This is a genomic window from Telluria sp. ZT3P39 (assembly GCF_059685935.1).
On the sequence record NZ_JCASIH010000002.1, the window covers coordinates 112,055 to 221,888 of the forward strand.

Below are 109,834 nucleotides of genomic sequence, written 5' to 3' on the forward strand. Positions count from 1 at the left end.
AGGACTTCCCAGCCGTTACGTGCGGCAGGGTCGCGCTCCAGGATATTGCGGATATCGCCACGCAGCTTGGTAAATAAGTTGGAAAACATAATAAGGATGATCGCAAACCAAGTGGGATGGTAGCGTATGTTGCGGGTGGGTGCTTAAGGTGATGCGGGGAAAGATGGGGCCGGGGCTGCAGAACGAAATTGGGCTCCCTTAGGGAACCCAATTTTTCGTGAAACCCGTCACAGCAAGCGTTGGCTCACTCAGCCTTCGCGCGCGATGCGCTGGCGGCGCGCTTCATATAGACAGACGCCCGACGCGACCGACACGTTCAGGCTCTCGACCGAGCCGAACATCGGAATGCCGACCAGCACGTCGCAGGTCTCGCGGGTCAGGCGGCGCATGCCCTCGCCTTCCGAGCCCATGACCAGGGCGGCCGGGCCGGTGAAGTCGGCTTCGTACAGGCCCATATCGGCGTCGTCGGTGGTGCCGATCAGGAGGATGTCGCGTTCCTTGAGCTCGCGCATGGTGCGCGCCAGGTTGGTGACGGTGATGTAGGGAACCGTCTCGGCGGCGCCGCTGGCAACCTTGGCGGCGGTGGCGTTCAGGCCGACCGCGCGGTCTTTCGGGACGATGACCGCATGGGCGCCGACACCGTCGGCCACGCGCAGGCAAGCGCCGAGGTTGTGCGGATCGGTGATGCCGTCCAGGATCAGCAGCAGCGGCGGGCCTTCGATGGCGTCGAGCAGCTCGTCGAGGTTGCGCGCCAGCGCCAGCTGGCTGGCGAAGGCGATCACACCCTGGTGGCGGCGGGTGCCGGTGATCTTGTCGAGGCGCGAGGCATCGACCGGCATGACTCGCACGCCGACCGACTTGGCGTTGGCGATCAGGTCCTGCATGCGGCGGTCCTGGCGCGTTGCGTCGACGAAGATTTCTTCCACCGATTGCGCCTCGTGCCGCAGACGCGAGGTCACGGCGTGGAACCCGAATAACATTTTATTTTTCATTGCTTACTTCTTCCGGCTGGTTTTGGCGGCGGGGGGCTTGGCCTCCGCCCTGGTTTTCGGTGCGCTCGACTTGGCGGCACTCTTGCTTGGGGTCTTGGCGACAGGTTTTACTGCGGTCTTGGCCGCAGTCTTGGCAGGGGCCTTGGCGACGGTCTTGGCCGGGGCCTTCTTGGCCGGCGCCTTGGCCTTGGCTGGCGCCTCGGCTGGAAGCGCGACTTCGGCCGGGGCCTTGACCTTGGCCGGAGCCTTGGCCTTGGCAGGAGCCTTGGCCGGCTTGGCCGCCGGCGCCGCAACAGGCGTCACAGGCGCCACGGCATCGGTCTCCGCGCTGTTACCGGCATTCCGGGCTGCGGCAGCGGCCTTGCGGGCGCTGCGCGACGGACGCTTCGACGGCGCGGCCACATCCTGTTCGTCTGAAGTTTCGATTTCGGTGCTCATGAAACGCGACGGCACGGCGGCAGCGGCAGCTTCCGGCGCGCGGCCCTTGCCGCGTCCACGGTCCTTGTCGCGGCCGCGGCGCGAACCGGACTGCTTGCCTGAATTCTGGCCCTTCGGCTCCATCGCATCGATGCCGGCCTGGCGCGCGCGTTCCATCGGCGCCGGCACGCTCGCGCCGCTGTCGGCCAGCACCAGGTCGATCTTGCGCGACTCGAGGTCGACCTTCGCCACCTTGACGGTGACCTTGCTGGTCAGGCCGTAGCGCTGGCCGCTACGCTCGCCGCGCAGTTCGTGGCGCGCTTCGTCGTACTGGAAGTAATCGGTGCCCAGGGCGCTGATGTGCACCAGGCCTTCGACATACAGCTCGTCGAGGGTCACGAAGATGCCGAAGGCGGTCACGCCGGACACGGTGCCGGTGAAGTCTTCGCCGAGCTTGTCCTGCATGAAGAAGCACTTGAGCCAGTTCTCGACGTCGCGCGAGGCTTCGTCGGCGCGGCGCTCGTTGGCCGAGCAGTGCACGCCCAGGGCGTCCCAGATGGTCAGGTCTTTTTCGTTCTTCTGCGTGCCGGCGGCCTTGTCCTTGGCGGCCTGCTTGCGCGCGGAATTCGACATGGTCGTGTTCAGCTTGCCCAGCTCGATGCCCTTCGGCTCGTACTTCTTGCCTTGCAAGATGGCCTTGATGGCGCGGTGGGTCAGCAGGTCCGGGTAGCGGCGGATCGGGCTGGTGAAGTGGGCATAGGCCTCGTAGGCCAGGCCGAAGTGGCCGACGTTGTCCGGGCTGTAGACCGCTTGCTGCATCGAGCGCAGCAGCATGGTTTGCAAGAGCGCGGCATCCGGGCGCTCCTTGATCTTCTGCATCGTCTCGGCGTAGTCGCGCGCGGTCGGCTTGCTGCCGCCGCCCAGGTTCAGGCCGACGAGCTTCAGGAAGGTGCGCAGCTGGTTCAGCTTTTCTTCGGTCGGCACCGCGTGCACGCGGAAGGTGCCCGGATGCTTGTGGTGGATCAGCAGGTCGGCGGCGCAGACGTTCGCGGCCAGCATGCACTCTTCGATCAGGCGGTGCGCATCGTTGCGGGTGCGCGGGATGATCTTCTCGATCTTGCCCACGGCATTACAGACGATATAGGTTTCGGTGGTCTCGAAGTCGATCGCACCGCGCTGCTGGCGCGCCTTGAGCAGCGCACGGAACACGTCGTTCAGGTGCAGCAGGTGCGGCACGATGCCCGGGCGGCGCCGGGCTTCGGGGCCGGCCGTGTCGCCGAGGATGTCGGCCACTTCGTTATAGGTCAGGCGCGCGGCCGAGTGCATCACGGCCGGGTAGAACTGGTAGGCCGTGACCTCGCCCTCCATGGTGACGACCATGTCGCACACCAGGGTGCAGCGGTCCACCGCCGGATTGAGCGAACACAGGCCGTTGGACAGCTTCTCGGGCAGCATCGGGATCACGCGGCGCGGGAAATACACCGAGGTGCTGCGCTCGATTGCATCGATATCCAGCGCGTCGTTCGGCTTCACATAATGGCTGACGTCGGCGATGGCGACGAGCAGGCGGTAGCCGCTGGTCTTGCCGATCTTGACCGGCTCGCAGTACACCGCATCGTCGAAGTCGCGCGCGTCTTCGCCGTCGATGGTCACCAGGGGCACGTCGCGCAGGTCGACGCGATCAAGCAGGTCGGTGTCGATCACTTCGTTCGGCAGGCGGTTGGCCTGCTTCAGTGCCGCGGGCGAGAACACGTGCGGCACGCCGAACTTGCGCACGGCGATTTCGATTTCCATGCCCGGGTCGTCGAGCTCGCCGAGCACTTCGTGGATCCTGCCGGTCGGCTGCTGGAAGCGCGATGGCTGCTCGATGACCTCGACGCTGACGACCTGGCCGGCCTTGGCCTTGCCTGGTCCGCCTGCTACCAGGACGTCCTGGCTCATGCGGTTGTCTTCAGGCGAGACGATCCAGACGCCGCCCTCGTTCATCAGGCGTCCGATGATGTGGGTATTGGCGCGCGTGACCACCTCGACGATGGTGCCTTCGAGGCGGCCGCGGCGGTCGGTGCCGGTGACGCGTGCGCGCACGCGGTCGCCGTTCAGGACCTTGTTCATTTCCTTGTCGTTCAGGAAGAGATCGTCACCGCCTTCATCCGGAATGACGAAGCCGTAGCCGTCGCGGTGCGCGCTGACGCGGCCGGTGATGAAGCTGGACTGGTCGGCCAGCGCATAGGTGCCGCTGTTATCGATGCGGATCTGGCCGTCCCGCTCCATCGCGTTCAGGCGGCGGCCCAGCACTTCCTGCGCGGCAGGCTTGACCTTCAGGGCGCGCGCCAGCTCGGCCGCGTCGAGCGGATTCTTGGCAGTACGGAAGACGGCGAGGATTTCCTCGCGGCTCGGAATGGTATGAGTAGGTTGCTTCAAATCGTTTTCTTATTTCTCTTGATTGTGGGCGCCGCCATTTGCGAAGCCGGGGATTGTGTTGATTGACACCTTGACAGGCGTAGTGTAACGGAGGACGCGGGGATTCGCCTAACATAAGGCGCGAAGCGTGCCGGGGAAAACTTGCCGCGGCGGGTCTTTGACTTTTGCAAACCTTCCGCTATAATCTCGGTCTCTTCAGCAAGGGGCGCAAGCCGCAGCGGGAGAGAAGGCAGTAGCGGGATGGTGTTTTGCTGCGATGAGCAACGAAGGTTGATCTAGCGAAAAACGACAAAGCCTGCTATTGTAGCAGAGTAAGCAGTTCAGTGCCCACGTGGCGGAATTGGTAGACGCGCATGGTTCAGGTCCATGTGCCGCGAGGTGTGGGGGTTCGAGTCCCTCCGTGGGCACCACTCTACCGGAAGTGATTTCCGCAGCAGTTCGTAGCAAAGCGTAGTTGAAGTTGCAGTAACAGTGCCCACGTGGCGGAATTGGTAGACGCGCATGGTTCAGGTCCATGTGCCGCGAGGTGTGGGGGTTCGAGTCCCTCCGTGGGCACCATAGAATTCCGCAGAAGTATGCAGTATCGTAGGCCCGGCGGGTTTCCCGCCGGAGCGGAAGGCAGCACAGTAATCGCAGTGAGCGAAGTGGTAGTGTCAGTGCCCACGTGGCGGAATTGGTAGACGCGCATGGTTCAGGTCCATGTGCCGCGAGGTGTGGGGGTTCGAGTCCCTCCGTGGGCACCAAACTCTACCTGGATGTCATATCCCGCAAAACGCCGTAAGCTTTGAAAAAGGCTTACGGCGTTTTGCGTTGTGCCTCCCCTTTTCTAGTGCGCCGCGAGGTCGTCCAGGATCGGGCAGTTCGAACGCGCATCGCCATGGCAGGAGGCGGCCAGCGCTTCGAGCGTGCGGCGCATCGCTTGCATGTCCGCGATCTTCTTGTCCAGTTCGGCGATATGGCTGCGCGCCAGTGCGTGCACGTCGGCGCTGGCGCGCTGCTCGTCGCGCCATAGTTCCAGCAGCTGGCCGATCTGCTCGAGCGAAAAGCCGAGCGCCCTGGCCCGATGCACGAACTGCAGCACGTGCACATCCTGTCCGGTGTACACGCGGTAGCCGGCGTCGGTGCGCCGGGCTTGGCCAATCAGCCCGATCGATTCGTAGTGGCGAATCATCTTGGCCGAGACGCCGGATGCCTTGGCGGCGTCGCCGATGTTCAGCAGCGTTTCTCCCTGGCGCATCGTCATCTCCTGTTGTATCCCTCGGCAGAATACACCTTCCCATCGTAGGAAGGTCAAGGCAGCGCTTGACTTGCCGCCCCATCGGGGTAAGCTCGACTGGCCATGAAACACATTGTCCCTAGTCTCCTGATCCTCGTCCTCGCGGCGAACGCCGCGCTGGCGGGCCCGGCGCCCTGGTTCCAGTGGCGCAGCAAACTCAACGGCGCGCTGGCTTGCTCGCAGACCCCGCTCGGACCCGGTTGGGAAAAATCAGCCGGGCCGTATCGGGACGCGCGTTGCGAAAAACTCATTGTTGCTAAATAATGGGGTAGCAAGCGCAGCTCAACGATCCATTCCCATCATACGGAGGAGACACCGATGTTCACCAGTCCGGAGCAGTTCGCCAACGCCACCAAGACCCTGTTCGACCTGCAGATGCAGACCTTCAACGCCCTTGCCAGCAAGACGGTGAAAGGCGTGGAACAGGTGGTGGCGCTGAACATGAATGTAGCGAAGAGCTCGATGGAAGGCTCGATTGCCGCCGGCCAGGAAATGGCCAAGGCCAGCGACCCGAAAGCGGCGATCGCCGCGCTGCATGCCCGCATGCAGCCGGGCGCGGCCGGCGCCACCGAATACCGCGAGCAGATGAAAACCATCATCGACGAGATGCACCAGGAGTTCCGCCAGGCCGCCGATACCCATGTGGCCGAAGCCAAGAGCACCCTGTCGGCGCTGATTTATGACGTCACGCAAAACGTCAAGCCGGGTTCCGAGAACGCCGTCGAGATCATCAAGACCGCCATCGACAACGCCTTCAAGGGTTATGAGCAGGTGACGCAAGCCACCCGCCAGGCCGTCCAGACCGTCGAAGAGCAGATCGCCAAGGCCAGCTCGATGGTCCAGCCGGGAACGGAAAAAAAGGCGGACTAGCCTTCGCCCAGTCCGCCTGTCCCGTGAAAGAAAATTTCATTTTTCGCCCCACATGAAATTTTCTTTCACATTCACCCTTCAGCTTTCCGCTTCGATCCCCAGCAAATCCTCCAGCCGCGCGAGCGACGCGTCATCCTTGATGACCGAGCGCAGCCATGCGTGCAGCGGCTGCTCGCCCCAGCGCGCGGCCTTGTCGGCCAGGTAGGCAACCGGGCTGTGCGGCTCGGTGCGCCGGAAGAATTCGGCGACCGCCCGCAACTGCGCCAGCGCCTGTTCGCGGCTGTGGAGCGGGCCATCGAGCATCCGCGCCGGCATACCTGCCGCCCCCATCGCCTGCATAGCCGGCTGCAGCTGGACCGGCGCATGAACGGAGACTGCGGCCGGCGAGCCCGATGGCGGCACCGCCATGTCGGCCAGGTCGCGCAAGGCCGCCCTGCCCGCCCCGAAGCTCGGGCCGTCCGCGCCGAGCCGCTGGTCGACCGCGCGTTCGAGTTCGGCCAGCGCCGCGATGCAGTCTTCGGCGTCCTGCAGCAGCGCCTGGCGTGCCGCGTGCGAAGTACGCGAACGTATCGCATCGAGTTCGGCCACCGCCTCCGGACCGCGCCCCCGCGCCGCCTCCCAGGCATTGACGCTCACGCCTTCGGCCACCGGGATCTCCTTGACCAGCGGTGCGATCCGCGCCGCGATCCAGGCCAGGTTGCCGATGCGCCGCTCCTGGCCGTCTTCGTCGGGCAGCGGATGCACGCCCTCCCAGTAGCGCTCGCACAAAGCGGCGACCAGGCGCAGGCTGGTGGCCAGGCCGCGCAGCCCGTCGGTCTTGGCGCTGCTTTCTGCCAGCCAGACCGCCAGCTGCAGGTGCTTGCTGCGCGACTCCAGCATGTCGATGCAGCGCTTCGAGACGAACTTCCAGTCGGCTTCTTTGAGCGTGGTGACCCAGGCGCCCTGCTCGATCGACGGGTCGTCGGCCTGGCGCGCGCGGCTGATGGCATCGACGTCGGGCGAGAACGCGAGGTCCTCGCCGCAGGGCCGGTCCATGCTGATCGGCACCAGCAATTTGTCCAGATTGAGCATGCTCCCTCCTAGGTCGCGTTGGCCTCGATGGCGTACTTGAACTTGCCGGCACGGGTTGCGCTCACCTTCACCCGCGCGATCGCCCCGCCTTCGGCCATCTGCGCCAGCACGCTGTCGGCGATCTCGGGCAGCAGCGTGCCGTTGAGGATGTTGTCGACATTGCGCGCGCCCGAATCGACCTCGGTGCAGCGGCTGAGCACCGCCGACACCAGCGCCTCGTCGTACTCGAAGCGCGCGCGGTGATTGCTCATCACGCGCTCCTTGATGCGATCGAGTTTGAGCCGGATGATCCGGGTGAGCACCTCGTCGCGGATCGGGTAGAAAGGCACCACGCTCAAGCGGCCCAGGAAGGCCGGCTTGAAATGCTTCATCAAGAGCGGCCGGATCAGCTCCGCCAGCTGCTCGGGGTTCGGCACCTCGTTCAAGGGCTTGTTCAGGCAGGCCCCCATCATCTGGCTCGAGCCCACGTTCGAGGTCAGGATGATGATGGTGTTGCGGAAGTCGATCTGGCGCCCCTCGGCATCATCGAGCACGCCCTTGTCGAACACCTGGAAAATCATCATCGCTATCCCCAAGATTGTTTCTAATCAGAATTGGAAGAACCAATCTTAGGAGTAATGCCGTGCGGCCTACAGACGAAAATCAATCCCCGTCCATGCGTCCGAACCTGATGTCGCCCCGCCGCACCTCGGGCGAGGACAGCATCCTGGCGATGCTCGAGCGCGATCCCGCACGCAAGCGCGGCGCGGCCGGCGGTTCCAGCGGGCGTCTCGCATGGTATGGCGCAAGCGCCTTTGTTGCGATCGCCCTGACCGGCACGCTCGTCTGGCTGGCAGCGGGCAATGACGGGACCGTACTGCCGCAGGAGCAGCCCGTACTGGCCAGTGCGTCCGGCAGCCGCGCCGATCCACCCTCCGCCGCCTTGCCCGACCCGGCGCCGGCCCTGCGCCAGGTCGCCATGGCCACGACGGCGGCGGTCATCGTCGACCAGCAACCGGCCCACGATGTGCCGCCGATGCGCCTGCTTAAACCGGCCCCGGCCAAGCCCGCCCCCCTGCCGCCGGTGCGCGTGCCCGTGCCGGCAACTTCGCCGCGCCCGGCTGCGCGCAGCATCCCGCCCGCTGCCAGGCCTGCGCCCCTGGTTGCGGCCGCACCCCGCCCCGCGGCGCGTCCGGTCGCCGGCGCTCCCTTCCGGCCGCGTCCGGCGGTCGTGGCCCGCAACGCCGTGCGTCCGGGCCCGGCCAAAGCGCCGCGCGGCGCCACTCCTGCCGCCAAGGGCGCCGATGGGCACCTGGATGCGGACGTGGCCCTGATCTCGGCAGTGATCGTGCATGCCAACGGCCACGCACCCGAGGGCTCGCAAATGACCGAGCTCTTGTGCCCGAGCGATGCCTGTAAAGCAAAACCCGCTACCCAATAGCGTGGCGAAAAGCCACCATCCCCGGCGAAAATCCGGGATATTGCTGGGTGGTTGATGCCTCGTGGAGCTATACTGTACATAAGCACAGTACGGCAACACGAGATGATCAGGGTTCTGGAAAACGAGTTTTATTATCTGGACAATTTCCAGCGCGTCCTCGACTGGATCGGCGAGCGCTATCGCGACCTGCTGGGCGACGACGAGCTCGCCTTCCTGTCCGCCTTCCCCACCGTGCCCCGGAATGCGCGCGCCCTGTTCGTGCGCATGGTCATGCGCAAGGGGAGTCTGTTCCGCGCCAGCAAACTGATCTACGCCGAGATCGGCTGCCCGGTCGAAGCCTCCCGGCTCCTGGTAGCCACCGGCTGGGTCGACACCAACCCGAGCCTCTCCCTCGACGAATTGTTCGACCTGCTGTCCAAGCCCGAGATCGCCGCCGCCTTCCGCGAGCACCCGGCGCAGAAAAATGCGCGCAAGGGCGAGCAGCTCGAAGCCTTGCGCCCGGCATTTCAAGAACAGCGCCCCTTTGCCGACTGGTACCGCGACTGCACCGACCTGGCCCTGCGCATCCTGGTCAAGCCCCTGTGTGACCGGCTGCGCCTGATCTTCTTCGGCAACCTGCGCCAGGACTGGACCGAGTTCGTGCTGTCCGACCTAGGCATGTTCCGCTACGAGCAGGTCGAGATCTCGCAAGCCTCGCGCGGCTTTCGCTCGCGCGGCGACATCGACCATTACATCGTCCTGCACGCCTGCAAGGAGCGCTTCTATGCCGGCGAGCCGCTCGACGAGGTGGTGCGCGACCTGCCCTCGCACGCTTTCGACAACGACTGGCTGGCGGGCCGCCGCGAGAAGCTGCTGTTCCAGATCGGCCAGCAATACGAAAAAGCCAAGGACTGGGACAATGCCCACGCCGCCTATGCGCGCTGCCGCTTTCCGGGCGCACGCGGGCGCGCGATCCGGGTGCTGGAAAAGCACGAGCGCTTTGACGAAGCCTACGCACTCTTGAGCCTCGCGCAAGCCGCGCCCGAGAGCGAAGCCGAGCGCCAGCATCTGCTGCGGGTGGCCCCGCGCCTGGCGCGCCGCCTCGGCCACGCGAAGCTGGCGCCGCGCCGTGCTCCGGCCCCTCATCGTCTCGACCTGTGCCTGCCCATGCCCGCGGGCGACTGGTGGGTCGAAGGCGTGGTGCGGGACCACCTGGCAGGCGAGGATGCGCCCGTGTTCTACGTCGAAAATGCGCTGGCCAATTCCCTGTTCGGCCTGTTGTGCTGGCGCGCGATCTTCGCGGCGATTCCCGGCGCCTTCTTCCACCCCTTCCACCGTGGGCCGGCGGACCTGTACAGCCCGGACTTCCACCAGCGCCGCGAAGCGGAATTCGCGCAATGCCTGGCTGCCCTGGATGACGGCAGCTACCGCGACGCCATCCGCCGCACCGCGCTGGAAAAGGCGGGCATCTCTACACCCTTCGTGCATTGGGAAGCGCTCAGCCCCGAACTGCTCGAGCTGGCCCTGGCCTGCATCCCGCCCGCGCACCTGCGCAAGTGGTGCGAGCGCATCCTGGCCGACGTCAAGGCCAACCGCACGGGCTTTCCGGACCTGATCCAGTTCTGGCCGGCCGAAAACCGCTACACCATGATCGAAGTAAAAGGCCCGGGCGACCGCCTGCAGGACAACCAGCTGCGCTGGATCGAGTACTGCGCCGCGCACGAGATGCCGGTGTCGGTGTGCTACCTGCAATGGGAGCAGGCTGCTTGACCGAGGACGGGCTCAAGTACAAGGTAGCCGTGCGGGCCCTGTGCGAATTCACCGCCAAGGCGGGCGACCTGGACCTGCGCTTCACGCCCTCGCCCACCGCCCAGGAAGGCATCGCCGGCCACGCAGTGGTGCAGGGCCGGCGCGGCGGCAACTACCGCACCGAAGTCTCCCTCTCGGGCGACTGGGGCGATTTGCACGTGCGCGGCCGCGCCGACGGCTACGACCCGGACCAGAACCTGGTCGAAGAGATCAAGACCCACCGCGGCAAGTTCAGCTCGATTCCCGACAACCACCGCCACCTGCACTGGGCCCAGGTGCGGGTCTATGGCCACCTGCTGTGCCGCGAGCTGGGGCTGGCGCAGGTCAACCTGGCGCTGGTGTATTACGACATCGGCAGCGGGCATGAGACGGTGCTGCGCGAGACCCGCGATGCGGCGGAACTGGCCGCATTGTTTGCCGAACTGTGCGAGCGTTTCTCGGGCTGGGCGGCGCAGGAAGCCGCGCACCGGGCCGGGCGCGACGCCGGCCTTGCCACCATGCGCTTTCCGCATGCGGACTTCCGGCCCGGCCAGCGCGAGCTGGCGGAAAACGTCTACCGCGCCAACACCAGTAGGCGCTGCCTGCTGGCGCAGGCGCCGACCGGCATCGGCAAGACCATCGGCAGCCTGTTCCCGGTGCTCAAGGCGATGCCCCAGCAAAGCATCGACAAGCTGTTCTTCCTGGCCGCGAAGACACCGGGCCGCCGCCTGGCACTGGACGCCACCGCCAGCCTCACCAGCAAGGCCGGGATCCCGATCCGGGTGCTGGAACTGACCGCGCGCGACAAGGCCTGCGAACATCCCGACAAGGCCTGCCAGGGCGACGCCTGTCCGCTCGCGAAAGGCTTTTATGACCGCCTGCCGGCTGCACGCTCGAGCGCCGCCCAGGTGTCCGTTCTCGACCGCGAAGCCCTGCGCGAGGTCGCGCTGGCGCACGATGTCTGCCCCTATTACCTCGGCAGCGAGATGGCGCGCTGGGCCGACGTGGTGGTAGGCGACTACAACTATTATTTCGACGGCGGCGCGATGCTGTATGCGCTGACCCTGAACAACGGCTGGCGCGCCAGCGTACTGGTCGACGAAGCCCATAACATGGTCTCGCGTGCACGCTCGATGTACGGCGCGGAGCTGAATCGTTCCACCCTGCGCATCGCGCGCGCCAACGCGCCCGACATCGTGAAGAAGGCACTGGAACGCGTCGGCCGCGCCTGGACCGGTGTCGACAAGGAAGCGCCCGCGCCCTACCAAGTGCTGCCGGAAGTGCCGTCCAAGCTGCTGGACGCGCTGCAGAACGCCACCAGCACCGTCAACGACTACCTGGCCGAGGTACCCGGGCCGCTCGACCCGGACCTGCAGCGCTTTCATTTCGACGCCCTGGGTTTCCTGCGCCTGGCCGAATCCTTCGGTGAGCATTCGCTGTGCGATTTGGCGCGTGCGGGCCTGCGCGACTCCGTGATCAGCATCCGCAACGTGGTGCCGGCGCCTTTTCTCAAGCCCAGGTTCGCGCTGGCCCATTCGGTGACGCTGTTCTCGGCCACGCTCAGTCCCTGGCATTATTTCTGCGACCTGCTCGGCATGCCGCAAGACACCGCCTGGGCCGACGTCGCCTCGCCCTTCACCGCCTGCCAGCTGGAAGTGCACATCGCGGGCGGCATCTCGACACGCTACCAGCACCGCGCCGCCTCGCTCGGCCCCATCGCCGACCTGATCGCGCGCCAGTACGCGGCGCGCGAAGGCAACTACCTGGCTTTCTTCAGCAGCTTCGACTACATGGAGCAGGTGGCGGCGCAGCTGGAAGAGCGCCATCCGGGCGTGCCGGCCTGGCGCCAGGAACGGCGCATGAGCGAGCCTGAACGCGCCGCCTTCCTCGAACGCTTCACCCTGAGCGGGCGCGGGGTCGGTTTCGCGGTGCTGGGCGGGTCTTTCGGCGAAGGCATCGACCTGCCGGGCGAGCGCTTGATCGGCGCGTTCGTGGCCACGCTCGGCCTGCCGCAGGTGAACCCGGTGAACGAGCAGCTGCGCGAGCGCATGGGGGCGATGTTCGGCTCCGGCTACGACTACACGTATTTATATCCCGGCATGCAGAAGGTGGTGCAGGCGGCCGGCCGCGTGATCCGCACCGAGCAGGATCGGGGCGTGGTCTGGCTGATCGACGACCGGTTCGGCAAACCGGACGTGCTGTCCCTGCTGCCGGCCTGGTGGAAGGTCGATGGCCGCGCCCCCCTACCGGCCTAGCGCATCAGCTCGCGCAGCTTCTGGTAGCCGCTGCGGCTGATCGGCAGTTTGGTCCCATCCTTGAGCACGGCGCAGTGATTGTCCTTGCTGCTCGGTTCGATGCGAGCGATCGAACCGAGGTTGACGATATAGGAGCGGTGGATGCGGACGAAGACCTGCGGGTCGAGCTGGGCTTCGAGTTCGGCCATGCGCTGGTTCTTGAGCCAGGCCTTGCCGCCGCCCGTGACCTGCACGTAGTCGTCCTGGGCCTCGACGTAATCGATGGTGGACGCCGGCACCATGTGCACCCGTGCGCCGTCCTTGATCAGCACGCGCTCGAGATAGCCGTGGCGCTGGGCCGCTTCGGCGACCACGGCCTGCAACTGCGCCGGCGGCGTGCGGCGGCTGCGCGCATGCGCCAGCGCCTGGGCCAGGCGTTCGCGCGAAAAGGGCTTGAGCAGGTAGTCGATCGCATGCACCTCGAAGGCGCGCAGCGCGAAGCCGTCATAGGCCGTCGCGAAAATGTAGTGCGGCCTGGCTCCCGCCAGCTCGACCACTTCGAAGCCATCGAGCTTGGGCATCTGGATGTCCAGGAACACCAGGTCCGGATCGAGCTCGCCGATGGCCTTGACCGCTTCGAAGCCGTTCGCGCATTCGCCGACGATTTCGACGTCCGGGTGCGCGCCGAGCAATTCGCGCAGCAGCGCGCGCGCCAGGTGTTCGTCGTCCACGATCAGCACACGCATCGTTCTGTCCTCATGATTCATTCGTTTTCGTCTCTGCGGGCAGCACCAGCTCCACCCTGAAAGTCTTGTCGTCGCGTGCCCAGTGCACGCTGGCTTCCCTCCCGTAGGCCGCGGCCAGCCGCTGGCGCACGTTGACCAGGCCGATGCCCTTGCCGGCCTGCCGGATTCCCGCATCATCTGGATCGACGTCGTTCTCGACGCGGATGCGCAGCAGCGACCCGGCGCGTTCGGCACTGATCGTAATGGTACCGCCATCGAGCAGCTGGCCGATCCCGTGCTTGACCGCGTTCTCCACCAGCGGCTGCAGGATCATCGGCGGCAGCAGGCAGTCGCCCGCGCCCTCGCCCACCTGCTGCGCGAAGACCAGGCGCGGCCCGAAGCGCACCTGCTCGATCGCCAGGAAGCGTTCGACCAGTGCGACCTCGTCGCTCAAGGCCACCTTGCGGTGGGCCTCCAGGCCGAGCGTCTGGCGAAAGAATCCCGCCAGCTGCAAGCTCATGTCGCGCGCGCGGCTCGCATCGATGCTGGTGAGCGCACTGATCGAGTTCAGGCTGTTGAACAGGAAGTGCGGATCGACCTGGGTGCGCAGCATGCGCAGTTCGGCGTCCTGCGCCAGCAGCCGCGATTCGAGCGCGCGGGTCTCGGCGCGGCGGGCGCGCTCGAACTCCAGCACCAGGTAGTGGGCCACCGCCGTCATCCAGTACAGCAGCATGCCGATCCCGAGCATGACCGCGACAAAAGGACGCGTCACCTCCACTGCCTGCGGCAGTACCAGCGTGCAAAGGTAAGCCCAGGCGCTGCCCGCCGCGCACCACAGGATGGCGGCGCTCAGGGCGCTGAAGAAGAACACCGACAGCACCGCGCCCAGCGCGCGCTGCCCCAGCGGATAGGCGCGGCACAGGTAGTAGGCGGAAAAGCCGCAGGCGCTGGCATAGAACAGCGTCAGCGGCAGCGCGAACAGCAGGCTGGCGGCGGGGCCAAATCCCGTGGTCGCATGGATCAGCCCTGCCAGCAGCACGCCCAGCATCAGCCAGGCCAGCAGATAGAGCGCGACGCTGCGCCGCGCCCAGGATCCGCCGTTCATCGCGCCACCACCATCAGTTGCGCACTTCCACGCCGCCCATGATGGCGTAGCCGCGCACGACCAGGCGCTTGCTGTTGTCCGGCGGTGCGATGGTCTTTTCCTCGAAGCCGCCCATGACCGGCGTGCCGTCCAGGATCACCGTCCAGTCGGGCGGTACCTTTAGCGTGACGCCGCCCCAGAAGGCAAACACGTTGACCACGGCCTCGCCCTGGATCGAGGAGTTGCGCAGGTCGAGGGCGCAGCCGCCCATCACCGCCGTGATCTCGCCGCCGCGGAAATTGGGCGTAAACACGCGCCGCTCGAAGCCGCCCAGGATGGCGGTGATGTCCACCACGCCTTCGCCGCCGAGATCGGTTTCGCCCTTGACGCCGTCGATCGAGATCTGGCGCCGCCCGGTGCGCGCCTTGACCAGGGTGTAGATGCCGAAGCCGATGAAGAACAGCGGCCACAGGACGCGCCAGTTGAAATCGATGATGTCCATCCGGTCCAGCATGATCACCACGCCCAGCGCGATGAAGCCGCTGCCCAGCAGCCGCCCGCCGCGGGTCTGGGTGTCGCACAGCTTGACGGTGCCGACGATGATGAACAACATCGGCCAGAACGACACGGCGCGGCGGGTGTCGAGGATGTCGAGGTTATCGAGCAGGAACAGCAGGCCCACGAAGATCACCAGGAGGCCCAGCACGACCTGGCTGGTGATGCCTTTACGCTGGAGTTTATTTTGCATGGTCGTTCTCCGTATGATTGAGGGCAAGGCGGCGCGCAATGAAAGGTTCGGCTACCATCTTCACGCCCCAGGCCAGGATGAACAGCGGCCAGCTGTTGCGGAAGGTGAGCCCGAACACGTGCTCGAAACAGGCGAACAGCCACAGACCGATGAAGACGGTCCAGAGGCCGTTGCCGAATTCGCGCGGGCTCGGGTAGCCGATGGTCTGGTTGATGCCCACCACGACCAGCAGCAGCGGCCAATAATGCCACAGCGAGCCGGCGTCGAGATAATACAGGCGGTCGAGCAGGATGACCGTGCCGATAACGATCAGGAGCAGGCCCCAGACGACCTGCTTGCGCCAGCGGTAAGTGTCTTCGTTGTTCATGTTGCGTCTCCTCGTGTGTGATCGGAATGGACACACGATAGCGGACCGCAGGGATCCTGGAAAAGCGCAAATCGGTGAACGGCGGCCCCAGGGCGGTGAATGGCGAAGAATTCGGCGGATTGCGGGCCGGGTGCGGAAAATGGACGTAAAAAAGCCCGCCTTCGAGGGGCGGGCTTTCGGGCTTGCGGGCTATCAGGCTTGTGCCGACAGGTCCGTCTGTGGACGGCCCTTGACCTGATTGCGGTATTTGCCGCGTGCTTCGGCCATTTTCACGGCTTCGCGCGCGATGTTGGTGCGGCGGATTTCCAGGCGTTCCTGTTTGCCGCGGTGCTGTGCTTCGTGTTTGTTGCCGATCTTTTGGGTCATGAACGTCTCCTGGTTGAACACCGTGCTGCCGGTGAGGCCCGCCCCGTCCTGGCGCGGAATGGAATTACGAGCGGGTGCTGCCCATCTTGAGATCGGCCGGCATCAACATGCCCCATCCGAGCTGGCGCCGGATTTCTTCCGGCGTCGGGGGCGGTGCGGAATCCCGCGAGCGGCGCTCGAGGTATTCGCGTACCAAATGCTTGGGTGGGTGCTTGATCTCTAACATGGCATCCTCCGCTACTGTTTGGGGCCTTCGCTGTCGCGCCGGCCCGTATCTGGTGCCGGTCCTCGAGGCGACCGGCTAACCTGTTGAGCTGTTGGCGCCGCGCTCGTCGCGCAGTCCCTCACTCACACAGCTTCATCATAACGATGACCCGCCAAACCGACCGTTAGGTAGCACACACTTTTCGATAGGTGGCTTCCTACAAGAACGCTGGCGGCTTTGGAAGACGCGCCGAACCGCCATGAAAAAAGGGGAGCCGCAGCTCCCCTTCGAAACGAAGCTTCAGATGATCAGAAGCGGTACTTCAGGTTCAGGTAGTAGATGCGGCCCGAGACGTCCAGCTTCTGCTGCTCTTCCTCGCTGTAGCGGTAGTAAGCGCGCTTCACGTTGGTCAGGTTGGTCGCGTTGAACGACAGCTGCAGGTTCGGCATCAGGTTGTAGCTGGCGTTGAATGCCAGCGTGGTCACCGGCGCCGCGATGGTCGGCGCGACCGGCATCAGGATGCCGTTGATGGTCGACAGGCCCTGGCTGTTGGCGTTCGGCGCCGGCGCGGTCGAGGTGTTGATGTACTCGCTGCGGTAGTTGGCGACCAGGCGGGCCGACAGCTTGTCGTTCTCGAAGTACAGGCCCAGGTTGGCCGCGTATTCCGACGCGCCCACCATCGGACGGCCATCGGCCACGCGGGTGCGCGACTTGCTGGCGTTCGAGGTGAAGCCGAAGCCGGTGTCGCCGAACGGCTGTTCGTACATCACTTCGATGCCGCGGATGCGGGCGTCCTGCTGCGAGGCCGAATTGACCGCGAAGCTCTTGATCTGCGAATCACGCGGATCGAGCAGTTCCACCGTGTCCTGGCCGGCGACGCCGGTCTTCGGATAGCCGGTGATGTTCGAGGCGAACAGGTTGAAGCCGAACATCGACCGGCTGCCCAGGTACCACGAATAGGACAGGTCGAGGTTCTTGGAGAACAGCGGCTCCAGGTTCGGGTTCGGGCCGGTGACCTGGCAGACGCCGTCGGTACAGGCCGGCGAGCCGTAGCCGGCGCCGAGCAGGTTGTAGTTCTGGCGCGCGATGGTCTTGCTGGCGCCGAAACGCAGGATGTGATCCTTGGCCAGCTCGTAGCGCACGTTCATGCTCGGCAGCAGGTTGTTGAAGGTGCTTTCCTTGGCCTGCTTGTAGTACATCACGCCGGCCAGTGGATTGAACGGCACGCCGTCGTAGTACTGCACGCCGTCGCTGGCGGTGGTGACCGCACCCGGCACCGCGGCGCAGGTGGTGGCCGGCTTGCCCGGCTCCGTGCGTGGGCACAGGCCGACCGGGATCGGCGACGGCACCGCCGCATTGACCTGGGTGCGCACATAGCGCAGGCCGAGGTCGCCCGACCAGCGTTCGCCTTCCAGGTTGCCCATCAGGTAGGCCGCGCTCTGGCGTTCACGCATGTCCAGTTCGGTCGAGGTGCGGCGCTCCCAGTCCGCGGTGGTCGGCTTGTAGTTGGCGGCGAAATAGGCCTTCAGCGCTTCCGGGGTCAGGGTCCAGCTGGTGTTGTCCCAGCCGGCCGGGCCATCCAGGTCGGCGCCGAAGTCGGATGGATACGGGATGAAGTTCGAGCCGGCGACCGGTTCGTTGGCGCCCAGCGCGCCGGTGCGCAGCTGCGGGAAGCGGCGTGCGCTCTCGCGGCGGTGGTCGGCGTGGCGCGCGCCGAAGTCGAGCGACTTCAGCAGGCCGTGGTCGAGCTTGTACTCGGCGTCGAGGTTGAGGCTGGTTTCCTTGTCGGTCGTCTTCACGCCCGAGGCGGCGCGGCCGGACAGCACGAAGCCGCTGCCGTCGGCATTGCGGCCCGGGACATTCGGGCCGGTGCCGAAGTACTGGACGAAGGGTGCGTCGCGCAGGTCGCCCAGCGCGTAACGCACGCCGGTGCCGTAGCGGGTATAGGTCAGGCCCTGGTCGAGGCCGGTCTGGCCGGTGCCCTTGGTGGTCGACAGCAGGCCCTTGACGGTCAGGTCCTGGCTCACGCGGTACTTGACGTCGAGGTCGAGGAAGGCGCTGGTGGCCTTGGCGCCCTCGCGGTAGGCGCCTTCGGTTTCGCCGATGTACTGCGGGGTGGTGCCTGCCGGGTAGACGATGTCGGCCGATTTCAGCACCCTCAGGTCGTGGCCGTAGATGGTGCGCTCGTTCACGATCACCGGATTCTTGATCTGCGCGTAGACGCGCTGGCCGTTCGACAGGGTCGGCGCGGCGCCGCCCTGTATGCCGCCCTGGCCGCGCAGCATGCTGAACATGGCGCCGGCATTGAGGCGGCCGAAGTTATCGGCCTTCATCTCCGAATGGAAGCCGGTCATGGTCATATCGAGGTCGGCGTTCGGCTTGAACTGGGCCGAGAACATGCCGCCCTTGCGGTCACGCACGCTTTCGACGAATTCGGTGCTCATCGAGCCCGGGATGCGCACGCCGTTCAGGTCCGAGGCTTTGAACCCGGTGCCGGCCAGCGAGGCGTCCGTGATGCCCAGCATGGTCGAGGTATTGATCACGTCCCAGCCGCTGCCGCCCGCGTAGGCGAAGCGCGAGGCCGAATCGCGGCGCACGTGGCGCTTCTCTGCGAAGCCCTGCAGGATGAAGCCGAAGGTATTCGACTCGTTCTTCCAGTTCATCGAGGCGTTGGTGTCGTGCGCCGCCTTGCCCGGCAGTTCCGAGTACACGGCGCCGAGGTTGACGACGCCGGTCAGGCGTTCCTTCTGGGCCAGCGGCTTGCGGGTGCTGACATTGATGGTGCCGGCCATGCCGCCGTCGACGATGTCGGCCTGCGAAGTCTTGTAGACGATGGCCTGGTTCAGCACCGAGGACGGCATCAGGGAAAGGCTGGTCGAGCGGCTGCTGGAAAGCTGGTCGGCGACATACCAGTCGCCGCCCGAGACGGTGTGGCCGTTGAAGAGAATCAGGGTGTGGTCCGGGTTCGAGCCGCGCATGGCGACCTTCTCGGCTTCATCGTAGTCGGTGCGCACCGCCACGCCGGCCAGGCGCTGCAGCGAATCGGCGAGGTTCTTGTCCGGCATCTTGCCCACGTCTTCGGCGGTGATCACCTCGACGTTGGCGCCCGCATCGCGCTTGACGGCCAGCGATTTCGCCATCGAGGCGCGGATGCCCGTGACTTCGACGGTCTGGATCTGGCCCACGGGTGCATCCTGCGCCATGGCCGGCACGGCTGCCAGGCTCCAGACGGCCATCGATACGGCCGCGGCGAGCGGCTTCTGCTTGAACATGTGTCTCTCCTGATGATTGTAGCTTTAGTGTGTCGCTGTCGGTCTGCCAAGGCAGACGCCATCGCTGCCATTCTCGGAGTATTGATGAAGTAGGCCCTTGCTGAATAATCACTTGTTTTAGACGCTATATAACTTTGAGGAATGTACATATTCGGGGCTTGCGAAAGTTATACCGTGTGCATCAAATTTCATTACCCCGATTCGCGCGCGCAGGAGTAGCGTCAGGATATTGCTGACGACACCTCCACTCCTCCCGACGACCATGCGCCTTGCCCTCACGCTCCTGGCTGCCGCTGCCCTCACCGGCTGCGCCAGCGCCCCCCAGACCACGCCTGCTACGCCCCCGGCCCCGATTTCGCTCGCCGCCTTGCTGCAGAAGCAGGTCTACCAGATGACGCCGCAGGAAGCCGGCCGCTACATCGCCCACATGCAGGCCAGCGAGCCGGACCTGCGCAAGCGCATCGCCGCGATCGGGCGCAAGAACCTCGGCCAGCCCTATTCGCTGCACCTGCTGGGCGAGTTCCCGTATGAAATCCACGACAGTCTGCCGCTGTTCAGCCTGAAGGAAAGCGACTGCGTGGTATTTGCCGAACATACCTATGCGATGGCCTTGTCCGGATCGTGGGAAGAATTCTTCTGGATGCTGCAGCGGATCCGCTACCGCGACGGCGTGATCGGCGTGGCCACCCGCAACCACTACACCGAGATGGACTGGAACACGGCCAACCGCTGGCTGGTGACGGACGTCAGCGCGCAGCTGGCGGGCGCAAACGGTCCCTCGTACGCGATGACGGTGGACCGGGCGCGCTTCCTGCGCACCCGCCACGGCACCGTGCGCGACATTCCGGTGGAGAGCAGCCGCCAGGCTTTTGTTGCCAAGGAGGCGGTGGCGGCCATCGCCGCCCAGCTACAGGAGGGCGATTTCGTGAACGTGATCTCCACCCGCGACGGCGAATACTGGGCCTCCCACGTCGGCCTGGTGGTGCTGGGGCCGAATGGCGAGCGCCACCTGCTGCATTCGCAGGCGCCGCAGGTGCGCGAAGAGACCTTCGACTCCTTCATCGCGCGCGCAGCCGAGCGCGAAGCGCGCAATGCACGCGAGGGCAAGCGCGGCCAGGTGCTGGCCGGCTTCAAGTTCCTGCGCCTGAACGAACAGGTGGTGGTGCCGCCGATGGCGCCGCAACCGCGTCCGGGCCGTCCGCACGGCGCCTGATTCTCCGTTAACTTCTGTACACCGCCGGTGCACGCCGGCGGCGCGCCGTCCTTCCTTCCCTGCTTCCTTCCCCGGCTTCCTCCAGCCGCGCGCCTGTCACGTCCTTTCTTCGCGTTTTTGCTCCGTCTTGCTCGCCGCCCGAGCCCCTGCCATTCAGCCAGTTTCACAACAATTAAATAATCAATGGAAATTAAAAAAGCGATTTATTTCCTGTTTACATTTCCTATATTTAATTCTAGCCCCTTTCGTTTTAATTCACTCTTTGCCGTTGAGTCAAGTCAAGCTCCGCACGTAGTGGTCGCCAGATAATAAATTTACAAAATTTATTGAATGCCTATAGGTAGCTTGGTGCAGAGACCTGATTCATTTTTTTTAAATAATCTCTGCCCATCAATCAATTGCAGCGTCACTCATTTTTATTAACCACCAGCGGATCGCCATGTCGAATTCTAGCTTCGATCTATTCAGCCAGTTGTGCACCAGGATGGTGTCAATGAGCCGTACCAGCAAGATCGCCCTGATGGTGACGGTCGACCTGCTGGCATTACCGGTGTGTTTTCTGATCGCCATGATATTGCGCGGCGGAGATTTGCAGCTTGCAATGAATTACGGGCCAGCATCGTATGTATTGGTCGCCGTGGTCACCATTGCGGCATTTTCCATTTCCGATCTTTACCGCGCCGTGATCCGGTTTATCGACCAGCGCTTATTAAGCTTGACCGGCGCCGCGCTGGCATTCGCCATATTATGTGTTTATGTTGTATTAATCGTGATGAACGAGCCGCGTTTTCCACGTAGTGCACTCGCAATTTACTGGTTTGTCGTTTTCTCATATGTCGTCATGTCGCGCATCGGGCTGCGCAACCTGCTGCGGGTGCGTGGCGGGCGCCCCACCAGCAAATCCGACGCGGTCGCCGTCTACGGCGCCGGCGAGGCCGGGGCCCGCCTGGTGCAGGCCATGCGCCACAGCGACGAATACCGCCCGGTCTGCTTCTTCGACGACAAGCGCGCCCTCAACGAACGCACCATTGCCGGCCTGCGCGTCTTCAATACCGCACGCCTGGGCGAACTGGTGGCGGCCCAGGGCATCCGCACGATCGTCATCGCCCTGCCCACGGTGCCCCCGGAGCGCCTGCGCGACATCATGCAGCGCCTTGGCCAGGCCGGTGTGCCGACCAAGATCCTCAGCCGGGTGGTCGACCTGGCAGACGACCGTCCGCCGGCGCGCGGCACCATCCGCGAACTCAAGTTCGAAGACCTGCTGGGCCGCCCGCCGGTGCCGCCGCGGCTCGACCTGTTCGCCCGCTGCGTGCGCGGCAAAAGCGTGCTCGTCACCGGCGCCGGCGGCTCGATCGGCAGCGAACTGTGCCGCCAGATCGTCACCCTGACCCCGAGCGAACTGCACCTGCTCGATCACTCCGAATACGCGCTCTACACCGTACGCCAGGAACTGACCACGCGCTTCCCGGCGCTGACCATCCATGCCCACCTGGGCTCGGTCTGCAACAGCGACCTGGTCGAGCGGGTCCTGGGTGAAGGCAAGGTCAACACCATCTACCATGCGGCCGCCTACAAGCACGTGCCCCTGGTCGAGACCAATATCGTCGAAGGCCTGCGCAACAACGTGGTAGGCGCCCAGGTGGTGGCCAGCGCCGCCGCCAGGCACCAGGTCGAGACCTGCGTCCTGATTTCCAGCGACAAGGCTGTACGCCCGACCAACATCATGGGCGCCAGCAAGCGCATTGCCGAACTCATATTCCAGGCCGCCGCCGTGCGCCACGGCGCCCACACCACCTTCTGCATGGTCCGTTTCGGCAACGTGCTCGGCTCGTCCGGCTCGGTGATTCCGCTGTTCCAGCGCCAGATCGCCCGCGGCGGCCCGATGACCATTACCCATCCGGAAGTGTCGCGCTACTTCATGCTCATCGCCGAAGCGGCCCAGCTGGTGATCCAGGCCGGCGCCATGGCCAAGGGCGGCGACGTGTTCGTGCTCGACATGGGCGAGCCGGTTAAGATCGTCGACCTGGCGCGCACCATGATTGCCATGTCCGGCCTGACCGAGCGCACGGCGCAGAACCCCCGCGGCGACATCGAAGTCCAGTTCGTCGGCCTGTTCCCCGGCGAGAAGCTGCACGAAGAACTGCTCACCGACGGCACCGTCTTCCCCAGCGAGCACCCGCGCATCATGCGGATGAAGGAAAGCGCACTGCGCCCCAGCGTGCTCGAGACCTGCATCACCTGCCTGATGATGGCCTGCGAAACCCATGAGCGCGGCACGATCGAATCGATGGTCAAGGCCATCGTCGCCGAATACGTGCCCACTTCGCCCGACCTGGCGCCGCCGCTGGTGGCCGACACGCCGCGTCCGAGCCTGATCAAGAAATTCGTACCGTTCCGAATCTGAGTACTTCGAGCCTCAACCCCGCCCTACCCACTGTCACTGACTGACGAGGATACCCATGCGCGACGAGAACACCTCCCCTCACCTGGAGCAGCTGCTGGCAAAGCTGCAGGACCGCACCGCCGTCATCGGCATCGTCGGCCTCGGCTACAGGGTGTTGAGGTAGCCCTTCAGGTCGACGGCCGGTTCCTCGGCCAGCGGCTCTGCCGGGCGGGGGTCGAAGGGCACCGACAGCACCGGCGGGCGCTGGTAGAGGGGGCTGAGCGGGTGCGGATGGGGATCGTGCGGGGTGGTCATGGCGGACTTCTCCGGTCAAGGCCTGGTGGTGACGCCGACGGCCGAGGTCAGCGCGCCCGGGAACAGCATGCTCAGGTGGCGGTTCCAGTTCGCCAGCGGAGAGGCGGCGACATACACCACGTCTTTGGGCCGCAGCTCGAAGGCTTCGGCCATCCCGAGCGCCCCGCTGGCGCGGGCGTCGAGCCGGAACACGCGGGTGCGCTCCGGGGTCTTGCGCACGACATAGACCTGGCGCGCGTCGCCGCTCAGCGGGCTGATGCCGCCAGTCTCGCCCAGCGCCTCGTTGAGGGTCAGGCGGCCGTTGTGCATGGTGAGCGCTTTCGGGGTGATCACCTCGCCCGAGACGAAGACCTTGCTCTCGTCGCGCGAATGAACGCGCACCACGTCGCCATGCCCCAGCAAGATGGTGCCGGGGTTGACGCCTTTCTGGACCAGCTCGCGCAGGTTGACCGTGTAGCGCCGCTCGCCGCGCTCGAGGACGATCTGGCTCTGGTCGGCGCTGGGAAGCATGCCGCCGGCACGGTTGAGCGCTTCCACGAGCGTCATGGGAATGTCGTCGATCGCCTGCAGGCCGGGCGTGCGTACCTCGCCGTCGACATACACCCGCCTGCTGCGGTAGGACTGGACGCGCAGCGTGACGTTGGGATGGGCGAGGTAGCGCGCGAGCTTTTTGGCCAGCAGTTCGCGTGCCTGCTCTTCGGTCAGGCCTTCCATGGCCAGCAGGCCGATCAGCGGAAACTGGATGCGCCCCAGGTGGTCGACGGCAAAGCCGGGCGTGGCCACATTCGATGGCGCCGCGCCGCCCCCGCTCAGGGAGGTGGCCGCGTTCATGCCGCCCGCGGCGAGTTCGGGATGGTCCCAGACCACGATCGACAGGATATCGCCACGGCCGATTGTGTAAGGAGGCGGCTTGGCCACGAACAGCGGACCGAGATCCTGGCGGGCGCTGCCGGCTACCGCCTGGCGCTCCGCCGCGATCAGCTTGTCGGTAATGAGCTCGGTAGGCGGCGCGGAACCGCCATCCGCGCTGTCTCCGCCCACCGGAGAATCGAAACCGATACCGGTGGCACATCCGGCCAGTGCCAGCACCAGCGCCACCGCACAGCAAGCCCTAATTGCACCCGAACAAAACAAAGCCATGATTGTTGCCTATCAAAAATGGACCGTTACTTGAGCCGTTCAGCTCAGCGTACGGGGTCCATCAGGCTTGGCTTTGCACCCGATCAAAGTTCGAGCCTTGGCAGCGTGGCCCGGTGCTGGTAGCGCTCAGCGCATCTCTTCCATGAGCTTCAGGCCATCGGCAAAGGCCCAGACCCGGCGGATCTCGATGATGTCGAAGCGCGCCGCGACATTCGGGGGAAAGGCCGAGTAGCGCTCGTTCAGCCGCACGAAGCGGCGCACCGCGTCGTCCATATCGGCGCGGCCGCTCGAGCGCACGATCGTCACCTCATCGATGCTGCCGTCGCTGCGCAGCGACACGCTCACCAACGGATCGATGCGCACCTCGCGTGAGGCAAAGCGCGCGCCGCCGAGCACCGCATTGCGTTCGAGCTTCTGGCGCACGCTGTCGACATACATGCGCAGTGGCACGTCGCGCTCGCCGCCATCGGCGAGCACGCGGCGCCCATCCTGCCGTGCGTTGGGCGGCCGGGCCGGCGGCGCCACGCTCGGGATGGTGACGCCACGCAGCAATTCGCGTGCGCGGCTGCCGACGCTGCCTGCCAGGGCGCCGCCCGGGATTTCGCCACCGCCTCCGATACCTGGGCCGGCGGCTGCTTGACGGGCGGCTTCGCCGGCCGCCTGACGGGCCAGGCGCTCGGCTTGGGCACGCTCGTCGGCCTCGCGGCGCGCGCGCTCGTCCGCCAACCGCCGCGCGAGTTCCTCCAGCCGCTCACGCTCGGCCTGTTCCTGCGCCTGCCGCCGGGCTTGCTCGGCGCGCCGGCTTTCCATCACCTGGGCTTCGCGGGCGGCGGTCTGGTCGGCCAATCGCTGTTCGGCCTGGCGGCGGAGCACGTCCTGTTCGCGCCGGCGCTGCGCGGCTGCCTCATCGGCCAGGCGCCGGCGCTCCTCGGCAGCCTGCTGCTCAGCCTGCTGTTGCGCGATACGCCGCGCTTCGGCTTCGCGCTCCGCCGCGGCCAGCCGCTCGCGTTCCTGTGCTATGCGGGTTTCCGCCTCGGCAGCAAGGCGCGCGGCTTCGGCCTGCCCGGCGCTTTCCCGGGCCAGTACTGCCGGGTCCGGGTCCGGTTCCGCCATGACCTCAGACGTGTCCCCTTCAGGCTCGGGCCCTGGCTCCGTATCCGCGATTGAGGGCTCCGGCGCCGCGTCCACCTCCGGCAACGGCACGGTAAATGCAGAATCGGGACGCGCCTGCGCCGCGATCACGGGTGTCGGCACCGGCGCCACGCGCCGTTTCGGCTTGGCGGGGCGGTTGAGCCTGGGCGGAGCCGGCTGGTTCGCCACCACGGGATCGGCGGGACTCGGCGCAATCGGATCGACGAGTCGAAGGCCGCCAGCCGCCCGTGCGGGCGCGGGCGTCGGCGCTGCGACAGGCGGAGGGGGCAATGGCTCCTGCGCCATTGGCGGCGAAGGCGGCACGTCAGCGACAGGCGGCAGCGGCGCCAGCGCCACGGTGATCGGACCACCTCCGCCGGCATCGATGCCGGGCAACCCGAACTGCAGCGACAGCAGCAGCGCGTGCAGCACGACCGACACCGCCACCCCGGCCCCGAGGCGGCGGTCAGTGTGGCCGTATGGCTGGTGTCGACTGCTTGGGTTCGCTGGAGGCATGCCCGTCCTGATGCAACATTGTCAAGCTGGCATCTTAGCGTTTACTCAGCAGTATGGGGAAGCGCGCACGACAGGAATCGGCGCCGGCGGCAGGCTGCATCAATACCGGGGCGGTTTCCGGTCAGCGCTGCACGGGTGCGAACCCGTAGGTCTGGCCATGAGACAGGTAAATGACGTCCTGTTCCAGGCCGGCGGCCTTGACCTCGCGCGCAAACTCCTCGAGCGGCGAGGCGAACACGTCGTAATCGTTGTAGTGGACCGGTACGGTCTTTTTGGGCCGCACGACCTGCATCATGCGCACGCCGTCCTGGCCATCCATGGTCACCTTGACCACGCCGAAGATGCGCGTGCCGCCGAGGTGCAGCAGCGCCAGGTCGATATTCGGGAAGCGTTGCGGGATGGCGCGGATATCGTCAAAGACCAGCGTATCGCCACTGATATACATGCGGTAGTCCGGCGCTTGCGGATCGGCGCCGAAATCGAGCACCGAGCCCATGGTTTTCGGCAGCAGTACGGCAACGGCGGCGGGGCCGTGGCGGCCAGGTGCGGCCGTGATGCGCAGGCGCGCTTGCCCCTTGCTCACTTCGACGCGGTCCCAGGTACTCAGGCCAAAGGTGCGTGTGAATCCCATTCGCTTGAGCCGCTCGCCCGCTTCCTTGGTGCTGATGATGGGCGTGGCGCGGTTGAGGCGCTCCTGCACTTTCTTGTCGAAATGGTCGTCATGGAAATGCGACAGCACGACCAGGTCGATCGGCGGCAGGTCTTCGAAGCGGATGGCCGGATTGGTCTTGCGTTCGGAGGTCACACCATAGCCCAGGTGCACGTGCTCGCCCTTGTGCAGGAAGTTCGGGTCGGTCAGGATGGTGAAGCCCTGGAAGCGGATGATGACGGTCGCCGTGCCGATGAATTGCACCGTCCCGGTGTTCGCGTCCTGGGTCGGCGCACCTGCCGGCAACTGCAGCGTGAAGCTTTCGCCCTGGGCCGGCGTGGCGGGCGCATCGGCCTGGGCTGCCCCGGCCAAGGCGCACAGCGCGGCCAGCAGGAAGCAGGTCTGGAACAGTCGTGCGACAGGCATGGAAGGGACTCCGGAGCGATGCGCGTCCCGGAGCGGTGCGCGCTTGCCGGAACGTTAACACGGCAGGCTAGAAACCGGCGTTCGCTTGCCTTGCCTGCTCGATGGCGCAAAGGCCCGGCTAGAGCTTGGCGACCACCCCGGCCAGTTGCTGGCGCGCCTTATGCCAAGCGGTGCCGGCCAGGGCGGCGGCGCAGCGCTCGCAAGGCTCGAAGGGATTGCAGCCATGCTCCAGCGCCACATAATTGGTTCCGACGACGGTCTTGCCCTGGTAGCTGTCGACCCGCCCGCTCGCAGCCGGCGCCGCCGGTTCGCCGCCCTGCCCGGCCCATTTTTCGAAGGCGGCGGTGGCGACGCCGTCGGGAACATACCAGCGGCGCTTGGTGGGATTCCAGCGAGCGCCGAGCGCCTTGGCCTCGTCCTTCTCGGCGTAGGGAACAGTCAGGAAAAGCATGGTGTCGAAAAGCGTCCAGGATGAGCGACCGCGGCGGGAGGCCGGGTCCGGGACCGTGATCTTACTGCAAGGGGAAGAAATCGCGAAGCCCGACCCGGGTTCACGGTGCGCTTGATCGCAATGCGGGGCGTAACGGGGATGGCCTGCCCAGCAGGAATCGAACCTGCGACCCTCAGCTTAGAAGGCTGATGCTCTATCCAACTGAGCTATGGGCAGAAAATACGGCGCCGGAAGGCGAAAACAAAACGGGCTGTCAAAAGACAGCCCGTAGGGAAAACTGTGGTCGGAGTACAAGGATTCGAACCTTGGACCCCCTGGTCCCAAACCAGGTGCGCTACCGGGCTGCGCTACACTCCGAATAAGACGCATGATACTCCCCCAAAAGGGCTACGTCAAATCGGCGTGCCCGCTCTAGCACGCGCTGTCGCCGCCTATGCAGCCAGCTTGTCCGCAATCCGGCGCGCCATGCTTTCGGCGAGCTCGGCTTCCTTGGCTTCGACCATCACGCGAATCAAGGGCTCGGTGCCCGATGCGCGGATCAGCACGCGGCCGGTATCGCCCAGCTCGCGCTCGACAGCCTCTTTCTCGGCCACGACGGCGCCGTTGCTGGTCCAGTCGAAGCCCGGGGTCACCTTCTTGTTGATCAGCGTTTGTGGATACAAGGTCAGTTCGCTGCAGCATTCGGCCAGCGAGCGGTTGCTGCGCTTGAGGGCCGACAAGACCTGCAGTGCCGAGACGATGCCGTCGCCGGTCGAATGCTTGTCCAGCGCCAGCAGGTGGCCCGAGCTCTCGCCGCCGAACAGCCAGCCGCGCTCCTGCATCACTTCAAGCACATAGCGGTCGCCGACCTTGGCGCGCGCAAAGCCCACTCCGAGTTCCTTGAAGGCCACTTCCAGCGCCATATTGGTCATCAGGGTGCCGACGGCGCCGGCCACCGGGCCGGTCGACATGCGGTCGCGCACCATCAGGTAGAGCAGCTCGTCGCCGTTGTAGACGCGGCCGGTGGCGTCGACCATGATCAGGCGGTCGGCATCGCCGTCCAGCGCGATGCCGAGGTCGGCCTTGTTGGCGACGACGGATTCCGACAGCGCCTTCGGCGCGGTGGCGCCGACGCCGGCGTTGATGTTGAAACCGTCCGGCTGGTTGCCGATGGAAATGACTTCGGCGCCGAGTTCGTGGAACACGTGCGAGGCAATGTTGTAGGCGGCGCCGTGGGCGCTGTCGACCACGATCTTCAGGCCGCGCAGGTCGAGCTCGTTCGGGAAGGTGCTCTTGCAGAATTCGATGTAGCGGCCCTGGGCGTCGCGCAGGCGGGTGGCGCGGCCGAGCTTGTCCGAAGGCACGCAGCCCATCGGCTGGTCGATGGCCTCCTCGATCTCCATTTCGACCGCATCCGGCAGCTTGGTGCCGTGTTCCGAGAAGAACTTGATGCCGTTGTCCTGGAAAGGATTGTGCGAGGCCGAGATCACGACGCCGGCCTGCAGGCGCAGCGCGCGGGTCAGATAGGCAATCGCCGGGGTCGGCATCGGGCCGGCCAGCATGACGTCCACGCCTGCCGCCGAGAAGCCCGCTTCCAGTGCCGCTTCCAGCATGTAGCCGGAGATACGGGTGTCCTTGCCGATCAGGACGACCGGACGGCCGCTGGTCGATTTCCCGCCCTTGGCCAGCACCGTGCCGGCAGCATAGCCGAGGCGCATGACGAAGTCGGGAGTAATCGGCGCGGCGCCTACCAAACCGCGAATGCCATCCGTACCGAAATATTTACGTGCCATTCTTGTTCTCTTTTCTTTCCGTGATTATTCGTTGTTGGCCGCGTGCCATACCTTCAGGGCATCGACCGTATCTGCTACATCATGCACACGCACGATTCTAGCGCCATGCGCTACCGCAGCCAATGCCCCAGCGACACTGCCTGCAATACGTTGTTCAACTGGCCGCCCGGTGACGGCCCCGATCATCGACTTGCGCGACAGGCCAGCCAGAACAGGCAGGCCGACTTCCTCGCCGATGCGCTTCAAGCCGCGCAGCAAGGTGTAATTGTGTTCGACGGTTTTGCCGAAGCCAAAGCCGGGATCGATGCAGATGCGTTCGCGGGCAATGCCCTCGCCCACCATCGCATCGACACGTGCCTTGAGAAAAGCGATCACCTCCCCCACCACGTCGGTGTAGCTGGGCGCCTGCTGCATGGTCTGCGGCGTGGCCTGCATGTGCATCACGCACAGCCCGCAGTCGCTGTCGCGTACGGCATCGAGCGCGCCCGGCGCCTGGAAGGCATTGATGTCGTTGATCATGTCGGCCCCGGCAATGATTGCTTCACGCATCACCTCGGGCTTGCAGGTATCGACCGAGAGCGCAACCTCGAGCGTGCGCAGCGCGTACAGCACCGGCATTACACGCGCCAACTCTTCCCCAAGGGGCACGCTGGGCGATCCAGGCCGGGTGGACTCGCCGCCGATGTCGATCATGGTCGCGCCCTCGAGCATCATCTGTTCGGCGTGCGACAGCGCGAACTCGAGACCCTGGTAGCGCCCGCCATCGGAAAACGAATCGGGGGTGACGTTCAGGATGCCCATCACGATTGGATGGGTGGAGGCAGGGCCGTCCAGCGCGAAGCTGAACTGTCCGCATTGCAGGTTCTTTGGCATGGCAGGAAAGACGCGGGACGGGTAAGCGTTAACAAACAAAAGGCATCCGGAGGGATGCCTTTTGCGGGGGTAGTCTAGCGAGCCAAATCAGGCGATCAGGCTGGCGCGGTGGCGTTCGGCGCGACGCCACCCGAACCGCCGTCGCCCGGAGGGGTGCGCTTGGTCAGGATGCTGGTCGGCGACTGGCGCGGCTCGCGGCCGGCCATGATGTCGTTGATCTGCTCGGCATCGATGGTTTCCCACTCGAGCAGCGCCTTGGTCATGGCTTCGACCTTGTCGCGGTTTTCTTCCAGCAGGCGGCGCGACAGCGCGTACTGCGTGTCGAGGATCGCGCGGATTTCCGCATCGACCTTCTGCTGGGTGGCTTCCGAGATGGTCTTGGTGGCGCCGCCGAAGAAGCCTTCGTTCTCGCTGTCTTCGTAGACCATCACGCCCATACTCTCGGACATGCCGAAGCGGGTCACCATCGAACGGGCCAGCTTGGTGGCACGGGCGAAGTCGTTCGAGGCGCCGGTCGACATCTGGCCGACAAAGATCTCTTCGGCAATGCGGCCACCGAACAGGATCGAGATTTCCTCTAGCATCTTGTCTTTGTAACCGGACAGCGCATCGTGCTCCGGCAGCTGCCAGGTCAGGCCGAGCGCATAACCGCGCGGCATGATCGTGACCTTGTGCACCGGGTCGGCTTTCGGAAGCAGCTTGGCGATGACCGCATGGCCGGACTCGTGGTAGGCCGTATTGCGGCGCTCTTCCTCGCGGATGATCATCGACTTGCGCTCAGGACCCATGTAGATCTTGTCCTTGGCGTCTTCGAAATCGATCATCTCGACCAGGCGCTTGCTGCGGCGCGCGGCGAACAGCGCAGCCTCGTTGACCAGGTTGGCCAGGTCGGCGCCCGAGAAGCCCGGGGTGCCGCGTGCCAGGATATCGGCCTTGACGTCGGTGCCGATAGGTACTTTACGCATGTGCACGTTCAGGATCTGCTCGCGGCCGCGGATGTCCGGCAGGCCCACCGTCACCTGACGGTCGAAACGGCCCGGACGCAGCAGTGCTTTATCCAGCACGTCGGCGCGGTTGGTGGCGGCGATGACGATCACGCCGGACGAGGCTTCGAAGCCGTCCATCTCGACCAGCAGCTGGTTCAGCGTCTGTTCGCGTTCGTCGTTGCCGCCGCCCATGCCGGCGCCGCGGTGGCGGCCGACGGCATCGATCTCGTCGATGAAGATGATGCAAGGCGAATGCTTCTTGGCGTTCTCGAACATGTCGCGCACGCGGGACGCACCCACGCCGACGAACATCTCGACGAAGTCGGAACCGGAGATCGAGAAGAACGGGACCTTGGCTTCGCCCGCGATGGCGCGCGCCAGCAGGGTTTTACCAGTACCTGGAGGACCGACCATCAGCACGCCGCGTGGAATGCGGCCGCCCAGTTTCTGGAACTTGGTCGGGTCTTTCAGGAAGTCGACGATCTCGCTGACTTCTTCTTTCGCTTCGTCGCAGCCTGCGACGTCGGCGAAAGTGACGGTGTTGTTGGTTTCATCGAGCATGCGCGCCTTCGACTTGCCGAAGGAGAAAGCGCCGCCCTTGCCGCCGCCCTGCATCTGGCGCATGAAGAACACCCACACGCCGATGAGCAAGAGCATCGGGAACCAGGAAATGAAGACCTGCTGCAGGAAGGATGGTTCTTCCGGCGGCTTCACGTCGAAGCGCACGCCGTTCTCGCGCAGGTCGCCGATCAGGCCGCGGTCGAGGATGGTGGCGGTGGCGCGCACCTTGCTGTCGTCCTGGCGGGTCGCGGTGATGTTGGAACCTTCGATGACCACGTCCTTGATACGACGGGCCTTCACATCGTCGAGCAGCTCGGAATAAGCAATGGTCTTGCTGCCGCCTGCGACGCTGTGGTTGTCGAACTGCTTGAACAGCATGAACAACAGCAGTGCGACGACCACCCAGATGGCGGATTTGGAAAACATATTATTCACGAAAACTCCTCCGATGCGATTGCATCTCTACCGATATCAGTATCGCGATTTTAACCGCAATAAGCCGACACTGCCACGCAAGGTCGGCAATAGTGCCAAAACCTCATATTTGCTTGCTCAGCAGGCAGCGCAAACCTGTGCGATGCCGGCCTCACGCGGCAAATGTGCGGTTGCCGCGCCGAATATCAAGTGCCAAAACGGCGTCATGCATTGCTTTTTATGCAGCTGGATTCTTCAGGCCACGCCCAAGCAGGAAAATTTCGGACGATTTGTCCCGGCTGGCCTTGGGTTTGACCTGTTTGACCGTCTTGAATTCCACCCTGAATTTCTCCAGTATCTGGGTAAATCCCATATCTTTGAAGCATTTCACCAGCAATCCGCCGGTCGGTTTCAAGTGATGTTGAGAGAACTCAATAGCCAGATCGATCAAGTGTTCCATCCGCGCAGCATCCGCAGTCGGAATGCCCGACAGGTTGGGCGCCATGTCGGACAGCACGAGGTCGACCTGGCGCCCCTGCAGCACGGTATCGAGCTGGTCCAGCACTTCTTCCTCGCGGAAGTCGCCCTGGATGAATAAAACGTCGGCAATCGGCTCCATCGGCAGCATGTCGAGGCCAATGATGGTGCCATGGATACCGCCGCCGTCCTTGCCCGCCAGCTTGCGGCGGGTGTATTGCGCCCAGCTGCCGGGCGTGCAGCCGAGGTCGACAATGACCTGGCCCGGCTTGATCAGCTTTTCGCTTTCGTCGATTTCCTTGAGCTTGAAGGCGGCGCGTGCGCGGTAGCCCTCTTTCTGGGCCAGTTTGACGTATGGATCGTTAATATGGTCGTGTAACCAGTTTTGGTTGGATTTGTTCTTGGCCATTCGCGTAGAATACTGCTTTTAAAGGTACATCTAAAAATTATTATGCTTAAACTCACCCCGGCCGAGCGCAGCGCACTGCGCGCCGAAGCCCATGGACTGAATCCCGTAGTCATGATTGGCGAATCCGGCCTGACCGAATCCGTCATGAAAGAAGTTGCTGCCAGCCTCGACGCGCACGGCCTGATCAAGGTCCGCGTCTTCGGCGACGACCGCGAAGCCCGCATCGCCATGTACGAACAGATCTGCGCCGAACTCGATGCCGCGCCGGTCCAGCACATCGGCAAGCTGCTGGTGGTCTACCGTCCGAAGAAGGAAGTCGTCAAGGAACGCAGCACCCGATCCGGCAAGGGCATGCGCGAAGTCACCATCGTCAAGGCCAGCGCCAGCGGCACCAAGAAGCCGAGCGTCACCAAGGTCATGATCAAGGGGAACGAGCGCGTCACGGCGGGCGGCAACATCAAGCGCGCCAAACCGCGCCAGGCCAGCACCAAGAAGAATGCACTGAACAAGTGATTCGAGCCGCGCAAGGCAAAACCGGGGCGACCCGGTTTTTTTTCGCCTGTTCAGCGGCTCTTGAGGACGAGCACGGCCGCCAGCAAGCTTTCGATCACGTGAAACAGCTGCGACACCCCGTGCATGACGGCAAACTGCGTCCAGTACGGCGAGGCCCTGACCCCGCCCTGCCCGGCCAGCGCGCGCATCTGCGCCATTGCCGGCTGCAGGCCGACAACCATCACCAGCGCGCAGGCCAGCATCGCCAGCACCACCAGGTAGAGCGAGCGCTTGCGCGCGGGGGCGAGATCGGGCGCGAACCGCACCAGCACCAGCATCAGGGCGGCGCAGCCGAACGACACCCAGGCCAGGCGCGCCAGCAGCACGGCGACGACGTCGCCCGCCACGGTGCTCGGCACCGCCGCGAATACCGCCGGCGCCGCAATGTAGCCGAGCGCCCACAGTGCGCCCGCCCAGAGCGCCGCCACCAGCAGCCGTGCGCCCGCCAGGCGCGCAGCCGGGCGTGACGGCACGGTAGCCGCGGCTGCCTTCATCAGATGTAGCGCACTTCCAGGATTTCGTATTCGCGCGGGCCGGACGGCGCCTGCACTTCGACCACGTCGCCGGCATACTTGCCGATCAGGGCGCGGGCGATCGGCGAGGTCACCGATACCTTGTTCAGTTTCAGGTCGGCTTCATCGAGGCCGACGATCTGGTAGGTGACCTTCTGGCCGTTGTCCAGGTCTTCGAGGTCGACGGTCGATGCGAAGACGACGCGGCCTTCGGCATCCAGGGTCGCCGGATCGATGATCTGCGCGGCGGAAAGCTTGCTTTCGAGTTCGGCGATGCGGCCTTCCACGAAGGCCTGGCGCTCTTTAGCGGCATCGTATTCGGCGTTCTCGGACAGGTCGCCATGCGAGCGCGCCTCGGCGATCGCGTCGATCACGATACGGCGCTCCTTGGTCTTGAGCTGGTGCAGCTCTTCCTTCAGGAGTTGGGCGCCGTATTTGGTGAGTGGGACGGTATTGTTCATGTCTGTCTATATGTGCGTTTTTAGAGGTACCAAGTGAAAACCACAGAGTACGCGCGCCCAAGGGCGCACGAGCTCTGTGGTTTGACGGGGTACTGCTTCCAGCTTACTGCATTGCTGCTTTCACGCCTAGTTTAAGGTTTTATGAAGCCCTTGTAAATCGTACACCTGGAGTTCGTCGATATGACGCATGCCTTCGATCGCCGCTTCCGCGCCGGCGATTGTCGTATAGGTCACCACGCGCGACTGCAGGGCCGAGGTACGGATGGTGCGCGAGTCGGTCACCGCCGAGCGTTTTTCCTCGACCGTATTGACGACCAGGACGATCTCGCGGTTCTTGATCATGTCGACCACGTGCGGGCGCCCTTCCATGACCTTGTTCACCGCGCGCACCGGCATGCCGGCGGCCGCGATCACGGCAGCCGTGCCCTTGGTCGCCACCAGCGAGAAGCCCAGCGCCACCAGCTCGCGCGCCACGCCCACCGCGCGCGGCTTGTCCGAGGCCTTCACCGACAGGAATACGGTACCCTTGGTAGGCAGGATGATGCCGGCCGCCAGCTGCGACTTGACAAACGCTTCGCCGAAGGTCATGCCCACGCCCATGACTTCGCCGGTCGATTTCATTTCCGGCCCGAGGATGGTGTCCACGCCCGGGAATTTCACGAACGGGAAAACCACTTCCTTGACGCTGTAGAACGGCGGGACCACTTCTTTCGTGATGCCCTGGCTGGCAAGCGTCTGGCCCACCATGCAGCGCGCCGCGATCTTGGCCAGCTGCAGGCCGGTGGCCTTCGACACGAACGGCACGGTGCGCGAGGCACGCGGGTTCACTTCGAGCACGAACACGGTATCGACCGTCTTGCCGTCGACTTCCGACTGCTGGATCGCGAACTGCACGTTCATCAGGCCGACCACGTTCAGGGCCTTGGCCATGAGCGAAGTCTGGTGCTTGAGTTCCGCGATGGTCTCTTGCGACAGCGAATAAGGCGGCAGCGAGCAGGCCGAGTCGCCCGAGTGCACGCCGGCCTGTTCGATGTGTTCCATCACGCCGCCGATGAAGGTGGCTTCGCCGTCCGAGATGCAGTCGACGTCGACTTCGATGGCGTCGTTCAGGAAGCGGTCCAGCAGCACCGGCGAATCGTGCGAGACCTTGACCGCTTCGCGCATGTAGCGCTCGAGGTCACGCTGCTCGTGCACGATCTCCATCGCGCGGCCGCCCAGCACATAGGATGGACGCACCACCAGCGGGTAGCCGATTTCCTGGGCCAGTTCGAGCGCGTCCGCTTCGGTGCGCGCGGTGCGGTTCGGCGGCTGGCGCAGGCCGAGCTGTTGCAGCAGTTGCTGGAAACGTTCGCGGTCTTCGGCCGCATCGATCATGTCCGGCGAGGTGCCGATGATCGGCACGCCGTTCGCTTCCAGGTCGAGTGCGAGCTTGAGCGGCGTCTGGCCGCCGTACTGCACGATCACGCCGACCGGCTTTTCCAGCTCGACGATTTCCAGCACGTCTTCCAGCGTCAGCGACTCGAAGTACAGGCGGTCCGAAGTGTCGTAGTCGGTGGACACGGTTTCGGGATTGCAGTTGACCATGATGGTCTCGTAGCCGTCTTCGCGCATGGCCAGCGCCGCGTGCACGCAGCAGTAGTCGAACTCGATGCCCTGGCCGATGCGGTTCGGACCACCGCCCAGCACCATGATCTTCTTCTTGTCGGTCGGGTTGGACTCGCATTCCTCGTCGTACGTGGAATACATGTAGGCCGTATTGGTCGCGAATTCAGCCGCGCAGGTGTCGACCCGCTTGTACACCGGGCGGATGCCCAGGGCATGGCGCTGCTTGCGCACCGCTTCCGGCGTGGTCTGCATCAGGAAGGCCAGGCGGCGGTCCGAGAAGCCCTTCTGCTTCAATTTGTAGAAGGTCGGCTTGTCCAGGCTGTCCAGCTTCTGGTGGTCGAGCCACAGCTCGATGTCGACGATCTCCTTGATCTGCACCAGGAACCACGGATCGATCTTGGTGAGGTTGTGCACCTCGTCCAGCGTGAAGCCCTGGGCAAAAGCGTCGCCCACGTACCAGATGCGGTCCGGGCCCGGCTCGCCGAGTTCTTCTTCGATCTTCTCGCGGTCGCGGGTCTTTTCGTTCAGGCCATCGACGCCCACTTCCAGGCCGCGCAGCGCCTTCTGGAAGGATTCCTGGAAGGTGCGGCCCATCGCCATCACCTCGCCCACCGATTTCATCTGGGTGGTCAAGTGCTTGTCGGCGGTCGGGAATTTCTCGAAGGTGAAACGCGGGATCTTGACGACCACGTAATCGATCGACGGTTCGAACGAGGCCGGGGTCGCGCCGCCGGTGATCTCGTTGCGCAGTTCGTCGAGCGTGAAGCCCACGGCCAGCTTGGCCGCCACTTTCGCGATCGGGAAGCCGGTGGCTTTCGATGCCAAAGCGGAGGAGCGCGACACGCGCGGATTCATCTCGATGACGATCATGCGGCCGTCCTTCGGGTTGATCGCGAACTGCACGTTCGAGCCGCCCGTATCGACGCCGATTTCGCGCAGCACGTCGATCGACGCGTTGCGCATGATCTGGTATTCCTTGTCGGTCAGGGTCTGCGCCGGCGCCACGGTGATCGAGTCGCCGGTGTGCACGCCCATCGGGTCCAGGTTTTCGATCGAGCAGATGATGATGCAGTTGTCGTTCTTGTCGCGGACAACCTCCATCTCGTACTCTTTCCAGCCGAGCAGCGACTCTTCGATCAAGAGCTCGTTGGTCGGCGAGGCTTCCAGGCCGCGTTTGCAGATCGCTTCGAATTCTTCTTCGTTGTACGCAATGCCGCCGCCGCTGCCGCCCATCGTGAACGAGGGACGGATGATGGTCGGGAAGCCCAGCTCGCGCTGCACGGTCCAGGCCTCATCCATCGAATGCGCCACGCCCGAGCGTGCCGAACCCAGGCCGATCCTGGTCATCGCATCCTTGAACTTGGAGCGGTCCTCGGCCTTGTCGATGGCTTCCGGCGTCGCGCCGATCAGCTCCACCTTGTACTTTTCCAGCACGCCGTTGTGGTGCAGGTCGAGCGCGCAGTTCAGCGCGGTCTGGCCGCCCATGGTCGGCAGGATCGCGTCAGGGCGCTCCTTGGCGATGATGGTCTCGACGACCTTCCAGGTGATCGGCTCGATATAGGTGACGTCCGCGGTTTCCGGGTCGGTCATGATGGTCGCCGGGTTCGAGTTCACCAGGATGACCTTGTAGCCTTCTTCGCGCAGGGCCTTGCAGGCCTGGGCGCCCGAGTAATCGAACTCGACCGCCTGGCCGATGACGATCGGGCCGGCGCCGATGATCAGGATGCTTTTGATATCACTACGCTTAGGCATTTACTTCTCCTGCATGTTCTTTTTTTTCCGCCGCTTGCATCAAGCCGATGAAACGGTCAAACAGATAGGCGACGTCAGTCGGTCCTGGCGAGGCTTCCGGGTGGCCCTGGAAGCAGAAGGCTGGTTTGTCGGTACGCTCGAAGCCCTGCAGCGAACCGTCGAACAGCGACACGTGGGTCACGCGGCAGTTGGCCGGCAAGCTGGCCGGGTCGACCGCGAAGCCGTGGTTCTGCGAGGTGATCAAGACCTTTTTCGAATCCAGGTCCTGCACCGGGTGGTTGGCGCCGTGGTGGCCGAACTTCATCTTCATCGTCCTGGCGCCGGAGGCCAGCGCCATGATCTGGTGGCCGAGGCAGATGCCGAAGGTCGGGATGCCCTTCTCGATCAGCTCGCGGCTCGCCTTGATCGCGTAGTCGCACGGCTCCGGGTCGCCGGGGCCGTTGGCCAGGAAGATGCCATCCGGGTTCAGCGCCAGCGCGTCGGCGGCGGTTGATTCGGCCGGCAGCACCGTCACTTTGCAGCCGCGCTCGGCCAGCATGCGCAGGATGTTGCGCTTGACGCCGTAGTCGAAAGCGACCACATGGTATTGGGGATTCTCCTGCTTGCCGAAGCCCTCGCCCAGCTTCCACTCGGTCTCGGTGAATTCGTACGGCTCTTTCACCGACACCACCTTGGCCAGGTCCATGCCGGACAGGCCCGGGAAGGAGCGCGCCAGTTCCAGCGCCTGTGCTTCCGATGGCTGGTTGCCTTGCGTGCCGGTCAGGATGGCGCCGCCCTGGGCGCCCTTCTCGCGCAGGATGCGGGTCAGCTTGCGGGTATCGATGCCTGCGATGGCGACCACGTTTTCAAGCTTGAGGTAGTCCGCCAGCGACATCGTGGAACGGAAATTCGATGCCAGCAGCGGCAGGTCACGGATGATCAGGCCGGCGGCATGGACGCGGGAAGCCTCGACGTCGGCGGCATTGACGCCGTAGTTGCCGATGTGCGGGTAGGTCAGGGTAACGATCTGACGCGAGTAGCTGGGGTCGGTAAGGATTTCCTGGTAGCCGGTCATCGCAGTGTTAAACACCACCTCGCCGGTCGTATGGCCGGCAGCGCCAATGGAATGTCCTCTGAAAATCGTTCCGTCTGCGAGGGCCAGGATGGCCGGGACGGCTGGGCCAGAAAAAAATGGCGGCAAGGGTAACTCCCAATAAAGTTACCGTAGCTGCGCCACGTCAGACCGACATCCAAAGTGCCCGGGCGGACTAAGCGTGCCGGGAAATGGATATCAAGTTGAATGAGGGATGATGGGTAGGCGCTACGGCTGATGTGTGAATGGCTAAACTTCCAAATTATAGCGCGAAACCGCTGTATTCGGCAATGCAGCAATTCTATAGAAGTGCCGCCATTTTTGCCGGAACAGGTCGTGAAGTCGGCGCGGAAACAATGCTCCGCTCAGCCGTTGCCCAGGGCGGCAATGCCTGCCTTGGCGACCTGCGCGTCCTCGGTCGACTTCACGCCCGAGACGCCGACGGCGCCGATCACGTGGCCATCGACGATAACCGGCACGCCACCCTCCAGCATGCCTGCGATTTCGGGCGCCGACAGGAAAGAGGTGCGCCCGTTGTTGATCAGGTCTTCATAGATCTTCGATTCGCGCCGGCCCAGCGCGGCCGTCTTCGCCTTGGCCGGGGCAATATGCGAGGAGATCGGCGCGGCGCCGTCGAGGCGCTGGAACCAGAGCAGGTGGCCGCCATCGTCGACGATGGCAATCGACACGGCCCAGTTGTTGCGCACCGCTTCGCTTTCCGCGGCTGCGGCGATTTTTTTCACGTCGTCGAGGGTGAGGTATGGCTTCGATTGCATGGCGGTTCCCGTATTCCTGGTTAATGAGCTTGCTGCTTGGCTTTGAGCTTGGCCTTGATCTGAGGCATCACGCTTGCTGCCGCCTGCTCGCCGGCGAGGATCGCCAGGTTGCGGCTGCCAAAGTCGCTGCTGCCCATGTTGCCGAGCGCCGGGGTGATGACGACGTCGGCCTCCTTCAGCTCGAAATAGTTCAGGCGCTGGCCCATGATGCTGAAGGTCTGCATCAGCACGTCGAGCGAACTGGCGGTGGCCGCGCCTTCGGTGGCGCTGGAGATGTTCACCGCGATAATGAAATCCGCACCCATGTCCTTGACGAACTTGACCGGCACCGGCGCGACCAGGCCGCCATCGACATAGGAATTGGCGCCGATCTTCACCGGCTGGAAGATGCTCGGCACCGCGGAGGACGCACGCACGGCCATGCCGGTATTGCCCTTGTTAAACAAGATCGGCTGGCCGGTACGCAGGTCGGTGGCCACGGCGCCGAAGCGGATCTTCAGGCGTTCCATCGGTAGGTTATTGACGGCCTTGTTGACATAGCCCTGCAGCGCTTCGCCCTTGAGTACGCCGGTCGACTTGCCGAACAGGGGCAAGGCCCAGTCGGAAATCGTGGCCTCGTCCATGGCCATGGCCGTCTTCTGCAGCGCAAAGCCGTTCAGGCCCGAGGCGTAGAGCGCGCCGACCACCGAACCGGCGCTGGTGCCGACGACGATTTCCGGCACGATGCCTTGCGCTTCCAGCGCCTTGATGACGCCGATATGGGCAAACCCACGCGCGGCGCCGCCGCCGAGGGCCAGGCCAATGCGGACCTTGCGCGGCGCGGGCGGCGTCGCCTGCTGGGCAACCGGGGTAAGGGGAGGCGGAGTCGGGGTGCTGCCGCAGGCGCTCAGGAGCAGCGCGGTGCAGGCGATGAGGGACAGACGGCGAGAGAACATAGACGGTAAGAAAAAGAGCGAGGCCCGATTGTACCCCGAGTCCCTGGCCAACCGTCGAGTGTGACTAAGCCGGGGCGGATGCTTCCTCGAGCCATGCGTTCAGCTCGGACTGGCCCCGCTCGTCAAGGTGGGGCAGCATCGACGTGTACCACGCGCGGCTCGCTTCCCGGTCCAGCACCTGATTGACCACTGCTCCGCTCTTTTCCAGGAACATGTGGAACAGCGGCATTCGGTGCGCGAACAGGAAAGTCGGGTCGGTGACGTGCAGGCTGGTGTAGAAATCGCGCAACTGGCCCAGGTAGAACAGCGCTGGCTCCATCTGGTTCGCCGCCGTCAGGGCGCTGATGATCGTCGTGAGGATGGTCACGCTCGGCATTTCCCGGGACGACGCATTGATCGTGTCGGTCCGCTTGATCCATTCCTGCGCCTGCCCGGTTTCCCCGGCCATGATGGCGCTGGTCGCAACTTGCAGGGCGTTATGGGCCGAGGCTTCGCGGGCAAACAGCGCTGTCCAGTAGGCATGCGCTTTTTGCCATTCCTTAGCCTCCGAACAGGCGATCGCGCAGATGCGGTTGGCATCGCAAGACAGCTGGCGCTCGTCAGCCTGCACGAAGGGATGCGCTTCTTCGTAGGCCTCCTGGAAGCGCCCTCCCTGCATATGCTCGATGGCATCGGCCAGCTCGGGAGGGTCTTCCGCGGTCGCGTCCGGGTTCGCCAGCCCTGCCGTCAAGGCTTCGAGCTCGGCCGCGGGAACATACAGGTAGAGGCCGGGAGAACATTCGATGGTGCGCGGCTGGCCGTCCTTGCTGCTCATCTCGACGCCGACAACCGAGACCAACGCATCGGCGGTGCCGAACCCATACACCCTCAGCTTCATGTGGTTGGCCGTGGCCGGGCCGGAATGCGGATGAAGCAGGGTCGACAAGCGCTCCGACGGTGAGTCCAGCAGGCGCAGCAAGTCCGGCTGGTCGATAGGCAGGAACCGGTTCGGCAATTCATTGTATTCGGCCCAAGTGCCCGCCGCCTCGTCGAATACTTCGTCTGCCCGCATCTTGCCAATGTAATGTGGGAAGAACAGCAGCATCCACAGCTCTCCCAGCCAGCAAGACAGCAGCAAATACTTGAGTGGCAGGCCAGCAAAGGTGGATGTCGTCGACTGCATCATATTCTCCGCCACGGCTATGACCATCGAAGGCTCGATGACAAGCTGCATCGCTCCGGAAAATAGTGCGAAAAAGCCGGGATCGGATTCAAGTCGCATGAACGCCGATGCCGCCCACTGAACATACCAGCCGCAGAAGCCCAGCAGCAATCCGTAACGACCGATCCAGCGAGGATTGCGGACCTTGGCCGTCACGCACACCCGTTTGGCGAAACTACCCAACACAAGCGCGAAGGCAAAACAGACAAAGACATTGAGAATGCCCGGCAGATGAAAGCTGAGCCAGGCGTACAGGCTTGCAAGTGGGAGCGTCGCGGCGAGGAACAGGGCCGCCAGGGGAAAAGCGCGGGCGGGAACCACACCGGAAGGCCGATAAATGGAATAGGACATGGCGTAGGAGATGTTGTTGGAAGCGCGGAGAGAGTCGTCATCACAACTTACGCTTATGATGGCTGACGATATTGCACATACGCAATAAGCAAACGAACCGGACCTGTACATGAACGATCAGGCGTCTTGAAGCGCGTACGAGCGCTTCGCGGACAAGCGCTCTCCATTTGCGCCAACGCTTGTCGAGCATAAGAATTTCTAGCTAGCATTGCTCCTCGATATGAGATCGCGGAGGCAAGCATGGCGAGCATGTGCACTGCAATCGATTCATTTCCTGGCGCACTTGGGTTCATCAGCGCCGCACACCGAAGCGCCGTCCTGGCCCATCCGCAATGGAGCGACGTCGCGCAGAATCCCGACCCTGTCCGCCAGCTCGTCTGGATGGTTGAGCAGCAATTGCTTTCCTATGATGAGCTCGATGACTTGCAGACTCTGGAGCCAGAGCCATCCGAACCAGACCGGATCGTCGAAGAAGCCTACGCCCTGCTTGCCCAGTCCAATACGCCGGCGAATAACGGTCTGCTCCACCAGCCTTACCCGTAGACGGGCCTTGAGCAACCCGCTCATCGCCTAGACTGACTTCTTCCTGGCGGTCTTGGCCTTTTTCCGTTTAGGTTTCGACAAACGTTGAATGAGCCCCTCAAGGGCGGCACGGGGTACGCGAAGGTATTCCACCACCATCTCATTTTGTTTCCGGTATCCCCGACCAGTCGCCTGTAATTCGGTCATTTCGACCGACATGAAGTCCTCGTACTTCCCGGTGTACACGGTTGCCATGGCAAACCGCTTAGCGGACGGGCTCAAGGACAATTTTGCCAATGCCTGCTCGGGATGGGTCACGAAATCCGCGCGGACCTGCAGCAGCGGCCCGACGGCGAATCTGTACGGCAGGCGCGTCACGCTTGCCCATCGATGCGATGCCTCGCAAAACGGTTTTTCCGCCTGCTTGCGGCCAGCGTCGCAGGGCACGGTCAACAACAGCGAACATTCAACCAGCCAGCCAAAGCAGCGGACGAGGTCGACATCCATGTCGTCGCTCCACTCGGTGGCAGCCGACGCTGCCCGGAATCCGTCCCACAAGGCCGCCGGATAGGCCAGCAGGTCGGCCAGTGGGATCGCCATGGAATGGCCGGGCATGCTGCGTACGCTGTCATACGCCGCGAACACGATCCAGAAGACCCACTGGGATGCCCAGCCAAACAATCCGACCACCACCCCGAATTGCTTCATCATGAACGGATTGCGCACCTTCGCCAGGCAGCCGGCAGTCGTCACAACAAGATGTAGCCAGAAAGCGAAAGGCCAGATGGTGAGCGTGCCCATGTACCAGGGCGCCCGGGCGCTAATCCACGCATAAGGAAGCGCACCGGCAGCGGCGAGGCACAGGCAAGCCAGCAGTGAAGGGAAGGCCATGAGGGGAATCTGGCCGGAAGGCTGGTAGAAGGCCGGGCGCATGGCGCTGCTCCAGGAAGCACGACATTGGCGAACAGGACGTAAGCGAAGGTCGATACTACCCTGCGAGCAGCAGGGCTAATTGCGTCTGAGCAAGTTCTATCCGGGCAGCGACGTATTCGGCAACACCGCCGTAAAACTGCTCCCCTGCCCCGGCACCGAACTGATCATCAGGCGCCCGCCGTGGCGCAGCAGCACGTGCTTGACGATGGCCAGTCCCAGGCCCGTACCCTGGGTTTCGCGCGAGCGGCTCTTGTCGACGCGGTAGAAGCGCTCGGTCAGGCGCGCAATGTGGATCGGCTCGATGCCGATGCCGCAATCGATCACCGAGAAGCGCAGGTCGTCGGTCCCGCGCGTCCACGTCAAGCGGATGGTGCCGCCCGCGGGCGAGTAGCGCACCGCGTTCGAGGCCAGGTTGGCAAAGGCGCTGCGCAGTTCTTCGGCGTTGCCCATCAGGTCCGGCCCGTCGACCTCGGCCTCGACGGTGTGGCGCCCGCCGGACAGGGCCCGGGCCTCGAGCGCCACCGATTCCACCAGCGCGCGCACGTCGACGCGTTCGCGCCTGAGCGGGAACTCGTCGGATTCCAGGCGCGACAGGGTCAGCATGTCGCCGATCAGGCGTTGCATGCGCTGGGCCTGCTCCGTCATCAGGGACAGGTGGGCGGTGCGGGTGGCCACGTCCAGGCCGGGGTCGGACATCGCGATTTCCAGGAAACCGACGATGACGGTCAGCGGCGTGCGCAGCTCGTGCGAGGCGTTGGCGATGAAGTCGCGCCGCATCGCTTCGATGCGCTCGGTATCGGTGGCGTCGTGCGTCACCAGGATCTGGCGCCGGTTCTCGAACGGGATGATGCGGCATTCGAGCTTGCGGCCGCGGAAGGACAGGGTCAGCGGCGTGTCGTAGCGCCCCAGGATCACGTAGTCGATGAACTCGGGATGGCGCACCAGGTTGGTCACGCGCAGGCCCTTGTCGCGCGCCAGGCTCAGGCCCAGGTGGCGCTCGGCCGCCTCGTTGCACCATTCGAGGAACAGCACGTCGTCCATGATGGCCACGCCCTCCGGCAGCATCTGCATCGCCTGGCGAAAGCGCGCCAGCCATTCGGCCATCTCGGCCTGGTGGCGCTCGTCTTCGCGGCGCAGGCGGTACAGGCGCGCGAACACGTCGGTCCAGGCCCCCCACCCGTCCGGCAGGCGGCTCGAGTGCGGGTCGTTCAGCCATTCGCCCAATTCGTGCAGGTAGCGCAACTGGACGAACAGCGCGATGATCACCGCCCCCAAGGCGAAGACCAGCGCCTCGACGATGCCCGACATCCACCAGACCACCAGGGCCGCGACGAACACCATGCCCAGGCGCAGCACGGCCGGCACCCAGAACAGCAGCTTCGGGTTCATCGAGCGCACGCTATTTTTCGGACAGCATATAGCCGACGCTGCGCACCGTCCGGATCAGGCCGTCGGCGCTCTTGAGCGCCTTGCGCAGCCGCAGCACGTGCACGTCCACCGTGCGCTCTTCGATCACGGCATGGTCGCCCCATACCTTGTCGAGCAGCTGGGCGCGCGAGAACACGCGCTCGCGGTGCGCCAGCAGGAACTTGAGCAGCTTGTATTCGGCATTGCCGATCTCGACCTGCTGGTCGTCGACGCAGACCGTGCAGCTGTTCGGGTCGAGCACCACGCTGCCGGCGCGCAGCGGCGCTTCCGACAGGTGCGGGCTCTTGCGGCGCAGCAGCGCACGCGAGCGCGCCAGCAGTTCGCGCGGCGAGAACGGCTTGGTGATGTAGTCGTCGGCGCCCGTATCGAGGCCGGCGAGCTTGTCTTCTTCCATGCTTTTCGCGGTCAGCATGATGACCGGGATGTCCTGGAAGTCGCGGTCGCCGCGCAGGCGCGACAGCAGGCGCAGGCCGCTCTGGTCGGGCAGCATCCAGTCCAGCAGCAGCAGGTCGGGCTTGCCGTGCTTGATGCTGTCCCAGGCGCCGCCGACGGTATGGGCGGTGCGGATGTCCCAGCCGGCTTCGCGCAGCGAGTACTTCACCAGCTCGACGATCGCCGGTTCGTCCTCGACCACCAGCACGCGCGTGTTGTCCGCCATGCTCAGGCTGCCGGCTGCTCGATGGCCACCGGCTTGCTGTGGCGGATGTCGCGGCCTTCGACCACATAGATCACATATTCGGCGATGTTCTTGGCGTGGTCGCCGATGCGCTCGATCGCCTTGGCCACCCACAGCGTATCGAGTGCCGACGAAATCGTGCGCGGGTCTTCCATCATGAAGGTGATTAGGTTGCGCAGGATGGTGCGGAATTCGTGGTCGATGCCTTCGTCGGCCGCGATCAGTTCCAGCGCCTGCTTGCCGTCCAGGCGGGCGAAGGCGTCCAGCGCATTGTGCAGCAGCTCGCAGGTGGCTTTCGCAATCGAGCGGACCATGTCGTAATGCGCGAAGCTGGTGTTGCCACGCTCGTACAAACTCTTGGAGGTGCGCGCGATCTTCGAGGCTTCGTCGCCGATGCGTTCGAGGTCGGTGATCACCTTGATGCTGGCCATCACGGTGCGCAAATCGTTCGCGGTCGGCTGGCGGCGCACGATCAGGTGGCTGCAGGCGTCGTCCAGCTGCACTTCGAGCTGGTTGACGGCCTGGTCCTCGGCCATCACGCGGTCGGCACGCTCGGCGTCGCCGGTCCGGAAGCACTCGAGTGCCTGCTCGAACTGGGTCTCCACCATACCGCCCATCAAGAGGACCTTGGAACGAATCGCTTCCAGCTCCTGGTCATACTGCTTGGATGAATGCTCGCCCGTCATGTATATCTCCGTCTAATGTTTGTATTCTCGTGATCAGCCAAAACGACCGGTAATGTAATCCTGCGTCTCTTTGCGCGCGGGATTCATGAAGATCTGGTCGGTTTCGCCGAATTCCACCAGCTCGCCAAGGTACATGTAGGCGGTGTAATCGGAACAGCGCGCGGCCTGCTGCATGTTGTGGGTCACGATGGTGATCGTGTAATCCTGCTTGAGCTCGCTGATCAGTTCCTCGATCTTCGCGGTCGAGATCGGGTCCAGCGCCGAGGTCGGCTCGTCCAGCAGCAGCACGTCCGGCTTGACCGCCACGCCGCGCGCGATGCACAGGCGCTGCTGCTGGCCGCCCGACAGCGACAGGCCGCTCTTGCTCAGCTTGTCCTTGGCTTCTTCCCACAGCGCGGCCTTCTTCAGCGCCCATTCCACGCGCTCGTCCATCTCGCCTTTCGAGAGGTTCTCGTACAGGCGCACGCCGAAGGCGATGTTGTCGTAGATCGACATCGGGAACGGGGTCGGCTTCTGGAACACCATGCCGATCTTGGCGCGCAGCATGTTCACGTCGACACCCGGCTCCAGGATATTGCGGCCGTGGTACATGATCGAGCCCTCGGCGCGCTGGCCCGGGTACAGATCGTACATGCGGTTCAGGGTGCGCAGCAGGGTCGACTTGCCGCAGCCCGACGGGCCGATGAAGGCCGTCACCTGCTTGTCGTGGACGTCGAGCGACACGTTCTTCAGGCTCTGCGTCTTACCGTAGAAGAAGTTCAGGCCTTCGATTTCGATCGTCTTGGCTTTGGCGCTGGCTGCGGCCTGGTTCGGCATAAGTTGGGTCATCGGTTTGTTCTAGAAAAAATTAACGTGGAGTCTTCTGGCTGAACAGGGTGCGCGACAGGATGTTCAGCAGCAGCACGGTAAAGGTCACGAGCAGCGCACCACCCCATGCCAGCGAACGCCAGTCGTCGTAAGGGCTCATCGCGAACTGGTAGATCACGACCGGCAGGTTGGCCATCGGCGAGGTCATGTCGTTGCTGTAGAACTGGTTGTTCAGCGAGGTGAACAGGAGCGGCGCGGTCTCGCCGGACACGCGGGCCACGGCCAGCAGTACTCCCGTGATCACGCCTGCCTTGACGGCGCGCAGGCGCACCATCGTTGCAACTTTCCAGTGCGGGGCACCCAGCGCATACGCCGCCTCGAGCAGGCTGGTGGGAACCAGGCGCAGCATGTTATCGGTGGTGCGGACCACCACCGGCACGGCGATCAGGGACAATGCGATCGAACCGGCAAAGCCGGAGAAATTACCGGTCCTGGTCACATACAGGGCATACACGAACACGCCGATCACGATCGAGGGCGCCGACAGCATGATGTCGGTCACGAAACGCGTGACCTGGGCGAAGCGGTTGCCTTCGCCGTATTCGGCCAGGTAGATGCCTGCCAGGATGCCGATCGGGGTGCTGACCAGGGTCGACAGGCCGACCATCATCAGGCTGCCCACGATCGCATTGCGCAGGCCGCCGGGGCTGCCCGGGGCCGGGGTGTCGCCCGTGAACAGGCTGAGCGACAAGGCGCCGAAGCCGTTGATCAGGAGCGTGATCAGGATCCAGGCCAGGAAGGCCAGGCCTATGCCCATTGCCAGCACCGACAGCGCGATGCCGAAACGGTGCGCCAGCAGGCGCTTGCGGTACACGGGGTTTTTTACAGGAGTAGTCATTATTTGCTTCCTTCGTTGCGCGCCATCCCGGCCAGCATCAACTTGGCTGCCGACAGCACGATGAAGGTGATGGCGAACAGGATCAGGCCGAGCGCGTACAGCGACGAGGTGTGCAGCGGCGTGGTGGCTTCGTTGAACTCGTTGGCCAGGGTCGAGGAAATCGAATTACCGGCCGAGAACAGCGACCAGGACAGGTCGTGCGCATTGCCGATCAAGAAAGTCACCGCCATGGTCTCGCCCAGCGCGCGGCCCAGACCGAGCATCACGCCACCGACCACGCCGTTGCGCGTATAGGGCAGGACGATCTTGCGCACCACTTCCCATTTGGTGCAACCGAGGCCGTATGCGGACTCCTTGAGCACCGTCGGAACGATTTCGAACACGTCGCGCATGACGGACGCAATGAACGGAATGATCATGATCGCGAGGATCAGACCTGCTGTAAGGATGCCGATGCCCATGATCGGGCCCTGGAACAGCTGGCCGATGACCGGCAGCTGGCCGATGGTGCTCTTGAGCAGGGGCTGGACGTGGTCGGCGAACAGCGGCGCGAACACGAAGAAGCCCCACATGCCGTAAATGATGGACGGAACGCCGGCCAGCAGCTCGACGGCCGTGCCCAGCGGGCGACGCAGCCAGACCGGACAGATCTCGGTCAGGAACAGGGCAATACCGAAGCTGATCGGAAAGGCCACGGCCAGCGCGATGATCGAGGTGGCGAGCGTGCCCCAGATCGCGATCAGGGCGCCGAACTGGTCGCCCACCGGATCCCACTCGACCCGGGTGACGAATCCCAGTCCGAATTCGCGGAAGGCTGGAGCCGCGCCGATCACCAGCGAAGCAATAATCCCGACCAACACCAGCAGCACCGAGGCCGCGAACAGCAGCGTGACCTTATGGAAGATGAAATCCTGGATGCGCTGGTTGCGCATCGTGTTGCGCAGGGCGGCCGAGTGGAAGCCGTTGGCATCGTCCTGCTGTTTGGACAGATCGGGCATCGCGACGGAGGTGTGTACGCTCATAACTTTTTGTCAATCTTGCTGGCGAACGAAAGGGCTGGCGTACCTTAAAACCGCCAGCCCTGCCCTTCGCTGTGAAAGGGAAATTACCAGAGCGCCTTGCCCGCAGCGTCCTTCATATTGGCGCGCCATGCGTCCTGCACCAGCTTGGTGACGGTGTCCGGCATCGGTACATAGTCCAGCTCGGCCGCAGCGGCATCGCCGTTCTTGTAGGCCCAGTCGAAGAACTTCAGCACTTCCTTGCCCTTGTTCGCGTCGGCCTGGCTTTTGTGCACCAGGATATAGGACACGCCGGTGATCGGCCAACTGGCTTTGCCTGGCTGGTTGGTCAGGACCACGGCGAAGCCCGGGGTGCCGGTCCAGTTGGCGCCTGCAGCGGCGGCCTTGAAGTTCGCATCGTCCGGCTGCAGGAACACACCGTCCTTGTTCTGCAGCTGGGTGTGCTGCATGCGGTTCTTCTTGGCGTAGGCCCACTCGACATAACCGATCGAACCCTTGATGCGCTGGACGTTGGCGGCGACGCCCTCATTGCCCTTGCCTCCCACGCCCACGGCCCATTTCACCGCGGTGCCGGAGCCAATCTTCGTCTTCCATTCAGGGCTGGTCTGGGACAGGTAATCGGTCCAGAGGAAGGAGGTGCCCGAACTGTCTGCGCGGTGCACGACGGTGATTTCATCGGCGGGCAGCTTCACGCCCGGGTTCAGCGCAGCGATCTGCGGCGCATTCCAGGTCTTGATCTTGCCCAGGAAGATGTCGGCCAGCACTGCCCCGGTGAGCTTGAGCTGGCCCGGAGCGGTCCCCGGCAGGTTCACGACCGGCACCACGCCGCCCATGATGGCCGGGAACTGGAACAGGCCGGCGGCGTTCAGTTCAGCGGCAGGAAGCGGCATGTCGGAAGCGCCGAAATCGACGGTCCTGGCCTTGATCTGCTTGATGCCGGCGCCCGAGCCTACCGACTGGTAGTTCAGGCCGTTGCCGGAGGTGGCCTTGTACATCTCGGCCCATTTTGCGTAGATCGGGTACGGGAAGGTCGCGCCGGCGCCGGTGATGTTGGCGGCCTGGGCGGCGGCTGCGAAGCTGGAAGCCGCGATGGCGACGGAGATGAACAGATGCTTCATGCGCATGGTGGTTCCTTTGTAAAGAGGCCTGGGACGAGTCCCGTTCATTGACGTTGCGAAGTCTACTGCCCGATTATGACAAGTTCATGACAGATGTAATAATCGAGCCTGCCGGGCGTAGCTTGCCCCGGTTTTGAACACTGGAGCACACGATTGCCGGGATTGGCCGCTTTCGGCGTCAAGCAGCCTCTACTGTTGTAAATATATTATCGGTTGGCGCCGCCGCCTGCCTTGTAAAGACAGCCGCTTCTGCTAACCTGAAGACAGGTTCTTCACAGGGAGGGGATGCTGAAAGGCGTTTACAGTTATGTTCAGTATTATGGTGTTTGGTATCCTGAGTGGCTTGGCTGGACTTGTTGCTTTCGAGATCTTCCAAGAGGTCAAAGGCAGCAAGGATAGCCTGACCGATCACTATCACGAATAGTGTGGATCCGATACTTCGGATCATGTCCTAAAGCGACAAAACGGCGAGGCCCAGAGGGCACTCGCCGTTTTGCATGGGGCCGCAGGACGGCCCGGATCGCTTCGAAGCTGGCGCTCAGCGCAGGTAGCGCGCCACCGCCGTCATCGCCGCCAGTTCCAGGTTCAGGAACTGGAAGCCGACCTTGAATTCTCCATTGCTGAAGATGCAGTAGAGCGCCCGGGCTCGCGCGCTGATCGGCACGAGCTTGCCGTCGATCAGCAGCTCGAAGCTGACTTGCCCGGTCTGGCCGACCGGCAGCGGGTCCGGCAGGTTGATGCAGACGCCATTGGCGCCGAGATCGCTGGTGCGCCCGCTCGCCGGGGCCATGCCTTCCATGGCCACGCGGGCGCGGGTACGCAGCAGCTTGCGTTCGGATGTCCTTTGTTCTGAAAGCACGTTATACCAATACTGTTAGTGAGTGAGTGCCTGCGGCAGGCAGGATGACAGGAGCGCGGGCGCGCTCAGTCGAGCTCGCGCAGCTTGGTGAAGGCCTGGTCGATGCGCTCGACCGCGATGATGGTCATGCCCTCGATTTTCTGCTTCGGCACGTTCCCCTTCGGGATCAGGGCGTGCGAGAACCCGAGTTTGGCCGCTTCCTTCAGGCGTTCCTGCCCGCGCGGCGCAGGACGGATCTCGCCGGCCAGGCCGACTTCGCCGAACACCACCAGGCCGCGCGGCAACGGCTTGTTGCGCATCGAGGAATTAATCGCCAGCAGCACGGCCAGGTCGGCCGCCGGTTCGGCGATCTTCACGCCGCCCACCGCGTTGATGAAGACGTCCTGATCGAAGGCGGCGATGCCGGCATGGCGGTGCAGCACGGCGAGCAGCATCGCCAGGCGATTCTGTTCCAGGCCGACCGACAGGCGGCGCGCGTTGGGCAGATGGCTGGCGTCGACCAGGGCCTGGATCTCGACCAGCAAGGGGCGCGTGCCCTCTTGCGTCACCATCACGCAGGAACCCGGCACCTGGTTGTCGTGCTGCGACAGGAACAGGGCCGACGGATTCGACACGCCCTTCAGGCCCTTCTCGGTCATCGCGAATACGCCCAGCTCGTTCACGGCGCCGAAGCGGTTCTTGATCGCCCGCACCAGGCGGAAGCTCGACTGGGTGTCGCCCTCGAAATACAGCACGGTGTCGACGATGTGCTCGAGCACGCGCGGGCCGGCCAGCGCGCCTTCTTTGGTCACGTGGCCCACCAGGATGATGGTCACCCCTGTCTGTTTGGCCATGCGGGTGAGCTGGGCCGCACATTCGCGCACCTGGGCCACCGAGCCGGGGGCCGAGGTCAGCGCGTCCGAATACAGGGTCTGGATCGAGTCGATCACCGCCACTTCGGGTTTGAGGTCGGCCAGGGTGCCGAGGATCTTCTCCAGCTGGATCTCGGCCTGGAAATTCAGCTCGGACGAATCGACCGACAGGCGCCGTGCGCGCAGCGCGATCTGGGAGCCGGATTCCTCGCCCGACACGTAGAGCGTGTTACGGGTGGCGGCCAGGTTGGCCAGTGCCTGCAGCAGCAGGGTCGACTTGCCGATGCCCGGGTCGCCGCCGATCAGCACCACGCCGCCGGCCACCAGGCCGCCGCCGAGCACGCGGTCGAATTCCTCGATGCCGGTGCCGAAGCGCGGCACGTCGAGCGCGTCGATGTCTTTCAGCGAGAGCACCGGCGCGGTCTGGGCCAGGCTTTTATGCTGGACCTGGGACATGCGGTTCACGCCCGGCGCCTCGACCACGCTCTCGACCAGGGTGTTCCAGGCCTTGCAGTCCGGGCATTGGCCGGCCCAGCGGCTGGCGGTCGCGCCGCATTCGCTGCAGACAAAAGCGGTTCGTGATTTAGCCATCGGTTCCCATCCGTCCTTCTTGTACGCGCACCCGCTGGGCGAGTGCGCACATCAGTTCATAGCCGATCGTGCCGGCCGATTGCGCCACCTCGTCGATCGGCAGGCCGTCGCCCCAGAGCGTGACCTTGCTGCCGATGCGGGCATTGCGGATCGGCGTCAGGTCGACCGTCATCATGTCCATCGACACCCGCCCGACCAGGGTCGTGCGCACGCCGTCGACCACCACCGGGGTGCCGTGCGGCGCGTGGCGCGGATAGCCGTCGGCATAGCCGCAGGCCACCACGCCCACCGTCATCGGGCCGGTCGCTTCGAAGCGGCTGCCGTAGCCGACCGTGTCGCCGGCCTTGATTTCCTGGATGCCGATGATCTCCGAGCGCAAGGTCATGGTCGGGCGCAGGCCGAAGTCTTGCGCGCTGCGTCCGCCCGGGGTGCCGCCATAGAGCATGACGCCGGGCCGCACCCAGTCGTTCGACAGCGCGTCGCCCAGCTCGGGCTGGTGCAGCACGCCGCCGGAATTGGACAGGCTGCGCTCGCCCGCCAGGTCGCCGGCGCCATGCTGGAAGCGGCGCACCTGCTCGGCGATGGTCAGGCGCGGGTGCTCCAGCTCGTCGGCATTGGCGAAATGGGTCATGTGGGTGATGTTGCGCACGCCGGGAATCGCGCGCAGGCGCTTGAAGGCCGCCGCATACTCGCCGGGCTGGAAGCCGAGGCGGTTCATCCCGGTATTCATCTTCAGGTGCACGTCGATCGGGCGGTAGAGCTGGGTGTACTCGAGCATCTTGATCTGCTCGATGTTGTGGACCGCACTATTGATATTGTGCTCGGCCAGCAGCGGCACGTCGGAGGCGTCGAAAATCCCTTCCAGCAGCAGCACCGGCTTGATCCAGCCGCTCTCGCGCAGGCGCACCGCGTTCTCGGTTTCGATCAGGGCCAGGCCGTCGGCCAGGGCGAAGCCGCGCATGGCGCGCTCCAGGCCATGGCCATAGGCGTTGGCCTTGACGACGGCCCAGATCTTTGCCTGCGGCGCGCAGCTGCGCGCACGCGACAGGTTGTGTTGCATGGAATCGAGGTGGATGGTGGCGGAGAGCGGACGTGGCATCGTCAATACCGGCGTTTCGAGGCCGGCTTTCAAAGCTGGGAAAGGGTGTATTTTACCGGAGTGGGCCGGGGTGTGCCGGCGCGCATACTGCTGACAAGCCCGGTTTTCTTTTGGAGCGGAGACCATTCATGGTATAAAGCAACTCGGACCAGCTTTTACTCTTTTAGAATGAACCGTGGTTTTTATACCATCATGGCGGCGCAGTTTTTCTCGTCGCTGGCAGACAATGCGCTCCTGTTTGTTGCGATCAGTCTGTTGACGTCGATGAATGCCCCGGCTTCGCTGACTCCCCTGCTGAAGCTTTCATTCGTGCTCTTCTACGTGCTGCTGGCCGCCTTCGTCGGCGCCTTCGCCGATTCGCTGCCCAAGGGCCGCGTGATGTTCATCGCGAACCTGATCAAGGTGTTCGGCTGCGCGCTGATGTTCCTGACCGTGCACCCGCTGCTGGCCTATGCCGTCGTGGGTTTCGGCGCAGCCGTCTACTCCCCCGCCAAATACGGCATCCTGACCGAATTGCTCCCGCCGGAAAAACTCGTGCCCGCCAATGGCTGGATCGAAGGCCTGACCGTGATGTCGATCATCCTCGGCACCGTGCTGGGCGGCACCCTGGTGAGCACGCGCGGCAGCGCATGGCTGCTGGGCTTCGACATTCCCGGCTTCGAGTCCGGGATCGATACCGGCGCGGAAGCGGCGATGTCGGTGGTCGTCGTCATCTATGTGCTGGCTACCCTGTTCAACCTGCGCATCCCGGACACCGGCGCGCGCTACGAGCACCAGGAACGCAACCCGGCCAAGCTGATCGCCGATTTCGCCAACTGCTCGGCCACCCTCTGGCGCGACAAACTGGGCCAGATCTCGCTGGCCGTGACCACCCTGTTCTGGGGCGCCGGCGCCACCTTGCAGTTCATCGTGCTGAAATGGGCCGAACGCTCGCTGCACATGCCGCTGGACAAGGCGACCAATCTGATCGGCGTGGTGGCGATCGGCGTGGCGCTGGGCGCCGTGATGGCGGCGCGCATGATCCCGCTGCGCAAATCGCTCACCGTGATCCCGCTCGGGATCATCATGGGCCTGGTGGTGTGCAGCATGGTGTTCGTCACGTCGGTGAGCTTCGCCTATCCGCTCTTGATGCTGATCGGCTTCCTGTCGGGCTTCTTCGTGGTGCCGATGAACGCCCTGCTCCAGCACCGCGGCCACGTGTTGATGAGCGCGGGCCACTCGATCGCGGTCCAGAACTTCAACGAAAACCTGTCGATCCTGACCATGCTGGCGCTGTACGCGATCATGATCACCCTGAACCTGGACCTGGACATCATCGTCGTCATGTTCGGCCTGTCGGTGGCGGGCATCATGTATTTCATCGGCCGTCGCCACGCGGCGAACCAGCGCGAGCATGATTCGCTCGCGCTGATTGGTGAACACAAGCATTGATTATCGGCGTGCCGCGGCCCGCGCGCGCCAATCGTTCGGTACGATGAACCCTCGGTCGATTTCCTCGATTATCCCCGCCACATGCCGCACCACCGCCACCAGCACCGGGGTCTGGTTCGTCTCGAACTGCGCCTCCAGCTCCGCATGCAGCTGCGCGCCATTCAACATCCATTCGGCTGAACTGGCGCGGAACGGCGCCAGCCACTGCAGCTTGGGCAGGACCAGGAAGCCTTCCCCGTGCAGGGTGTCGATGTCCTCCAGCGCGCACCAGAAGCCGCGGCAATGGCCGGCGGCGATGCCTTGCATCTCCAGCCAGCTGCCTGCCGGATAAAACAACCAGCCCTTGACCAGCGCCCGCGCCCGCACGACGGGGCGCGGCAGCAAGGCCTGCGCGGCGGGGTGCTCGCCCAGGCTCAATTGGCGCTCGAAGACCTTGCGCATCTTGGCGCCCAGGCTGTCGGCCAGGTTGGGGCCGACCAGCGCGTCCATCTCGCGCCCGCCCTGCCCTTCGAGCAGGTAGAACTTGGTGGCGAACTCGATATGCTCGACCGCGTCCGGGCCGTCTTCCAGTAAAAAGTCGAATTCGCCGACGGTGTCGTTGCGGTTGGCGCGCACCTGCAGGCCGTGGGCGACCAGCATGCCGTGCTGCTCATAATAGAAGGCCATCAGTTTTTCGGCATACAGGCCGAGGCGCGTGTAGACGCGCGGCCCCAGCGCCGCGTCCAGCGCGGAAGGATCGTGGTCGAGCTGATTGAGCCAGGCGGCGGTCTCCGGCGTGACCGGGCCCACCGTGGCGATGCGGCCGGCCCACAGCGGGTGGTGGGCATCGAGCAGGCCGGGCGCATCGAGCAGCCAGGCCAGCGCCCGCACCCGGGCGCGCCGCAGGTGGCCCCAGCGGCGGTGGAAGCCCTGCTGGTAGCTATCGAGGGGCGCGTCCATCCGTGGCTTTCGCCCGGCACAAATCCGCCCAGGCCAGCGCCTTGTCGGCGCCGCGCCGCAGCAGCTCGCCCGGATGCAGGGTCGCCACCATCGGCACCTCGCCAAGTCGATGGGTGACGCCGCGCGAACCGGCCAGCGGCTCGGCGAGCGGCTTGCCGAGCAGGCCATTGGTGGCCACCTGGCCCAGGGTCAGGACGGTGGCGGCGCCGCACAGTTCGCGCTCGCGCTCGAGGAAGGGACGGCAGGCCGCCACTTCGTCGAGCGTCGGCGCGCGGTCGCCGCCATTGCGGTTGGCGGGGCGGCATTTGACCAGGCTGGTGATGTACACGTCGGTCTCGCGCGACATGCCGACCGCCTGCAGCATGTTGTCGAGCAGCTTGCCGGGATCCCCGGTCATCGGCTCCCCGGCCTGTTCATCGATGGCGCTGGCGGTGCCCGCCGCGACCAGCCAGCGCGCGCTGCGCGCACCGGCGCCGAATACCGGCTTGCGGCCTTCGCTGCAGGCGCTGCAATGCTTGCAATTGGCCACCGCCAGACGCAGGCCATCCCAGTCGAGCGCGGAGACGTCGACCTGTTCGGGCGCGGGAACCGGTTCGACGACCGGCGGCGACCAGCTGCGCGCCGGCGCCGGCTCGGCGACCTGGCGCGGCATCGGCGGGGGCGCCAGCGCAGCCGGCGGCGCTACCGGTGCGGCTGCGGCCGGAGCGGCTTGGTCGACGACGTCCACCGCGGCGGGCGCCGCGCGCACGCTCCACAGCGGGCCGATGCCCATCTCGGCCAGGAAGGCCGCATCGCGGTCGCTGATTCGATTCACAGGTCCAGCCTCATCACAATGGCATCCTCGCGCAGGCCGGCATGGGCCGGGTAATAGCCTTTGCGGCGGCCGATTTCGCGGTAGCCGTAGCGGCGGTAGACGTCCAGTGCGCGCTCGTTCGACGGGCGCACTTCGAGCAGGATCGAGTCCATGCCCTGCTCTTTCGCGCGCGCGCCAATGCGGTCCAAAAGGTGGCGGCCCAGCCCCTGGCGCTGGCGGCCGGCAGCCACCGCCACGTCGAGCAGGTGGGCTTCGTCGACCGCGTACATCAAGAGATAGTAGCCGGCCAGCGCGCCGTCCCGGTCGCGCACGGTCCAGGCATCGTAGCTGCTGGCCAGCGAATCGCTAAAATTGGTCCGGCTCCACGGGTGCGGGAACACGCTGCATTCGAGCGCGTGTACTTCGTCCAGGTCGCCAGGCGCCATCGGCGCGAACACCAGCTGGCCCAGCGCATTGGCTACCGTCATGCGCCCGCCTTGGCAGCATTGATCGCCAGCCGCTCGGCGCTGGTGAAGGCGATCTTGTTGCGCAGGTAGAGCGGCTGGGCCTGTGCCGCCGGCAGGCCCAGGCCGGCCGCCAGGGCGGGCACTGCCAGCAGCGCCATCTCGCGCGCCTGCGGCAGGATGTCGTCCATGGCACCCGCGGCGAAGGCCTTGCCGGCAAACGCCTCCGGATAGGCGCAGAAACCGTTGCCGCAGGCCGCCAGGCCATCGGCCGCGACCGGCTGCACCGCATCGGGCGCCGACAGGGTGGGCGCCACGACCTCGATCCAGTCGCCATCGTAGCGGTACTGGGCCCAGTAAACCTCGTTCATGCGCGCGTCCAGCACGGCCAATACTTCGGTGGCGCCGGTGCGGGCGCGGCAGGTTTCCGCCATGGCGGCCAGGGTCACCATCGGCAGCACCGGCAGGCCGGCCCCGAAAGCCATGCCCTGGGCCACGCCGCAGGCGGTGCGCACGCCCGTGAAGGAGCCGGGACCGGCGCCGAAGGCCACGGCATCGCAATCGGCCAGCCGGATGCCGGCTTCGGCCAGCAGTTCCTGCACCATCGGCAAAATCGATTGCGAATGGGTGCGCACACCGGTGGTGGAGCGGGCGAATACGGTGTCCCCGGCCAGCAGCGCGCAGGACGCGAGCTCGGACGAGGTTTCGATGGCGAGGATGTTGGGCATGCCGACATTTTACCCGCTCGGCCGCGCATCGACCACGTCCTAGGCGCCGGCGTTTCCCCGGATGCACAAGAACCGGGCAACACGCGGTAGAATTCGGCTCATGCAAAGCCTGACACTCGATTCCGCCAACCGCGAGGCCATCGCCGCCGCCATCGAAGGAGACGCCCTGACGGTCGCCTGCCTGTGCGCCGCCTGGTGCGGCACCTGCGCGACCTACCGCGCCACCTTCGAGCTGCTGGCCACGCGCCATCCGGACAAGACTTTTGTGTGGATCGACATCGAAGACCAGGCCGACATCGTGGGCGACCTCGACGTCGACAACTTCCCGACCCTGCTGGTGCAGCGCGGCGACACGGTGGGCTTTTTCGGGACCATGGTGCCGGACGCGCTCGTGGCCGACCGCCTGGTGCAGGCCCAGGCTTCGCAGACGCCGGAAGAGATGAATTGCTGGGCCAACTCGAGCGAAGAGCGGCGCGCGTGGCAGCGCGACTGCAACCTGCGCATCTTGCTGGCGGCGTAGGGTGGGCGGGTTTTCCCGCCCGCGCGTTCAAACCAAGGTGCTGCAGCCCGTGCGCGATTCATAGTGTAACTATCGCCGCGCGGGGTGATCTGGTCCAGTGGACCAGATCACAAGCCGCCCACCCTACGCCACCCGCAGCGGCAGGCTGCGCAGGCGCTGCCCGGTCAGCGTGAACACGGCTGCGGCCACCGCCGGTGCGATCGGCGGCGTGGCCGGCTCGCCCACCCCTTCCGGATGCGCGGCGCTCGGCATGATGATGGTCTCGACCTGCGGCGCCTCGCTCATGCGCAGCACCGGATAGTCGCCGAAGTTCGACTGCTCCACCCGCCCACTTTTCAGCGTGATCTCGCCGTACAGCGCCGCCGACAATCCGAACAGCACGCCGGACTCCATCTGCTGGGCCACGATGTTCGGGTTGACCACGATGCCGCAATCGATTGCGCACCAGACCCGGTGTACGCGGATCTGCTTTCCCTCGACCGACACCTCGGCCACCTGGGCCACCGTGCTGCCGAAGGAACGGTGCAGGGCCACGCCATGGGCGCGGCCTGCGGGCGGTTTGCCGGCGCGCGCCACCGCCGCATCGAGCACCGCCAGCGCGCGCGGCTGCGTCTTCAACAGCGCGCGGCGGAACGCCACGCCATCGTGCCCGGCCGCATGCGCCAGCTCGTCGATGAAGCCCTCCTTGAAGAAGGCATTGTGCGAATGCCCCACCGAGCGCCAGTAGCCGATCGGCACCGGACTGTCCACGGTCACGTGGGCGATGCGCTGGTTGGCGATCGCATACTGCATGTCGTACTCGCCTTCGGCCGTGGTCTTGTCCGGCCCCACGCCGGGCAGACCCAGGTTGCGCGCGAAGTACTGGTGGCCGATCGCCCCGCCGGCCGACTTGTTATCCCAGGCCAGGATGTTCCCCGCAGCGTCGAGATGGGCGCGAAAGCGCGCCAGCGCCGCCGGGCGGTAGACGTCGTGGGTGGTGTCGTCCTCGCGGGTCCAGATCAGCTGCACCGGCTTGCCGCCCGCAGCCATGGCCACCACGACCGCCTGGGCCACCATGTCCGCTTCCAGGCGGCGCCCGAAACCGCCGCCCAGCAGCATCACTTCGATGGCGACGTCTTCACGGGCCACGCCGGCCACGCGCGCCGCCACGTCGACGGCCACGCTCGGCACCTGGGTCGAGGCCCATAGCCGCACCTTGCCGTCCGCGACCTGGGCGGTGCAGTTCACCGGCTCCAGCGCCGCATGCGCCAGGTAGGGTGCGCGGTATTCGGCCGTGACGGTGAGGGCCGCGCCGTGCACGTCCTGGCTGCCGGCCTCGTGGTAGACGTAACCGCCCTCTTCATCGAGCGCGCGTGCGAATTCCTCGAACACCGCCTCGCTCGACAGCTTGGCCCAGGCCCCTTCGTTCCAGGTCACCGGCAAGGCCGCCACGGCCTGGCGCGCCTGCCACCAGGCAGCCGCAACAACTGCCACGCCGGCGCCGGCCCCGGTGCGGTCGCCCGGTGCGCCGGGAATCGCCACCACCTGCAGCACGCCGGGCATCGAGGCCACCGCCGCGGCCTCGAACGTCGCCAGTTCGCCGCCGACGACGGGCGACATCTTGACCGCCGCATAGACCATGCCGGGCGCCCGCGCATCGATGCCGAAGCGGGCGGCGCCGGTGACCTTGGCGCGGCTGTCCAGGCGCGGCAGGGGTTTGCCGATCAGACGAAATTCATGGGCTTCCTTCAGGCGCACGTCGCCCGCGTCGATGGCGGCGCCGACACGGGCCGCATCCTGGGCCAGCGCGCCGTAGGCCAGGCGTGCGCCGCGCGCGTGGATGACGAAACCGTTCTCGGTCCGGCATTGCGCCAGCGGCACCCGCCAGCGCTGCGCGGCGGCCTTGACCAGCATGGCGCGCGCCACGGCGCCCGCTTCGCGCATCGGCAGCCAGGCGTCCCTGACGCTGGTCGAGCCACCCGTGAACATGATGCCCAGTTCGCGTCCCAGCTTGGCGGCCAGCCACTGCGCGCCCTGGCGCGTGCGGCCGTCGTCATCGGGATGGAAGGGCAAGGTCTCGCGCAGGACCGTGAGGTTGGCGTAGATCTTGTCGATCGGGGCCTGGACGATCCGCACCGCGTCCATCGGCACGTCGAGCTCCTCGGCCACCAGCATCGGCAGCGCGGTGTTCACGCCCTGCCCCATTTCGCTGCGCGGCACCACCACCGATACCGTGCCGTCGGGCGCGATCGCGACCCAGCCGTTCAGGCCGACCGCGCCGCCTTCGAGCGGCAGCGGTTCGGCCGCATGCAGGCGCTGGCGCGGCGGCTGGAAGCCCCAGCCGACCAGCAGCGCGCCGGTGCCGAGCAGGCCGCCGGCGAGGAAACGCCGGCGCCCGCGCCTGGGCTGATGGTCAGATGTGCCTGGTGTTGCCGGCTGCGGCCTCGTTTGCGTCATCGCGTTCTTTGTCGTGTCCCTGGCCCCAGCGTGCCAGTATCTCGGCCGGCAGCACCGGACGGCTGTATAGATAACCCTGCGCGTGGCTGCAGCCATGGCGCAGCAGGAAGGCTGCCTGCTCCTCCGACTCGACGCCCTCGGCAATCACCGACAGGTTCAGGCTCTTCCCGAGCTGGATGATCGCCACCGCGATCGCCTCGTCGCTCGCATCGGTCGAGATGTCCTTGATGAAGCTGCGGTCGATCTTCAGGGTCTGCACCGGCAGCTGCTTCAGGTAGGCCAGCGACGAGTAACCGGTGCCGAAATCGTCGATCGCCAGCCCGACGCCGATCGCGCGCAGGTCGTTGATGTACTCGAGCGCGTCGCCGGTATTCATGATGACCGATTCGGTGACTTCCAGCTGCAGGCGCGCGGCGCTCAGGCCGGCGCCCTGCAGGACCGCGGCCACCGTCGGCGCCAGGCTGCCGCGGTCGAACTGGCGCACCGACAGGTTCACCGCCATCTTCGGCACGCGCAGCCCATCCGTTTCCCAGCATACCATCTGGCGGCAGGCCTCGGCCAGCACCCACTGCCCCAGCTGGCCGATGAAGCCGGTGTCCTCGGCCACCGGGATGAAGCGCGTTGGCGGAACCAGCCCCAGCTCGGGGTTCTGCCAGCGCACCAGCGCCTCGACGCCGACCAGGCGGCCGCTCTCGATGTCGACCTGGGGTTGATAGTGCAGGAAGATCTCGTTTTTCTCGATCGCGCGGCGCAGCATCGTTTCCAGGCGCAGGCGCTCGACGCCTTCCCCGCTCATCGAAGGCGCGTAGAACTGGTAGCCGTTGCGCCCGCGCGCCTTGGCCTGGTACATCGCCACGTCGGCGTTGCGCACCAACATGTTCACGTCGAGGCCATCCTGCGGGAACAGGCTGATGCCGATGCTGGCGGTGACGAACAGTTCGTAGCCCGACACGGTGAAGGGCTGCTCGAAAAGGGTCATCAGCTTGCCGGCCACGTGGCCCGCGCCGAACTCGCCCTTGGCGTCTTCGAGCAGCACGATGAATTCGTCGCCGCCCAGGCGCGCCAGGGTGTCGCCCTCGCGCAGGCACCCGGTCAATGCCGCCGCCACCTGCTTGAGCAGCTCGTCGCCGACGTGGTGGCCGAGCGTGTCGTTCACGTTCTTGAAGCGGTCCAGGTCGATGAACAGCACGGCCAGCTGCTCGTCGGCGCGGGCGGCGCGGATCATCGCGTGCTGCAGGCGGTCGTGGAACAACAGGCGGTTCGGCAGCGCGGTCAGCGGGTCGTGGTGGGCCAGGTGATCGAGCTTGTCCTGCGATTCCTTGACCTTGGTGATGTCGCTGAACACGCAGACATAGTGGGTGACCGCGTCCTGGTCGTCGCCGTCGTCGCTGCGCACCGCCGACACGGTGAGCGACTCCAGGTAGACCTCGCCGTTCTTGCGGGTGTCCCAGATCTCGCCGCGCCAGAAGCCGGTATCGGCCAGGTCGCCCCACAGTTGCTGGTAGAAGTCGTCGTCGTGGCGGGTCGAGCGCGTCAGGCTCGAATGCTGGCCCAGCGCTTCGCGCTCGGTGTAGCCGGTGATCTGGGTGAAGGCCGGGTTGGTGGCGATGATGCGGCCGAACACGTCCAGCACCATCACGCCGTCGGCGATGTGTTCGAGCACGGTGGCGGCCAGGCGCAGCTTTTCCTCGGCCTGCTTGCGCTCGGTGATGTCGGCGAACACCCAGATACTGCCTTCGTTCGGGCGCAGCGGATCGAGCGCGCTGCCGCTCACCAGGAGCCAGAAAGGCGTGCCGTCGCGGCGCCGGAACTGGATCTCCTCGCCGGTATCGAGGCTGCCGGCGCGGGCCGGATAGCTCTCGAGCCAGCCCTGCTCGTAGTCGGCGCGCCCGGGGAACAGGATCTCGGTCGAGCTGCCGACCATGCCGCCATCGAGGTAGCCGAACAGCGCTTCGCCGCGGCGGTTGGCCGAGACGATGCGGCGCTGACGCACGAACAGCACGCCGAACATGACGTTGTCCAGGATCGCGCCCTGCTCGGTCAGCAGCGCCTCGATGCGCATTTCATCGTGCTTGCGCGCGCTGATGTCGTAGATGATGCCGTCCACGCGGAAGGCGTCGCTGCCCCACTCGCCCTGCGGCTGGCCGCATTCCAGCACCCAGCGCTCGATGCCGCCGGCGTCCATGATGCGGTACTCGACTTCATACGGGATCCCGGCCAGCAGCGCATCCTTGGCCAGGTGGCGCTGCATGCGGCGGTCTTCCGGATGGATGATGTTGGACCAGTCGTCGGTGGTGGCCAGCATGAAGCGCTCGGCTGGAAACCCGGAGATCTCCTCGATGGCGTCGCTGACGAAATCGATCGCGCCGCCCGGACGCGCGCGGAACACGGCGCCCGGCACCTGGGTGACGATGGTGCGGAACTGCTCCTCGCGCCGGCCGATGTCGGCGAACAGCTCGCCGATCGCCATGCGCATGCGCTCCATCTGGCTGCCCAGGCGTCCGAGTTCGTCCTCGGCGCTGAGCACCAGGGGGGTATCGAAGTCGCCGCGCGCCAGCCGGTCGGAGAAACCGGTGAGCGTGCGCAGAGGCGAGAGCAGACGCCGGCGCAGCAGCAGCGCGATCAGGAGCAGCGAGATGCCGAGCTGGATCGCCAGCACCAGCGCGTAGTTGCGCTGCTTGGCGCGCAATTCCTGCTGGCTGAGGTAGTCGCCCATCTCGATCGCGATGCGGCCGATCTTCTGGCCCTGCACCACGATGTCGCGCTCGGCGCGGTAGGCGCGCGCGCCCGGCGGCAAGCTGGCGCGGCGGTTGATGATCTCCGCCTCCGACACCCCGCGCACTTCGACATGCACCACGGCCGGGTCGCGCATGAAGGAATCGACCAGCGAACGCGCCGCCTCCAGGTTCATGTCCCAGAGCGACTCCTGCATCCCGAGCGCCAGGATGTCGGCATTGCGCTGCAGCGCGTCGTTCAGTCCGTGGACGGCCGCTTCGCGTTCCTGCACCCCGATCAGGAACACGCCGCCGACCACGGCGGGCACCGCCAGGCTGGCGAAGACCACCAGCAGCAGCGCGCCATAGATCGAGCGCCCGTAGAGTTTTTGCAGCCGGGCCGGCAATCCGCGGAAGGTGAAGCGTGGCAGGGGCATGGGACAGTCGGCGCCGCCCTTGCGCTCGCGCAAGGAAACACCCATTTATTTATGGCAAGGGAATGCGGTGATTATGCATGTTCGATAGCAAGGCGTCACGCATTTGCAGAGGACGCCTCATCCCCGGACTCCCGGCTGTCGGCAGGACGCGACAAGACTTGTTATGATTGAATCTTTCAGAGGAGACAAGATGAGCCTGTCCATGTATTCCGCCTCGGTCCCGGTCTTGCGCCGCATGCTCGGCAGCCTCGCCGCGCTGCTGGAAACCGCCGAGACCCACGCCCAGCAGCACAAGATCGAACCAGCCGCCCTGCTGCAGGCGCGCCTGTTCCCGGATATGTTCCCTCTTGTTAAGCAGGTGCAGGTCGCGACCGACTTCGCCAAGGGCGCGAGCGCGCGCCTGGCCGGCCAGGACGTGCCGCGCTTTGACGACAACGAGCAGACCTTCGCCGAACTGCAGCAGCGCATCACCAAGACCCTCGGCTTCATCGACTCGCTGCCCCGGGATGCCTTCGACGGCGCCGACACGCGCCCGGTCACCCACGGCACTGGTGAGCGCGCGCGCCATTTCGACCGCGGCGACGCCTACCTGACGGGCTTCGTGCTGCCGAACTTCTACTTCCATGTCACGACCGCCTACGCGATCCTGCGCCATAACGGCGTGCCGATCGGGAAGCGCGATTTTTTGGGCGTGAGCTGATCGGGAAAACAGAGTAGCTACTATCCCTACGTATTCCTGCGCGGGTAGCCCTCGGACAAGATCCGCACCCACACCTTTTCCTTTTCCTCGTCGCTCATCGACACCCAGTGCGCCACCTCGGCCACGGTCCGCCCGCAGCCGCGGCAGACGTCGTCGAAGGTCGTCGAGCACACCGCCACGCAGGGCGTATCCGCCCGCTCCGGCACCTTGCCGGGATCAGCGGGCCGGGCCGACATCGAGCTTGTCCCAGCCGTCATGGCCCAGCTTTTCCATGGTCTCGATATTCTTCTCGAAGATCTCTGCCGCCTCCGGGAAGGCCTCGACCGCGCGGTCGATGCTGTCCTCGCGCAGCAGGTGCAGGATCGGGTACGGCGCGCGGTTGGTGTAGTTGGCGATGTCGTTCGGGTCGCTGTCCGCGAACTGGTAGTCCGGGTGGAAGCTGGCCACCTGCAACTCGCCCTCCAACTGCATGTCCTCGACCGCGGCGTCGGCCACGTCCAGGAACTCGTTGTAGTCCTCGAAATCGTTCAGCACGAAAGGATGGATCAGCAGGGTCGTGTCGATTTCCTCGGCCGGGGTGTCGGACAGGCGCTGCAGCTCGTCCATCAGCTGCTCGAGCAGCGCTTCCGGCGTGGTCGCATTCGACACCACGTAGCGCACCTGCTCCTTTATATAGACAGCCTTGGCAAACGGGCAAAGGTTCAGGCCGATGACGGCCCGTTCCAGCCAGCCGCGGGTGGCGGCAATGACGGCGTCGTCGTCGACATTGGAGTTCGGTCGTGCAGTGCTCATGGTGGCTCGTTCTGGAATGCGGGATGCGGAAGCCGGATTGTACGCACTCTTTGCGTGCCCTCATAGATCAGGACCCCGGCAGGGCTAGTCTAGCCCTTGAGGCAGCCGTTCATGCCGCCTGCATGAAGCCGGTTGCGCAGGCAGCGAGGGGTGAAATCCTACAAGCGCGTCATGCGCTTATTGCCGCGAACACCTGTCAATTTGCACCCATCTTTCATGTTCAAGATGGCAATTTATAAAAATTACAACATGAAAATAATTTGTAACGAGCTGGAACTACTTCTTGACGCGTAAGAGCATGCCTACGTACACTGCCCCCTTACCTAGTCCGTTCGTTCCTGGACGCAACACTGGAAAGCGATGCACGATATGATCCGCAAGACCTTAGCGACTGCCGCGCTGGCCCTGTTGGCCGCCCCGATGACCTACGCGATGGAGACCGCACCGAGCGCTCCGCTGGCAACCGTAGCGCCTGCCACCGCCGCAAGCACGCTCCGCCCTGCCCTGGCAACCGCACCAAGCCTGCTCAAGGCCGACGAATTCAAGGAAACCGACGTCTGGGGCCGCATCCGCAGCGGTTATGCGATTCCCGACATCGACAACAGCCTGGTAGTACGCCACACCCAGGCCTATAGCGTCCGCCCCGACAGCCTCAAGCGCATCTCGGGCCGCGCCTCGCCCTATCTCTACCATATCGTGCAGGAACTCGAAAAGCGGGGCATGCCGACCGAACTGGCGCTGCTGCCGGTGATCGAGTCCGCCTTCAACCCGCAAGCCCTGTCCACCGCCAGCGCGGCCGGCCTGTGGCAGTTCGTGCCGGGCACCGGCAAGGACTACGACCTCAAGCAGAACATGTTCAAGGACGAGCGCCGCGGCGTGCTGGCCTCGACCGATGCCGCCCTGACCTACCTGCAACGCCTGTACACCATGTTCGGCGACTGGCAGCTGGCCCTGGCCGCTTATAACTGGGGCGAAGGCAATGTGCAGCGCGCCATCAAGAAGAATCAGGCGCTGGGCAAGGGCACCGACTTCGAAAGCCTGGCCGAGCTGATGCCGGCCGAAACCCGCAACTACGTGCCGAAGCTGCAGGCGGTCAAGAACATCGTCGCCAATCCGGCGCAGTACAACGTTGCCCTGCCGGCCATCGACAACCAGCCTTACTTCACCGCCGTCGACAAGACCAGCGACATCGACGTCGCCGTCGCTGCCCAGCTGGCGGAAATGTCGCTCGACGAATTCCGCGCCCTGAACCCGCAGTTCAAGAAACCGGTCATCACCGGCGGCGAGAAGACCAAGATTTTGCTGCCGAAGGAAAACGCCGAGAAGTTCCATGTGAATCTCGCGCAGTGGGGCCGCAACCTGTCCACCTGGACCACCCACAAGATCACCGGGGCCCGCGTGACGATCGCCTCGCTGGCCTCGAAATTCGGCACCACCCCGGAAATCATCCGCCAGGCCAACAACATCCCGGCCAAATCCACCGTGTCGGCTGGCTCGACCATCCTGGTGCCAAGGGTCTCGGCCTCGAACGCAGGCGACATCGCCGAGAACATCATCGACAATGCCGTGGTGGCCTTCGAAGCCGAACGCAGCAGCACCAAGCGCGTCAAGGCATCCGCAGGCTCGCGCTACAAGACCAAGGCCGAAGCCCGCAGCTCGTCCAAGGGCGGCCGTATCGCCCGCAACACCACCTCGAAGCGCAAGCACCGCTAAGTTCCCCCAAGGCCGGCCCCGCGCCGGCCTTGTCCCCACCTGCATTCCTGAACAGCTGCGTGCAGACTTTTCCAAACTGTTGTATAGTGTCGTTTGTGCGCTGCAATAGAACGTCCGAACAGACTGGACGCAGCAGCTGATTCGTCAGCCTGGCAAGCAGCATCACAAGTAACAAACAAGCAGCATCGCAACCCTTGGCGACAAATTGGTCGCCCCCCATAAAGCCCTCCCGCCCTGTGTGTCAGCACCAAGACACCGTCCCGGCGCAAAGCTTTTGTGCCGAAATTTCTTTCTATTCTGAGTCATTTCGTAGTGTTGGTTCGCGTTGCTATTTTGCGCTCGTCGTTTCGACACGCGCGATCATGATTTAATTCGAAAGTAAAAATCCACATGAGTTTTGAAGCCCTAGGTTTGCACGCATCCCTCGTCAACGCAGTCGCCGCCGCCGGCTACACCCAGCCGACCCCGGTGCAGGCGCAGGCAATCCCTGCCGCCATCGCCGGCCGTGACCTGCTGGTGTCGTCGCAAACCGGTTCAGGCAAGACTGCAGCCTTCATGCTGCCGGCCCTGAACAAGCTGGCCAATGCCGAGCAGGTCGAAAGCGGCCGTACCACCGCGCAGAGCGCCCAGTCGGCACGGGCACGCGGCGAAAAAGTCCGCTTTACCGCAGCCCAGCCGAAAATGCTGGTCCTGACCCCGACCCGCGAACTGGCACTGCAAGTGACCAGCGCGACCGAGCAATTGACCGTCGAAATGCGCCGCATCCGCTGCGTCTCGATTCTGGGCGGCATGCCTTACCCGAAGCAGATGCAACTGCTGGCCAAGAATCCCGAGATCCTGGTCGCCACTCCTGGCCGCCTGATCGATCACATGGAATCGGGCAAGATCGATTTCTCGCAACTGGAAATCCTGGTGCTGGACGAAGCCGACCGCATGCTGGACATGGGTTTCATCGACGACATCGAGAAGATCGTCGCCGCCACCCCGGCCAGCCGCCAGACCATGCTGTTCTCGGCAACGCTCGACGGCGTCGTCGGCAACATGGCGCGCCGCATCACCAAGGATCCGCAGACGATCCAGATCATGAGCGCGGCCAACCGCCACGAAAACATCACCCAGCGCGTGCACTTCGTCGACGACCTGTCGCACAAGAACCGCCTGCTGGACCACCTGCTGCGCGACGAATCGGTCGACCAGGCCGTCGTGTTCACCGCTACCAAGCGTGACGCCGACACCATCGCCGACCGCCTGAACATCGCCGGCTTCGCAGCCGCCGCGCTGCACGGCGACATGCACCAGGGCGCGCGTAACCGCACCCTGGACAGCATGCGCCGCGGCCAGGTGCGCGTGCTGGTGGCGACCGACGTTGCCGCCCGCGGCATCGACGTTCCGACCATCACCCACGTGGTGAACTACGACCTGCCGAAGTTCCCGGAAGACTATGTGCACCGTATCGGCCGTACCGGCCGTGCCGGCCGCAATGGCCTGGCGATCTCGCTGGTGAACCACGCGGAAGGCATGAACGTGAAGCGCATCGAGCGTTTCACCAAGCAGCTGATTCCGGTCAACGTCGTGGAAGGCTTCGAGCCGAAGCGTTCGGCGCCTGCCCGCACCGGCGCCCGCCCAGGCTGGAAACCAGGCGACGGCCGCAATGCCGCGCCGAGCAAGCCAGGCCAGCGCAGCTTCGCCAAGCCGGGCGCGCCACGTGAAGGCGGTTACGCCGACCGTGCAGCCCGTCCTGCCGACAGCCGTTACGCCGACCGTGGCCCGCGTGAAGGTTTCGGCGCAGCGCGCGAAGCCGGCCGTGCACCAGCAGCCGGCGCCCCGCGCGAAGGCGGCTACCGTGGCACCCGCACCGAAGGCGCGCCACGCCGCGACAGCGGTTTCGCCAAGCCATCGGCGCATCCGCGTTCGGGCGACGGCGTGCGCCGCACCTTCGGCGAGTATTAATCGCTGAACCCGGGGAGCGCGCTCCCCCATGAAGAACGGCTGCCTCGGCAGCCGTTTTTTCGTTCCGGGCCACCGGGCCGTATAATCGCGTTCCCGCTTCCTGGAGTATCCGGCAGTGCGCAAGCGCATCCTCATCGTCAGTCCCGCCAGCGCGCGGGAAAACAATGGCAACTGGCAGACGGCCAGCCGCTGGGCGCGTTTCCTGCGCGGGGCGTACGACGTGCAGATTGCGGGCGACTGGTCCCCGGGCGACGCTCCACCCGACCTGATGGTGGCCCTGCACGCGCGCCGCTCGGCCGCGCCGCTGGCTGCCTTCTCCGACCTGCACCCCGGCCGGCCTTCGGTGCTGGTGCTGACGGGGACGGATCTGTACCGCGACATCGGGGCGAATCCTGAAGCGCGCGCTTCCCTGGTGCGCGCGCAGGCCCTCGTGCTGCTGCAGCCGGCGGGCCTCGACCTGCTGCCGCCCGCGCTGCGCCTAAAGGCCCGCGTCATCTACCAGTCGGCCCCGCCCTTGCAGCCGCACCGCCGCACAAGCAAGGCGCGTTTCGCCGACATCTGCATGGTCGGCCACCTGCGCGAGGAAAAAGACCCGCTGGCCTTCATCCGCGCAGCGAGCCTGGTGACCGCACCAGGCGCGCGCCTGCTGCACATCGGCGGCGCGCTCGACCCCCTGCTTGGCGCCGCCGCCGAAGCCGCGCAAGCAGGGAACCCGCGCTACCGCTGGCTCGGCGCCCTGCCCCACGCGGCCGCGCGCCAGCGCCTGAAGCGCTGCCATGCGATGGCGATCACCTCCCGCATGGAAGGCGGCGCCAACGTCATCATCGAAGCCGTCACCTGCGGCGTGCCCGTACTTGCATCAAGCATCAGCGGCAACCGCGGCATGCTGGGCGAGGACTATGCCGGCTATTTCGCACCGGGCGACGCGGCCGCGCTGGCACGCCTGATCGACCGTTGCATTGGTGATGCCGCCTTCGACGCCCTGCTACGGCGCCAGTGCGCGGCGCGCGCCGCCCTGTTCGCCCCCGATCTCGAGCAAGCGGCGCTGCGCGAACTGGTGGATAATCTCCTCCTTGCCGCGCCCGGCGCGCACCTGACAATGACTGGATAAGCCAATGAGCACGACGCCTGAACAACCCATCAAACTGACCTCCTTCTCGCACGGCGGCGGCTGCGGCTGCAAGATCGCGCCCGGCGTGCTGGCCGAAATCCTCGGCAAGTCGAAAGGCTTCCCGATCCCCAAGGAGCTGATGGTCGGCATCGAGACCGCCGACGACGCCGCGGTGTATAAACTCAACGACGAGCAGGCCCTGATCGCCACCACCGACTTCTTCATGCCGATCGTGGACGACCCCTTCGACTTCGGCCGCATCGCCGCCACCAATGCGATCTCGGACGTGTACGCGATGGGCGGCACGCCGATCATGGCGCTGGCCCTGGTCGGCATGCCGGTCAATAAGCTGCCCTTGGAGACCATCGGCGAGATCATCCGCGGCGGCGAATCGATCTGCGCCGAAGCCGGCATCCCGATCGCGGGCGGCCATACCATCGACTCGGTCGAGCCGATCTACGGGCTGGTGGTGCTGGGCCTGGTGCATCCGTCCAAGGTCAAGCGCAATGCCGACGCGCGTGCCGGCGACGTCCTCATCCTGAGCAAGCCGCTCGGCGTAGGCGTGCTCTCGGCTGCGCTCAAGAAGGATGCCGTGGGTCCGGAGGGCTATGCGGCGATGATCGAGAACACCACCAAGCTGAACAAGCCGGGCAAGGCCCTGGCCGAGATGGAAGGCGTGCATGCGCTGACCGACGTCACCGGCTTCGGCCTGCTGGGCCACCTGCTGGAACTGGCGCGCGGCGCGAAATTGTCCGCCTGGCTCGAGATGGGCCGGGTGCCGCTGCTGCCGAACGTGCTGCGCCTTGCCCAGGATGGCTTCTTCACCGGCGCGTCCGGGCGCAACTGGGATGCCTACGGCAAGGACGTGACCCTGCGCGCCGCCGTCACCCCGGCGCAGCAGGCGCTGCTGACCGATCCGCAGACCTCGGGCGGCCTGCTGGTGGCCTGCGACCCGGCCAGCGTCGACGAAGTGATGGCGCTGTTTGCGCGCGAAGGCTTCGGCGACGCCGCCATCATCGGCAGCATGGGCGAAGGCGAAGCGCGCGTCACCGTTATTTAAGGGCCGACGCTCAGCGCGTGTGGCGCTGCGGGGCGGTCAGCTCGCCGATGCCGTCGATCTGCAGCCGGCCCAGCCGGAACAGGTCGGCATCCCCGTCCTCGCGCGCGTCCTCCGGGTGGCGTACCGGCAGCGGTTTGCGCAGCGACAGCGCGACCGCGCTCAGGGCCACCAGCACCAGCAGCAGCAAGACCAGCGCGAGGGCGACCGGCAGGGGCAGGACGAAGGCGACAGTTTGGCTCATGACATCTCCCGATGAGGTTGATCCCGCGCTCGATTAACTTGGCGCAAGTGCCTACTGTGCCACTGCCAGAAATGGGGGAAATTGACGAAGCGCAACCAGTTGCAAACAGGAAGATTCAGGCGGCCGGATGGGTGATCAGGGGCTCGGGCGGCCGGTTGGCATGGCCCTGCCCGACCCGCTCGTATTCGGCGATCACCTGGGCGCCGAGCAGCAGCAAGGTGGCCGCGATCTCGAGGCTGAACATCACCACGATGGCGGTCGTCATCGAGCCGTAGACGACGTTCACCTGCGACAGGGTCGAGAAATACCAGACCAGCACATGGCGCGCGATTTCCCAGAGCAAGGTCGCGGTGACGCCGCCGATCAGCGCATGCCAGACCGACAGCCGGCCCACCGGCATCACCAGGTAGATCGAGGTCAGCACCAGGATCTCGCCGAGCAGGCCGAGCAGGTAGAGCAGCACGCCGGAGACGCCGTTGAGCGACCATTGGTAGCCGAACAGCCAGACGCTTTCCTGGCCCATCACTTCCAGGGTGCCGGCCACCAGGGTGACGATCATGACGCCGAAGCCCAGCGCCAGGATATAGCAGTAAGGCAGCACGGCCGACACCAGGAAATGGCGGCGCGTGATCTCGACCCGGTGCTTGAAGATCACGCTCATGGCGTTTTCCAGCACCGTGAAGGCAAACGAGCTGAAGAACAGCATGGTGCCGCCCAGCAGCCAGGTGATCAGGTCGCGGTTTTCCAGGAAGTTCGCCACCTCGCCCACGATCGAGTCGGACTGGCCGGGCATCAGGAGTTTCAGGTAGCGGTGCAGGGTCTCGAGCAGCTCGCCCTGGGGGATGAAATGCGACAGGGCCACCACCACCAGCATCAGGAAGGGCACGATCGACAGCAGCGCGTAATAGGCCACGGCGCCGGCCAGCAGCAGGCCCTGGTTGGCGCGGAAACCCCGGATCACCTGCAGGGTGAAGGCAAAGGGGTGGGCGAGGATATGGGCGTTTGCACGCTGGTCGAGCAGGTGCTCGCGCCAACTGCGGCGGCTCATCGGGCCAACCTGACCCCGGTGAACTGCCAACGGGCACCTGCCGGGAAAAAGTTGCGGTAGCTGGCGCGCGCATGGCCATCGGGCGTGGCGCAGGATGAGCCGCGCAGCACGTACTGGTTGACCATGAACTTGCCGTTGTATTCGCCGATGGCGCCAGGCGCCGGGGCGTAGCCGGGATAAGCCGCATAGCTGCTGCTGGTCCACTGCCAGCAGGCGCCGAACATCTGCTGCAGGCCGTCGCCGTTGGCCGCCTCCGGATGCAGGCCCCCGCCGCTGAGTGCCGCCTGGCGTGCGGCGAATTCCCATTCGGATTCAAGCGGCAGGCGCGCACCGCGCCAGCGCGCGTAGGCATCGGCCTCGTAGAGCGACAGGTGGGTTACCGGGCGCCCTGCATCGAGCGGCTGCACGCCGTGCAGGGTGAATTCGCTCCAGTCGCCGCTGCCATTGGCGATCCAGTACAGCGGATGCGAGAGCTCGCCCGTGCAGACGCGGTCCCAGCCCTCGGCCAGCCACAGCGCCGGGTCGCGGTAGCCGTCGGCCTCGATGAATTCGCGGTATTCGCCATTGGTGACCAGGCGCGAGGCCAGCTCGAAGGGCGCGATATAGGTGCTGTGGCGCGGCAGCTCGTTGTCGAAGCAAAAGCCGCTGCCGCCATGGCCGATCTCGGCCAGGCCGCCGTCGAATTCGATCCAGGACGCCGCGCCATCGGGTGCGCAGGCCTCCAGGTCTTGCGGGGAATACGCCGGGAACATCGGATTCTGTGCCAGCAGGTGCTTCAGGTCGGTGAGCATCAGCTCCTGGTGCTGCTGCTCGTGCTGCAGGCCGATTTCGACGAGCTTGCCGATGGCCGGGTCGCCGTTGCCGCCGACGAGATTCGCGACACGGCGGTCGACGTCGGCGCGGTAGGCCAGCACATCCGTCAGCGAAGGCCGCGTGAGCAGGCCTCGCTGCGGGCGCGGGTGCTTGGCGCCGATGCCGTTGTAGTAGGAATTGAACAGCACCCGGAAGGCCGGGTGGAAGGGAGCAAAGCCCGCCTCGAACGGCTCCAGGATGAAGGTTTCGAAGAACCAGGTCGTGTGCGCCAGGTGCCACTTCACCGGACTGGCATCGGGCATCGATTGCGCGCAGCAGTCTTCGTTTGATAGCGGCGCCGCGATCTCGAGCGAGCGCTGCCGCACACGCGCATGAGCGTGCTGGAGGTCTTCGCGCTGCCCGATACCCATCAGTGGACCACCTTTGCCTGCGTGCGTGCGTGCGCCTGTGCGTGGATCACCGCGAACCAGCGCTGCGGGTCGGTCCACACATGCGTGGCCTCGAAGCCGGAACGCTCCAGCAGCGCGATCGCGTCTGCCTGCTGGTATTTGTAGCTGTTCTCGGTGTGGATGGTCTCGCCCGCCTGGAACGTGCGCCCGCCGCCGGTCCAGTGCACCTCTTGTGCGCGGGTCGCTTCGAGGTGCATTTCGACGCGGCCGCGCGCTTCATGATAGAAGCCATGGTGGCGCCATGCACGAATGTCGAAGTCGGCCCCGATCAGGTGGTTCACATGGCGCAGCGCATTGAGGTTGAAGGCGGCGGTCACGCCCAGCGCGTCGTCGTAGGCGGCGTCGAGGATGGGTTTTTCCTTGACCAGGTCGATGCCGATCAGCACCGCGCCATCGTCGCCGCATTGCCCGCGCAGGCGGCGCAGGAAGCCCTGGGCTTCGTCGGGCGTGAAATTGCCTAGCGACGAGCCCGGATAGAAGAACAGGCGGCGCTCGGCGCGTACCTGCGGCGGCAGCTCGAATCGGCTGGAAAAGTCCATGCCCAGGCCCTCCATGGCGATCTGCGGGAAGCGCTGGCGCAGCCGCACCAGGGCGTCGGCCAGGAATTCGGCCGAGATGTCGATCGCGACATACTGCGCCGGGGCCAGCAAGGGGAACAGCGAGGCCGCCTTGGCGCAGTTGCCGGCGCCGAGGTCGACCAGGGTAGTGCCGGAGCCGGCCACGCGCGCGATCTCGGCGCCGTGGCGCGCGAAGATCGCGGCCTCGGTGCGGGTCGGGTAATACTCGGGCAGCTCGCAGATGGCTTCGAACAGCTTGGAGCCGAGCGCGTCGTACAGGAATTTGGGCGAGATCCACGCATCGGGAGCCTCTAACCCGGCATGCAGTTCGTCGGCCACGTGGGCGTTGGCGGCGCGCGGCGTATCTTGCGTGCAGGAGGTGTGCATAAGCGTTATCATTCGTGCCGCCACTTCGCACCATGCGTCATGGCAAAGGGGTTACCGCTTCGAAGTTGCCGATTTGGCTATCATAGCGGAATACGGTTTTTTGCCGCTTTCGCGTGGCGCGCAAACGTGGCGTGCGGCGTGACGTCTCCGGTTCATCCCATTTCCAAAACTCAATAAGAAAGCCCGACATGACTTCGTTTTCGCCTTCGCGTGTCCTGAAATCCCTGTTCGCCGCTACCGCTACTGCCGGCCTGATGTTCGCCGCCGGCGGCGCGTATGCCCAGAATACCCCGGGTGTGCTGCGCGTCTCGGCCATTCCGGACGAAGCGCCGACCGAGCTGCAGCGCAAGTTCAAGCCACTGGGCGACTACCTGGCCAAGGCGACCGGCCTGAAGGTCGAATTCACCCCGGTCACCGACTACGCCGCGTCGGTCGAAGGCCTGGTCAACCGCAAGATCGACATGGTCTGGTTCGGCGGCTTCACCTTCGTCCAGGCCAACGAGCGCAGCAAGGGCCAGGTCACGCCGCTGGTGCAGCGTGTCGAGGACGAAAAATTCCGCTCGGTCTTCATCACCACCAACCCTGCCATCACCAGGCTGGAAGACCTGAAGGGCAAGACCCTGTCCTTCGGTTCGGAATCGTCGACCTCGGGCCACCTGATGCCGCGCTCCTTCCTGCTGCGCGCGAAGATCAACCCGGACACCGACCTCAAGCGCATCGCGTTTTCGGGCGCGCACGACGCCACCGTCGCCGCGGTCGCGGGCGGCAAGGTCGATGCCGGCGCGCTGAACATTTCGGTCTGGGACAAGCTGATCGAAACGAAAAAGGTCGACCCGAAAGTGGTCCGCGTGTTCTACACCACCCCGGGCTATTTCGACTACAACTGGACGGTGCGCAGCGACATGAATGCCGCGCTGAAGAAGAAGATCACGGATGCCTTCCTGGCACTGGACGCCTCGACTCCTGAAGGCAAGGAAATCCTGGAACTGCAGCGCGCCACCAAGTTCATCCCGACCAAGGTCGCGAACTACGCGGAAATCGAGGCTGCCGCGCGCAACGCCGGCCTGCTGAAGTAATCGCTTTCCAGCCTCATTGATGACCTACCGGCTCGCCCAACTCACGGTACGCCACCTGGTGGCGGGCGCAGGCAGCGCCCCTGCCCTGCAGGCGCTCGACCTGGTCATCGCACCCGGCGAGCAGCTGGCCCTGATCGGCCCTTCGGGGGCCGGCAAGACCACCCTGCTCGCCACCCTCGCCTGCGCGCACAAGCCGGGCGAAGGCAGCTTCTCGGTCTTCGGGCAAGACCCGTGGACCCTGTCGCAGGCCGCCCGCCACCGACTGCGCGCGCGCCTGTTCCTGGCGCCGCAGACGCCGCCGCTGCCGCCGCGCCAGCGCGTGGTGACCACGGTGCTGGCCGCGCGCCTGCCGCACATGAGCTTCTGGCAGGCCTTCGCTTCGCTGGTGCGCCCGAGCGACCCCGATGCCGCCCACGCCGCATTGGTGCGCTTCGGCCTGGGCGACAAACTGTATGCCCGCGTCGACCGCCTCTCCGGCGGCGAGCGCCAGCGCTGCGGGCTGGCGCGCCTGATGCTCTCCAGCGCCGAAGTCCTGCTGGTCGACGAGCCGATCTCCGCGCTCGACCCGGCCCTGGCGCAACACACCCTGGCCACGCTGCAGCAGGAAGCAGGCGAGCGCCGCGCCACGCTGGTGTGCAGCCTGCACCAGGTCGAGATGGCGCGCGCCCACTTCCCGCGCCTGGTCGGCCTGAAGGACGGCCGCATCGTGTTCGACCTGCCGCGCGAACAAGTCACCGACGCCATGATCGCGGCGCTCTACGACAACGAACACGTGCAGCCGGCGTCCCTGCATCCGCACGAGTCGCCGGACCGGATCGCCGTCGGCGCCTGCTTCTGATGGCCTTCGCACGATTGGCGCCCGCGCACCCGGACCCGGCCTGGCGCGGGCGCGTCATGGCCACCGTCGTCTGCCTGGCCTTGCTGTGGCCGATGCTGGTCGCCAGCGAATTCAAGCCCTGGATCCTGTTCGACCCGCAAAGCCTGGCGTCCGCTGGCATGTTCCTGCTTGATTTTTTGCGCCCGGCACTGGGCGCGGAATTCCTGGCCATGGTGCTGCGCGAGACCTGGCAGACGGTCGCCATCGCCACCGCGGGCCTGAGCCTGGCGCTGCTGGGGGCGATTCCCGCCACGATCCTGATCACCGGGCGGCTGTCGGTGTCGCGGCTCGGCACGGGCCGCATGCGTCCGGTGTCAAGGCTCATCCGCCAGTTGCTGCGCTGGGTGCTGGTGCTGCTGCGCAGCGTGCCCGAACTGGTATGGGCGCTGCTGTTCGTGCGCATCGCCGGCCTGGGCCCGACCGCGGGCGTGCTGGCGATTGCCCTGACCTATTGCGGCATGCTGGCCAAGGTGTATGCCGAGATCCTCGAATCGAGCGACGCGCAGGCCACCGACGCGCTGCTGGCCAATGGCGCCGGGCGCCTGCCGGCGCTGCTGTACGGCGCGCTGCCGGCGTCGTCGGCCGAACTGGTGTCCTATACCGTCTACCGCTGGGAGTGCGCGATTCGCGGCTCGGCGGTGATGGGTTTCGTCGGCGCCGGCGGCCTGGGCCAGCGCATGGATGAATCGACCAGGATGATGGCCGGCGGCGAAGTGGCCACCATGCTGGTCATGTTCGTGCTGCTGGTGGCCCTGGCCGACCTGGTCTCGAAACTGCTGCGCCGGAGGCTGGGATGACCCCAAGGGCGCCCGCGCCGCCGCCACGCTCGCCCGGCACCATCCTGCTGCTGGCCGGGCTCATCGCGCTGGTGCTGGCCAGCTTCGCCTCGCTGCCCCTGCAATGGGCCGCCTTCTTCGCGCCCGAAGCACTTGGCTCGGCGGCCGAATTCCTGGCCGGCTTCTCACCGCCCGATACCGCGCCCGCGTTCCTGTCCAAGACCGTCAAGGCGCTGTGGGAGACGCTGGCCATGTCCCTGGTCGGCACGCTGCTGGCCGTGGCCGGCGGCCTGGCGCTGGCCTTGCCGGCGTCCGGGCGCATGGGTCGGGCCCCACGCGGCGCCATCCGCGCCCTGCTCAATGTGCTGCGCTCGATCCCGGAACTGGTGTGGGCTTCGCTGCTGCTGGTGGCGGCCGGCCTGGGGCCCTTCGCCGGCACCCTTGCCTTGGGCGCGCACACCACCGGCGTGCTGGGGCGCCTGTTCGCCGACGCGCTGGAGAATGTCGAGCCGCTGCCGGAAACCACCCTGCGCACGAATGGCGCGGCGCCGCTGGCGGCCTTCCTGTATGCCACCTTGCCGCAGGCGCTGCCGCAGATGCTGTCGTATGCGCTGTACCGGTGGGAAAACAATATCCGCGCGGCGGCCGTGCTGGGCGTGGTCGGGGCCGGAGGCCTGGGCCAGATGCTCAAATACCACCTGTCGCTGTTCCAGATGCCCAGCGCGGCCACGGTGGTGATCGCGATGCTGCTGCTGGTGGCCATGGTCGATGCGGCCAGCTTCGCGCTGCGCCGCACCCTCACCCGTTAAGCTTGGAAAGCCGATGCTCGTCCTCGACAAATTAAGCAAATCCTATGGCGGCCGCGCGGTGCTGGCCGAGCTGTCGCACAGCTTCCAGGGCGGCGAGTTCGTCGCCATCATGGGCGAATCGGGAGTGGGCAAATCGACGCTGCTGAACCTGGTGGCCGGCCTGGATGCACCCGACAGCGGGCAGGTGATCGTGGACGGCACGCCGATGTCGGCGCTTGACGATGCCGCGGCCACGCGCCTGCGCCGCACCCGCATGGGTTTCATCTTCCAGGCCTTCCACGTGCTGCCCCACCTGACGCTGCGCCAGAACGTGGCGCTGCCGCTGCTGCTCAACCACGAACCGCCCGGCCGCGCCGACGCCATGCTCGATGCGGTGGGATTGGCAGGGCGCGGCGAGGACTTCCCGCGCCAGCTCTCCGGCGGCGAACTGCAGCGGGTCGCGATCGCGCGCGCGCTCGTGCACCGCCCCGCCCTGCTGCTGGCCGATGAACCGACCGGCAACCTCGATCCGGAGACCGCCGCCGTCATCCTCGGCTTGCTGCGCCGGGAAACCCGCGCCAGCGGGGCCGGCGCCATCATGGTCACGCACTCCCACGCCGCGGCCGCCATGGCCGACAAGGTGCTGATCTTGAGTCGTTCCGGATTGAAATTAGCGTAAATTCCACGAAGAAAGACGCAAATTAAGCGGATTTGCGTTGTACCCGTGAATCGTGCGTGACGTAATCGTAGTAATATCACAACTACCCGCCACCGAATAAATCAACAGAACAGGCAGGGCTCTTTCCAGAACAGTCGATCTGTCCCGAATCCATGTTTTCAAATTCGGAGAAGCATCATGAGCGTACGACAGAAAAAACAGGAAATGCTCGCCGCAATGCATCGGGCCCGTGCCATGGAACCGCCCAGCTTTGTGCCCAACAAACTGCTCGACACGCTGATCGAGCGCATGCAACTCAAGAACGACGCGGAACTGTGCCGCGTGCTCGAGGTGCAGCCGCCGATCATCAGCAAGATCCGCCACCGCAAGCTCAATGTGGGCGCCACGATCCTGCTGCGGATGCACGAGAAATCGAACATCCCGATCCGTGAACTCAAGGAGCTGACCAGCGCCTCGATTCACTGATCGCTAGCCCGCCGCCGGCGGCCGTCCCGTTTTCAGCTGGGGCAGCGCCGCCAGCACCGCCTTGAGCGTGGCGATGTCGACCTGCCCCAGCAGGGCCACGCCCACGCGCAGCAGTTCACTCTTCTTGACATCGACGCCGGCGCGCAGACAGGCGCCCTTCACGTCGGCCAATACCGCGTATTCCTGCTCGGGCATGGTGAAGCTGTCGCGCACCAGCACCGGCCGCACCGCCGCGGCTGGCGCAGTGGGGGCCGGCGCCTTGCGCGCGGCTTTCTTCGGTGCAGGGTGCGAGAGCGCTTTGGCCGCTGCTTTCACGGCAGTCTTGATGGAGGGCTTGGCGGCCGGTTTTGCAGCCGGCTTGAGCGCAGGTCTGGCTCGCTTGGCCGCGGCGCTCTTGACCGCGCGGACCGGGGCTTTCGCCGTCTTGGCTGGCGCGGCTTTCGCGCGCGCGCCTGCTTTCGCTGCCACTGCAACAGTGGCGGACTTCCTGGGCATTACCGACTCCATCGTTCAACAAGCTAAACAATATAGTCGATTTGGCCCCGGACTGCCAAGACGCCGCGCAGTCAGGACGGGCGGGCGAACGCCGGCAAGCCCGGTGACACGGCAAGACTGCGCCGATGCAGGTCCCACAGCGCCCCCACGCGCAGGCCGGCATGCACCGGTACGGTCTCGCCGATGCCGCACTCTTCCATCAGCGCCAGCAGCAGGGCCAGCCCACCGGCCAGGTGGGGCGCGCGTGCGGCCGGCGCCCAGGACAGGCGCACCCGCGCGACGTGGCCGGTTTCGATGAAGCGCCGCCGCAGTTCGTAAAGGGTTCCGAGCGTTAACCGCCCATCCGCGATACCCTCTTCCAGCGCGATCTCGGCCAGCGCGCGCACCGTGCCGCAGGCGCCGTGGGCGAGCGCCGGGTGGCACCCGGCAAGCGTCGTCCCGGCAAAGCGGCTGCGCCCGGAGCGCACCGCGGCGTCGAAACAGGCGGCATCGATGCGGCCGTCGGCGAAAAAGCTCAGGCTCTGGCGCACCGCGCCCACCGCAAAGGATTCGATGCGCTCGATGGCCGGGCCGCGGCCCAGCACCAGTTCGGTCGAGGCGCTGCCGATGTCGAGCACCAGGAGCCGGCGCCCGCCGTTCCCGCCCAGGGTGCTGGCCACGCCCATGTAAACCAGGCGCCCGGCCTCGTCGTCGCCAATCAGTTCGATGGGACGGCGCAGCGCCGACTCGAGAGCGGGCAGGAACACGGCCGCATTGCGCGCCAGGCGCAGGGCCGAGGTGGCCACCACCCGCACGGCCTGCGGGCGCCAGGCATCGAGCGTGTCGGCGAAGCCGCGCAGGCAGGCCAGCGCCTGGCGCAGGGTGGCCTCGCACAGGCTGCCGTCCTCTTCGAAGGAGGCAGCCAGGCGTACCGGCTCGCACAGGCTGGCGTCGAACAGCAGTTCGCCGCCTTCGATGCGCCCGACGTGCAGGCGAAAACTGCTGGAGCCGAGTTCGACGGCCGCGTAATAGGGAGGGTCCGGCGGGGTGACGGGCATGAAAGCTCCTGCTGCAGAATGCCGCAGGATACGTCCACGATATGACAGCGATGTGACTGCGGGGCGCCCCTGGGGCTTCAGGCCTCGGCCGGGATGGCCACTGCCTGGCTGACCCGGTTGCGCCCGCCGCTCTTGGCAGCCTGCAGGGCGTCGTCGGCGCGCCGGAACAGGGTCACGGTGCTGTCTTCCGGGCGCAGGACGGTCACGCCGAGGCTGGCGGTCATGGTGATCAAGGCGCGTTCGCTCTTGACCGGAGTGCTGGCGATCGCGGCGCGGATGCGCTCGGCCACGAGCAGGGCTTCGTCGACGTTGGTGCGCGGCAGCAGGATCGCGAATTCGACGCCGACCAGCCGGCCGACCAGGTCGGAATCGCGCAGCTGGCGCTTGCACAGCTCGACCACGTTGCGCAGCACGGCGTCGCCGGCCGGATGGCCGTAGCTGTCGTTGACGCGCTTGAAGCCGTCCAGGTCCAGCACCACCAGCGCGGTCGGCAGCCCGGGGCGGCGCGCCAGCGCCATCCAGGGCGCCAGCGCATGGAAGAAACCGCGCCGGTTCGGCACATTGGTCAGCGGGTCGACCAGTTCCAGGCGCGCCAGTTCGCGCCCGGCGCGCTCGCGCCCGAGCAGCAGCATGCCGAAGCCGTTGGCCAGCATCAGGACGTAGAGCGCGGCGCTCGAGAGCTGGCGCAGCAGTTCGCTCGACAGCCAGCGCCAGCCGCCCGGCAGCACCAGCACCGACAGCCCGCGCAGGGCCACCACCAGGGCCAGCACGGCGGTGAGCAGCGCCAGGAAGCGCTGCAGCAGGCTGGCGCTGCGCCAGTTCGAGGCCAGCGCGATCGCGCCCAGCAGGTAAAAAGCGCCGAGCAGCAGCGACGAGGCGACGCTGCGCAGGCCCTGCTCGTCGATCAGGTAGCAGACGAAGAAGGCGAGGATCCCGAACGCGGCCGCCAGCAGCATCGGGCGGCGCCAGCCTTCGTGACCATTGGTTTCCCAGGCCGCGCCGGCTTCGATCGCGACACCGGCGAACAGCAGCGCATAGCCGCCCGGCAGCGCCAACGGCTCGGGCACCACGCCGAAGCCGCCCAGCGCCAGCAGGGTCCAGGCCCCGGCCTGCACCTGCTTCGACAGCGCCCAGGCGGCCAGCGCCGGCGGGGCTACCTTGCCGTGGTCGTAGAAGGTCAGCACGGCGCACAGGGCCAGGTTACCCAGGGCCAGCACCATGACCATCGTGGTCGCGTCGAGGTTCGTCATCGTTCGGGGTCCGGCGGCTCAGTATTCGTGTTCGACACGCCGGGTGCCGTCGCCGACCTTGCTGGTCCAGGCGCGCGCAAAATAATCCTGCTCTTCAAGGCTGGGCGCCGCATGCCAGAACACGATCAGGGTGCCCTTGTGGTCGTGCAGCTGGGTCAGCTTGTCGACGAAGCCGGCATTGCCGGCATTGTCGGCCATGGCCATGGCGTAGCCGTACACGCGCTGCAGGCGCTCGATCCGGTCGGGCTCGCTCAAAGCATTGGTGGCGGTAATCGAGGGATGGTCCAGGAACATGGGATCTTCCAGTTGTTCGAATAATCAGCTTATCAGAAAGCGATGCTTGGCAACAAGCTGCGTCGAGCGCATTTCATCCCTTACACTGGCCGCATGGCCGAACCGCGCAACCATCTGTACCCGCCTGCCCCGATTGTCACGACCGTGGGCGACCGGCGCACCCTGGAATTCACACCAGGTGACATCCAGAGCGAAATGCGGCTGTCGCGCCCGAGCGCGCTGGTGCTGGCCTATGCGCGCGCCATGATGTGCTTCGCGCTCCTGGTGCCGCGTCCGCGCCATATCGTGATGGTGGGCCTGGGCGGCGGCTCGTTCGCCAAGTTCTGCCACCGCCATTTTCCCTGGGCGCGCATCACGGTGCTGGAGGTACGCGCCGACGTGATCGCGCTGCGCGGGCAGTTCCAGGTGCCGCCGGACGACGCCCGGCTGCGCGTGCTGCACGTCGATGCCGCCGCCTGGCTGGCCGGGCAGGACGCGATGGCCGACGTGCTGCTGGTCGATGGCTTCGACGCCGCCGGCCTGCCCCCCGCCCTGTCGAGCGCGGGGTTTTATGCCGACTGCAGGCAGGCCTTGCGGCCCGGCGGCGTGCTGGTGGCGAATATCTTTACGTACGATCCCGGCTATGTGACTGCGGTGCAACGCCTGCACGGCGCCTTCGGCGGCGCCGTTTGCTGGCTGTCCGGCATGGCCGGCAACAACCAGATCCTGTTCGCGCAACGTCCGTGCCATCCCGGCGCCGCGCCCGGGCGCGCCCTGCGCCTCCTGCGCGACACCCTCGGCAACCGGGGCCTGGGCGCGGCCCTGGCCAACCGCCTGCTGGCGCGGCTGGTGGTGGCATGGCTGGGCCGGCGCAGCTGGTTTGCCCGCGGCTGACCCGCTGCCGGCGCGCAGATGCGGCCCATGCATACGACATTTCGTTTGCGGAAAACCACGCGCTTGTGACACACTTCATGTATTGATGCCTATTGGCAAGCCTTACCTCGTCACCATCCGGATCATTCCAATGCCGCGTCGCCTGCCCTTGTCGCTGACCCTTGCGGCGGCCCTTACGCTCGGGGGCGGCCTCGCCGTATCCGGCGCGCTGTTCCTGGGTGTCAGCCACCTCGAGTACGACAACATGGCGCTGGCCTTTGCCCAGCGCTCCAACGAGCGCGTCGCGGCGGTGCGCCAGGGCGTGAACCAGGCAGTCGAGCTTCTCACCGTCACCAACCAGCTGTTCGCCCGCGGGGAACCGGTCTCGCGCGAAGGCTTCCGCGATTTCACGGCGGCCCTGCTCGAGCGCCACCGCTATATCCAGGCCTTCAATTTCCACCGTTCGGTTCCGGGCGAAGCGCGCGCCGCCGTCGAGGCCGAGCTGCAGCGCATCCGGCCCGGCACCGTGTTCACCGAACTCACGCCCGGCGGCCTGCAACCCGCGCCGGTGCGCGCCCGCTACCACATCGTCGACTACATCGAGCCGATCGCCGGCAACGAGCGCGCCTTCGGCCTGAACATCACCGAAAACCTGCAGGTGATGAGCGCGCTCGAGATCGCCCGCGGCGAAGGCCGCGCCGCCGCCACCGACCTGTTCCAGCTGGCGCAAGATCCCCGCCGCGAACCCGCTTTCGAGCTGATCATGCCGGTGCTGGACCGCCAGGGCGTGCTGGCCGGCGACACCGCGGTCGTGATCCGCGGGCCGGAACTGGTGCGCGCCTCGCTGGCCGGCGCCGGCCTGCTCGATTCGCGCGACATCTTCGTGTCGGTGTATGCGGGGGAACGTACCGGGCCCGAGGCCCTGCTGTTTTCCACCGGCGACACCCGCAAGCGGCTTGACAGCTGGCTGACCGGTTTCATCTCCTCCGGGCACACCGGCCACAGCAGCGACCTGCTGCGCATCGCCGGCAAGCCATGGCGGATCGAAGTGGCGGCCGCCCCGCGCCCCTTCCTGCCGGACCACATGGCCTCGAGCGCCCTGCTGGTCGGCGGGATCCTGATGACCCTGATGAGCACGGCCTTCGTGCAGGCTTCCGGCCGGCGCGCGCGCAAGATCCAGCAACTGGTGCGCCAGCGCACCGCCGACCTGCGCCGCACCAACCGGCGCCTGGTGGAAGACATGGCCGCGCGCGAACGCGCCGAGCGCGCCCTGCAGCAAAGCGAGCAGCGCTTCCGCCAGCTGGTATCGATGTCCTCGGACTGGTACTGGGAACAGGACCGCGAGCTGCGCTTTACCATGGTCACCGGCGGCTTCACCGAAAAAGCCGGCGTGGCCGTGGAAAGCCTGCTGGGCAAGACGCGCTGGGAATATGTGCCGGCCCTGCTCGAATCCGAGCTGGGGCGCGTCCACATCGCCCAGGTGCGCGCCCACGAACCCTTCGCCAACCTCGAATACCAGGTGGTCGACGAGCATGGCGACACCCGCTGGTTCTGCGTCAACGGCCAGCCGGTGTTCGACGATGGCGGCGCCCTGATGGGCTACCGCGGCACCGGCAGCGACATCACCGAGCGCAAGCTCACCGAGCAGCGCGTGCACCACGTGGCCCAGCACGACGTGCTCACCGGCCTGCCGAACCGCTCGCTGCTGCAGGACCGGCTGAGCCAGGCGATCGCCTACGCCAACCGCAACGGACGCCCGATGTGGGTCATGCTGATCGACCTGGACCGCTTCAAGTTCGTCAACGACTCGATGGGCCACAAGGCCGGCGACGTGCTCCTGATGACGGTGGCGGCGCGCTTGAGCTCGTCGCTGCGCGACACCGATACCGTGGCGCGCCTGTCGGGCGACGAATTCGTCGTGATCCTCTCCGAGCAGCACGACGCGCCGCTCTCCACCGACATCGTGCAGCGCGTGATGGATTCCGTGGCCCAACCGGTCATGCTCGGTCCCAAGGAATTCTTCATGACCTGCTCGATCGGGGTGGCGGTCTACCCGAGCGAAGGCACGCCGGCCGACAGCCTGATCGAGCATGCCGACATCGCGATGTACAGCGCCAAGAAGCTCGGCCGCAACAATTTCCAGTTCTACACCCCGGCCATGAACGAGGAGTCGATGGAGCGGGTGCGCATCGAAAGCGCATTGCGCTGCGCCCTCGATCGCAACGAATTCGTATTGCACTACCAGCCCCAGGTGGACCTGAAGACCGGCCAGATCGTCGGCATGGAAGCCCTGATCCGCTGGAAGCACCCGGAGCTGGGCATGGTGCCGCCGGTCCGCTTCATCGGCATCGCCGAGGAAACCGGCCTGATCGTGCAGATCGGCGCCTGGGTGATGCGCACCGCCTGCGCCCAGAACAAGGCCTGGCAGGATGCCGGCCTGGGCAAGCTGCGGGTGGCGGTGAACTTGTCGGCGCGCCAGTTCGGCGCACCCGACCTGATCGCCGGGCTGGAGTCGGTGCTGCTTGATACCATGCTGGACCCGGACTGCCTCGAGATCGAGCTGACCGAGAGCCTGTTCATGGCCGACGTGACGCCGGCGGTGGAACTGCTGCACCGGATGAAGTCGCTGGGGGTGAACCTGTCGATCGACGATTTCGGCACCGGCTTCTCGAGCCTGTCCTACCTGTCGCGCTTCCCGATCGACGTGCTCAAGATCGACCGCTCCTTCGTTGCCGACATCACCATCGACGCCAACGATGCGGCGATTGTCACCTCCATCATCGGCCTGGCCCACAACCTGAAGCTGGCGGTGATCGCCGAAGGCGTCGAGACCCTCGAGCAGCTCGACTACCTGCGCAGCCACGGCTGCGACGAGATGCAGGGCTATTATTTCAGCAAGCCGCTGCCGGCCGACGAGTTCGAAGCCATGCTGCGCCGCCGCCACTGCCTACCGTCACCCCATGAAATCGAGGCTGAACCGGCCCTGGCTTGATCCAGATCGCCGCTTGATTGATAAATATCTAATGTAATTACATAAAAAGCTATTTATTTGTAGCTAAATTACTATCCTTGGTCTTAGAATACCTGTGTCTCTTTGGCAATCTTGGACCTACGGATATATATGATGATGAATGACACGGGTGACCTGGCCGTCGCTGCACACCCCGCTGCGGCCCGCCGCCAGCGCACCGACGACCGCACGCGCGACCTGATCAACCAGGCCATCGCGTCGGTACCGACCCTCGGGCTGCAGCGCGCAGCCGAATTCCTGGCGACGATGAACGTGCCGGCGGAAGTGGCGGTGCGGGTCCTGGTATATCCCAACCGGCGCCGCGCTAATTAAGGCAGGCGCGGCCCGGTGGCGGAACGGCGGCGCCTAGCGGCGCTGTTGTTCCTGCTGCTGGGTGATGTCGGCCAGCGATTCGCGGCCGCGTTCGGTCAGCGCATGGCCGCCGCCCTCGATCGGGGCGATATGCGACTTGGCGCTCAGGAAACGGGCGACGTCGTTGTCGATCGCCGCCGCAGGGTCGGCGGCCAGCGCCGTCAGGGCCTGCACGCAGCGGCGCAGGAACAGCACGGTCTGCCCCTTTTCCGTGAGGGCAATCCGTCCGTCACGGGTAAATTCCATCATCTTCAGTCCCGACAGGCGCTTGGCATTGCGTCCCACGCAGGCACCCGGGGAATCGCGCTTGACACCACGACGCACCAGCTCGAGTGCGTCGTATTCGTCCGTCGTCAGTTGTTCGTTCTTCATTCCTGCTTTCTTCAATCTGGGCGCGCCATGGTACCCGCCGCGCCCACCGAGGGCAAGCCTTGGCGCCGATTAGCGCACCATGCGCAGCGCCAGCAAGCCGAGCCCGGCACTTGCGGCCAGCCCGATTGCCAGCGCGAGCCGCGCGCGGCGCGAGTAATACAGCGGATGGCGGCCCAGGTAGATCGTATCGTACAAGGTATGGCCCATCGTTCTCTCCGGCGTCACAGGACGGACCCATTATAGGCAGCGCATCGTGTCAGGCGCATGACATGGATCGGGCGGCGCGGCGCCTCGTCTGGCGCGCGCCGATGCCGGGGTGGGCCTGTTACGATCATACGACATCGACAACCCTACCGGAGCACAGCATGAATCAACCGACGCACCAGGTCGATCCCGCGGCAACTGGCCGCCCCCTGTACGACGAAGCCGATATCGGCAGCGGCGAGAAATCGCCGGGCGAAGCCGAGACCGAAGAAATGATCCGCCAGATCCCGCCCCTGCCCGCCTCCGGCAAGCAGCCCGAAGCGCAGCCGTCCACGCAGCCGGGCGCACCAGGCGCCTGATTCCCTTCCCGCACCGCCTGCCAGCACGCGGCCGCTTGCGCTGCGCGCGTTTCGTCCTAAGCTGGAATGGGCAGCCGCCATGGCTGCCCTGCCCGCGCCCGGCGCGCCGGCATTCCATTGATAGCGAAGGAGGAAAACATGAACCACCGCACTATCCTGAAAAGTGCCGCGGTCGTCTCTGCACTCTACGGTCTCATCCTGGTCTTCGCACCGAACACCTTGATGTCCATGTACGGCTCGCAAGCCGTCGAGGCGTCGGGGTTGTATTTCGCCATGCTGTCGGGCGCCATGCTGCTGGGCTGGGCCGTCATGAACTGGGCCGCCAGCAACGCACCGGACATCGTCGAGATCCACTACGTCTTGCTGGGCAACCTGGCTTCGCTGGTGCTGTCCTTTATTGTGACCCTGGTGCGGCAGCTCACGCATGCCGGCGCGCCCGACTCGGGCTGGATCAATGTGGGGATTTTCCTGGTGTTCTCGGCGCTGTTCGGCTACCTGTACAAGGCCAGCCCGGCCGGCTACAGGCTGCACGCCCGCGGCCGGCCGGCCTGAAGCGGCCAAGGGGCCGCGCGATAGACCTAGCCGGCCTTGATCGGCGGCTCGGGGAAGCGTGGCTCCTGCACCGGTGCATTGACCGGGTCGGGGACGTCGTCGGGCACCGGCGGGCGTGGATCGGGCGTCGGGGTACCGTTCGGCGTGTCGGGATCGGGGGTACTGTGGGCGTGCACGGGGGTTGAGCCCTGCAGCCTGGTGTCGTCAAGCATGCTCATGGTCAGCCTCTCGGAGAGGGGCCTGTACTGCTGTGGCCCGGAGAAACGGCGGACGGCCTGGGCCGTCCGCGTGGAAACAAGCCGGCTGGGGCTTAATGGCGCTCTTGCTGCTTGGCGCCGCCGCCCGCGCCTTCGTCCTTGCCGGCTTTTTCGCGCGACATGTGGTCGTGGCTGCTCTTGTCGGTCTTGCCGGCGCGCTGCTTGGCCAGGTCTTCTTCGGACATGTGGTCGGACTGCTTGTTGTCCTGGGTACCGCCGGATTTGGATTGGGTCATGGTCATTCCTCCTGAGTAGATGTGCTTGGGACGGCCGGGTGTGGCCGCTTCTGCGTTGGAGACAAGCCTAGCATGAATGACAATATTGCGACTTCAATCGTGCGCGCCGGATTTCCTCAAAAACACTGTTTCCTCGGCTATAGTGGTCGCTCTTTTCCTTTCCCTGCCGACCATGCTACTACACCGCATCCTGCTCTCCGGCCTGCTCGCCGGCACGGTGGCCGGCGCCCACGCCGCCGCCCCGATGAAACTCGCCGACTACCTCGCCCTCACCGGTCCCGCGCCGACCGCACGCTATCCCTATGGTGAAGCGCCCTCGCAATTTGCCGAGCTATTCGTACCGAGCGGCAGCGGTCCCTTCCCCGTCGCCGTGCTGGTCCACGGCGGCTGCTGGACCAGCAAGTTCGGCGGCATCACCCAGCTGCGCAACATGGCCGGCGCACTGACCGCACGCGGCATCGCCGTCTGGAACGTGGAATACCGCCGCAGCGACGAGCCGGGCGGCGGCTATCCCGGCACCTACCAGGACATGCATGCCGCGCTCGACCTGCTGGAAAAGCAGGCCGGGGCGCACCGGCTCGACATGCAGCGCGTGGTGGCCGTCGGGCATTCGGCCGGCGGGCAGCTGGTGCAGTGGATGGCCGGACGCGCGCGCATCCCGGCAGGCAGCCCGCTCTACCGCGCCAGGCCGCTGCCGGTGCGCGCGATCGTGAGCCTGGGCGGCCTGGCCGACCTGCGCGGCGAAGCGGCCCTGATCAAGGCCAGCTGCGGCCGCGAAACCGCCGAGCTGGCGGGCTTGCCCGGCCCGGGGCGGCCGGACGTGTTCGTTGACACCAATGCGGCGGAGCTGATGCCCAACGGCAGCCGTACCTACCTTGTCACCGGCGAACTCGACACGATCTCGCCGCCGCGCGTGGCCCACGACTACGCCGCCAGGGCGCGCAAGGCGGGCGACGCCGCGGAAGTGGTGATCCTGCCGGGTGCGAGCCATTACGACGAGGTGGCGGCCAGTTCGCCGGCCTGGCCGCAGGTGCTGGAAGTCATCGAGCGGGCGCTGGGCCAGCCAGTCAGGACAAACTCCCCCTAGCCAGGCTTGGCGATCCGGACGGCCTCCCGGTTCACTTCCTGCCGAGAGATTAAGCTTCTCCAACTATCAGACAAGGTCTATAACTAGAGGTCGGTGCGTGCCAAAAGAAAGGGCGCAAAGACAAGTTATCCATTGCAACATCTGTAAATGATGTTGTCGATTGCAGACCAATCTTGACTGAAGGAGCGATGATGACCAGGAGAAGAGACTTCCTTCGAATTGCTTCCGGTGTGGGTGTCTCCGCGTACGCGGGAACAGTGTTCTCAAGGTTCGCGATGGCCCAGGGTGGACTGACCGCGAACACGCATTACATCGATCCAACTGCGCCGGGTACGGGTGACGGAACCCTTGCAAAACCTTTTCGCTCGTGGACCAGCGTGTCCTGGGCGCCCGGCCACACCTACCTGCAGAAACGCGGTACGACCTATTCGGGTGTCTTCCAGGTGTCGGCGAACGGCACTGCGCTTCAGCGCATCACCATCGGCGCTTATTATCGATCCAACGGCAGCGACGATACTTCACGGCCAAAACCGGTCATCATCCTGCCGCCGGCGCCCGCCACGCCGGCCAACGGCGCGTCGATCGCGGTGTACAAGCAGGAGCGCGATTTCGTCACCTACCGTCACCTGGACATCCGGAACAATGCCTTGCCGGAGGGGAGCGACGTGGCCATCATTTGGCTGGGCAATCACTGCGTTTTCGAAAATAACAACGTGACGTCGAATTGCGCCGGCGTGTATATCTTCGAAAAAAGCCACGTGACCGTCTCCGGCTGCGTGCTCGACGTCATCAGCAACGCCGCCGCGTATGGCAATCAAGGGATTCTGGTTGCAGGGAACGGCAATATGGACGACATAAAGCTGCTCAATAATGTTGTCCGCCACCGCGGCGGCGGCACGGTGACATCGTATGGCATCCGTTGTGAAACCTACGACAGCGCCGCCTTCCTCACGCATCTCGTCATTCGCGGCAACCGCGTCTCTCCGCCATCGGGCGTCGCCTACAACCCGAACCGCAGAGCGATCGGCATCTACCTGATCCGGGGAGACGCAGCCACGCTGGACAACAATACCGTGACCGGCATGCTGACCGGCATCTTCATGAACGGTGGAGATCGCAGCTATGTGGGCAACAACAACTGCAGCAACAATATGAATTTCGGAATTCATATCAGCGGCGTTTCCAGGTTTTACATCATCGAGCGCAATGTCTGTAATTCCAATGGCGGAACATTGGCGCCTACCTATTACGGCCGGGGTATCGAATTATCGTCGGCAGCCGGACAGGACGCCGTATCCGGACACACTGTCCGCTACAACACTTGCCGGTTCAACTATAACTACGGCGGTCCGCTGGACAACGGTTCGGAAGGCGTCGGCATCGGCGTGGACGACGGGACCAGCAAGTGCGCGGTCTACGGCAACATTATCTCGAATAATGAAGGCAGCGGTATCCAGATGTACGGCGGCGGCGATCCGGCCAGGTGGGCCGACACCGGCGGCCACACCGTTGATTCCAACAAGATGGCTTCCAACTGCAGCTTTTCCGTCCTCAACCGGCGCAGTGGCGGGAAAACACCAAGTCCCTTCCAGGCGCATATCGCGCTGTCTTACATTTACGGCAGCCCAACCGTTGTCTCCAATAACAGGTTCTCGGGAAGCACCCGCATGGGCGTCTACACCGACGGCACCGATTCGAACGTCACGATGGTCGGCAACGCCTAGCCGGAGGGCCTCCTTCGCAACGACAACGCCAGCCTGGCGCCGGCGTTTCCTTGTTCGCTCGCGCCGGCTGTCAGGCGCGCTCGACACGCCGCGCCAGCGGCGCCTCGATCTCCACATCGCCCAATGCGACCGCCACGCATGGCAAGATATAGCCTTCGCGCTTTTCGTCGAACGACAGGCCGGGCCATTCGATGGTGTGCGCCACCTGCCCGCTGCGCAGGCGGCAGATGCAGGTGCGGCAGGTCCCGTTACGGCAAGAATTCGGCAGCTCGACGCCCGCGGCTTCGGCCGCCTTCAGGATGCTGGCGCCGGGAACCGCCGTGAAGGCGATGCCGCTGGGCTGGAGCAGGATGGCAGGGCTGGTCATGCCCGCGATTGTAGCGCCGCCGGCCTCTTTCCGTAGAGTTCGGTGACGCACAGACCCGCCCCCCGGCGCCACACTACTCTGAGGTTTCCAAAAGCAAGCATTGCAGGAAATCAAATGAAAAAATCTTACACCGCCCCCTTCCTCGTCGCCGCCATGATTGCCGCGCTTCCTGCCGCCCATGCGCAGCAGCCGGCTCCAGCCCCGGCTGCGCCACCCGTGGCCGCCGCCGCCGCGCCAACCGCCGCTGCACCCGAAGCAACGCCCACGCGCGCCGCCCCAGCCAATGCCAAGCAGGCCAGGTTCGAGCGCAACCTGCGCGCCCAGGTGCTGCTCGACCGCGCCCGCTTCTCGCCGGGCGAGATCGACGGCGCCTACGGCTCCAACATGCGCCAGGCCCTGAGCGGCTTCCAGGCGGCGCGCAAGCTGCCGGTGACCGGCAAGCTCGACGAGGCGACCTGGAATGCGCTCAACGCCGACAACAGCCCGACCCTCACCACCTATACGCTGGCCGATTCCGACGTGGCCGGCCCGTTCGAGCCGATCCCGGCCGAGATGATGGACAAGGCCGCGCTCAAGGCCCTGGGCTATGAAAACGTGCTCGAAGGCCTGGGCGAGAAATTCCACGCCAAGCCTGCCATGATCGCCAGCCTGAACCAGGGCAAGGACCTCAACAGCGCCGGCACCCAGATCCAGGTGCCGAACGTGATCGGCAAGCAGCCGCTGCCGAAAGCCGCGAAAGTCGTGATCGACGGCAGCACGCGCACGCTGCAGTTGCTCGATGCGGCCGGCGCCCTGCTCGCCCAATATCCGGTCTCGACCGGCAGCGCCAACGATCCGCTGCCGATCGGCACCTGGAAGATCGAAGGCGTGCACGCCAACCCGACCTACCACTACAACCCGAAACTGTTCTGGGATGCCGAGCCGGGCGACAAGAAGGCCAAGATCGCACCGGGTCCGAACAATCCGGTCGGCGTGGTCTGGATCGACCTGTCCAAGCCGCACTACGGCATCCACGGCACCCCGGTGCCGGGCCACGTCGGCAAGACCGAATCGCACGGCTGCATCCGCCTGACCAACTGGAGCGCCGCCGAAGTGGCCAGCGCGGTTGCCAAAGGCCTGGAAGTCGTGCTGCAAGATTAAAAACGTCGTATTCCTTAACGAAGTGATCGGAGAACAAGAATGAAATGGCTGATGACTTTCCTGCTGGGCGTGCTGGTCGGCGCCAGTGGCCTGTTCCTGTGGCTGCGCGAGATTCCGGACGATCCGGCCCCGGTGGTGGCGGTTGCCCCGCCGGCGCCGGTGGCCGCGTCCGCGCCGCCGGTCGACGCCGCGGCCTCCGGCTCGGTGGTGCAGACCGACCTGGCCGAGGCCGACCTGCCGCTGCGTCCCTCCAGCACGCAGTCGAGCGCCAATGCCCCGGCCCCGGCCGATGCGGTGGCGGCGCAAGCCAAGCTGCTGGTGCCGGTGCAGGGGGTCAAGTCGGCCAGCCTCACCGACACCTTCGACCAGCCGCGCGGCAGCCAGCGCCACCATGAAGCGCTCGACATCATGGCCGCGAAAGGCACGCCGGTGGTGGCGGCGGCCGACGGCAAGGTCGAGAAGCTGTTCCAGAGCAAACCGGGCGGGACCACCCTGTACCAGTTCGACCCGAGCGGAAAGTACGCGTATTACTACGCGCACCTGGACCGTTACGCGGACGGCATCAAGGAGGGCATGGAGCTCAAGCGCGGCGACGTGCTCGGCTATGTCGGCGTGACCGGCAATTCCGACCCGAACGCACCGCACCTGCATTTCTCGGTGGTCGAGCTGACGCCCGAGAAGCAATGGTGGAAAGGCACGCCGCTCAATCCGTATCCGCTGATGACGGATTGAGCGTCGAGTAAATCCGCTCAGGTTCCCGGGGGCGGCGCCGGCTCGTCCACGTCGGGCCCCACATTGATCGCCGCATAGGCACGCTGCACCGCGACCGCTTCCTTGCTGTCCTTTCCGTACAGCTCGGTAGCGGCCTCGATCATCCTGGCGCGGGCATTCGCATAGTTCGTCGACGAGGTGAACTTGGTCGTGTTCGCATGGAACCAGATGCGGAAAGCCTTATCGGTACCGATGCCGGTCATGGCGGCCGGCTGCTTGACCAGGTATTTGCTGTAGTAGTCGCCCGCGCTGTCCGCGCGCGACCCCTTGGCCAGGAAATAGAACATGCGGTTGTTCGGACCGCTGCTGTAGTGCACGTCCAGCCGGCGCAGCGAGCTGCTCCAGGCGTCCGGGCTGCTGCCATCCTTGCTCGGCCGGTACATCCAGCGCAGCGGCGTCGCATTGCGGCTGATTTCCGTCCCCAGTTGCCAGTCGTTGCCCTCTTCCGGGAAGGTATCGCCCTTGCCGCCGGCGCGCGCATAGGCTTCGACGACCTCGCCGGAGATGTCCGAGGACGATTCGTTCAGGCCACCCGACTCCCCCGAATAAATCAGGCTTGACGTCGCTGCCGTAATCCCATGGCCCATCTCGTGACCGATCACGTCGATCGATCCCAGGCTGGTGAAATACGTGCCGTCGCCGATGAACATGCAGCGGCAGGTATCGCTGTAATAGGCGTTGTCGTAGCCGCGGTTGACGTGGGCCGCGATATAGGTCGACGTGTCGCGGCCGTCGAGCGAGAGCCAGCCCAGCACGTTCTTGTGCGCGTCGTAGGTGTTCATCAGGCCCCACATCGCGTTCACGGCCGCCGTCTGGCCATTGGCCCCTAGGGTGCTGCTGCCTTCGACGAACTGGTTGCCGTCGCCCCAGACATTGGTCGCATTGTTGTACACCTTGCCGGCGCTGCTGCCGTTGTTGGCATTGGTGATCGCCATGGCGCCGAAGGTGCCGCCCTTGCCGCGCTCGGGGTCGAGCATCTGGTAGCTGCCGTTGACCAGCGTGGTGCTAATTAGCACCTCGCCGTTGTACTGGCTTTTTCCGGTGCCGAGCACCGTCTGCAGCATGCTCCACTGGTCGAGCACCGCGCCGTCGCGCGCGCTGATCACGGTATCGAAATAGACCGGCTGCGCTTCCAATCGCATGCGGGTGCTGACCAGGTAGGCCAGCTCGTAGCGGTCCACCGCGTCCTCCACGTCCAGTGCATTGAGCTCGGCTTCCTCCTTGGCGCCGGCGCCGACCACGCGCTGCATGCGCATCACCGGGTAGATCAGCAGTTCGGCGCGCGGCGGCACCACGTGCACCGCGCCCTCTACCTGGGTCGCCATGGCCGCCGCGATCGCGGCGCGGGTCGCAATCTGCGGCTGCACGGTGAAGCTGGCGGTCAGCGCGCCGAGCCGGTTCGAGCTGCCCTTGCCGAGGTGGAGGCGGCGCTCCGAGGCGGACTCGGACAGGATCTTCGCGTCCTTGTCGAGCACGATCACCGAATCGGATCCGAACACCCGCAGGCCCTTGTAGGTATGCGCGGCGCGCAGCACCTGGGTGCCGTTCGCGCCCGGATGCTGGGCGGTCAGCTTGTAATGGTGGTCCTGGTCCAGGCCCTTGGCCTGGCGCTGCCCCACCAGTTGCCCGAGCACCGAGGCGCGGGTCTTGACGCTCAGCGTCGTGTGGGGACTCATGGTGGGCGCCGCGGCCAGCGGCAGGTGCGCAAGCAGCAAGGCAGCGCCGAGCAGCGCGGCCGGGAAAGTTGTGTGCGGGGTCATCTCGTTCTCCGTCCGTGGAAGCACGGCTCCAAGATGGGCCGTGCATCGGACAGTGTGGACGAGCTCGCTAAAACAGGTTTGCTCAAGCGCAACAGTTACGCTGACTTAGAGGCTACGGCTCCAGCTCAGTGCAAATGTGCGGCCACGCCCGGCATAGGTATTGGCGGCATCCACCGCGGCGGCCGATTGCGAGTAATAGCCGACATACTGGCGGTCGAAGACGTTTTCGATGGAGAGGCCAAAGCGCCCCAGGGCGTTCTCCCAGGTGAGCGCGGCGTCGGCCAGCGTATAGCCCTTGAAGTGTTCTTCGAGGTTGCTGGTGCCGACACGGCGGCCGATGTTGATGTCGCGGTCGCGCAAATGGGTCGCCTGCAGCCGCAGCTGGGCTTTCGGCGCCAGGCGCCAGTTGGCGCCCAGCACCGCCTTGTTCGGCCCCTGCGAGCGCGCGCCCAGGTCCAGGTCGAGCGGGGCTCCCTGCGCCGCCGCGGTCTTGCCGTCGGTCCTGGCCCAGGTGCCGAAGACGGTCCAGTCCGTGTTCGGGCGCCATTCGCCATTGGCTTCCCAGCCCTTGACCGTCGTCGGCACCCGCTCGACCAGGCCGATGCCGGCCGAGTTGATGCGGATGACGCTGCCCAGCTTGGAGCGCGAATCGTAGCGCGACAGGCCGAACTGGCCGGCCGCGCCGCGCCAGTTGATGCCGGCCTCGTTGTTGCGGGTAACGATCGGCTGCAGGCTGATCAGGCTCGACACCGACTGGTTGGCCAGGGTCACGCCGCGCAGCACCAGGCCGGCGTCGGGCAGGCCGAAGCCTTCCGAGCTGGCGGCAAAGGCCGACCATTGCGGCGCGAAGCGCCATACCGCGCCCAGGTTCCTCACCGTCTTGGTGAACTCGGCCGAACCGCCTTCCACGCGCCTGCCGCCGTAGGCGGCCAGGGTGGTATAGGTGTCGACTTCGAGCCTGGCGTCTTCGCGCCGCACGCCGCCGCGCAGCGTGACCGGGCCGAGTTCGTATTCGAGCTGGGCGAATGGGGCCAGCGAGCGGAATTTCAGTTCCGGCACCCAGGTGCGGTTGGTAGCGGCCAGGCGCTGCTGCGTATGGTCGCGCAGCCAGTCCAGGCCGGCGGTCAGTTCCAGGCCCTGCACCAGGAGGTCGGGACGCGACCAGGTGATGCGCGAGCCGATCTTGTCGGCCACCACCTGCGACTGGTCGTAGAGGGTGCCGACGGGCGCGATGCTGCGGTCCTGGAAGGTCGAGGTATTGGTGGCGCCGTACAGCGACGAGAAATCGTGGGAGAACAATTGCGCCGACAACTGCCCGCCGGCCAGTTCGGCATGGCGGTAGTCGAGGCTGGCGCTGCGCACCTTGTTGCGCGCAGGCGCGCCGGGTGGGGTGCCGGGAAGCGAACTGGTAGGCACGCCTTCGGCCACCACGCCGGGGGCGTTGCGGTAGTCGCCGTCGCCGCTCAGGTCGAAGCGATTCAGACTCAGCTGAAGGCGCTGCGCGCCGAAGTCCTTGCCCATCTTGAGGAACAGGTCGTTGCCGTGCGAATCGAGGGTGTCGCCCTGCACGCTGTCGATGCCCAGGCGGCGTCCGCTGCCGTCATAGCCCATGCCGCGCCGCTGTACGCTGGCGTAAGCCAGCAGGTCGAAGGCTTCCGACTTGTGGCTGACGGTCAAGCCGGTTTTCCAGTCCAGGCTGTCCGACTCGAACTGGCTGGACAGGCGCGCGTTGACGGCGGTAGTGGTGCCCATGGCACGCGGGGTCTTGGTGATGTAGTTGATGATGCCGCCGGTCGCTCCCATGCCCTGCATGGCCGAGGCGCCGTTGATCACCTCGATGCGTTCGATGATGGCGCTGTCGGCAAAATAGCCTTCGCGCATGCCGGCGCGCAGCGGGTTCGATTGCGGGATGCCGTCGAGCAGGATCAGCGGCTGGCGCCCGCGCAGCGATTCGCCGGTCGAGGTCATCTTCTGGCGGCTCGGCGCATAGCCCGGCACATAGGTCGCCAGCGCCTGCGACGGATCATCCGCGATCAGGTACTGGGTCGACAGTTCCTGCTGTGTGATGACCGAAACCGCGCCAGGGATCTTGTCCACGGCCTTGGCGGTGCGGGTGGCGGTGACCACCACCGTGGCCTGCTCGGGCTCCTGCCCTGGCTCGCCGGAGGACTGCCAGGCGGCGGCTTGCGGCGCCGCCATCAGGAAACAGGCGCCTGCCACGGCGAAGGAAACAGGCTTCATCGACATCGACTTGCGCATCATGGGAATAGCTTTTCAATCGGAACAGGCGCAAATGATAACCATTCTCATGTATTAATACAATAGGAATCATTCTCATTCCGGTTTATGATCTCATCCATGAAAGCATTCGTTCGCACCATCCACCTCTGGACCGGCATGATTTTCGGCACCATCCTGGTCTTGCAGGGCCTGACCGGCGCCGTCATCGGATGGCGCCACGAACTCGACGCCTGGCTCAATCCGGGCCTGCTGCAGGTGGCGCCGCCGCCGGGAACCGAAGCCGGCACGGCTGCCCGCCCGGCGCCCGGCGCCGTGGCTGCGGTGGCGGCACGCCTGGCAAACGACCCGCTCTACGGCCGTCCCGACACCTTGTTCCTGCCGGAGTTGCATGGCGACGTGTACGTGGCCTGGTACCGGCCTGCCAAGCCTGCATCGAACTGGGAACAAGGCGTCACGCGGCAGGTGATGCTGGACCCGGTCGATGGCCGGATCCTGGGCGAACGCAACTGGGGCGAGGCCGGGCTGTCGCGCCCGCTCCTGATGCCGACCCTGTTCCACCTGCACCGCTACCTAATGTCGGGAGAAGCGGGCAAGGTCGTGATCGCCGTACAGGGCGTGGCGCTGATGCTGCTGACCCTCACGGGGATCGTGGTGTGGTGGCCCAAGCCGACGCTCCGGGCCTTCGCGCATGCCGTCACCGTGCGGCGCGGCGGCAACTGGCCGAAGTTCAGCTTCCAGCTGCACCGCGCGGCCGGCTTCTATACGGCGCCGGTCCTGCTGGTGCTGGCCTTTTCGGGGGTGTATTTCAATATGCCGGCCTGGCTCGCGCCGGTCATTCAAGTAGCCGGGCCGCTGACGCCGAACGCCAAGGCGGCCAACGTCAGCAGCGCAAACGCCCCGCGCATCGGCGCCGGCGAGGCGGTGGCGGCGGCGCAGGCGCGCTATCCCGAGGGCCGGGTCTCGCGCATAGGATTTCCGGGCAAGCCCGGGCAGCCCTTCGAAGTGCGGGTACGCCAGCCGGGCGAGCTGCGCCATGGCGACGGCGCCACCCGCGTGAGTGTCGATGCCGGCAGCGGCGCAGTCCTGCGCGTGCTGGACCCGCTGGCCGCGCGCGGCGGCGACTGGGTGGCGAGCACCCTGTATCCGCTGCATACCGGCGAAGCCTTCGGGCTGGCCGGCCGGATCCTGGTGAGCGTGGTTGGCCTGGCACCGCTGGGCTTCTTCATCACCGGCCTGGTCATCTGGATCAAGTTCCGCCGCAAGCCGGCCAAGGGCAAGGCGGCAGCGCCCCGCCCTGGCCGGATTGCAACGCCGGCCCGGACGGGAGAGGCAGCCATGAGCGCGGCCGCCTCCATCGCTCAGCGGTAACTGCGGTAGCGGTCGCGGCCGTCCCGGTCGCTGCGCTCGACCTCGACATAGCGCCCGTCGTCATCGCGGTCGCGGCGGTTCATGAGGTAGACCGCCGTGCCCACCACCGCCGCGGCAATCGCCACCTTCCTGGCCAAGCCCGCCGGATTGTGCTTCATCTCCGCCTTGATGCCCATTTCGCCCAGCACATTCGGGATATGCCCGCGCGCCAGGTCGTCGGCGATGCCTTCGACCACATTGACGCGGTCGGCCAGCAGCAGGAGCAGCCAGTGGCGCAGGTCGTTCTCGCTGGCCTTGAAAGCCGCGCGGCGGATCATGCCGGACAGCCCGGACGGCGGCTGCACGGTGCCGAACAACTGGGTGATGCCGGGGCGTTCGCTCGAGACCAGCACCTCGACCTTTTCCTGCTGTTGCGGCGGGTCGCCGGCGGGCTGGTTGATGAAGCGCGGCGGGGTGCGTTCCATCGGCACGCCGGGACGGTCCTTGCGGTCGAGGTCGGCGCCCCAGCCGTTGATGTGCTGCAGCTCGTCGCGCGAGGGACGGCGCGGGGCGATGTGGCCCTGGCTCGGATGCTGCTGGATGTGGCCATGATCGTGGTCGTGGTCATGGCTGTGCTTGTGTTCGACGATATCGCGTTCCATGCTCGCTCCTTAATTCGTGGTGCTGGCCGCAACCTTGCGCACCTGGTTGGCGTTCGGCGGGATCAGGACGGTCTTGATGCACTCGTCGAGCTTCTCCGAGAAGATGTGATATGCATCCGAGACTTCTTCCAGCGGCACGCGGTGGGTGATGATTTCCTTCGGGTTCAGGCGTCCGGCGCGGATGTGCTCGATCAGGCGCGGCAGGTGGCGGCGCACGCTGGCCTGGTTCATGCGCAAGGTCAATCCCTTGTTCAGCGCATTGCCGATCGGGACCGCGTTGAAGGTCGGGCCATACACGCCGACGATCGACACGTTGCCGCCCTTGCGCACCGAGTTGATGCACCAGTGCAGCGCGGTGGCCGAGCCCGCCTGCGCCATCATGTAGCGGCCGGTGAGGGTCTGCATGGCATTGCCCGAGGCTTCGCAGCCGACCGCGTCGATGCAGACGTCGGCGCCCATCCAGTCGGTCATCTTCTTGATGTGCTCGGCCATGTCGCGCACTTCCTTGAAGTTCACGATCTCGCACTGGGCATAGCGCTTGACGAATTCGAGGCGGTATTCGACGTGGTCGACCACGATCACGCGCCCCGCGCCCATCAGCCAGGCCGACTTGGCGGCAAAGATGCCGACCGGACCCGCGCCGAACACGACCACGGTGTCGCCTTCCTTGATGTCGCCCATCTCGGCGGCCTGGTAGCCGGTCGGCACGGCGTCGGTCAGCAGCACGGCATCGTCGTCGTGGATGTCGTCGGGGATGATCATCGGGCCGACGTCGGCCATCGGCACGCGCACCAGTTCGGCCTGGCCGCCGTCGTAGCCGCCGGCCGTATGCGAATAGCCGTAGATCGAGCCCACGGCGGTGGACTGCGCATTCATGTTGTGGCAATTGCCGTAGAGTTCGCGGTCGCAGAAGAAGCAGGACCCGCAGAACACGTTGAACGGCACCAGCACCTTGTCGCCCACCTTCAGCTTCTGGACTCCGGGGCCGACTTCTTCCACCACGCCGATGAACTCATGGCCGAAGGTATGGCCGACACGGGTGTCGGGCACCAGGCCATGGTACAGGTGCAGGTCCGAGCCGCAGATGCACGAGCGGGTGACGCGCACGATGGCGTCGCCGGGGTGCTCGATGACGGGATCGGGCTTGTGTTCGGCGCGGACGCGGTACGGCCCGCGGTAGTTCATTGCCAGCATAAATCCTCCTCGATAAGGTCTTCACGAAGTCAGGGCGCCCGCCAGCCCGGCAGGCCTATGAATTTACGTTATGACAAAACGCCGGGGATTGCGATACGCGCACGGAAACGAACGCGGCTTTTCACGCGCAAACGGGCGCCCATGGCGCCCGTCGGGAACTGGTCCTACAGCGAACGACTTACAGCTGCCGCGCGTCGAAGGTATTGCACTGCTCGACCTTGCCGCTGTCGAGGCCCCGGGTAAACCAGCGCACGCGCTGGGCCGAACTGCCGTGGGTGAAGGAGTCCGGCACCACCTGGCCCTGCGACTGGCGCTGCAGCGCGTCGTCGCCGATGGCGGTGGCGGCGGCCAGGGCGGTCTCGATGTCGCCCTTCTCCAGGATCTGCTCGCGCTGGTTGGTGCGGTTGGCCCAGACGCCGGCGAAGCAGTCGGCCTGCAGTTCCAGGCGCACCGAGAGCGCATTGCCTTCTTTTTCGGAGGCGCGCTGCTGGGCGTTATGGACCTGGTCGGATACGCCCAGCAGGTTCTGGACGTGGTGTCCCACCTCGTGCGCGATCACATAGGCCTGGGCGAATTCGCCGGCCACGTTGAAGCGCTGCTGCATCAGGCGGAAGAAGCTCAGGTCGATGTAGACACTTCGGTCCGGCGGGCAATAGAACGGCCCGGAGGCGCTGCGCCCGGTGCCGCAGGCGGTATCGGTTCCACGCTCGAACAGCACCAGCTTCGCCGGCTGGTATTGCGCGCCCTGCTCCTTGAAGATTTGCGCCCAGACGTCTTCGGTATAGGCCAGCGTGGTCTTGACGAATTGCGTCTCGCGGTCGTTCGCGGGCGCCGCGGCCGGCCCCTGGGGCTGCTGCTGGACCTGCACCGGCCCGCCGCCGCCGAGGAAGACGCTCGGGTCGATGCCGAATACCGCGCTGCCGATCAGCGCCAGCACCAGGGTGCCGATGCCCACCGACTTGCCGCCGAAACCGCCGAAGCCTCCACCACCGCCACCGCCGCGGCGGTCCTCCACGTTGTCGCTCTGCCGGTCACCTTCCCATTTCATCGTACTGCCTCCTCATGTTCGTTTATGTCCGGCACTGCCTGGCCCGTTTCAGCGGCCCGGATGGCGCCTGAGCGTGCTCGTATCGTCGCGCTCGCGCGCGTCCTTGGTACGGAAATCGTCGTGCGTCGCCAGACCGGCCTTCGCATCGTCCTGCAGTTCGCGCTCGTGGCGCTCGCGTGCGACTTCCCGCTCGAGCCTGCCCGTCGGTGTATCGATGCCCCTGTTGCCCATGCTGTTACCCCCGGTTGCGAGTTGAGTCCTTGTCTGTTCGAGTATGGACAAGGGGCCGGGTTCGGTATGTTCGAACATTCACATAGTGGGGAAATATCTGGACGACAATCGGCCGGAGGAGGCTAAGTGAGGCCGCGCACGGTGAGGATGCGCCCCGCATGCGAAGCTCGTGCCATGACAACTCCCCATACCAAGGCCCTCGTTGCCCTGGGCCGCTACCTGCGCGCCCAGGACTACCGTTTCATCACGGTGACGCCCGCCACCCACCGCCGCATCAACCGCCGCCCCGGTAACGAACGCAGCGCCGACCTGCGCGGGATCTTCGGCTGGAGCCGGCCGTTCGCGGAAAACGCGGTGGCGCCCGAACTGGTGGCGCTGATGAGTGAAGCCGGCATTCTCGAACACGAAGGCAACCTGCTGCGCTCGACCCTGCGCGCTTCGACCCTGGGCGAACTGCTGCTGTTCCACTCGGCCTACCCGACCAAGGACGACGACGCGGTCTTCTTCGGGCCCGACACCTACCGCTTCGTCGGCACGATGGAGCGCGCCTTCCCCTGGCTCGGTTCGGGCCCGGTGCGGGCAATCGATCTCGGCTGCGGCGGCGGGGCCGGCGCACTGGCCATCGCCCGCGCCTTCCCGCATGCCGACGTGGTGGCGGCCGACATCAACACCAGGGCGCTGGCGCTCACCACGGTGAACACCGAGCTGGCCGCGGTAGACAACATCACGGCGGTCAAGAGCGATTTGTTCAGCGAAGTGGAGGGGGACTTCGACCTGGTGGTGTCGAACCCGCCGTATGTGCTCGACCCCTGCGAGCTGCCCTACCGCCACGGCGGCGGCATGCGCGGCGCCGAGCTGTCGGTGCGCATCGTCAAGGAAAGCCTGGCGCGGCTGCGCCCGGGCGGCTGCCTGATGCTGTACACGGGCGTGGCGATCGCCGGCCCGGTCGACGACTTCCTGGAAGCGGTCAAGCCAAGCCTGGACGCGCTGTGCGACCACTGGAAGTACGATGAACTCGATCCGGACATCTTCGGCGGGCAGCTCGGTGAGCCGGGCTATGAAGACGTGGAACGGATCGCGGCGGTGTGGCTGCACGCGGTCCGGCGGTAAGCGGAGCGCGCGGCTCGTAAATTAGCGAGAACCGTAGGGTGGGCAAGTCCCTTGCCCACGGGTTCAAATCACGGTGCTGCTGCCCGTGCGCCGGTTCATAGTGCAACTATCACCGCGCGGGCGGCGAAGCCGCCCACCCTACGGTTCTCAATAATTGAGCGGCATCTGGCCGCAGCCCCCTCTTACTTGCCTGCCTGCTCCAGAAAGAAGCCCAGCATCTCAGTCGACGCGCACGGACCATTTGCATCCGTATGCGATCCCGCCGCCTTGCCGCCCATCCAGGCATGCGCCGCGCCGTGCACGACCCACTGCTCCGCATGGCGGCGCCCGCCCCCATCGCGCCAGCTCGTTCTGGTGTAGGCGCGCCCTGCCTCGCCGCGGCTCGACTCCTTCGTCAAGGCGCCGCTGCCCGATACCGGGTGGGCATCGGCAAACTGGCGCAGCACCGCGTCGCCGTTGCCAGGGCTGACCACGTGGTCTGCATCGCCATGGAAGACGATGATCGGAACTGCCTTGCCCAATGTCGCCGCCTTGCCCGGCTTCTTCATGGCATGCAGGCCCGAGATCATGTCCTTGCCGCTGCCGGCCGCCAGGCCCGAGTGCACGCCGACTGCCGCGTACAGGTCCGGATACTCGGCGCCGAGGATGGCCGCCATCGCGCCGCCTGCCGACAGCCCTGCCACGAACACGCGCTGCGGGTCGGCGCCCTGCTCGGCCACCAGCTTGCGCGTCATGCCCGCAAGGATCGCCGGCTCGCCCTGGTCGCGCTGCTGCTGGGCGGCGTCGAACCAGTTCCAGCAGCCGTTATGGTTGGCGCTGCGGTCCTGCTCCGGATACAGCACCAGGCAGCCCGCTTCTTCCGCGACCAGGTTCATGCCGGTGCCGGCAGCAAAGTCCCCTGCATTCTGGGTGCAGCCGTGCAGCATCACGATCAATGGGCGCGGCCCTTCGGCCGCCTTGGCCGGGATGTAGAGCTTGTAGCGGCGCTGGCCGGCGCTGCACGAGAAGCTGCCGTCGACGACCGTACCCGGCGCCAGTTCCTCCGGCGCTGCCGGCGTGCGCTGCTTCCAGAAATCGGCGGTTTTCGGCAAGGGACTCTTGCGCGCGGCTTTGCGCGGCATGGCGCTGCGTCCGAAGGCCGGCGGCGGATTCAGGTCGACGAAGGCGGGTTCCGCATCCGCGCCGTAGCCTGCCTGCGCGGTCTCGCGCATCGCGTCCATCCGGGGCGCCACCAGGCCCGCCTGCTGCAGCGCACGCTGGATGACGTCGGCGGCGCCGGTGGGGTTATTGGAACGGACCAGCTTGGCTGACTCCATCATTTGCTGGACGAACTGGTCTAGTTGTTTCATTGGAATTCCTTTATTGCGAGAGTATGCGGTCTGCCAGTACCTGCCGGGTGGCGGGTGCGGCAATGAATGCGCCGAGGACCTGGACCGAGGCGATGGCCCGGTCGGCCAGCTCGGGCGTGACCTCGTCTTCGATCACGGCCAGTCCCAGTACGTGGATCTCGAGGCGCTGGCCGGATGCCACGACCTCTTCGAGCTCGCGGCGTGAATAGCGGTGCTGCCCGAGCACGTAGCGCTTGCGCAGGACGGTTTGCCGGATCGACTCGGCATGCACTTGCAACTGGTTGCGGATGGCCGTGCGCACGAAATCGGTGCGGTTCGAATAAAAGCCTTCGCCGACCAGCAAATCCATCTGGGCCAAGTCGACCAGGCCGACGTTGACGGTGACTTTATCGCTGTCGGGCAAGCGCTGCGGGGATGGGACGAGTTTCATGTTTTGGCTCCTTATACTCCAGGTGGAGTATATCCGGAGTATTTCAAGGCCGCTGACGGATTATATTGATGCGTTGTCTCATTGCTACTGTTCCCGCAAACCTGTTTGCCGGGCAACGGTGCGCAGGCTCCCGGGCCGCCACGTAGAATGAACGCCCATTGTCATCAGGAGCATTCCATGAAACGCACGGCACTCATCGCAGGCATTACCGGCATCGGTGGCAGCCACGCGGCCCGTGAACTGCTGGCGGACGGATGGGAAGTGATCGGCCTGTCGCGCCGCGCGCCGCAAGACCTGCCGGGCGTGCGGCACGTCGCCGCCGACCTGCTCGATCCGGAAGGCCTGGCCAAAGCCCTGGCGGACGTGGCGCCGACCCACGTCTTCATCACCACCTGGATGCGCCAGGACACCGAGGCCGAGAACATCCGCGTCAATGCCGCCCTGGTGCGCAACCTGCTCGACGCGCTCTCGCCGCAAAAAAGCCTGCGCCACGTGGCCCTGGTCACGGGCCTGAAGCACTACCTCGGCCCCTTCGAAGCCTATGCCAGCTCCGGCACCCTGCCCGACACCCCGCTGCGCGAAAGCCAGCCGCGCCTGCCGCTGGAGAATTTCTACTATGCGCAGGAAGACGAGGTCTATGCCGCGGCCGCGCGCGACCGCTTCACCTGGAGCGTGCACCGCCCGCACACCATCATCGGCCTGGCGGTAGGCAATGCCATGAACCTCGGCACCACGCTGGCCGTCTACGCCACCATCTGCAAGGAGACCGGACGTCCCTTCCAGTTCCCCGGTTCCGAAGCGCAGTGGAAGGGCCTGTCGGACGTGACCGATGCGCGCATGCTGGCCAAACAGCTGGTCTGGGCCGCCGATACCGATGCCGCGCGCAACGAGGCCTTCAATATCGTCAACGGCGACGTGTTCCGCTGGAGCTGGCTGTGGCCGAAACTGGCCGAATGGTTTGGCGTCCAGGCCGCGGGCTTCAATGGCACTGTCCAGCCTTTGGCGACGGCGATGGCGAACGATGGGGAGTTGTGGCGCGAGATCGCCGGGCGCCATGGACTGGCCGAACCCGATCTCGACCGGCTGGCGTCAGCCTGGCATACGGACCTCGACCTCGGCCGCCCGCTGGAGGTGATGACCGACATGGCCAACAGCCGCCGGCTGGGCTTTACGGCCTGGCAGGCGACCGATCAATCCTTCTTCGATCTGTTCGCGCGGCTGCGGGCGGAGCGCCTGATTCCGTAAGAGATTTACCTGCTTGCGTGCGCGCGGCCTGCGCGCGCCGCCAGCACCGCGAACATGGCAGCCACCACCAGCAGCGCCGCGCCCAGGCCGAAGGTCGCGCGGTAGCCGCTGGAGTCGAACAACACCCCGCCCACCAGCGCCCCCAGCATGATCGCCAGCTGCACCACCGCGACCATCAGGCCGCCGCCCGCCTCGGCATCCCTGGGCAGGGTCGTCGCCAGCCAGGTCCACCATCCGACCGGGGCCGCGGTGCCGACCAGTCCCCAGATGCCCAGCAGGATGGCCACCACCGGCAGCACGCCGCCCAGGCCGGTCAAGGCCACCGCGATCAAGGCCATCAGCGCCGGAATCACGACCAGGGTCCGGTACAGGTGCCGCTTGAGCACCCCGCCGATCAGGATCGTCCCCACGAAGCCGGCCAGGCCGATCGCCAGCAGCAGCAACGACAGCGTGAGGGTATCGACCCGCGTCACCTGCTCCAGGAAGGGCCGCAGGTAGGTGAACAGCGCGAACTGCCCCATGAAGAAGAAGCTGGCGCCGGCCATGCCGAAAGCCACTTCCGGCCGCTTGAACAGCGTCCAGGCGCTCGAGGCCGGCCCCCCGCGCTGGACCGGCATCGACGGCAGGCGCGCCAGCTTCCAGGCAAAGGCCAGGGCGGCGACCGGGACCAGGCAGAAGAAAGCGCCGCGCCAGCCGACGATCGCCCCTAGAAAGCTGCCCAGGGGCGCCGCCACCACGGTGGCCAGCGCATTGCCGCCATTGACGATGGCCAGGGCGCGCGGCACTTGGTGAAGCGGCACCAGGCGCATCGCAGTCGCCGCCGACATCGACCAGAAGCCGCCGATCGCCACGCCGATCAGGGCGCGGCCCACCATGAACCAGAAATAGCTGGGCGCGAATGCGGCCAGGGTGCTGGACGCCATCATCAACACCGTCAGGGCCAGGAGCAGCAGCCTGCGGTCGAAGCGCCCGGCAAGGCGCGCGATGAACAGGCTCGTGAACAAGGCAAAGGCGCCGGAGATCGCGATGCTATGGCCCGCCTGGCCCTCGGAGATGCCGAGGTCGGCCGCGATCGGCGTGAGCAGGCTGACCGGCATGAACTCAGATGCGACCAGCACGAAGGCGCCCAGCGCCAGCGCGAAGACGGCGCCCCAGGCGGCGGGCCGGGTGGGTTCGGCCGGCGCCGCGTGGAGATCGGCGGTGATGCTCATTGGTAGCCTTCCTGTTCTGGTGATGCGCAGGCGCAGGAGCGCGCCCGGGAGTCGAGCATGGTAGTGGCAAACCGGTAGGGCAAACGGGCCGGCATTTGCATGGGCTTATGAATGTGCTTCATCAATCGCTGCTAGAATTGAATACACACCGTCACGAATAACCAGGAAAACCCATGGCCCGCGAGAACATCAACGACATCCTCGTCTTCATCGCCGTGGCCCGCGAACGCAGTTTCACGCGCGCGGCGGCCAAGCTGGGCATGACCCAGTCGGCGCTGAGCCACATCGTGCGCTCGCTCGAAGCGCGCCTCGGCGTGCGCCTGCTCACCCGCACCACCCGCAGCGTCTCGCCCACCGAGGCCGGCGAACGGCTGCTGCTGAACGTGGCGCCGCGCATCGACGAGATCGAAGCCGAGATCGCGGCGGTGAGCGACCTGGGCGACAAGCCGGCCGGCACCATCCGCATCACCGCGATCGACAACGTCATCGACAACGTCCTGTGGCCGCGGCTCGCACCGATCCTGCCGCAATACCCCGACCTGCACGTCGAGATCACCGCCGACTACCGCATGGTCGACATCGCGGCCGACCGCTACGACATCGGTGTGCGCTATGGCGACCAGGTCGAAAAGGACATGGTCGCGGTGCGCCTGACGCCCGACGTGCAGACCATGATCGTGGCCTCGCCCGCCTATTTCGCCTGGCATGCCATCCCCGCCACGCCGCCAGACCTGATGAAACAGAATTGCATCACCCTGCGCCTGGCCAGCAGCGGCGGCATCTACGCGTGGGAGCTCGAGCGCGACGGCCAGGCGCTGGAGCTGCGCGTGCGTGGCCAGTCGATGTTCACCACCGGTTATCACATGCTGAACGCGGCCCTGAGCGGCTGCGGCATCGCCTACCTCACCGAAGACCTGGCCGCCAGCCACGTGCGCGAGGGACGCCTGGTGAGCGTGATGCAGGACTGGTGCCCGAAATTCCCCGGCCTGCACGCGTATTACCCGAGCCGCCGGCACGCTTCGCGCGCGCTGGCGCTGGTGATCGACGCAATCCGCCATAAAGGATAGGCGCCGCCCCCCGGCGCTCATACGTGCATGGCGGTCCACATGGTGGCCCTGATCGACGCCGCCATGAACGCAGCCGGCCTGTCGCCGCGGAACATCCCGGTCGAACTGACCGAGCACGCGCTGTTCGAAAGCCACAACGTCGGGCGCGGGGTGCTCGAGGCATTCAGACGGCGCGGCCTGTCGATCGCCCTCGACGATTTCGGCACTGGCTATTCGTCGCTGAGCCACCTCACGACCTTACCCATCAATGTCCTGAAACTCGAAATCTCGTTCGTGCGCCCGCTGGCGCACAGCGCGGAGAGTGCCGGCAGCCGCCATGCGCGCGTACGCGAACGGGCGCCCGCCGGCCTGAACACGGCTTGCGGTATAGTGCCCCGATGACGACAACCACCACCGACCGCCACGACGTGCGCGTCAACGACCGCGAACAGCTGATCTACCTGCTCACCGAAGCGGCCGAAATCGAGCAAGGCCTGATGTGCACCTACCTGTACGCCGGCTGGAGCCTGAAGCAGTCGGACGGCGAATCGGTCACGCCTGCCCAGCTGGAAGCGATCAAGCGCTGGCGCAAGGAAATCCGCAGCGTCGCCATGGAAGAAATGGCCCACCTGGCCACGGTCAACAACCTCCTGATGAGCATCGGTTCGCCGCCGCATTTCCGGCGCCAGAATTTCCCGGTGCCGCCGGGCTACCACCCCGCCAGCCTGGTGGTGCGCCTGGCGCCGCTCACGCGCGATACGCTGGCCCATTTCGTCTACCTCGAGCGTCCCGAGGGCATGGAGATGGCCCAGGCCAGCGGCTTCGAGACGGCCACCAGCTATCAGCGCCGCCCGCACGCCACCCGGCTCACGCCGACCGCCGAAGACTACGACACCGTCGGCCACCTGTACCGCGGCATCCAGCAGGGTTTCGAGACCCTGGCCGAACGCCTGGGCGAATCCGCCCTGTTCGTGGGCAGCCT

At 65.6% G+C, this 109,834-nt stretch carries 107 protein-coding genes, 5 tRNA genes and 1 pseudogene (2 of these 113 cut by a window edge); 41 read left to right on the plus strand and 72 right to left on the minus strand.

Annotated elements, in window-relative coordinates; genetic code table 11:
* The 3 genes from cysE to rnr all read right to left on the minus strand — a co-directional run.
* Nucleotides 1-89 carry the start of a serine O-acetyltransferase gene (gene cysE, locus AC56LR_RS02660; protein ID WP_497127120.1) on the minus strand. 661 nt of this gene lie to the left of the window's left edge, so only the first 89 of its 750 coding nucleotides appear in the window; it begins with the start codon at nt 87-89; its stop codon lies beyond the left edge, outside the window.
* Between the two features lie 159 nt (nt 90-248).
* Entirely contained in the window at nt 249-992 is a 744-nt protein-coding gene (gene rlmB / locus AC56LR_RS02665; protein ID WP_497127123.1) for a 23S rRNA (guanosine(2251)-2'-O)-methyltransferase RlmB, read from the minus strand.
* Between the two features lie 3 nt (nt 993-995).
* Nucleotides 996-3,830: a ribonuclease R gene (rnr, locus tag AC56LR_RS02670; protein ID WP_497127126.1), complete on the minus strand. Its 2,835-nt coding sequence runs from the start codon at nt 3,828-3,830 to the stop codon at nt 996-998.
* Nucleotides 3,831-4,155: 325 nt separating this feature from the next.
* Between rnr and AC56LR_RS02675 the strand changes: the two genes are divergently transcribed.
* The 3 genes from AC56LR_RS02675 to AC56LR_RS02685 all read left to right on the plus strand — a co-directional run bounded on the left by AC56LR_RS02675 (nt 4,156) and on the right by AC56LR_RS02685 (nt 4,573).
* Nucleotides 4,156-4,240 (plus strand) — tRNA-Leu (locus AC56LR_RS02675).
* A 63-nt stretch (nt 4,241-4,303) separates the two neighbouring features.
* Nucleotides 4,304-4,388, plus strand: a tRNA-Leu gene (locus tag AC56LR_RS02680).
* Between the two features lie 100 nt (nt 4,389-4,488).
* Nucleotides 4,489-4,573 (plus strand) — tRNA-Leu (locus AC56LR_RS02685).
* 83 nt (nt 4,574-4,656) lie between these two features.
* Here the strand turns inward: AC56LR_RS02685 and cueR are convergent.
* On the minus strand, nt 4,657-5,067 hold the full coding sequence (cueR, locus tag AC56LR_RS02690) for a Cu(I)-responsive transcriptional regulator (protein WP_497127128.1): 411 nt from the start codon (nt 5,065-5,067) through the stop codon (nt 4,657-4,659).
* Nucleotides 5,068-5,169: 102 nt separating this feature from the next.
* On the opposite strand from cueR, the gene AC56LR_RS02695 reads away from it, so the two are divergent.
* Both AC56LR_RS02695 and phaP read left to right on the plus strand, forming a co-directional pair.
* Entirely contained in the window at nt 5,170-5,370 is a 201-nt protein-coding gene (locus tag AC56LR_RS02695) for a hypothetical protein (RefSeq protein ID WP_497127130.1), read from the plus strand.
* A gap of 54 nt (nt 5,371-5,424) precedes the next feature.
* Nucleotides 5,425-5,976: a TIGR01841 family phasin gene (gene phaP, locus AC56LR_RS02700; protein WP_497127133.1), complete on the plus strand. Its 552-nt coding sequence runs from the start codon at nt 5,425-5,427 to the stop codon at nt 5,974-5,976.
* Between the two features lie 78 nt (nt 5,977-6,054).
* Here the strand turns inward: phaP and tssA are convergent, their stop codons facing one another.
* The gene (gene tssA, locus AC56LR_RS02705) at nt 6,055-7,047 is read right to left on the minus strand and encodes a type VI secretion system protein TssA (RefSeq protein WP_497127136.1); all 993 of its coding nucleotides are present in this window, start codon (nt 7,045-7,047) and stop codon (nt 6,055-6,057) included.
* Between the two features lie 8 nt (nt 7,048-7,055).
* Nucleotides 7,056-7,607, minus strand: a pseudogene (locus tag AC56LR_RS02710) (AAA family ATPase); the annotation flags it as partial.
* A gap of 95 nt (nt 7,608-7,702) precedes the next feature.
* On the opposite strand from AC56LR_RS02710, the gene AC56LR_RS02715 reads away from it, so the two are divergent.
* The 3 genes from AC56LR_RS02715 to AC56LR_RS02725 all read left to right on the plus strand — a co-directional run bounded on the left by AC56LR_RS02715 (nt 7,703) and on the right by AC56LR_RS02725 (nt 12,489).
* A complete protein-coding gene (locus AC56LR_RS02715) occupies nt 7,703-8,467 on the plus strand; it encodes a hypothetical protein (RefSeq protein ID WP_497127139.1) in 765 nt (254 codons plus the stop codon).
* A 102-nt stretch (nt 8,468-8,569) separates the two neighbouring features.
* Entirely contained in the window at nt 8,570-10,216 is a 1,647-nt protein-coding gene (locus AC56LR_RS02720) for a VRR-NUC domain-containing protein (protein WP_497127141.1), read from the plus strand.
* Nucleotides 10,198-12,489, plus strand: coding sequence for an ATP-dependent DNA helicase (locus tag AC56LR_RS02725; RefSeq protein ID WP_497127144.1), 2,292 nt, complete (start codon nt 10,198-10,200; stop codon nt 12,487-12,489). Before AC56LR_RS02720 ends, AC56LR_RS02725 begins: the two co-directional genes overlap by 19 nt.
* Here the strand turns inward: AC56LR_RS02725 and AC56LR_RS02730 are convergent.
* From AC56LR_RS02730 to AC56LR_RS02760, 7 genes are all read right to left on the minus strand, one after another.
* The gene (locus AC56LR_RS02730; RefSeq protein WP_497127146.1) at nt 12,486-13,214 is read right to left on the minus strand and encodes a LytR/AlgR family response regulator transcription factor; all 729 of its coding nucleotides are present in this window, start codon (nt 13,212-13,214) and stop codon (nt 12,486-12,488) included. The genes AC56LR_RS02725 and AC56LR_RS02730 overlap by 4 nt on opposite strands.
* 10 nt (nt 13,215-13,224) lie before the next feature.
* Nucleotides 13,225-14,298: a sensor histidine kinase gene (locus tag AC56LR_RS02735; RefSeq protein ID WP_497127149.1), complete on the minus strand. Its 1,074-nt coding sequence runs from the start codon at nt 14,296-14,298 to the stop codon at nt 13,225-13,227.
* Nucleotides 14,299-14,311: 13 nt separating this feature from the next.
* Entirely contained in the window at nt 14,312-15,025 is a 714-nt protein-coding gene (locus AC56LR_RS02740; protein WP_497127152.1) for a LiaI-LiaF-like domain-containing protein, read from the minus strand.
* Entirely contained in the window at nt 15,015-15,392 is a 378-nt protein-coding gene (locus AC56LR_RS02745; protein ID WP_497127155.1) for a LiaI-LiaF-like domain-containing protein, read from the minus strand. Before AC56LR_RS02745 ends, AC56LR_RS02740 begins: the two co-directional genes overlap by 11 nt.
* Before the next feature lie 192 nt (nt 15,393-15,584).
* Complete coding sequence (locus AC56LR_RS02750) at nt 15,585-15,758, minus strand: hypothetical protein (protein ID WP_497127158.1); 174 nt, start codon at nt 15,756-15,758, stop codon at nt 15,585-15,587.
* Nucleotides 15,759-15,822: 64 nt separating this feature from the next.
* Complete coding sequence (locus AC56LR_RS02755; RefSeq protein WP_497127160.1) at nt 15,823-15,984, minus strand: hypothetical protein; 162 nt, start codon at nt 15,982-15,984, stop codon at nt 15,823-15,825.
* Nucleotides 15,985-16,271: 287 nt separating this feature from the next.
* Nucleotides 16,272-19,235, minus strand: coding sequence for a TonB-dependent receptor (locus AC56LR_RS02760; protein ID WP_497127163.1), 2,964 nt, complete (start codon nt 19,233-19,235; stop codon nt 16,272-16,274).
* A 262-nt stretch (nt 19,236-19,497) separates the two neighbouring features.
* On the opposite strand from AC56LR_RS02760, the gene AC56LR_RS02765 reads away from it, so the two are divergent.
* Both AC56LR_RS02765 and AC56LR_RS02770 read left to right on the plus strand, forming a co-directional pair.
* Entirely contained in the window at nt 19,498-20,448 is a 951-nt protein-coding gene (locus AC56LR_RS02765; protein ID WP_497127165.1) for an N-acetylmuramoyl-L-alanine amidase-like domain-containing protein, read from the plus strand.
* 568 nt (nt 20,449-21,016) lie between these two features.
* Nucleotides 21,017-22,852 carry a polysaccharide biosynthesis protein gene (locus AC56LR_RS02770; protein ID WP_497127756.1) on the plus strand — a complete coding sequence of 612 codons (1,836 nt, stop codon included), beginning with the start codon at nt 21,017-21,019 and terminating at the stop codon, nt 22,850-22,852.
* Between the two features lie 144 nt (nt 22,853-22,996).
* Here the strand turns inward: AC56LR_RS02770 and AC56LR_RS02775 are convergent, their stop codons facing one another.
* The 3 genes from AC56LR_RS02775 to AC56LR_RS02785 form a co-directional block, all read right to left on the minus strand.
* The gene (locus AC56LR_RS02775) at nt 22,997-23,146 is read right to left on the minus strand and encodes a hypothetical protein (RefSeq protein ID WP_497127168.1); all 150 of its coding nucleotides are present in this window, start codon (nt 23,144-23,146) and stop codon (nt 22,997-22,999) included.
* Nucleotides 23,147-23,161: 15 nt separating this feature from the next.
* Entirely contained in the window at nt 23,162-24,286 is a 1,125-nt protein-coding gene (locus tag AC56LR_RS02780; protein WP_497127170.1) for a polysaccharide biosynthesis/export family protein, read from the minus strand.
* Nucleotides 24,287-24,412: 126 nt separating this feature from the next.
* Nucleotides 24,413-25,012 carry an energy transducer TonB gene (locus tag AC56LR_RS02785; RefSeq protein WP_497127172.1) on the minus strand — a complete coding sequence of 200 codons (600 nt, stop codon included), beginning with the start codon at nt 25,010-25,012 and terminating at the stop codon, nt 24,413-24,415.
* Here AC56LR_RS02785 and AC56LR_RS02790 point away from each other — a divergent pair.
* Nucleotides 24,968-25,453 (plus strand): hypothetical protein, encoded by a 486-nt coding sequence (locus AC56LR_RS02790; protein ID WP_497127174.1) that lies wholly within the window; start codon nt 24,968-24,970, stop codon nt 25,451-25,453. The genes AC56LR_RS02785 and AC56LR_RS02790 overlap by 45 nt on opposite strands.
* Before the next feature lie 601 nt (nt 25,454-26,054).
* Here the strand turns inward: AC56LR_RS02790 and AC56LR_RS02795 are convergent.
* The 8 genes from AC56LR_RS02795 to AC56LR_RS02830 all read right to left on the minus strand — a co-directional run bounded on the left by AC56LR_RS02795 (nt 26,055) and on the right by AC56LR_RS02830 (nt 32,951).
* Complete coding sequence (locus AC56LR_RS02795; protein WP_497127177.1) at nt 26,055-27,008, minus strand: MBL fold metallo-hydrolase; 954 nt, start codon at nt 27,006-27,008, stop codon at nt 26,055-26,057.
* A 118-nt stretch (nt 27,009-27,126) separates the two neighbouring features.
* Nucleotides 27,127-27,459, minus strand: coding sequence for a DUF5710 domain-containing protein (locus AC56LR_RS02800; RefSeq protein WP_497127180.1), 333 nt, complete (start codon nt 27,457-27,459; stop codon nt 27,127-27,129).
* Between the two features lie 139 nt (nt 27,460-27,598).
* A tRNA-Arg gene (locus AC56LR_RS02805) sits at nt 27,599-27,675 on the minus strand.
* A gap of 64 nt (nt 27,676-27,739) precedes the next feature.
* Nucleotides 27,740-27,816, minus strand: a tRNA-Pro gene (locus AC56LR_RS02810).
* Between the two features lie 74 nt (nt 27,817-27,890).
* Nucleotides 27,891-29,231: a phosphoglucosamine mutase gene (gene glmM / locus AC56LR_RS02815; RefSeq protein ID WP_497127183.1), complete on the minus strand. Its 1,341-nt coding sequence runs from the start codon at nt 29,229-29,231 to the stop codon at nt 27,891-27,893.
* A gap of 24 nt (nt 29,232-29,255) precedes the next feature.
* The gene (gene folP, locus AC56LR_RS02820; RefSeq protein ID WP_497127186.1) at nt 29,256-30,104 is read right to left on the minus strand and encodes a dihydropteroate synthase; all 849 of its coding nucleotides are present in this window, start codon (nt 30,102-30,104) and stop codon (nt 29,256-29,258) included.
* Between the two features lie 95 nt (nt 30,105-30,199).
* On the minus strand, nt 30,200-32,086 hold the full coding sequence (gene ftsH / locus AC56LR_RS02825) for an ATP-dependent zinc metalloprotease FtsH (RefSeq protein ID WP_497127189.1): 1,887 nt from the start codon (nt 32,084-32,086) through the stop codon (nt 30,200-30,202).
* Nucleotides 32,087-32,303: 217 nt separating this feature from the next.
* The gene (locus AC56LR_RS02830) at nt 32,304-32,951 is read right to left on the minus strand and encodes an RlmE family RNA methyltransferase (protein WP_497127192.1); all 648 of its coding nucleotides are present in this window, start codon (nt 32,949-32,951) and stop codon (nt 32,304-32,306) included.
* A 42-nt stretch (nt 32,952-32,993) separates the two neighbouring features.
* On the opposite strand from AC56LR_RS02830, the gene yhbY reads away from it, so the two are divergent.
* A complete protein-coding gene (gene yhbY / locus AC56LR_RS02835; RefSeq protein WP_497127195.1) occupies nt 32,994-33,464 on the plus strand; it encodes a ribosome assembly RNA-binding protein YhbY in 471 nt (156 codons plus the stop codon).
* 50 nt (nt 33,465-33,514) lie between these two features.
* On the opposite strand, the gene AC56LR_RS02840 is transcribed toward yhbY, so the two are convergent.
* The 7 genes from AC56LR_RS02840 to AC56LR_RS02870 form a co-directional block, all read right to left on the minus strand.
* Complete coding sequence (locus tag AC56LR_RS02840; protein ID WP_497127198.1) at nt 33,515-33,997, minus strand: DUF4149 domain-containing protein; 483 nt, start codon at nt 33,995-33,997, stop codon at nt 33,515-33,517.
* Complete coding sequence (gene greA / locus AC56LR_RS02845; protein ID WP_497127201.1) at nt 33,997-34,476, minus strand: transcription elongation factor GreA; 480 nt, start codon at nt 34,474-34,476, stop codon at nt 33,997-33,999. Before greA ends, AC56LR_RS02840 begins: the two co-directional genes overlap by 1 nt.
* 126 nt (nt 34,477-34,602) lie before the next feature.
* Nucleotides 34,603-37,833, minus strand: coding sequence for a carbamoyl-phosphate synthase large subunit (gene carB, locus AC56LR_RS02850; RefSeq protein WP_497127204.1), 3,231 nt, complete (start codon nt 37,831-37,833; stop codon nt 34,603-34,605).
* Nucleotides 37,826-39,013 carry a glutamine-hydrolyzing carbamoyl-phosphate synthase small subunit gene (gene carA, locus AC56LR_RS02855; protein ID WP_497127207.1) on the minus strand — a complete coding sequence of 396 codons (1,188 nt, stop codon included), beginning with the start codon at nt 39,011-39,013 and terminating at the stop codon, nt 37,826-37,828. Before carA ends, carB begins: the two co-directional genes overlap by 8 nt.
* A gap of 257 nt (nt 39,014-39,270) precedes the next feature.
* On the minus strand, nt 39,271-39,681 hold the full coding sequence (locus tag AC56LR_RS02860) for a GlcG/HbpS family heme-binding protein (protein ID WP_497127209.1): 411 nt from the start codon (nt 39,679-39,681) through the stop codon (nt 39,271-39,273).
* A gap of 20 nt (nt 39,682-39,701) precedes the next feature.
* Complete coding sequence (locus AC56LR_RS02865; protein WP_497127212.1) at nt 39,702-40,616, minus strand: patatin-like phospholipase family protein; 915 nt, start codon at nt 40,614-40,616, stop codon at nt 39,702-39,704.
* Nucleotides 40,617-40,680: 64 nt separating this feature from the next.
* Complete coding sequence (locus AC56LR_RS02870; protein WP_497127214.1) at nt 40,681-42,168, minus strand: hypothetical protein; 1,488 nt, start codon at nt 42,166-42,168, stop codon at nt 40,681-40,683.
* A 240-nt stretch (nt 42,169-42,408) separates the two neighbouring features.
* Between AC56LR_RS02870 and AC56LR_RS02875 the strand changes: the two genes are divergently transcribed.
* Nucleotides 42,409-42,711: a hypothetical protein gene (locus tag AC56LR_RS02875; RefSeq protein ID WP_497127217.1), complete on the plus strand. Its 303-nt coding sequence runs from the start codon at nt 42,409-42,411 to the stop codon at nt 42,709-42,711.
* Nucleotides 42,712-42,738: 27 nt separating this feature from the next.
* Here AC56LR_RS02875 and AC56LR_RS02880 read toward each other — a convergent pair whose 3' ends face one another.
* The 11 genes from AC56LR_RS02880 to alr form a co-directional block, all read right to left on the minus strand.
* Entirely contained in the window at nt 42,739-43,623 is an 885-nt protein-coding gene (locus AC56LR_RS02880) for a hypothetical protein (protein WP_497127220.1), read from the minus strand.
* A gap of 96 nt (nt 43,624-43,719) precedes the next feature.
* Nucleotides 43,720-45,012, minus strand: coding sequence for a phosphate regulon sensor histidine kinase PhoR (gene phoR / locus AC56LR_RS02885; RefSeq protein ID WP_497127758.1), 1,293 nt, complete (start codon nt 45,010-45,012; stop codon nt 43,720-43,722).
* A gap of 10 nt (nt 45,013-45,022) precedes the next feature.
* Nucleotides 45,023-45,709, minus strand: coding sequence for a response regulator (locus AC56LR_RS02890; RefSeq protein ID WP_497127222.1), 687 nt, complete (start codon nt 45,707-45,709; stop codon nt 45,023-45,025).
* Between the two features lie 2 nt (nt 45,710-45,711).
* The gene (gene phoU / locus AC56LR_RS02895; protein ID WP_497127224.1) at nt 45,712-46,413 is read right to left on the minus strand and encodes a phosphate signaling complex protein PhoU; all 702 of its coding nucleotides are present in this window, start codon (nt 46,411-46,413) and stop codon (nt 45,712-45,714) included.
* 33 nt (nt 46,414-46,446) lie between these two features.
* Nucleotides 46,447-47,241 (minus strand): phosphate ABC transporter ATP-binding protein PstB, encoded by a 795-nt coding sequence (gene pstB / locus AC56LR_RS02900; RefSeq protein WP_497127227.1) that lies wholly within the window; start codon nt 47,239-47,241, stop codon nt 46,447-46,449.
* Nucleotides 47,242-47,260: 19 nt separating this feature from the next.
* A complete protein-coding gene (gene pstA / locus AC56LR_RS02905; RefSeq protein WP_497127230.1) occupies nt 47,261-48,118 on the minus strand; it encodes a phosphate ABC transporter permease PstA in 858 nt (285 codons plus the stop codon).
* Nucleotides 48,118-49,116 carry a phosphate ABC transporter permease subunit PstC gene (gene pstC / locus AC56LR_RS02910; protein ID WP_497127760.1) on the minus strand — a complete coding sequence of 333 codons (999 nt, stop codon included), beginning with the start codon at nt 49,114-49,116 and terminating at the stop codon, nt 48,118-48,120. Before pstC ends, pstA begins: the two co-directional genes overlap by 1 nt.
* 107 nt (nt 49,117-49,223) lie before the next feature.
* Nucleotides 49,224-50,261, minus strand: a complete 1,038-nt coding sequence (pstS, locus tag AC56LR_RS02915; protein WP_497127232.1) for a phosphate ABC transporter substrate-binding protein PstS — start codon at nt 50,259-50,261, stop codon at nt 49,224-49,226.
* 532 nt (nt 50,262-50,793) lie between these two features.
* Complete coding sequence (locus AC56LR_RS02920) at nt 50,794-51,114, minus strand: PilZ domain-containing protein (protein WP_497127234.1); 321 nt, start codon at nt 51,112-51,114, stop codon at nt 50,794-50,796.
* A 65-nt stretch (nt 51,115-51,179) separates the two neighbouring features.
* On the minus strand, nt 51,180-52,556 hold the full coding sequence (gene radA, locus AC56LR_RS02925; RefSeq protein ID WP_497127236.1) for a DNA repair protein RadA: 1,377 nt from the start codon (nt 52,554-52,556) through the stop codon (nt 51,180-51,182).
* Nucleotides 52,549-53,655 carry an alanine racemase gene (alr, locus tag AC56LR_RS02930; protein ID WP_497127238.1) on the minus strand — a complete coding sequence of 369 codons (1,107 nt, stop codon included), beginning with the start codon at nt 53,653-53,655 and terminating at the stop codon, nt 52,549-52,551. Before alr ends, radA begins: the two co-directional genes overlap by 8 nt.
* 168 nt (nt 53,656-53,823) lie before the next feature.
* On the opposite strand from alr, the gene lplT reads away from it, so the two are divergent.
* Complete coding sequence (gene lplT / locus AC56LR_RS02935) at nt 53,824-55,086, plus strand: lysophospholipid transporter LplT (protein WP_497127240.1); 1,263 nt, start codon at nt 53,824-53,826, stop codon at nt 55,084-55,086.
* On the opposite strand, the gene AC56LR_RS02940 is transcribed toward lplT, so the two are convergent.
* The 4 genes from AC56LR_RS02940 to tsaB are packed head-to-tail and all read right to left on the minus strand — an operon-like array spanning nt 55,087 to nt 58,010.
* The gene (locus AC56LR_RS02940; RefSeq protein WP_497127242.1) at nt 55,087-56,025 is read right to left on the minus strand and encodes a DUF1853 family protein; all 939 of its coding nucleotides are present in this window, start codon (nt 56,023-56,025) and stop codon (nt 55,087-55,089) included.
* Nucleotides 56,006-56,839: a uracil-DNA glycosylase gene (locus AC56LR_RS02945; protein WP_497127245.1), complete on the minus strand. Its 834-nt coding sequence runs from the start codon at nt 56,837-56,839 to the stop codon at nt 56,006-56,008. The genes AC56LR_RS02940 and AC56LR_RS02945 overlap by 20 nt, the downstream gene beginning before the upstream one ends.
* Nucleotides 56,836-57,306, minus strand: coding sequence for a ribosomal protein S18-alanine N-acetyltransferase (gene rimI / locus AC56LR_RS02950; RefSeq protein WP_497127247.1), 471 nt, complete (start codon nt 57,304-57,306; stop codon nt 56,836-56,838). The genes AC56LR_RS02945 and rimI overlap by 4 nt, the downstream gene beginning before the upstream one ends.
* Nucleotides 57,303-58,010, minus strand: coding sequence for a tRNA (adenosine(37)-N6)-threonylcarbamoyltransferase complex dimerization subunit type 1 TsaB (tsaB, locus tag AC56LR_RS02955; RefSeq protein ID WP_497127249.1), 708 nt, complete (start codon nt 58,008-58,010; stop codon nt 57,303-57,305). The genes rimI and tsaB overlap by 4 nt, the downstream gene beginning before the upstream one ends.
* A gap of 100 nt (nt 58,011-58,110) precedes the next feature.
* On the opposite strand from tsaB, the gene AC56LR_RS02960 reads away from it, so the two are divergent.
* Nucleotides 58,111-58,530: a thioredoxin family protein gene (locus AC56LR_RS02960; RefSeq protein ID WP_497127251.1), complete on the plus strand. Its 420-nt coding sequence runs from the start codon at nt 58,111-58,113 to the stop codon at nt 58,528-58,530.
* A gap of 123 nt (nt 58,531-58,653) precedes the next feature.
* On the opposite strand, the gene AC56LR_RS02965 is transcribed toward AC56LR_RS02960, so the two are convergent.
* The gene (locus AC56LR_RS02965) at nt 58,654-60,966 is read right to left on the minus strand and encodes a xanthine dehydrogenase family protein molybdopterin-binding subunit (protein ID WP_497127253.1); all 2,313 of its coding nucleotides are present in this window, start codon (nt 60,964-60,966) and stop codon (nt 58,654-58,656) included.
* Nucleotides 60,923-64,117: a bifunctional diguanylate cyclase/phosphodiesterase gene (locus tag AC56LR_RS02970; protein WP_497127255.1), complete on the minus strand. Its 3,195-nt coding sequence runs from the start codon at nt 64,115-64,117 to the stop codon at nt 60,923-60,925. Before AC56LR_RS02970 ends, AC56LR_RS02965 begins: the two co-directional genes overlap by 44 nt.
* 190 nt (nt 64,118-64,307) lie before the next feature.
* On the opposite strand from AC56LR_RS02970, the gene AC56LR_RS02975 reads away from it, so the two are divergent.
* Entirely contained in the window at nt 64,308-64,817 is a 510-nt protein-coding gene (locus tag AC56LR_RS02975) for a DUF1993 domain-containing protein (protein WP_497127257.1), read from the plus strand.
* Nucleotides 64,818-64,843: 26 nt separating this feature from the next.
* Here the strand turns inward: AC56LR_RS02975 and AC56LR_RS02980 are convergent, their stop codons facing one another.
* Both AC56LR_RS02980 and AC56LR_RS02985 read right to left on the minus strand, forming a co-directional pair.
* Entirely contained in the window at nt 64,844-65,053 is a 210-nt protein-coding gene (locus tag AC56LR_RS02980; protein ID WP_497127762.1) for a DUF1289 domain-containing protein, read from the minus strand.
* On the minus strand, nt 65,034-65,609 hold the full coding sequence (locus AC56LR_RS02985; RefSeq protein ID WP_497127259.1) for a DUF1415 domain-containing protein: 576 nt from the start codon (nt 65,607-65,609) through the stop codon (nt 65,034-65,036). The genes AC56LR_RS02980 and AC56LR_RS02985 overlap by 20 nt, the downstream gene beginning before the upstream one ends.
* A 360-nt stretch (nt 65,610-65,969) precedes the next feature.
* Between AC56LR_RS02985 and AC56LR_RS02990 the strand changes: the two genes are divergently transcribed.
* The 4 genes from AC56LR_RS02990 to selD all read left to right on the plus strand — a co-directional run bounded on the left by AC56LR_RS02990 (nt 65,970) and on the right by selD (nt 71,443).
* Nucleotides 65,970-67,322, plus strand: coding sequence for a transglycosylase SLT domain-containing protein (locus tag AC56LR_RS02990; protein WP_497127261.1), 1,353 nt, complete (start codon nt 65,970-65,972; stop codon nt 67,320-67,322).
* 390 nt (nt 67,323-67,712) lie between these two features.
* Complete coding sequence (locus tag AC56LR_RS02995) at nt 67,713-69,272, plus strand: DEAD/DEAH box helicase (RefSeq protein ID WP_497127263.1); 1,560 nt, start codon at nt 67,713-67,715, stop codon at nt 69,270-69,272.
* A 115-nt stretch (nt 69,273-69,387) separates the two neighbouring features.
* Nucleotides 69,388-70,383, plus strand: a complete 996-nt coding sequence (senB, locus tag AC56LR_RS03000) for a selenoneine biosynthesis selenosugar synthase SenB (RefSeq protein WP_497127265.1) — start codon at nt 69,388-69,390, stop codon at nt 70,381-70,383.
* A gap of 4 nt (nt 70,384-70,387) precedes the next feature.
* Nucleotides 70,388-71,443: a selenide, water dikinase SelD gene (gene selD, locus AC56LR_RS03005; RefSeq protein WP_497127267.1), complete on the plus strand. Its 1,056-nt coding sequence runs from the start codon at nt 70,388-70,390 to the stop codon at nt 71,441-71,443.
* Nucleotides 71,444-71,453: 10 nt separating this feature from the next.
* Here the strand turns inward: selD and AC56LR_RS03010 are convergent, their stop codons facing one another.
* The 4 genes from AC56LR_RS03010 to egtD form a co-directional block, all read right to left on the minus strand.
* Entirely contained in the window at nt 71,454-71,684 is a 231-nt protein-coding gene (locus tag AC56LR_RS03010; protein ID WP_497127269.1) for a hypothetical protein, read from the minus strand.
* A 115-nt stretch (nt 71,685-71,799) separates the two neighbouring features.
* Entirely contained in the window at nt 71,800-72,732 is a 933-nt protein-coding gene (locus AC56LR_RS03015) for a YihY/virulence factor BrkB family protein (protein ID WP_497127271.1), read from the minus strand.
* On the minus strand, nt 72,729-73,955 hold the full coding sequence (egtB, locus tag AC56LR_RS03020; protein ID WP_497127273.1) for an ergothioneine biosynthesis protein EgtB: 1,227 nt from the start codon (nt 73,953-73,955) through the stop codon (nt 72,729-72,731). Before egtB ends, AC56LR_RS03015 begins: the two co-directional genes overlap by 4 nt.
* On the minus strand, nt 73,955-74,938 hold the full coding sequence (egtD, locus tag AC56LR_RS03025) for an L-histidine N(alpha)-methyltransferase (RefSeq protein ID WP_497127275.1): 984 nt from the start codon (nt 74,936-74,938) through the stop codon (nt 73,955-73,957). The genes egtB and egtD overlap by 1 nt, the downstream gene beginning before the upstream one ends.
* A gap of 188 nt (nt 74,939-75,126) precedes the next feature.
* Here egtD and AC56LR_RS03030 point away from each other — a divergent pair, with 188 nt between their 5' ends.
* The 6 genes from AC56LR_RS03030 to AC56LR_RS03055 all read left to right on the plus strand — a co-directional run bounded on the left by AC56LR_RS03030 (nt 75,127) and on the right by AC56LR_RS03055 (nt 79,599).
* On the plus strand, nt 75,127-76,014 hold the full coding sequence (locus AC56LR_RS03030) for a putative selenate ABC transporter substrate-binding protein (protein ID WP_497127277.1): 888 nt from the start codon (nt 75,127-75,129) through the stop codon (nt 76,012-76,014).
* A 19-nt stretch (nt 76,015-76,033) separates the two neighbouring features.
* Nucleotides 76,034-76,852, plus strand: coding sequence for a phosphonate ABC transporter ATP-binding protein (locus AC56LR_RS03035; protein ID WP_497127279.1), 819 nt, complete (start codon nt 76,034-76,036; stop codon nt 76,850-76,852).
* On the plus strand, nt 76,852-77,688 hold the full coding sequence (locus AC56LR_RS03040) for a PhnE/PtxC family ABC transporter permease (protein ID WP_497127281.1): 837 nt from the start codon (nt 76,852-76,854) through the stop codon (nt 77,686-77,688). The genes AC56LR_RS03035 and AC56LR_RS03040 overlap by 1 nt, the downstream gene beginning before the upstream one ends.
* On the plus strand, nt 77,685-78,476 hold the full coding sequence (gene phnE / locus AC56LR_RS03045) for a phosphonate ABC transporter, permease protein PhnE (protein ID WP_497127283.1): 792 nt from the start codon (nt 77,685-77,687) through the stop codon (nt 78,474-78,476). The genes AC56LR_RS03040 and phnE overlap by 4 nt, the downstream gene beginning before the upstream one ends.
* A 13-nt stretch (nt 78,477-78,489) precedes the next feature.
* On the plus strand, nt 78,490-79,134 hold the full coding sequence (locus AC56LR_RS03050; RefSeq protein ID WP_497127285.1) for an ABC transporter ATP-binding protein: 645 nt from the start codon (nt 78,490-78,492) through the stop codon (nt 79,132-79,134).
* 177 nt (nt 79,135-79,311) lie between these two features.
* The gene (locus tag AC56LR_RS03055) at nt 79,312-79,599 is read left to right on the plus strand and encodes a hypothetical protein (protein ID WP_489875817.1); all 288 of its coding nucleotides are present in this window, start codon (nt 79,312-79,314) and stop codon (nt 79,597-79,599) included.
* 3 nt (nt 79,600-79,602) lie between these two features.
* Here AC56LR_RS03055 and AC56LR_RS03060 read toward each other — a convergent pair whose 3' ends face one another.
* The 4 genes from AC56LR_RS03060 to AC56LR_RS03075 all read right to left on the minus strand — a co-directional run bounded on the left by AC56LR_RS03060 (nt 79,603) and on the right by AC56LR_RS03075 (nt 82,675).
* Entirely contained in the window at nt 79,603-80,094 is a 492-nt protein-coding gene (locus AC56LR_RS03060) for a hypothetical protein (RefSeq protein ID WP_497127287.1), read from the minus strand.
* 71 nt (nt 80,095-80,165) lie between these two features.
* Nucleotides 80,166-81,131: a Ppx/GppA phosphatase family protein gene (locus AC56LR_RS03065; RefSeq protein WP_497127290.1), complete on the minus strand. Its 966-nt coding sequence runs from the start codon at nt 81,129-81,131 to the stop codon at nt 80,166-80,168.
* A 77-nt stretch (nt 81,132-81,208) separates the two neighbouring features.
* Nucleotides 81,209-82,381 (minus strand): GGDEF domain-containing protein, encoded by a 1,173-nt coding sequence (locus AC56LR_RS03070; RefSeq protein WP_497127292.1) that lies wholly within the window; start codon nt 82,379-82,381, stop codon nt 81,209-81,211.
* An 18-nt stretch (nt 82,382-82,399) separates the two neighbouring features.
* Entirely contained in the window at nt 82,400-82,675 is a 276-nt protein-coding gene (locus AC56LR_RS03075; protein ID WP_497127294.1) for a hypothetical protein, read from the minus strand.
* A gap of 93 nt (nt 82,676-82,768) precedes the next feature.
* Between AC56LR_RS03075 and AC56LR_RS03080 the strand changes: the two genes are divergently transcribed.
* The 3 genes from AC56LR_RS03080 (at nt 82,769) to AC56LR_RS03090 (ending at nt 86,870) form a co-directional block, all read left to right on the plus strand.
* Entirely contained in the window at nt 82,769-83,548 is a 780-nt protein-coding gene (locus AC56LR_RS03080; RefSeq protein WP_497127296.1) for a spermine/spermidine synthase domain-containing protein, read from the plus strand.
* A 130-nt stretch (nt 83,549-83,678) separates the two neighbouring features.
* Nucleotides 83,679-86,519, plus strand: a complete 2,841-nt coding sequence (locus tag AC56LR_RS03085) for a bifunctional diguanylate cyclase/phosphodiesterase (RefSeq protein WP_497127298.1) — start codon at nt 83,679-83,681, stop codon at nt 86,517-86,519.
* A gap of 129 nt (nt 86,520-86,648) precedes the next feature.
* On the plus strand, nt 86,649-86,870 hold the full coding sequence (locus AC56LR_RS03090) for a hypothetical protein (RefSeq protein WP_497127300.1): 222 nt from the start codon (nt 86,649-86,651) through the stop codon (nt 86,868-86,870).
* A 33-nt stretch (nt 86,871-86,903) separates the two neighbouring features.
* Here the strand turns inward: AC56LR_RS03090 and AC56LR_RS03095 are convergent, their stop codons facing one another.
* Both AC56LR_RS03095 and AC56LR_RS03100 read right to left on the minus strand, forming a co-directional pair.
* On the minus strand, nt 86,904-87,281 hold the full coding sequence (locus AC56LR_RS03095; protein ID WP_497127302.1) for a hypothetical protein: 378 nt from the start codon (nt 87,279-87,281) through the stop codon (nt 86,904-86,906).
* A 69-nt stretch (nt 87,282-87,350) separates the two neighbouring features.
* Nucleotides 87,351-87,488: a hypothetical protein gene (locus tag AC56LR_RS03100; protein WP_497127304.1), complete on the minus strand. Its 138-nt coding sequence runs from the start codon at nt 87,486-87,488 to the stop codon at nt 87,351-87,353.
* 158 nt (nt 87,489-87,646) lie between these two features.
* Here AC56LR_RS03100 and AC56LR_RS03105 point away from each other — a divergent pair, with 158 nt between their 5' ends.
* On the plus strand, nt 87,647-87,844 hold the full coding sequence (locus AC56LR_RS03105; RefSeq protein ID WP_497127306.1) for a hypothetical protein: 198 nt from the start codon (nt 87,647-87,649) through the stop codon (nt 87,842-87,844).
* Between the two features lie 138 nt (nt 87,845-87,982).
* A complete protein-coding gene (locus AC56LR_RS03110) occupies nt 87,983-88,396 on the plus strand; it encodes a hypothetical protein (protein WP_497127308.1) in 414 nt (137 codons plus the stop codon).
* A 26-nt stretch (nt 88,397-88,422) separates the two neighbouring features.
* Here the strand turns inward: AC56LR_RS03110 and AC56LR_RS03115 are convergent, their stop codons facing one another.
* Together AC56LR_RS03115 and AC56LR_RS03120 are read right to left on the minus strand one after the other, a co-directional pair.
* A complete protein-coding gene (locus tag AC56LR_RS03115; RefSeq protein ID WP_497127310.1) occupies nt 88,423-88,614 on the minus strand; it encodes a hypothetical protein in 192 nt (63 codons plus the stop codon).
* 92 nt (nt 88,615-88,706) lie between these two features.
* Entirely contained in the window at nt 88,707-88,889 is a 183-nt protein-coding gene (locus AC56LR_RS03120; protein WP_497127312.1) for a hypothetical protein, read from the minus strand.
* A 172-nt stretch (nt 88,890-89,061) separates the two neighbouring features.
* Between AC56LR_RS03120 and AC56LR_RS03125 the strand changes: the two genes are divergently transcribed.
* Together AC56LR_RS03125 and AC56LR_RS03130 are read left to right on the plus strand one after the other, a co-directional pair.
* A complete protein-coding gene (locus tag AC56LR_RS03125; protein WP_497127314.1) occupies nt 89,062-89,976 on the plus strand; it encodes an alpha/beta hydrolase in 915 nt (304 codons plus the stop codon).
* Between the two features lie 188 nt (nt 89,977-90,164).
* Nucleotides 90,165-91,700, plus strand: a complete 1,536-nt coding sequence (locus tag AC56LR_RS03130; RefSeq protein ID WP_497127316.1) for a right-handed parallel beta-helix repeat-containing protein — start codon at nt 90,165-90,167, stop codon at nt 91,698-91,700.
* A gap of 70 nt (nt 91,701-91,770) precedes the next feature.
* Here AC56LR_RS03130 and AC56LR_RS03135 read toward each other — a convergent pair whose 3' ends face one another.
* Complete coding sequence (locus AC56LR_RS03135; RefSeq protein WP_497127318.1) at nt 91,771-92,067, minus strand: 2Fe-2S iron-sulfur cluster-binding protein; 297 nt, start codon at nt 92,065-92,067, stop codon at nt 91,771-91,773.
* A gap of 114 nt (nt 92,068-92,181) precedes the next feature.
* Between AC56LR_RS03135 and AC56LR_RS03140 the strand changes: the two genes are divergently transcribed.
* Entirely contained in the window at nt 92,182-93,207 is a 1,026-nt protein-coding gene (locus AC56LR_RS03140; RefSeq protein ID WP_497127320.1) for a L,D-transpeptidase family protein, read from the plus strand.
* Nucleotides 93,208-93,246: 39 nt separating this feature from the next.
* The gene (locus tag AC56LR_RS03145) at nt 93,247-93,939 is read left to right on the plus strand and encodes a M23 family metallopeptidase (protein WP_497127322.1); all 693 of its coding nucleotides are present in this window, start codon (nt 93,247-93,249) and stop codon (nt 93,937-93,939) included.
* 17 nt (nt 93,940-93,956) lie between these two features.
* Here AC56LR_RS03145 and AC56LR_RS03150 read toward each other — a convergent pair whose 3' ends face one another.
* Together AC56LR_RS03150 and AC56LR_RS03155 are read right to left on the minus strand one after the other, a co-directional pair.
* The gene (locus AC56LR_RS03150; protein WP_497127324.1) at nt 93,957-95,738 is read right to left on the minus strand and encodes a M4 family metallopeptidase; all 1,782 of its coding nucleotides are present in this window, start codon (nt 95,736-95,738) and stop codon (nt 93,957-93,959) included.
* Nucleotides 95,739-95,843: 105 nt separating this feature from the next.
* Nucleotides 95,844-97,979, minus strand: a complete 2,136-nt coding sequence (locus AC56LR_RS03155) for a TonB-dependent receptor (protein WP_497127326.1) — start codon at nt 97,977-97,979, stop codon at nt 95,844-95,846.
* 117 nt (nt 97,980-98,096) lie between these two features.
* Between AC56LR_RS03155 and AC56LR_RS03160 the strand changes: the two genes are divergently transcribed.
* On the plus strand, nt 98,097-99,347 hold the full coding sequence (locus AC56LR_RS03160; protein WP_497127328.1) for a PepSY-associated TM helix domain-containing protein: 1,251 nt from the start codon (nt 98,097-98,099) through the stop codon (nt 99,345-99,347).
* Here the strand turns inward: AC56LR_RS03160 and AC56LR_RS03165 are convergent.
* From AC56LR_RS03165 to AC56LR_RS03180, 4 genes are all read right to left on the minus strand, one after another.
* Nucleotides 99,338-99,988: a hypothetical protein gene (locus AC56LR_RS03165; RefSeq protein WP_497127330.1), complete on the minus strand. Its 651-nt coding sequence runs from the start codon at nt 99,986-99,988 to the stop codon at nt 99,338-99,340. The genes AC56LR_RS03160 and AC56LR_RS03165 overlap by 10 nt on opposite strands.
* A 9-nt stretch (nt 99,989-99,997) precedes the next feature.
* On the minus strand, nt 99,998-101,182 hold the full coding sequence (locus tag AC56LR_RS03170) for a zinc-dependent alcohol dehydrogenase (RefSeq protein ID WP_497127332.1): 1,185 nt from the start codon (nt 101,180-101,182) through the stop codon (nt 99,998-100,000).
* Between the two features lie 178 nt (nt 101,183-101,360).
* Complete coding sequence (gene ypfJ, locus AC56LR_RS03175; protein WP_497127334.1) at nt 101,361-102,230, minus strand: KPN_02809 family neutral zinc metallopeptidase; 870 nt, start codon at nt 102,228-102,230, stop codon at nt 101,361-101,363.
* Between the two features lie 48 nt (nt 102,231-102,278).
* Nucleotides 102,279-102,461, minus strand: coding sequence for a hypothetical protein (locus tag AC56LR_RS03180; RefSeq protein ID WP_497127336.1), 183 nt, complete (start codon nt 102,459-102,461; stop codon nt 102,279-102,281).
* A gap of 174 nt (nt 102,462-102,635) precedes the next feature.
* Here AC56LR_RS03180 and AC56LR_RS03185 point away from each other — a divergent pair, with 174 nt between their 5' ends.
* Nucleotides 102,636-103,571, plus strand: a complete 936-nt coding sequence (locus AC56LR_RS03185) for a methyltransferase (protein ID WP_497127338.1) — start codon at nt 102,636-102,638, stop codon at nt 103,569-103,571.
* A 182-nt stretch (nt 103,572-103,753) separates the two neighbouring features.
* On the opposite strand, the gene AC56LR_RS03190 is transcribed toward AC56LR_RS03185, so the two are convergent.
* A complete protein-coding gene (locus tag AC56LR_RS03190) occupies nt 103,754-104,920 on the minus strand; it encodes an extracellular catalytic domain type 1 short-chain-length polyhydroxyalkanoate depolymerase (RefSeq protein ID WP_497127340.1) in 1,167 nt (388 codons plus the stop codon).
* A gap of 10 nt (nt 104,921-104,930) precedes the next feature.
* Nucleotides 104,931-105,350, minus strand: a complete 420-nt coding sequence (locus AC56LR_RS03195) for a CopG family transcriptional regulator (protein ID WP_497127342.1) — start codon at nt 105,348-105,350, stop codon at nt 104,931-104,933.
* 177 nt (nt 105,351-105,527) lie between these two features.
* Here AC56LR_RS03195 and AC56LR_RS03200 point away from each other — a divergent pair, with 177 nt between their 5' ends.
* Nucleotides 105,528-106,595, plus strand: a complete 1,068-nt coding sequence (locus tag AC56LR_RS03200; protein WP_497127344.1) for an SDR family oxidoreductase — start codon at nt 105,528-105,530, stop codon at nt 106,593-106,595.
* A gap of 5 nt (nt 106,596-106,600) precedes the next feature.
* On the opposite strand, the gene AC56LR_RS03205 is transcribed toward AC56LR_RS03200, so the two are convergent.
* Nucleotides 106,601-107,806 (minus strand): MFS transporter, encoded by a 1,206-nt coding sequence (locus AC56LR_RS03205; RefSeq protein WP_497127346.1) that lies wholly within the window; start codon nt 107,804-107,806, stop codon nt 106,601-106,603.
* Between the two features lie 173 nt (nt 107,807-107,979).
* Here AC56LR_RS03205 and AC56LR_RS03210 point away from each other — a divergent pair, with 173 nt between their 5' ends.
* The 3 genes in view from AC56LR_RS03210 to AC56LR_RS03220 are tightly spaced (at most 27 nt apart) and all read left to right on the plus strand, a layout consistent with a single transcriptional unit that may run on beyond the window.
* Entirely contained in the window at nt 107,980-108,873 is an 894-nt protein-coding gene (locus tag AC56LR_RS03210; protein WP_497127348.1) for a LysR family transcriptional regulator, read from the plus strand.
* A gap of 27 nt (nt 108,874-108,900) precedes the next feature.
* Nucleotides 108,901-109,254, plus strand: a complete 354-nt coding sequence (locus AC56LR_RS03215; protein ID WP_497127350.1) for an EAL domain-containing protein — start codon at nt 108,901-108,903, stop codon at nt 109,252-109,254.
* Nucleotides 109,251-109,834 carry the 5' end (the start) of a ferritin-like domain-containing protein gene (locus AC56LR_RS03220; RefSeq protein WP_497127352.1) on the plus strand. 682 nt of this gene lie beyond the right edge of the window, so the window shows 584 of its 1,266 coding nt (coding positions 1-584); the start codon lies at nt 109,251-109,253; its stop codon lies off the right edge, out of view. The genes AC56LR_RS03215 and AC56LR_RS03220 overlap by 4 nt, the downstream gene beginning before the upstream one ends.

Excerpts from the sequence above, each read along its gene's own strand:
- AC56LR_RS02730 (WP_497127146.1), bottom strand. The coding sequence starts at position 13,214 with ATGCGTGTGCTGATCGTGGACGACGAACACCTGGCGCGCGCGCTGCTG.
- AC56LR_RS02755 (WP_497127160.1), bottom strand. The coding sequence starts at position 15,984 with ATGTTAGAGATCAAGCACCCACCCAAGCATTTGGTACGCGAATACCTC.
- AC56LR_RS02695 (WP_497127130.1), top strand. The coding sequence starts at position 5,170 with ATGAAACACATTGTCCCTAGTCTCCTGATCCTCGTCCTCGCGGCGAAC.
- AC56LR_RS03155 (WP_497127326.1), bottom strand. The coding sequence starts at position 97,979 with ATGAAGCCTGTTTCCTTCGCCGTGGCAGGCGCCTGTTTCCTGATGGCG.
- AC56LR_RS03085 (WP_497127298.1), top strand. The coding sequence starts at position 83,679 with ATGCCGCGTCGCCTGCCCTTGTCGCTGACCCTTGCGGCGGCCCTTACG.
- AC56LR_RS03095 (WP_497127302.1), bottom strand. The coding sequence starts at position 87,281 with ATGAAGAACGAACAACTGACGACGGACGAATACGACGCACTCGAGCTG.
- AC56LR_RS02975 (WP_497127257.1), top strand. The coding sequence starts at position 64,308 with ATGAGCCTGTCCATGTATTCCGCCTCGGTCCCGGTCTTGCGCCGCATG.
- AC56LR_RS03105 (WP_497127306.1), top strand. The coding sequence starts at position 87,647 with ATGAATCAACCGACGCACCAGGTCGATCCCGCGGCAACTGGCCGCCCC.
- AC56LR_RS03120 (WP_497127312.1), bottom strand. The coding sequence starts at position 88,889 with ATGACCCAATCCAAATCCGGCGGTACCCAGGACAACAAGCAGTCCGAC.
- AC56LR_RS03015 (WP_497127271.1), bottom strand. The coding sequence starts at position 72,732 with ATGAGCCGCCGCAGTTGGCGCGAGCACCTGCTCGACCAGCGTGCAAAC.
- yhbY (WP_497127195.1), top strand. The coding sequence starts at position 32,994 with ATGCTTAAACTCACCCCGGCCGAGCGCAGCGCACTGCGCGCCGAAGCC.
- AC56LR_RS03040 (WP_497127281.1), top strand. The coding sequence starts at position 76,852 with ATGGCCTTCGCACGATTGGCGCCCGCGCACCCGGACCCGGCCTGGCGC.
- AC56LR_RS02760 (WP_497127163.1), bottom strand. The coding sequence starts at position 19,235 with ATGTTCAAGCAGAAGCCGCTCGCCGCGGCCGTATCGATGGCCGTCTGG.
- AC56LR_RS02720 (WP_497127141.1), top strand. The coding sequence starts at position 8,570 with ATGATCAGGGTTCTGGAAAACGAGTTTTATTATCTGGACAATTTCCAG.
- phoU (WP_497127224.1), bottom strand. The coding sequence starts at position 46,413 with ATGACGGGCGAGCATTCATCCAAGCAGTATGACCAGGAGCTGGAAGCG.
- AC56LR_RS02745 (WP_497127155.1), bottom strand. The coding sequence starts at position 15,392 with ATGAACAACGAAGACACTTACCGCTGGCGCAAGCAGGTCGTCTGGGGC.
- pstC (WP_497127760.1), bottom strand. The coding sequence starts at position 49,116 with ATGCCCGATCTGTCCAAACAGCAGGACGATGCCAACGGCTTCCACTCG.
- glmM (WP_497127183.1), bottom strand. The coding sequence starts at position 29,231 with ATGGCACGTAAATATTTCGGTACGGATGGCATTCGCGGTTTGGTAGGC.
- AC56LR_RS03200 (WP_497127344.1), top strand. The coding sequence starts at position 105,528 with ATGAAACGCACGGCACTCATCGCAGGCATTACCGGCATCGGTGGCAGC.
- pstA (WP_497127230.1), bottom strand. The coding sequence starts at position 48,118 with ATGACTACTCCTGTAAAAAACCCCGTGTACCGCAAGCGCCTGCTGGCG.
- AC56LR_RS03125 (WP_497127314.1), top strand. The coding sequence starts at position 89,062 with ATGCTACTACACCGCATCCTGCTCTCCGGCCTGCTCGCCGGCACGGTG.
- phaP (WP_497127133.1), top strand. The coding sequence starts at position 5,425 with ATGTTCACCAGTCCGGAGCAGTTCGCCAACGCCACCAAGACCCTGTTC.
- folP (WP_497127186.1), bottom strand. The coding sequence starts at position 30,104 with ATGCCAAAGAACCTGCAATGCGGACAGTTCAGCTTCGCGCTGGACGGC.
- AC56LR_RS02960 (WP_497127251.1), top strand. The coding sequence starts at position 58,111 with ATGCAAAGCCTGACACTCGATTCCGCCAACCGCGAGGCCATCGCCGCC.
- AC56LR_RS03065 (WP_497127290.1), bottom strand. The coding sequence starts at position 81,131 with ATGCCCGTCACCCCGCCGGACCCTCCCTATTACGCGGCCGTCGAACTC.
- AC56LR_RS02875 (WP_497127217.1), top strand. The coding sequence starts at position 42,409 with ATGGCGAGCATGTGCACTGCAATCGATTCATTTCCTGGCGCACTTGGG.
- AC56LR_RS03050 (WP_497127285.1), top strand. The coding sequence starts at position 78,490 with ATGCTCGTCCTCGACAAATTAAGCAAATCCTATGGCGGCCGCGCGGTG.
- AC56LR_RS03210 (WP_497127348.1), top strand. The coding sequence starts at position 107,980 with ATGGCCCGCGAGAACATCAACGACATCCTCGTCTTCATCGCCGTGGCC.
- AC56LR_RS02995 (WP_497127263.1), top strand. The coding sequence starts at position 67,713 with ATGAGTTTTGAAGCCCTAGGTTTGCACGCATCCCTCGTCAACGCAGTC.
- AC56LR_RS03080 (WP_497127296.1), top strand. The coding sequence starts at position 82,769 with ATGGCCGAACCGCGCAACCATCTGTACCCGCCTGCCCCGATTGTCACG.
- AC56LR_RS02830 (WP_497127192.1), bottom strand. The coding sequence starts at position 32,951 with ATGGCCAAGAACAAATCCAACCAAAACTGGTTACACGACCATATTAAC.
- AC56LR_RS03165 (WP_497127330.1), bottom strand. The coding sequence starts at position 99,988 with ATGGAACGCGATATCGTCGAACACAAGCACAGCCATGACCACGACCAC.
- AC56LR_RS03115 (WP_497127310.1), bottom strand. The coding sequence starts at position 88,614 with ATGAGCATGCTTGACGACACCAGGCTGCAGGGCTCAACCCCCGTGCAC.
- AC56LR_RS02770 (WP_497127756.1), top strand. The coding sequence starts at position 21,017 with ATGATATTGCGCGGCGGAGATTTGCAGCTTGCAATGAATTACGGGCCA.
- greA (WP_497127201.1), bottom strand. The coding sequence starts at position 34,476 with ATGAACAATACCGTCCCACTCACCAAATACGGCGCCCAACTCCTGAAG.
- AC56LR_RS02870 (WP_497127214.1), bottom strand. The coding sequence starts at position 42,168 with ATGTCCTATTCCATTTATCGGCCTTCCGGTGTGGTTCCCGCCCGCGCT.
- pstB (WP_497127227.1), bottom strand. The coding sequence starts at position 47,241 with ATGACCCAACTTATGCCGAACCAGGCCGCAGCCAGCGCCAAAGCCAAG.
- AC56LR_RS02985 (WP_497127259.1), bottom strand. The coding sequence starts at position 65,609 with ATGAGCACTGCACGACCGAACTCCAATGTCGACGACGACGCCGTCATT.
- AC56LR_RS02725 (WP_497127144.1), top strand. The coding sequence starts at position 10,198 with ATGGGAGCAGGCTGCTTGACCGAGGACGGGCTCAAGTACAAGGTAGCC.
- radA (WP_497127236.1), bottom strand. The coding sequence starts at position 52,556 with ATGGCTAAATCACGAACCGCTTTTGTCTGCAGCGAATGCGGCGCGACC.
- alr (WP_497127238.1), bottom strand. The coding sequence starts at position 53,655 with ATGCCACGTCCGCTCTCCGCCACCATCCACCTCGATTCCATGCAACAC.
- AC56LR_RS03195 (WP_497127342.1), bottom strand. The coding sequence starts at position 105,350 with ATGAAACTCGTCCCATCCCCGCAGCGCTTGCCCGACAGCGATAAAGTC.
- AC56LR_RS02775 (WP_497127168.1), bottom strand. The coding sequence starts at position 23,146 with ATGACCACCCCGCACGATCCCCATCCGCACCCGCTCAGCCCCCTCTAC.
- AC56LR_RS03160 (WP_497127328.1), top strand. The coding sequence starts at position 98,097 with ATGAAAGCATTCGTTCGCACCATCCACCTCTGGACCGGCATGATTTTC.
- tsaB (WP_497127249.1), bottom strand. The coding sequence starts at position 58,010 with ATGCCCAACATCCTCGCCATCGAAACCTCGTCCGAGCTCGCGTCCTGC.
- AC56LR_RS03135 (WP_497127318.1), bottom strand. The coding sequence starts at position 92,067 with ATGACCAGCCCTGCCATCCTGCTCCAGCCCAGCGGCATCGCCTTCACG.
- phoR (WP_497127758.1), bottom strand. The coding sequence starts at position 45,012 with ATGAACCCGAAGCTGCTGTTCTGGGTGCCGGCCGTGCTGCGCCTGGGC.
- AC56LR_RS02840 (WP_497127198.1), bottom strand. The coding sequence starts at position 33,997 with ATGAAGGCAGCCGCGGCTACCGTGCCGTCACGCCCGGCTGCGCGCCTG.
- AC56LR_RS02735 (WP_497127149.1), bottom strand. The coding sequence starts at position 14,298 with ATGAACGGCGGATCCTGGGCGCGGCGCAGCGTCGCGCTCTATCTGCTG.
- AC56LR_RS03150 (WP_497127324.1), bottom strand. The coding sequence starts at position 95,738 with ATGACCCCGCACACAACTTTCCCGGCCGCGCTGCTCGGCGCTGCCTTG.
- AC56LR_RS02715 (WP_497127139.1), top strand. The coding sequence starts at position 7,703 with ATGCGTCCGAACCTGATGTCGCCCCGCCGCACCTCGGGCGAGGACAGC.
- tssA (WP_497127136.1), bottom strand. The coding sequence starts at position 7,047 with ATGCTCAATCTGGACAAATTGCTGGTGCCGATCAGCATGGACCGGCCC.
- ypfJ (WP_497127334.1), bottom strand. The coding sequence starts at position 102,230 with ATGAAATGGGAAGGTGACCGGCAGAGCGACAACGTGGAGGACCGCCGC.
- AC56LR_RS03075 (WP_497127294.1), bottom strand. The coding sequence starts at position 82,675 with ATGTTCCTGGACCATCCCTCGATTACCGCCACCAATGCTTTGAGCGAG.
- carB (WP_497127204.1), bottom strand. The coding sequence starts at position 37,833 with ATGCCTAAGCGTAGTGATATCAAAAGCATCCTGATCATCGGCGCCGGC.
- AC56LR_RS03100 (WP_497127304.1), bottom strand. The coding sequence starts at position 87,488 with ATGGGCCATACCTTGTACGATACGATCTACCTGGGCCGCCATCCGCTG.
- AC56LR_RS02795 (WP_497127177.1), bottom strand. The coding sequence starts at position 27,008 with ATGCCTGTCGCACGACTGTTCCAGACCTGCTTCCTGCTGGCCGCGCTG.
- AC56LR_RS03190 (WP_497127340.1), bottom strand. The coding sequence starts at position 104,920 with ATGAAACAACTAGACCAGTTCGTCCAGCAAATGATGGAGTCAGCCAAG.
- AC56LR_RS03035 (WP_497127279.1), top strand. The coding sequence starts at position 76,034 with ATGACCTACCGGCTCGCCCAACTCACGGTACGCCACCTGGTGGCGGGC.
- AC56LR_RS03140 (WP_497127320.1), top strand. The coding sequence starts at position 92,182 with ATGAAAAAATCTTACACCGCCCCCTTCCTCGTCGCCGCCATGATTGCC.
- AC56LR_RS02740 (WP_497127152.1), bottom strand. The coding sequence starts at position 15,025 with ATGCAAAATAAACTCCAGCGTAAAGGCATCACCAGCCAGGTCGTGCTG.
- AC56LR_RS02965 (WP_497127253.1), bottom strand. The coding sequence starts at position 60,966 with ATGACGCAAACGAGGCCGCAGCCGGCAACACCAGGCACATCTGACCAT.
- rimI (WP_497127247.1), bottom strand. The coding sequence starts at position 57,306 with ATGACGGTAGCCAATGCGCTGGGCCAGCTGGTGTTCGCGCCGATGGCG.
- AC56LR_RS02880 (WP_497127220.1), bottom strand. The coding sequence starts at position 43,623 with ATGCGCCCGGCCTTCTACCAGCCTTCCGGCCAGATTCCCCTCATGGCC.
- AC56LR_RS03130 (WP_497127316.1), top strand. The coding sequence starts at position 90,165 with ATGATGACCAGGAGAAGAGACTTCCTTCGAATTGCTTCCGGTGTGGGT.
- AC56LR_RS02860 (WP_497127209.1), bottom strand. The coding sequence starts at position 39,681 with ATGCAATCGAAGCCATACCTCACCCTCGACGACGTGAAAAAAATCGCC.
- AC56LR_RS03030 (WP_497127277.1), top strand. The coding sequence starts at position 75,127 with ATGACTTCGTTTTCGCCTTCGCGTGTCCTGAAATCCCTGTTCGCCGCT.
- lplT (WP_497127240.1), top strand. The coding sequence starts at position 53,824 with ATGAACCGTGGTTTTTATACCATCATGGCGGCGCAGTTTTTCTCGTCG.
- AC56LR_RS03110 (WP_497127308.1), top strand. The coding sequence starts at position 87,983 with ATGAACCACCGCACTATCCTGAAAAGTGCCGCGGTCGTCTCTGCACTC.
- AC56LR_RS02865 (WP_497127212.1), bottom strand. The coding sequence starts at position 40,616 with ATGTTCTCTCGCCGTCTGTCCCTCATCGCCTGCACCGCGCTGCTCCTG.
- AC56LR_RS03205 (WP_497127346.1), bottom strand. The coding sequence starts at position 107,806 with ATGAGCATCACCGCCGATCTCCACGCGGCGCCGGCCGAACCCACCCGG.
- AC56LR_RS03090 (WP_497127300.1), top strand. The coding sequence starts at position 86,649 with ATGATGATGAATGACACGGGTGACCTGGCCGTCGCTGCACACCCCGCT.
- cueR (WP_497127128.1), bottom strand. The coding sequence starts at position 5,067 with ATGCGCCAGGGAGAAACGCTGCTGAACATCGGCGACGCCGCCAAGGCA.
- AC56LR_RS03180 (WP_497127336.1), bottom strand. The coding sequence starts at position 102,461 with ATGGGCAACAGGGGCATCGATACACCGACGGGCAGGCTCGAGCGGGAA.
- AC56LR_RS02800 (WP_497127180.1), bottom strand. The coding sequence starts at position 27,459 with ATGCTTTTCCTGACTGTTCCCTACGCCGAGAAGGACGAGGCCAAGGCG.
- selD (WP_497127267.1), top strand. The coding sequence starts at position 70,388 with ATGAGCACGACGCCTGAACAACCCATCAAACTGACCTCCTTCTCGCAC.
- AC56LR_RS03010 (WP_497127269.1), bottom strand. The coding sequence starts at position 71,684 with ATGAGCCAAACTGTCGCCTTCGTCCTGCCCCTGCCGGTCGCCCTCGCG.
- AC56LR_RS02970 (WP_497127255.1), bottom strand. The coding sequence starts at position 64,117 with ATGCCCCTGCCACGCTTCACCTTCCGCGGATTGCCGGCCCGGCTGCAA.
- AC56LR_RS02980 (WP_497127762.1), bottom strand. The coding sequence starts at position 65,053 with ATGTCGGCCCGGCCCGCTGATCCCGGCAAGGTGCCGGAGCGGGCGGAT.
- AC56LR_RS02890 (WP_497127222.1), bottom strand. The coding sequence starts at position 45,709 with ATGGCGGACAACACGCGCGTGCTGGTGGTCGAGGACGAACCGGCGATC.
- AC56LR_RS03185 (WP_497127338.1), top strand. The coding sequence starts at position 102,636 with ATGACAACTCCCCATACCAAGGCCCTCGTTGCCCTGGGCCGCTACCTG.
- AC56LR_RS02990 (WP_497127261.1), top strand. The coding sequence starts at position 65,970 with ATGCACGATATGATCCGCAAGACCTTAGCGACTGCCGCGCTGGCCCTG.
- AC56LR_RS03215 (WP_497127350.1), top strand. The coding sequence starts at position 108,901 with ATGGCGGTCCACATGGTGGCCCTGATCGACGCCGCCATGAACGCAGCC.
- rlmB (WP_497127123.1), bottom strand. The coding sequence starts at position 992 with ATGAAAAATAAAATGTTATTCGGGTTCCACGCCGTGACCTCGCGTCTG.
- AC56LR_RS02750 (WP_497127158.1), bottom strand. The coding sequence starts at position 15,758 with ATGACCCAAAAGATCGGCAACAAACACGAAGCACAGCACCGCGGCAAA.
- AC56LR_RS03070 (WP_497127292.1), bottom strand. The coding sequence starts at position 82,381 with ATGACGAACCTCGACGCGACCACGATGGTCATGGTGCTGGCCCTGGGT.
- AC56LR_RS03055 (WP_489875817.1), top strand. The coding sequence starts at position 79,312 with ATGAGCGTACGACAGAAAAAACAGGAAATGCTCGCCGCAATGCATCGG.
- AC56LR_RS02765 (WP_497127165.1), top strand. The coding sequence starts at position 19,498 with ATGCGCCTTGCCCTCACGCTCCTGGCTGCCGCTGCCCTCACCGGCTGC.
- AC56LR_RS02940 (WP_497127242.1), bottom strand. The coding sequence starts at position 56,025 with ATGGACGCGCCCCTCGATAGCTACCAGCAGGGCTTCCACCGCCGCTGG.
- pstS (WP_497127232.1), bottom strand. The coding sequence starts at position 50,261 with ATGCGCATGAAGCATCTGTTCATCTCCGTCGCCATCGCGGCTTCCAGC.
- egtD (WP_497127275.1), bottom strand. The coding sequence starts at position 74,938 with ATGCACACCTCCTGCACGCAAGATACGCCGCGCGCCGCCAACGCCCAC.
- egtB (WP_497127273.1), bottom strand. The coding sequence starts at position 73,955 with ATGGGTATCGGGCAGCGCGAAGACCTCCAGCACGCTCATGCGCGTGTG.
- AC56LR_RS03170 (WP_497127332.1), bottom strand. The coding sequence starts at position 101,182 with ATGCTGGCAATGAACTACCGCGGGCCGTACCGCGTCCGCGCCGAACAC.
- AC56LR_RS02780 (WP_497127170.1), bottom strand. The coding sequence starts at position 24,286 with ATGGCTTTGTTTTGTTCGGGTGCAATTAGGGCTTGCTGTGCGGTGGCG.
- AC56LR_RS03060 (WP_497127287.1), bottom strand. The coding sequence starts at position 80,094 with ATGCCCAGGAAGTCCGCCACTGTTGCAGTGGCAGCGAAAGCAGGCGCG.
- AC56LR_RS03145 (WP_497127322.1), top strand. The coding sequence starts at position 93,247 with ATGAAATGGCTGATGACTTTCCTGCTGGGCGTGCTGGTCGGCGCCAGT.
- phnE (WP_497127283.1), top strand. The coding sequence starts at position 77,685 with ATGACCCCAAGGGCGCCCGCGCCGCCGCCACGCTCGCCCGGCACCATC.